General features: G+C 68.2%; 63 protein-coding genes, 2 tRNA genes and 1 pseudogene. 46 read left to right on the top strand and 20 right to left on the bottom strand.

Annotation, left to right across the window (positions count from 1 at the left end; translation table 11 throughout):
• Together CEK65_RS12555 and CEK65_RS12550 are read left to right on the top strand one after the other, a co-directional pair.
• Positions 1-275, top strand: a 275-nt coding sequence (locus CEK65_RS12555; protein ID WP_152181945.1) for an integrase core domain-containing protein, incomplete at its 5' end; no start/stop codon positions are given.
• A gap of 254 nt (positions 276-529) precedes the next feature.
• Complete coding sequence (locus CEK65_RS12550) at positions 530-2,203, top strand: type IV secretory system conjugative DNA transfer family protein (protein WP_026143628.1); 1,674 nt, start codon at positions 530-532, stop codon at positions 2,201-2,203.
• A 191-nt stretch (positions 2,204-2,394) separates the two neighbouring features.
• On the opposite strand, the gene CEK65_RS20995 is transcribed toward CEK65_RS12550, so the two are convergent.
• Complete coding sequence (locus CEK65_RS20995) at positions 2,395-2,532, bottom strand: hypothetical protein (protein ID WP_157835126.1); 138 nt, start codon at positions 2,530-2,532, stop codon at positions 2,395-2,397.
• A gap of 77 nt (positions 2,533-2,609) precedes the next feature.
• Here CEK65_RS20995 and CEK65_RS12545 point away from each other — a divergent pair, with 77 nt between their 5' ends.
• The 10 genes from CEK65_RS12545 to CEK65_RS12500 all read left to right on the top strand — a co-directional run bounded on the left by CEK65_RS12545 (position 2,610) and on the right by CEK65_RS12500 (position 13,562).
• Positions 2,610-3,032: a hypothetical protein gene (locus CEK65_RS12545; protein ID WP_017916128.1), complete on the top strand. Its 423-nt coding sequence runs from the start codon at positions 2,610-2,612 to the stop codon at positions 3,030-3,032.
• Between the two features lie 61 nt (positions 3,033-3,093).
• Positions 3,094-4,119, top strand: a complete 1,026-nt coding sequence (locus CEK65_RS12540; RefSeq protein WP_152181944.1) for a type IV secretion system protein — start codon at positions 3,094-3,096, stop codon at positions 4,117-4,119.
• On the top strand, positions 4,116-4,877 hold the full coding sequence (locus CEK65_RS12535) for a TrbG/VirB9 family P-type conjugative transfer protein (RefSeq protein WP_152181943.1): 762 nt from the start codon (positions 4,116-4,118) through the stop codon (positions 4,875-4,877). Before CEK65_RS12540 ends, CEK65_RS12535 begins: the two co-directional genes overlap by 4 nt.
• On the top strand, positions 4,874-6,052 hold the full coding sequence (locus CEK65_RS12530; RefSeq protein ID WP_017916125.1) for a TrbI/VirB10 family protein: 1,179 nt from the start codon (positions 4,874-4,876) through the stop codon (positions 6,050-6,052). The genes CEK65_RS12535 and CEK65_RS12530 overlap by 4 nt, the downstream gene beginning before the upstream one ends.
• Before the next feature lie 19 nt (positions 6,053-6,071).
• Complete coding sequence (gene virB11 / locus CEK65_RS12525) at positions 6,072-7,115, top strand: P-type DNA transfer ATPase VirB11 (RefSeq protein ID WP_152181942.1); 1,044 nt, start codon at positions 6,072-6,074, stop codon at positions 7,113-7,115.
• Positions 7,116-7,261: 146 nt separating this feature from the next.
• Complete coding sequence (locus CEK65_RS12520; RefSeq protein WP_193314146.1) at positions 7,262-8,134, top strand: lytic transglycosylase domain-containing protein; 873 nt, start codon at positions 7,262-7,264, stop codon at positions 8,132-8,134.
• Positions 8,135-8,203: 69 nt separating this feature from the next.
• Entirely contained in the window at positions 8,204-8,608 is a 405-nt protein-coding gene (locus CEK65_RS12515; RefSeq protein WP_193314780.1) for a TrbC/VirB2 family protein, read from the top strand.
• Positions 8,601-8,912, top strand: coding sequence for a VirB3 family type IV secretion system protein (locus tag CEK65_RS12510; RefSeq protein WP_081613540.1), 312 nt, complete (start codon positions 8,601-8,603; stop codon positions 8,910-8,912). The genes CEK65_RS12515 and CEK65_RS12510 overlap by 8 nt, the downstream gene beginning before the upstream one ends.
• A 169-nt stretch (positions 8,913-9,081) precedes the next feature.
• On the top strand, positions 9,082-11,553 hold the full coding sequence (locus tag CEK65_RS12505; RefSeq protein WP_152181941.1) for a VirB4 family type IV secretion/conjugal transfer ATPase: 2,472 nt from the start codon (positions 9,082-9,084) through the stop codon (positions 11,551-11,553).
• Between the two features lie 398 nt (positions 11,554-11,951).
• Entirely contained in the window at positions 11,952-13,562 is a 1,611-nt protein-coding gene (locus CEK65_RS12500; RefSeq protein ID WP_152181940.1) for an alpha-glucosidase, read from the top strand.
• A 993-nt stretch (positions 13,563-14,555) separates the two neighbouring features.
• Here CEK65_RS12500 and CEK65_RS12495 read toward each other — a convergent pair.
• Together CEK65_RS12495 and CEK65_RS12490 are read right to left on the bottom strand one after the other, a co-directional pair.
• Positions 14,556-17,318: a TonB-dependent receptor gene (locus CEK65_RS12495; protein WP_193314779.1), complete on the bottom strand. Its 2,763-nt coding sequence runs from the start codon at positions 17,316-17,318 to the stop codon at positions 14,556-14,558.
• Between the two features lie 492 nt (positions 17,319-17,810).
• Positions 17,811-19,904 (bottom strand): glycoside hydrolase family 97 protein, encoded by a 2,094-nt coding sequence (locus CEK65_RS12490; RefSeq protein ID WP_152181939.1) that lies wholly within the window; start codon positions 19,902-19,904, stop codon positions 17,811-17,813.
• A 241-nt stretch (positions 19,905-20,145) separates the two neighbouring features.
• On the opposite strand from CEK65_RS12490, the gene CEK65_RS12485 reads away from it, so the two are divergent.
• From CEK65_RS12485 to CEK65_RS12475, 3 genes are read left to right on the top strand one after another with little or no spacing between them, the layout of a single operon-like run.
• Positions 20,146-22,347, top strand: a complete 2,202-nt coding sequence (locus tag CEK65_RS12485; protein WP_193314778.1) for a Six-hairpin glycosidase-like protein — start codon at positions 20,146-20,148, stop codon at positions 22,345-22,347.
• A complete protein-coding gene (locus CEK65_RS12480; protein WP_152181938.1) occupies positions 22,344-23,828 on the top strand; it encodes an MFS transporter in 1,485 nt (494 codons plus the stop codon). Before CEK65_RS12485 ends, CEK65_RS12480 begins: the two co-directional genes overlap by 4 nt.
• An 8-nt stretch (positions 23,829-23,836) precedes the next feature.
• Entirely contained in the window at positions 23,837-25,510 is a 1,674-nt protein-coding gene (locus CEK65_RS12475; RefSeq protein ID WP_193314782.1) for an alpha-amylase family glycosyl hydrolase, read from the top strand.
• Positions 25,511-25,572: 62 nt separating this feature from the next.
• Here the strand turns inward: CEK65_RS12475 and CEK65_RS12470 are convergent, their stop codons facing one another.
• Complete coding sequence (locus tag CEK65_RS12470) at positions 25,573-26,646, bottom strand: LacI family DNA-binding transcriptional regulator (RefSeq protein WP_152181936.1); 1,074 nt, start codon at positions 26,644-26,646, stop codon at positions 25,573-25,575.
• A gap of 325 nt (positions 26,647-26,971) precedes the next feature.
• On the opposite strand from CEK65_RS12470, the gene thrS reads away from it, so the two are divergent.
• From thrS to CEK65_RS12360, 22 genes and pseudogenes are all read left to right on the top strand, one after another.
• A complete protein-coding gene (thrS, locus tag CEK65_RS12465; RefSeq protein ID WP_017911219.1) occupies positions 26,972-28,876 on the top strand; it encodes a threonine--tRNA ligase in 1,905 nt (634 codons plus the stop codon).
• 63 nt (positions 28,877-28,939) lie between these two features.
• Positions 28,940-29,464: a translation initiation factor IF-3 gene (gene infC, locus CEK65_RS12460; RefSeq protein ID WP_304951734.1), complete on the top strand. Its 525-nt coding sequence runs from the start codon at positions 28,940-28,942 to the stop codon at positions 29,462-29,464.
• A 390-nt stretch (positions 29,465-29,854) separates the two neighbouring features.
• Positions 29,855-30,052, top strand: a complete 198-nt coding sequence (gene rpmI / locus CEK65_RS12455) for a 50S ribosomal protein L35 (protein WP_010342861.1) — start codon at positions 29,855-29,857, stop codon at positions 30,050-30,052.
• A gap of 10 nt (positions 30,053-30,062) precedes the next feature.
• Positions 30,063-30,422 carry a 50S ribosomal protein L20 gene (gene rplT, locus CEK65_RS12450; RefSeq protein ID WP_010342859.1) on the top strand — a complete coding sequence of 120 codons (360 nt, stop codon included), beginning with the start codon at positions 30,063-30,065 and terminating at the stop codon, positions 30,420-30,422.
• Between the two features lie 204 nt (positions 30,423-30,626).
• The gene (gene pheS, locus CEK65_RS12445; RefSeq protein WP_010342858.1) at positions 30,627-31,622 is read left to right on the top strand and encodes a phenylalanine--tRNA ligase subunit alpha; all 996 of its coding nucleotides are present in this window, start codon (positions 30,627-30,629) and stop codon (positions 31,620-31,622) included.
• Between the two features lie 131 nt (positions 31,623-31,753).
• Positions 31,754-34,132, top strand: a complete 2,379-nt coding sequence (gene pheT / locus CEK65_RS12440) for a phenylalanine--tRNA ligase subunit beta (RefSeq protein ID WP_152181934.1) — start codon at positions 31,754-31,756, stop codon at positions 34,130-34,132.
• A 23-nt stretch (positions 34,133-34,155) separates the two neighbouring features.
• Positions 34,156-34,455: an integration host factor subunit alpha gene (locus CEK65_RS12435; RefSeq protein WP_003466661.1), complete on the top strand. Its 300-nt coding sequence runs from the start codon at positions 34,156-34,158 to the stop codon at positions 34,453-34,455.
• Positions 34,436-34,792 carry a MerR family transcriptional regulator gene (locus CEK65_RS12430; protein ID WP_009597860.1) on the top strand — a complete coding sequence of 119 codons (357 nt, stop codon included), beginning with the start codon at positions 34,436-34,438 and terminating at the stop codon, positions 34,790-34,792. The genes CEK65_RS12435 and CEK65_RS12430 overlap by 20 nt, the downstream gene beginning before the upstream one ends.
• A 103-nt stretch (positions 34,793-34,895) precedes the next feature.
• Positions 34,896-34,972 (top strand) — tRNA-Pro (locus tag CEK65_RS12425).
• Between the two features lie 570 nt (positions 34,973-35,542).
• Positions 35,543-36,235, top strand: coding sequence for a polysaccharide biosynthesis/export family protein (locus CEK65_RS12420; protein ID WP_152181933.1), 693 nt, complete (start codon positions 35,543-35,545; stop codon positions 36,233-36,235).
• A complete protein-coding gene (locus CEK65_RS12415) occupies positions 36,232-37,668 on the top strand; it encodes a GumC family protein (protein ID WP_152181932.1) in 1,437 nt (478 codons plus the stop codon). Before CEK65_RS12420 ends, CEK65_RS12415 begins: the two co-directional genes overlap by 4 nt.
• Positions 37,669-37,977: 309 nt before the next feature.
• Positions 37,978-39,438, top strand: a complete 1,461-nt coding sequence (locus CEK65_RS12410; RefSeq protein ID WP_017916111.1) for an undecaprenyl-phosphate glucose phosphotransferase — start codon at positions 37,978-37,980, stop codon at positions 39,436-39,438.
• 196 nt (positions 39,439-39,634) lie between these two features.
• Positions 39,635-40,810: pseudogene (locus CEK65_RS12405) on the top strand (polysaccharide biosynthesis protein GumE); the annotation flags it as partial.
• Between the two features lie 74 nt (positions 40,811-40,884).
• On the top strand, positions 40,885-41,982 hold the full coding sequence (locus CEK65_RS12400) for an acyltransferase family protein (RefSeq protein WP_152181930.1): 1,098 nt from the start codon (positions 40,885-40,887) through the stop codon (positions 41,980-41,982).
• 43 nt (positions 41,983-42,025) lie between these two features.
• Positions 42,026-43,159 (top strand): glycosyltransferase family 4 protein, encoded by a 1,134-nt coding sequence (locus CEK65_RS12395; protein ID WP_152181929.1) that lies wholly within the window; start codon positions 42,026-42,028, stop codon positions 43,157-43,159.
• Positions 43,156-44,205, top strand: coding sequence for a GDP-mannose--glycolipid 4-beta-D-mannosyltransferase (locus CEK65_RS12390; RefSeq protein ID WP_152181928.1), 1,050 nt, complete (start codon positions 43,156-43,158; stop codon positions 44,203-44,205). The genes CEK65_RS12395 and CEK65_RS12390 overlap by 4 nt, the downstream gene beginning before the upstream one ends.
• Positions 44,202-45,704, top strand: a complete 1,503-nt coding sequence (locus CEK65_RS12385; RefSeq protein WP_017910242.1) for a lipopolysaccharide biosynthesis protein — start codon at positions 44,202-44,204, stop codon at positions 45,702-45,704. The genes CEK65_RS12390 and CEK65_RS12385 overlap by 4 nt, the downstream gene beginning before the upstream one ends.
• A gap of 52 nt (positions 45,705-45,756) precedes the next feature.
• Positions 45,757-46,944: a glycosyltransferase gene (locus tag CEK65_RS12380; protein ID WP_152181927.1), complete on the top strand. Its 1,188-nt coding sequence runs from the start codon at positions 45,757-45,759 to the stop codon at positions 46,942-46,944.
• A 51-nt stretch (positions 46,945-46,995) separates the two neighbouring features.
• Complete coding sequence (locus CEK65_RS12375) at positions 46,996-47,787, top strand: polysaccharide pyruvyl transferase family protein (protein ID WP_017914098.1); 792 nt, start codon at positions 46,996-46,998, stop codon at positions 47,785-47,787.
• On the top strand, positions 47,774-48,565 hold the full coding sequence (locus CEK65_RS12370; protein ID WP_152181926.1) for a WecB/TagA/CpsF family glycosyltransferase: 792 nt from the start codon (positions 47,774-47,776) through the stop codon (positions 48,563-48,565). Before CEK65_RS12375 ends, CEK65_RS12370 begins: the two co-directional genes overlap by 14 nt.
• Positions 48,566-48,639: 74 nt before the next feature.
• Positions 48,640-49,110 carry a cupin domain-containing protein gene (locus CEK65_RS12365; protein WP_017916102.1) on the top strand — a complete coding sequence of 157 codons (471 nt, stop codon included), beginning with the start codon at positions 48,640-48,642 and terminating at the stop codon, positions 49,108-49,110.
• Between the two features lie 17 nt (positions 49,111-49,127).
• A complete protein-coding gene (locus tag CEK65_RS12360; RefSeq protein ID WP_226980566.1) occupies positions 49,128-50,177 on the top strand; it encodes a TraB/GumN family protein in 1,050 nt (349 codons plus the stop codon).
• A 395-nt stretch (positions 50,178-50,572) separates the two neighbouring features.
• Here CEK65_RS12360 and dxs read toward each other — a convergent pair whose 3' ends face one another.
• The 8 genes from dxs to CEK65_RS12320 all read right to left on the bottom strand — a co-directional run bounded on the left by dxs (position 50,573) and on the right by CEK65_RS12320 (position 61,707).
• Complete coding sequence (gene dxs / locus CEK65_RS12355; RefSeq protein ID WP_152181924.1) at positions 50,573-52,486, bottom strand: 1-deoxy-D-xylulose-5-phosphate synthase; 1,914 nt, start codon at positions 52,484-52,486, stop codon at positions 50,573-50,575.
• A 150-nt stretch (positions 52,487-52,636) separates the two neighbouring features.
• Positions 52,637-53,296, bottom strand: a complete 660-nt coding sequence (locus CEK65_RS12350; RefSeq protein WP_173003348.1) for an HNH endonuclease — start codon at positions 53,294-53,296, stop codon at positions 52,637-52,639.
• A gap of 112 nt (positions 53,297-53,408) precedes the next feature.
• The gene (locus tag CEK65_RS12345; protein ID WP_152181923.1) at positions 53,409-55,193 is read right to left on the bottom strand and encodes an acyl-CoA dehydrogenase C-terminal domain-containing protein; all 1,785 of its coding nucleotides are present in this window, start codon (positions 55,191-55,193) and stop codon (positions 53,409-53,411) included.
• A 103-nt stretch (positions 55,194-55,296) separates the two neighbouring features.
• Complete coding sequence (locus tag CEK65_RS12340) at positions 55,297-55,944, bottom strand: response regulator transcription factor (protein WP_193314777.1); 648 nt, start codon at positions 55,942-55,944, stop codon at positions 55,297-55,299.
• A gap of 88 nt (positions 55,945-56,032) precedes the next feature.
• Positions 56,033-56,752, bottom strand: a complete 720-nt coding sequence (locus tag CEK65_RS12335) for a sensor histidine kinase (protein WP_017915806.1) — start codon at positions 56,750-56,752, stop codon at positions 56,033-56,035.
• Entirely contained in the window at positions 56,749-59,985 is a 3,237-nt protein-coding gene (locus CEK65_RS12330; RefSeq protein WP_152181921.1) for a serine/threonine-protein kinase, read from the bottom strand. The genes CEK65_RS12335 and CEK65_RS12330 overlap by 4 nt, the downstream gene beginning before the upstream one ends.
• Complete coding sequence (locus tag CEK65_RS12325; protein ID WP_152181920.1) at positions 59,982-60,833, bottom strand: FHA domain-containing protein; 852 nt, start codon at positions 60,831-60,833, stop codon at positions 59,982-59,984. Before CEK65_RS12325 ends, CEK65_RS12330 begins: the two co-directional genes overlap by 4 nt.
• A 46-nt stretch (positions 60,834-60,879) precedes the next feature.
• Complete coding sequence (locus CEK65_RS12320; protein ID WP_226980565.1) at positions 60,880-61,707, bottom strand: DUF6689 family protein; 828 nt, start codon at positions 61,705-61,707, stop codon at positions 60,880-60,882.
• A gap of 243 nt (positions 61,708-61,950) precedes the next feature.
• Between CEK65_RS12320 and CEK65_RS12315 the strand changes: the two genes are divergently transcribed.
• Positions 61,951-63,354, top strand: a complete 1,404-nt coding sequence (locus CEK65_RS12315; RefSeq protein ID WP_152181918.1) for a S8 family serine peptidase — start codon at positions 61,951-61,953, stop codon at positions 63,352-63,354.
• 632 nt (positions 63,355-63,986) lie between these two features.
• The gene (locus CEK65_RS12310; protein ID WP_152181917.1) at positions 63,987-66,467 is read left to right on the top strand and encodes a S8 family serine peptidase; all 2,481 of its coding nucleotides are present in this window, start codon (positions 63,987-63,989) and stop codon (positions 66,465-66,467) included.
• Positions 66,468-66,769: 302 nt separating this feature from the next.
• Here CEK65_RS12310 and CEK65_RS12305 read toward each other — a convergent pair whose 3' ends face one another.
• The 5 genes from CEK65_RS12305 to CEK65_RS12285 all read right to left on the bottom strand — a co-directional run bounded on the left by CEK65_RS12305 (position 66,770) and on the right by CEK65_RS12285 (position 71,389).
• A complete protein-coding gene (locus CEK65_RS12305) occupies positions 66,770-67,768 on the bottom strand; it encodes an HlyD family secretion protein (RefSeq protein ID WP_043092294.1) in 999 nt (332 codons plus the stop codon).
• Between the two features lie 8 nt (positions 67,769-67,776).
• Positions 67,777-67,983, bottom strand: a complete 207-nt coding sequence (locus CEK65_RS12300; RefSeq protein ID WP_017909051.1) for a DUF1656 domain-containing protein — start codon at positions 67,981-67,983, stop codon at positions 67,777-67,779.
• Positions 67,967-70,138 (bottom strand): FUSC family protein, encoded by a 2,172-nt coding sequence (locus CEK65_RS12295; RefSeq protein ID WP_152181916.1) that lies wholly within the window; start codon positions 70,136-70,138, stop codon positions 67,967-67,969. Before CEK65_RS12295 ends, CEK65_RS12300 begins: the two co-directional genes overlap by 17 nt.
• Positions 70,135-70,632, bottom strand: a complete 498-nt coding sequence (locus CEK65_RS12290; RefSeq protein ID WP_017909053.1) for a MarR family transcriptional regulator — start codon at positions 70,630-70,632, stop codon at positions 70,135-70,137. The genes CEK65_RS12295 and CEK65_RS12290 overlap by 4 nt, the downstream gene beginning before the upstream one ends.
• Positions 70,633-70,912: 280 nt before the next feature.
• Positions 70,913-71,389 carry an LEA type 2 family protein gene (locus CEK65_RS12285; RefSeq protein WP_152181915.1) on the bottom strand — a complete coding sequence of 159 codons (477 nt, stop codon included), beginning with the start codon at positions 71,387-71,389 and terminating at the stop codon, positions 70,913-70,915.
• A 681-nt stretch (positions 71,390-72,070) separates the two neighbouring features.
• Here CEK65_RS12285 and CEK65_RS12280 point away from each other — a divergent pair.
• The 3 genes from CEK65_RS12280 (at position 72,071) to CEK65_RS12270 (ending at position 73,401) form a co-directional block, all read left to right on the top strand.
• Positions 72,071-72,146 (top strand) — tRNA-Phe (locus tag CEK65_RS12280).
• Between the two features lie 368 nt (positions 72,147-72,514).
• Entirely contained in the window at positions 72,515-72,760 is a 246-nt protein-coding gene (locus tag CEK65_RS12275; protein ID WP_152181914.1) for a hypothetical protein, read from the top strand.
• A gap of 95 nt (positions 72,761-72,855) precedes the next feature.
• On the top strand, positions 72,856-73,401 hold the full coding sequence (locus CEK65_RS12270) for a lipocalin family protein (protein ID WP_152181913.1): 546 nt from the start codon (positions 72,856-72,858) through the stop codon (positions 73,399-73,401).
• 266 nt (positions 73,402-73,667) lie between these two features.
• On the opposite strand, the gene CEK65_RS12265 is transcribed toward CEK65_RS12270, so the two are convergent.
• Genes CEK65_RS12265 through queG form a run of 3 tightly spaced genes read right to left on the bottom strand, consistent with a single transcriptional unit; the run spans position 73,668 to position 76,556 of the window.
• Positions 73,668-74,054 carry a hypothetical protein gene (locus CEK65_RS12265; RefSeq protein WP_152181912.1) on the bottom strand — a complete coding sequence of 129 codons (387 nt, stop codon included), beginning with the start codon at positions 74,052-74,054 and terminating at the stop codon, positions 73,668-73,670.
• 28 nt (positions 74,055-74,082) lie between these two features.
• A complete protein-coding gene (xseA, locus tag CEK65_RS12260) occupies positions 74,083-75,423 on the bottom strand; it encodes an exodeoxyribonuclease VII large subunit (protein WP_152181911.1) in 1,341 nt (446 codons plus the stop codon).
• 26 nt (positions 75,424-75,449) lie between these two features.
• Positions 75,450-76,556, bottom strand: a complete 1,107-nt coding sequence (gene queG / locus CEK65_RS12255; RefSeq protein WP_152181910.1) for a tRNA epoxyqueuosine(34) reductase QueG — start codon at positions 76,554-76,556, stop codon at positions 75,450-75,452.
• Positions 76,557-76,579: 23 nt separating this feature from the next.
• On the opposite strand from queG, the gene CEK65_RS12250 reads away from it, so the two are divergent.
• From CEK65_RS12250 to mutL, 4 genes are all read left to right on the top strand, one after another.
• The gene (locus CEK65_RS12250; RefSeq protein ID WP_152181909.1) at positions 76,580-78,067 is read left to right on the top strand and encodes an NAD(P)H-hydrate dehydratase; all 1,488 of its coding nucleotides are present in this window, start codon (positions 76,580-76,582) and stop codon (positions 78,065-78,067) included.
• Positions 78,064-78,546 carry a tRNA (adenosine(37)-N6)-threonylcarbamoyltransferase complex ATPase subunit type 1 TsaE gene (gene tsaE, locus CEK65_RS12245; protein WP_152181908.1) on the top strand — a complete coding sequence of 161 codons (483 nt, stop codon included), beginning with the start codon at positions 78,064-78,066 and terminating at the stop codon, positions 78,544-78,546. Before CEK65_RS12250 ends, tsaE begins: the two co-directional genes overlap by 4 nt.
• Before the next feature lie 80 nt (positions 78,547-78,626).
• Positions 78,627-80,207 carry an N-acetylmuramoyl-L-alanine amidase gene (locus CEK65_RS12240; protein WP_152181907.1) on the top strand — a complete coding sequence of 527 codons (1,581 nt, stop codon included), beginning with the start codon at positions 78,627-78,629 and terminating at the stop codon, positions 80,205-80,207.
• A gap of 134 nt (positions 80,208-80,341) precedes the next feature.
• Positions 80,342-81,425 (top strand): DNA mismatch repair endonuclease MutL (mutL, locus tag CEK65_RS12235; RefSeq protein WP_152181906.1); only part of this gene is annotated, 1,084 nt, incomplete at its 3' end.

Genomic DNA, 81,425 nt, shown 5'->3' with positions numbered 1-81,425 from the left:
CCCGCCGCTTTCGACGCCTTGTCCGACGGCTCGGCCTGCGCCATCTGCGAACCCGCCCCTACACGCCACGCACCAATGGCAAGGCCGAGCGGCTGGTGCAGACCAGCCTGCGAGAATGGGCTTATGCGCGCTCCTATATCGACTCCACGCAACGCGCCAACGCCTTCTCGGGCTGGCTGCATCATTACAACTGGCATCGACCACACGCCAGCCTCGGCTACAAACCTCCCATCTCCCGAATTCCACTGAACAACGTGGTGGGTTTACACAGCTAGCGCGCCTGCACGTCTGGGCGGGCGCAAACCCGCCGGTAGCGATCGCTCCGCAGGACATGCCGGAGTTCCGGGGCTTGCGCAGGCGCCATCTGGGGCCTGGCGCTTGTGATGGGCCGACCTCCCTGGCCAAGCGCCGTTTCCGGTCGATGCCGTGCTTGCAGGTCCTCCTGCCGCGCACACCACCGACGCAACTCCTCTCAAAGCGCGGAACTCGCTCTAGAATGTCGGCCAGGATGGATCAGGGAGGATAGGGCTTGTCGAATCGTAAACTCGTTGCGGCGGCGCTCGTCGTCGTGCTCACGGCCGTCTGCGGCTATTTCCTGTCCGGCTACCTGGTCCTGCTGCTGCTGAAGCTGGACACGCGGATGTTCGGGCTTGGCACCTACTACCAGTACGTTCACGCCATCGGCTTGCCGGAGGTGGCTCCGTACGTCGGCAAGATCAAATGGGCTGGCTACCTCGGCTTCGGCTTGCCCGGCCTGGTGGCCCTGCTGATCCTGGTGCTGATGTTCAGGCCGCCCAAGCGCAGCCTGCATGGCGACGCGCGCTTCGCCGGCGCGGCCGACCTGTCCAAGCATGGGCTGTTCAAGACCAGCGGCGACGGCATCGTGGTCGGCAAGTTCCGCGGCAAGCTGGTGCGCCTCAGCGGCCAGCAGTTCGTGATCCTGGCGGCCCCGACCCGGTCGGGCAAGGGCGTCGGCGTGGTCATTCCGAACCTGCTGGAGTACCAGGAATCGGTGGTCGTCCTGGACATCAAGCAGGAGAATTTCGATCTGACCAGCGGCTGGCGCGCCAGCCAGGGGCAGGAGGTGTTCCTGTTCAATCCGTTCGCCGAGGATCGTCGCACCCATCGCTGGAATCCGCTCAGCTATGTCTCCGACGATCCGGCGTTCCGCGTCTCGGACCTGATGAGCATCGCCGCCATGTTGTATCCGGATGGCTCCGACGACCAGAAGTTCTGGGTCAGCCAGGCGCGCAATGCGTTCATGGCGTTCTCGCTCTACCTGTTCGAGAACTGGGACGACGAACGCAACATCGGCTTCCCCGGCGGTCTCGGCACGCCGACGCTGGGCGCGATCTACCGCCTGTCGTCCGGCGACGGCACCGACCTGAAGAAGTACCTGAAGTCGCTGTCGGAGCGGCGCTTCCTCAGCGGCAACGCCAAGTCGGCGTTCTCCAACCTGCTGTCGCAGGCGGACGAGACCTTCGCCTCGATCATGGGCACGCTGAAGGAGCCGCTCAATGCCTGGATCAATCCGGTGCTGGATGCGGCCACCAGCGACAACGACTTCCTGCTGACCGACCTGCGCAAGAAGAAGATGACCATCTACATCGGCATCCAGCCCAACAAGCTGGCCGAGAGCCGCCTGATCATCAACCTGTTCTTCAGCCAGATCATCAACCTCAACACCAAGGAGCTGCCCAAGAGCAATCCGGCGCTGAAGTATCAGTGCCTGCTGCTGATGGACGAGTTCACCGCGATCGGCAAGGTCGACATCATCGCCTCGGCAGTGTCATATATGGCTGGCTACAATGTCCGCCTTCTGCCGATCATCCAGAGCATGGCGCAGCTCGATGCCACCTATGGCAAGGACATCTCGCGGACCATCATCACGAATCATGCACTGCAGATTCTCTACGCTCCGCGCGAGCAGCAGGATGCCAACGACTACTCCGAGATGCTCGGCTACACCACCTTCCGCAAGAAGAACGTCACCCGCGGCAAGGATGTGACCCGAAGCGTGTCGGAGGAGAAGCGGGCGCTGATGCTGCCGCAAGAGTTGAAGGCGATGGGCAACGATCAAGAGGTGTTCTTGTACGAGGGCATTCCGCATCCGGTGAAGTGCGACAAGATCAAGTACTACAAGGATCGCTACTTCACCGCGCGGCTGCGTCCCAAAGTCGATATTCCGACACTCTCGATATGAAAGTGTGACGAAAAACACCTATTTTTTGGGCGCATCTATCATTTGAACGTTTTTTTGCCAAATGCTTGACGTGAGCATGCCCCTGCGGCACATTCTCGCGAGTATGGCGGTGCGTTGGTAACAGAAACAGAAACAGGAACAGGGGCGTGGGCCGAACGGCGCACGTAAGGGGTGACATGGAAGGTTTGCTGTCAAATTCCGTTTTCTTCGGCGCTGATCGCGCGGCCTCGGATCCGTCCGGTTGTCTGCCGCAGATCCGTGCCCGCGCCGTTTCCGGCGCCTTCCTTGCCGCGACGCGCGTGTCGTGCCGTCGCGTCGAACTTCGCCATCCAGCAGTGGGCCGCCTGCGCGCCGCCCGCTCTCTATACGTTTCCGCAATTCAGAGGCTCGCGTGAAAAGAACGCATATGTTTCGGCTGATCGCTACGTTGAGTGCCGTCGCGCTGTTGAGCGCCTGTGCAACCAGGCCGGCACCCGACTTCCGCGGCAAGTGGAAGCCGGTCAACCGTTTCTCCGAGTCGACCATGGAGATCCCGCTGTACTCGTCGTACGTGTATCAGGCGATCCCGATGGACGGCACGCTCAAGACGATGCTCGAGCGCTGGGCCAAGGATTCGAACATGCAACTGTCCTACGGCATCCAGTCCGATTACACGCTGTATGCCCCGGTCGCCAAGATCAACACCACCAGCATCCAGCAGGCGGTCGCCGAGCTGAGCGTGGTCTATGCGCAGGAAGGGCTGAGCGTGACCGCGGCGGGCAATCGCATCCTGGTGCAGCCGTCGTCGTCGCTGAGCGGCGCGCCGGCAGCCAGCGGCAGCGCGAAGTGACGTCACCGTCGGCCTGCACGCTGCGCGCCGACAGCCACATTACGAAACCTGGTGAAGTCTGATGTTCGGTAAAAAGCCGGTCGAAAGCGAAAACGTCAACAAAGCGGTCGCGAAGGCGGTCAACTACGAAATCAGCATTGCTGATCTGGCTCGCCGCAGCGAGCGCCGTGCGTGGTGGGTCGCGTTCGGCGCGATCATCATGTGCCTGCTCCTCGGCGGCGGGTACTACTACATGCTGCCGTTGAAGGAGAAGGTGCCGTATCTGGTGATGGCCGATGCGTATACCGGCAATTCTACCGTGTCTGTGCTGCGCAACATTGGCGATGTGCAGAGCGTCACCACCAGCGAGGCGCTGGCCAGGAGCAATGTGGCACGCTTCATTACCGCGCGCGAGTCCTACGACTCGGAGATGATGGGGCTCAACGACTGGAATACGGTGTTCTCGATGGCGCCCCGCGATACCGCGGTGGGGGCTGAGTACTTCAATCTGCATGCGCCCAGCAATCAGTCCGCGCCTTACTACATCTACGGCAAGGTGCGCTCCATTCGGGTCAAGATTCTGAGCATTACGCTGCTCGGTGGCGGCGGCAAGCCATATACCGGCGCCAATGTGCGCTTCCAGCGCAGCATCTACGACAAGAAGACCGGCCAATCCACGTTTCTCGACAATAAATTCGCCATTCTTGGCTTCCGTTACAACAATAATCTGGCCATGGACGAGGATCTGCGAGTGCAGAATCCGCTGGGTTTCCAAGTGACCGACTACCGGGTCGACAACGATTACTCGGCCATGCCGGTTCCGCCGTCGCCCGCCGTGCAGACGCCTGCCACGGGCGCGGTCCAGCAGCCGGCGTCCGCTCAGATGGATGGAACGACGGGGCAAGTGCCGGGGCAGCAGATGCCGGGCCAGCAGATGCCGGGCCAGCCGGTGGCGCCGGGCGCTGGCGGCACGATGCCGGTTCCGCAGCAGGCGCCGATGGCCAACCCGGCCAGCGCGCCAGTCTATCCGGGAGCGCAGCCCGCTGCTGCGCCTCCCGCGCCCAACGTTGCACCTCAGCACAATGGTAATGGAGCGAACGTTCGATGAGTTTCCTGACGAAAACCGGTGCGGCGCATCTTGCGTTGCTGGCTCTGGGCCTGTTTGCGCCGATCGCGTCGGCCCAGGTGGTTCAGCAGTACGAGTACGAGCCTGACAAGATCTACCAGGTGCGTACCGGCCTGGGCATCACCACCCAGATCGAACTGAGCCCGAACGAGAAGATCCTCGATTACAGCACCGGTTTCACCAGTGGCTGGGAACTCAGCCGTCGCGAGAACGTCTTCTATCTGAAGCCGAAGAACGTCGACGTCGACACCAACATGATGATCCGCACCGCCACCCATTCCTACATTCTGGAACTGAAGGTGGTGGCCACGGACTGGCAGCGGCTGGAGCAGGCCAAGCAGGCCGGCGTGCAGTACAAAGTGACCTTCACCTATCCGAAGGACACCAGCTTTGCCGCCGCCAGCGACGAGGTGAAGGATGAGTCGCAACTCGACACGCGGCTGACTAAGGACCGCCATTACTACTTCGACTACGACTATTCCACGCGTTCCAAGCAAATGTGGATCGTGCCGAGCAGCGTCTACGACGATGGCAAGTTCACCTACATCAAAATGGATCTGACGCGTTTCCCGACGGGCAATTTCCCGGCCGTGTTCGGGCGCGAGAAGGAAAGCGATGAGGATTTCCTGGTCAACACCACAGTCGAGGGCAATACCCTGATTGTCCACGGGACCTATCCCTTCCTGGTCATCCGCCACGGCAAGAATGTTGTCGGCTTGCGTAGGAACAAGCAAAAGTGAACTCGAATCTACCCCCGTCTGATGAAAACTACGGCAACGACCACGGTCAGCCGCGCTCCCCGCATGCGGACGATGCGCCGCGCGAGAATCCCTATTTCGCTCGCCAGCAGCAGACTGCTGACCCGAATCTGGACGCCAACGAGCCGGTGCTCCGCTCCAGCGATCTGAAGAAGCTCAATCGCAAGGCGCTGGTGTTCCTGGGCGGCATCGCCGCGCTGTTGGTCCTGGCGATCTTCTGGCTGGTGAGTGGCAGCAGCGCGCCTGAGCCGGCACCGAAGCCGCGCCAGGAAGCGGTGGTGGCACCTGCGTTGCCGCAGACCGCGGCGCCGCTACCGGTGCAGCCGGCCGAGCCGGTGCAACTGGCCGAGCAACCGAGCCTTCCGCCGCTGCCGCCGATGCCCACTGAAAAAGACCCCATGGTGCAGTCCTCGTCTCGGCAGGACCGCGGGCCGTCACTCCTGGAGCGGCGCATGGCCGGCATGCAGCAGGAAGCAGGCATGGGCGGGCAGGGTATCGGCATGCCGCAGGGTCAGGAGCTGGGAGGCTTGCAGCAGCAGGACCAGGTGACGTCCGCAAAGCCGATCGCCAATCCGGACGGTTTGCTGGTGCGCGGCACCTATATCCGTTGTGTGCTGGAGACCCGGATCATCACAGATTTCCCGGGCTTCACCTCCTGCATCATCACCGAGCCGGTGTACTCCATCAATGGCAGGCGCCTGCTGCTGCCGAAGGGATCGAAGATCCTCGGTCAGTACGGCGCCGCAGAGCCGACCGGTCCGCGCATGCAGGTGGTCTGGGATCGCATCACCACGCCTACCGGCATCGACGTGACCCTGGTTGGTCCTGGCGTCGACAACCTCGGCAGTGCCGGTCATCCGGGCCAATACAATGCACATTGGGCGAGCCGCATCTCGTCCGCGCTGATGATCAGCTTGCTCAGCGATGCCTTCAAGTGGGCGGCGGCCGAGCATGGCCCGAAGACCACGACGACCGGCCTCAACTCCGGCGTGGTCACCGAGCAGCCGTTCGAGAGCAATACGGCGCAGTCCATCCAGCGTCTGGCCGACCAGGCACTGGATCGCCGGCGTCCGGCCACCGTGACCATCAACCAGGGCACCATCGTGAACGTCTACGTGGCCAAGGACGTCGACTTCACGGCCGTGTTGCCGCGTTGACCGAGATCGAGACAGCGACGTGACGTTCGACGACTCTCCGACCGCGCAGATCTCCACGGATTTCCTGGATTACCAGTACTCGGTGCTGGGCATCCTGGATTATCTGAACTCGCCGGACGTGACGGAAATCTGCATCAACCGTCCCGGCGAGTTGTACCTGGAGACGCTGCGCGGCTGGCAGCGGATGGATATCCCGTCGCTGACCTTCGACCGCGCGCGCCAGTTCTGCACGGCGGTGGTCAACGAGAGCAATACCGGCCAGCGCATCACCGATGCCGATCCGGTGGTATCGTTGACCTTTCCCACTGGACAGCGCGCGCAGTTCGTGATCCCGCCGGCCTGCGACGCCGGCAAGGTGTCGATCACCATCCGTCTGCCGTCCAAGCACACCAAGACCCTGCAGCAATACAAGGAAGACGGCTTCTTCCAGGAGATCCTGGAGGTGCAATCGGGGCTCAGCGAGCAGGATCGCGAGCTGCTCGAACTACGGCGGCAGCGCGATTACGCCGAATTCTTCAAGAAGGCGGTGCTGTTCAAGAAGAACGTCGTCGTCGCCGGCGCGACCGGCAGCGGCAAGACCACCTTCATGAAGTCGCTGGTCAATCACATCCCGCACGAAGAGCGGCTGGTGACCATCGAGGACGCGCGCGAGCTCTTCATCAGCCAGCCCAATTCCGTGCATTTGCTCTACTCGAAAGGTGGACAAAGCACGAGCAACGTCACCGCGAAGAGCTGCATGGAAGCATGCCTGCGCATGAAGCCCGACCGCATCATCCTGGCCGAGTTGCGCGGCGACGAGTCGTTCTACTTCATCCGCAACTGCGCCTCCGGTCACCCGGGTTCCATCACCAGCTGCCACGCTGGCAGCATCGGTCAGACCTGGGACCAGCTGGCGTTGATGGTCAAGGCCTCGGCTGAAGGGTCTGGACTGGAGTTCGCTGTCATCAAGCGGCTGCTGATGATGACCATCGACATCGTTGTCCATATCAAATCGCATGCGGGCCGGCGCTATATCACCGGTATCGATTTCGATCCGGAACGCATGCAGTCGGGCGGGGGGTGAATATGTTCATTAAGGTGATAAGGCGAAACAGCGCCGATTGACTTTGAATTTTTCTTCCAACACGATTCATTTGCGACATCTGCGGCGTTCTGGACGATTTGCCACGACGCCGATGCATAGGGAGTAACCACGGCATGTTGCCAGGCATGGAACTACTGAGCTGTCCCGAAATGGCGGTTCCGGCTGAAGTCATGCAGCACGTTGTGCGCGTGGAGTCGTCGCACAATCCGTTCGCGATCGGCGTGGTCGGCGGCCGCCTGGTGCGCCAGCCGCAGAACCTGTCCGAAGCCGTCGCCACCGCGCGGATGCTGGAAGAGAAGGGTTACAACTTCTCCCTGGGCCTGGGGCAGGTCAATCGCTACAACCTGATCAAGTACGGCCTGGATACCTACGAGAAGGCGTTCAAGACCTGTCCGAATCTGCAGGCCGCGTCGAAGATCCTGGCCGAGTGCTATAGCCGCTCCGGCGGCAACTGGGGCAAGTCGTTCAGTTGCTACTATTCCGGCAACTTCGAGACCGGGTACCGCCACGGTTACGTGCAGAAGGTCTACGCGTCGATCAATCAGAGCAGGGCGCTTGCCGCGTCCACCGCTGGTGCGATCCCGGTGATCCCGGCGGGAGGCGTGCGCCGCGTGGTCACAGACTCGGTGAAAGCCGCGGCGGTGCGCGAAGTGGATTCGATCGTGTCGAGGCGGATCGACGCGGCGGCCGGTCAGCTTGCCAGCGGTCTCGCCACGCAAGGTCAACCATCACTCCGTGCCCAAGCTGCCGTTGCGGCGCCAGCGCAGCCAACGGCAGGTGCTGTAGCGGCCGTGTCGGCACAGGCGGCTGCCGCAGATTCCGATCTTTATGTAATACGACCGACAGGCGCCGGCAAAGGAGTGGCGGTTCCTGCAGGTGGCGGAGCGCCCACAGTTCCGCACGTTGCCGCACACGCGCCTCAGGCAGTGGCGGGAACGGCCGTTCCTGGCACAAGTACGCCGCCGCCGACGTCTGGCGACGGGGCCTTCGTATTCTAGCCAGATGCAGTAGCACGGCCATGCAAATGGCTTTTGACCACCCCCTGTTTCCAAATCAAGGAGAAAACCATGATGTTCAAGAAAGCTAAAGTGAATTCGAACGCCAAGGTCATCGGTATGGCGGCGTTGAAGGCGGCGATGTTCACCGCAGCCGTGTTCGCCTCTGGCGTCGCGATGGCGGCGGGCTCCGGTGTCGACTATGCCGGCGCCGACCAGAAGGTCTGTGGCTTCCTCGGCAAGACCAACAACATTCTGAACATGGCTTCGATCGTGGTGGTGACGATCGCCGTCGTCTTTGCCGGTTACCAGATCGCCTTCGCGCACAAGCGGGTCTCCGAAGTGGCTCCGGTTCTGCTGGGTGGCGTGTTGATCGGTGCTGCCGGCCAGTTGGCCAAAATGCTCATCGGCGACACTGGCCAGACGGCCTGCTCCGCGGCCATCACGCTCGTTCAGCACGCCGTGCAGTATGCATAAGAACGTACTTTTCCGGGGCTGCACCCGGCCTGCGATGTTTTTCGGGGTGCCGTACATCCCGTTCTTCATCGGCGCGGGCGGCGGCTTCCTGATGGGTATCTATTTCAATATGTGGCTGCTGGCGCTCATTCCGGTCATCGTCTTCATCATGCAGCAGATGACCAAGCGGGACGAGATGATCTTCCGCATGCTCGGGTTGCGCTGGATGATGCGGATGCGCGTGCGCAACCTGCAGCGCTATTCCGGCATGTGGGTGTTCTCGCCGAATGAGTACAGGAAAGAGGTGCCGGGCGCCAAGCGCTAGCTTGGAACCGGGCGCCGGGTCTCGACCCCATGCACGACGCCTGTGTCGTGCATGGGGTTGTTCGGTTTTTCGTGTCGACTCGCCGGCAGTGCTGGTGTGAGCGGGGTCGGCGGTTCCCGGTGCATCTGCGCCGGGCCTTGGCAAGACGAAACGGATTCTGAGTTCTATTATGTTCATCCCGGATACTTCGATCAGCGAATTCATCTCCATCTCCACGCATGTGGCGCCGTCCGTTCTGAAGACGACGGGAGGAGATTTCATGCTGGTCTGGCACCTGGGCGGGCTTCCATTCGTGGGCCGCGAAGAGTGGGAGATCGAACACCGGCACAACACGTTCAACCGCATGCTGCAGACGCTGCGCGCTCCGGATTTCGCCAATGTGGCGTTCTGGGTGCACGATGTGCGCCGCCGCCGTCGCATCAAGAACGGCAGCAAGTTCAAGCAGGCGTTCAACCAGGCCTTGTCTGATCAGTACTACGGGACATTGTCCTCGCAGAAGATCATGCAGAACGAGCTGTACATGACCATGATGTATCGCCCGGTAGTGACCGGTAAGCGTCTCATGGATAAGTCGTCGAACATTTCCCAGTTGCAGTCAGAACAGGACCAGGCGATCGCCAAGGTCCTTGAACTTGCAGGCAACGTCGAAGCCGTGCTCAAGGATTACTCGCCCTACCGGCTGAGCATGTACGAAGCCAGCAATGGCGTGGTGTTCTCCGAGGCGCTGGAGTTCTTCGGCTATCTGATCAATCGCATCGACGAGCCGGTGCCGGTGCTGCAGGCGCCGGTGCCCGCCTACCTGCCGGTCAGCAAGCACATGTTCGCCAACAAGACCGGCGACTTCGTGATCAAGACCCCGGAGGGCGTCAATCATTTCGGTGCCATTCTGAACATCAAGGAATACACCGACGGCACCTATCCGGGCATCCTCAATGGCCTGAAGTATCTCGACTTCGAGTATGTGGTGACCCACTCCTTCAGCCCGATGGGCCGGCACGACGCGCTGAAGGTACTCGATCGCACCAAGGGCATGATGGTGTCCTCGGGCGACAAGGCGGTCAGCCAGATCCACGAACTCGACTTGGCGATGGATCAGCTGTCGTCGGGCAACTTCGTCCTGGGCGAGTACCACTTCACCATTGCGGTCTACGCCGATACGCAGGAGAAGCTCTCGCAGCAGGTGGCGACCACCCGCGCGGAACTGTCCAATGCCGGCTTTGTCTCGACCAAGGAGGATCTTGCGGTTGCGTCCTCTTTCTACGCCCAGTTGCCAGGGAACTGGCGCTACCGTACGCGTATCGCCAGTGTCAGCTCGCTGAACTTCCTCGGTCTGTCGCCGCTGCACAATTTCGCCCAGGGCAAGCGCGAGAACAATCCGTGGGGCGAGTGCGTCACCACCTTGCAGACCACCAACGGCCAACCGTACTACTTCAATTTCCACGCCACGCATCCTGCGGAGAACTCGCTCGGCGAGAAGGCGATCGCCAACACCATGGTGATCGGCAAGTCGGGTACCGGTAAGACCGCGTTGATCAACTTCCTGCTCAGCCAGGTGCAGAAGTTCGATCCGATCCCGACCATCTTCTTCTTCGACAAGGATCGCGGCGCCGAGATCTTCGTGCGCGCCTGCGGCGGCAATTACCTGGCGCTGGAGAACGGCAAGCCCACCGGCTTCAACCCGTTCCAGTGCGAGCGCACCGAGGCGAACGTGCAGTTCCTGGCCGACCTGATCAAGGTCCTCGCCGGCAAGATCGAGTACACCTCGCGCGAGGAGGAGGACATCTTCCGCGGCGTGGAGGGCATGCTCGACACGCCCATGCATCTGCGCAGCATGACCAACTTCCGCAAGAGCCTGCCCAACATGGGCGACGACGGCCTGTACGCGCGCATGCGCAAGTGGACGGCCGGCAACTCGCACGGCTGGGTGTTCGACAATCCGGTCGATACGATCGACCTGGAGAAGGCCAGCATCATCGGCTTCGACTACACCGACGTCATCGACAATCCGGAAGTGCGGGTTCCGGTCATCAACTATCTGCTGCATCGGCTGGAAGCCCTGATCGACGGCCGGCCGCTCATCTACGTGATGGACGAGTTCTGGAAGATCCTCGATGGCAAGGGCGGCCTGAAGGAATTCGCCAAGAACAAGCAGAAGACCATCCGTAAACAGAACGGCCTGGGTATCTTCGCCACCCAGAGCCCGGAGGATGCGCTTGCCAGCGACATTTCCGCGGCGCTGGTCGAACAGACCGCGACGATGATCCTGCTGCCCAATCCCAATGCCAGCAAGGAAGACTACATGGACGGCCTCAAGCTCACCGAGGCCGAGTACCAGGTCGTGGTCAGCCTGGACGAGCGCTCGCGCTGCTTCCTGGTCAAGCAGGGCCATGGATCGTCGGTGTGCCAGCTCAATCTGCGCGGCATGGACGATGCGCTGTCGGTCATCTCGGCGTCGACCGACAATATCGAAATCATGCACCAGGTGCTGGAGCGCAAGGCCAAGGAGCACGGCGTCGCGCCGGACGATCTGACGCCCGAGCAGTGGTTGAACGAGTTCTACGCACGTCGCAAGGGCTCCGGAAAATCGGGTCCGGCGAGGTCGGTGTCTTCGGATAATCGGGGGGCCGCGGCGGTCAGCTGACCGCTTTGCCCAAATCACGCATGACGGCTTTTCTACAAGAATCGAGGAGAGCAGGAAAAACCAGGACTACGATTCGCTCGGACAGTATCAACGAGTCTGTCCGCTCGCATTGAAGTCCGGTAGTTGGAAGGGAACAAAGCCGGCAAATATGTCGCCAACGGAACACTGAAAAAGACATGCAGGCTTAGGTCTGTCGATTGCCCTCGAAGAAGTTGGTCTGGCTAGGCGATCAGGCATGTCAAAACTATCTGGTCGCTATACCTGGTACTCGAAGCCTTACGGGTGAGACTCCTGAATACGTATGCAAGTACCGCTGAAATTCCTGCATCAACGCTACTCTAGCGCAGCGTTTCGCGTGCCCGTCGCACGCGCGATTTCTGCCCGAAGGGGGGCGTTGCATGTCTCAGGCTCCATGGTGGCGCGGTGCCGTCATCTATCAGATCTATCCGCGTAGTTTTCTCGACGCCAACGGCGACGGTATCGGCGATTTGCCGGGCATCGTGCGCCAGCTGGACTACATCGCGGCGTTGGGCGTGGATGCGATCTGGATCTCGCCGTTCTTCAAGTCGCCGATGGCCGATTTCGGCTACGACATCGCCGACTATCGTGAGGTCGATCCGCTGTTCGGTACCATGGCCGACTTCGATGCCCTGCTGGCCAAGGCGCATGCGCTGGGCCTGAAGGTGATGATCGACCAGGTGCTCAGTCACACCTCGGTGGAGCACGACTGGTTCAAGGAAAGCCGTCAGAGCCGCGACAATCCGAAGGCGGATTGGTACGTGTGGGCCGATGCGCGCGAAGACGGGGCGCCACCGAACAACTGGCTGTCGATCTTCGGTGGCGTGGCGTGGCAGTGGGAACCGCGCCGCGGGCAGTACTATCTGCACAATTTCCTGGCCTCGCAGCCGGATCTGAACTTCCACAATCCGCAGGTGCAGCAGGCGACGCTGGACAACGTGGAGTTCTGGCTGGCGCGCGGTGTCGACGGCTTCCGGCTGGACGCGATCAATTTCTGCTTCCACGATCCGCAACTGCGCGACAACCCGCCCAAACCGCCGGAAAAGCGCGTCGGTCGCGGCTTCAGCCCGGACAATCCTTACGCCTTCCAGTACCACTACTACAACAACACGCAGGCGGAGAACCTGCCGTTCCTGCAGAAGCTGCGCAGCCTGCTCGACCGCTATCCGGGGACGGTGAGCCTGGGCGAGATCTCGTCGGAGGATTCGCTGGCGACCACGGCCGAATACACCCGCGCCGGGCACCTGCACATGGGCTACAGCTTCGAACTGCTTACCGACGATTTCAGCGCGGCCTACATCCGCGAGACGGTCTCGCGTCTGGAAGCGGCGATGACCGAAGGCTGGCCGTGCTGGGCGATTTCCAATCATGACGTGCAACGCGCGGTGACGCGTTGGGGGCAGGGTGCCGAGACGCCGGCCTTCGCGCGGCTGCTGATCGCGATGCTGTGTTCGCTGCGCGGCTCGGTCTGCGTCTACCAGGGCGAAGAGCTCGGCCTGGGCGAGGCAGAGGTGCCGTTCGAGGCACTGCAGGATCCCTACGGCATTGCATTCTGGCCGAACTTCAAGGGCCGCGATGGGTGCCGGACGCCGCTGCCGTGGGATGCCAGCGAGCAAGCTGGGTTCAGCACGGGGACGCCTTGGCTGCCGATCGCGGCAGCGCATCGCGCGCAATCGGTGGCGGCGCAGGAGGCCGACCCGCAGTCGGTCCTGCATGCGATTCGCCAGTTCCTGGCCTGGCGCAAGCGCCATCCGGCCTTGCGTGAGGGCGACATCGTCTTCCACGAGACGGCCGAGCCCGTGCTGATGTTCCAGCGTCGCCACGCCGCGCAGCGCTTGCTGCTGGCGTTCAATCTGTCCGCCGAGGCCGCCGACGTGGCGCTGCCTGAGGGCAGCTGGCAGGCGCTGCAGGTGCCGGGCGTGGTCGCGGGTGCGGTCGAAGAGCGCTTGCGTTTGCCCGGCTATGCGATGGTGTGCCTGCAGGGCGCATGAGCGGGACCAAGTGATTCCTGCGACGGCAGCGTCGCATCCTGCTGTGTGGCTACGGCACTGCCGAGACGGTGTTTGTGAGAGACAGTCCGGCGTGCACTGCGTCGGATAGGCCGCATGCATACCACCGACGTGGGCGCTTGTTGGACGACAAGGATCGCTCTGGAAGTTCAGTGTCCGTAGTAAGCATGTTGCGCTGACCACGCCACGCCGTCTTCGCGGTTTGGCGTGCCCGGTAATCAGGGCACGCGTCGTCGCCGACAATCACGCCGTCCTGGAACCAAGGCCAGCTCGGAGACTTGCCTGGCTGGCCCACACAACAGACTGCTGCGTCGCTGTCGCTCTTGCTGCCGGCTAGGCGACGCGGCCACGAATCCGCCGTCATCGCTGCGCTGGTGTCCATCGCGGCAATGTCACCTTGTCTGCACGCCAGCCTTTGTGATCTGAAACCCCGCTCTTCCAGCGACGCCACTTGGTCTCGATCTCGCGGCCTCCTGGCTGAGACCCATCGTTGGCGATGGCGGTGCTGGCGTCGATCAGCTGCCGCAGTATCGATTTGGTGCGGATGCATCCTCCGTGGTGCGGTCAGGCCGGTCAGTTCGGAGTTCAGCGTTGAATGTCCGGGCATGGCGCTTTCTGGCACGCAGAGGGCTTGGGCCATGCACTCCTGAAGTGCAGATTTTTTTCAGCGACGCGGCCATTCGGCGCGCTCGCGGCTTTTTGTCGGGAACTTCGCGGACTCTGCGAGATCTCCATCAGTTCCCTCACGATCGCTTTCTGTAGATCTTCTCGCAGGCGAAGGGGCTGGTGTGCGCCCTCCAGGCCGCTCGTCTTGATCCCGATCGGCAAACCAGATCGCCACCGCTGCTCGATCCTGATCTCATCGTTTTCTCGTCGGCCACCGCGGCATTTGACGCAACCGTCCGCGGCAACCGCCCCAACGAAAACGCCCGCCGGGTGCGCCGGCGGGCGTCGTCTGCAGCCTCTACGCGGGACTCAGAACTTGTAGTTCACGCCCAGCATGTAGGTGCGTCCCCATTCGACGTACTCCAGCGGGCGATCCTTGGTGCCGGCGTAGGTGCGGTAGGGCGAGTTGGTCAGGTTGCTCGCCTGCAGCAGCAGGCTCAGCCCGGCCAGGGTGCTGCCGTCGGCGAAGGTGTAGCTGACCTGCGCGTCGGTGACGTTCTCGCCGACGACGTAGCGCAGCGTGCGGTTGCCGTTGAAGTTGCCGATCTCGCCGATGAAATCCGAGCGCCGCCGCTGGCTGACGCGGGCCTCGAAGCCGTTGCGCTCGTAGTAGGCGGTGAAGTTGTACACGCGCTTGGACAGGCCGGGCAGGTCGATCGGCGCCGAGCCCACGCTGGAGGCGCTTTCGGGATCGACGATCTTGATGTCGCTGTCGTTGAACGTGGCACTGGCCTGGATGCCGAAGCCGCGCAGGCTGTCGGTGAACATGTCCAACGGCAGCGAGGCGGTCAGCTCGAGCCCGCGCAGAGTGCCGCCCTTGCCGTTCTGCGGCGAGGAGAAGGTGCCGGTGGTCTGCACCGGCAGGGTCATGTTGGGTGGCCGCACGTAGCTGGCGAGCAGGGCGGAGAAGTCGTAATCGTCGCGCGACTGCGTGTAGATGTAGCTCTTCAGATCCTTGTAGAACACCGCGGCGGCCACGTAGGCCTTCTCGCCGAAATACTTCTCGTACGACAGGTCAAGCGCGTTGGCGCGCCACGGGTCGAGCAGGGGATTGCCGCCGCTGCCGCCGGGCTTGCCGGTGGAGGTGTCCACGCCGAAATCCAGGCCGGCGCGCATCTGGTCCACGCGCGGCCGCGCCACCTGCTTGGCCGCGGCGAAGCGCAGGGTCTGCTGGTGCGGGAACAGGAAGGCCAGGTTGAGGCTCGGCAGCCAGTCGTTGTAGGTCTTGCCGGCGTCGATCGGCAGCACGTTCTGGCCGGCCGGACGGGACTGGTCGAAGTAGCTGGACTGCGAGCTCTGGTCGGCGTGCTGCAATTGCACGCCGATGTTGCCGCGCACGCCGACCTCGCCGATGTCGGTGTTGATGTTGGCGCGGAGCCAGGCCGTGGTGATCTTCTCCTGCACCGTCCAGGATTTCGGAATCAGGTAGTCCAGATTGGTGACCGGGTTGAAGGTCATGTAGCGCGAGACCGCCGCCGGCACGTTCCAGGCCGGGATGGTGCCGATGCCGGCGAAGCCGAGGTTGACCGGGTCGTACTGCAGATCGCTGGCGATGCTGGTGTCGCCTTGCGCGCCGAGCAGGATGTTGCCTTCGGCCTGGGTCTTCTGCTTGCGGCGGTCGGCGTAGTTCACGCCCACGTCGATGTCCGAGAACCAGGTCAGCGCCTGCGGCGCCGGCAGCGTCGCCGCCAAGCGGCCACCCTTCAGCCGGTCCTCGACCTCCGGCACCTTGCCGTAGCCGGAGCCGTAGATGGTGTTGGTCAGGAACAGGTTGTTCGGGTTGGAATAGTCCCGACCGGGGGTGATCTGCGAGAAGCCGTTTGGATGGACGGCGATACCGATCGAATCGAACTGCGGTCGCGGGATCAGCTGCAGGTTGTTTTCGAGGTTCAGTTCGTCGCGGGTGGCCTTGGAGTAGTTCAGGTCGGCCATTAGCCGGACGCTCCCCAGGTTGAACTCGTTGTTCCAGCCGAACGCGTCGATTTTGTCCTTGCGCTTGTTGTACATGCCACGGACAAGCGGATAGGCGTTGTTGATGGTGCCGCCGGTGAAGGTGCCATCGGCGTTGCGGCTGACATTGGTGAACACCGGGAGGATAGATGCCGGGTTGTTCGGATCCTCGCCATTGCCGCTGAGACTCAGCTCGAACTGATTGGCGGTATCGATCTGTTCGGCTTCGGTATGGAACGCATCGAAGGTGCTGGTCCAGGTGTTGGATGGCCGGAATTGCACGGTCGCCATCACGCCATCGCGCTTGTTGTTGCCGGTACGGCGCAATGCCTTGATGCCGTCCGAGAAGAATGTGCCTTGCGGAACGCCGCGGCGCTCGCCCTTGTCGGTCTTCTCGGTCGTCCACGGCTCGTACAGGCCGACCTGATTTTCCTGGATGGGCATGTCGCTGTGGGCATAGCCGATCGAGAAGCCCAGGGTGTTGTCCAGGAACTGGTCGATGTAGCTGGCGCTGAAGCGGTTGCCGAAGGCGTCGACGTTGGCGGCCTTGCCGAGCGAGCTCTTCTGCAGGCGGCCGCTGACGGCGATCACCCGGTCCGGGAAGCTCAGCGGACGCACGGTCTGCATGTCGATGGTGCCGGACAGGCCCTGGCCGACCAGGCCGGCATCGGGCGTCTTGTACACGGTCACGCCGTTGACCAGTTCCGAAGGGTACTGATCGAACTCGACGCTCCGGTTGTCGCCGGTACTGACCACTTCGCGGCCGTTGAGCAGGGTGGTGGCGAAGTCGGGCGACAGGCCGCGCACGCTGATCACCTGGGCGCGGCCGGCGACGCGCTGCGCGGCCAGGCCGGGCAGGCGCCCGAGCGATTCGGCGATGCTCACGTCCGGCAGCTTGCCGATGTCCTCGGCCGAGATCGCTTCGACGATGGACGTCGAGTCCTGCTTGATCGCGATGGCGTTCTCGATGCCGCGGCGGATGCCGGTCACCTGGACCTTGTCCAGTTCGGTGACCGGATCCTTGGACGTGGTGGCGGTGGTATCGGACTGTGCAGCAGCCAGCATCGGCGTCATCGCGACGGCCAGCGCCAGCGTCAGCGCGTTGCGCTTGTGGTTCAACATTTTCCCCTCCCAGGCAATGTTGTCTTGCGAATGTCTGAACCGGCGAGGCGGCCGGATGTGCGTGTCGCGCAGCCGCAGGGCGGTGTCGCGATTGCGCTGTATGGTAGACACGCGGCTTCGTCGCGAACGCCCGCTGCATACGTATTCACTGGCCTGCATCGCATTGGAAGCGCTTTCAGGATCGCAATGTCGTGCGCGCGCCGCTACGCCGGTGCCGCGGCGAGCATGCGCGTGCTTCATGCAACTGACGTCGCCTGGCATGAACATTCGGGTGCTGCACTGAGAGTGATGCCAGGGAGTACGCCGGCATGCGGACGTCGGGCGAGCTCGCAGATGGCGCGACATGGTTTGGCGGAAGCGGCGCGCCGCGCGCCGCTGACCTGCCGCGCACGATGGCGCGGCGCCGCAGAGGCGAGCGCCGTGATCCGGCATGGCGAGTGCATGCCTCCGCCGCTGTGCTGCCGGCGGTGCCGCGTGCCGCATGGTGGTGCGTCAGCGCGATGCCGCCGTGCCAGCGGAGGCCGGCGCCGGGTCCAGCGGGACGAAACGGATCGCCTGCCCGCCGCCGGGCGCCAGCTTCACCTGCAACTGATCGCGGCTGGTGACCATGCGCTGCTCGCGCACGAAGTCGAACGGATTGTGCTGGTAATCGGCGGCGTCGCCGTCGCGGTAGATCTCGGCGCGATAGCGCACGCCGGGTTCGAGGAAGCCCAGCGCGATCGGTAGCACGCGGCCGTGCTCGTCGGTGATGCTGCCGAGGAACCAGTCGCGGCTGTGGCGGTCCTTGCGCACGATGGTCACGTAATCGCCGATCTCGCCGTCGAGCACGCGGCTGTCGTCCCAGTCCACCGCCACGTCCTCGATGAAGCGGAACGCGTCGCGGTGCTGCAGGTAGTGCTCGGGCAGGTCGGCCGCCATCTGGATCGGGCTGTACAGGGTCACGTACAGTGCGAGTTGCCGCGCCAGCGTACTCGGAATCGCGCGTCCGCCGCGGCCCTTCAGGCTGAGAATGCCGGGGGTGTAGTCCATCGGTCCGGCCAGCATCCGGGTGAACACCAGGTTCACTTCGTGCTCCGGCGGATTCGGCGGCTCGCCCCAGGCGTTGTACTCCATGCCGCGCGCGCCTTCGCGCGAGAGCCAGTTCGGGTAGGTGCGGCGCAGGCCGGTGTCCTTGATCGGTTCGTGGGCATTGACCGACAGGTGGCGCATGGCGGCTTCCTGCACCACCTTGAGATGGTGGCGGGCCATGAACTGGCCGTCGTGCCATTCGCGCAACAGCGGGCCGCCGGCGGGATTGCGCCGGTCCACCTGTCCGTCGTCGCAGACGTAGCCGGTCTTGAAGGTATCCACGCCCAAGCGCGCATACAGATCCAGCGCCGCATCGAGCTGATCTTCATAGTGCTCTACCGCACAGCCGGTCTCGTGGTGACCGATCAGGTGCACACCCTTCTTCGCCGCGTAGGCGCTCAGGGCTTCGATGTCGAAGTCCGCGGTGGCACGGGTGAAGTCGAAGTCGTCGCCGTGGCCGACCCAGTTGCCGTCCCAGCCGGGGTTCCAGCCTTCGACCAGCACGCCACGAAAGCCGTGCGCTGCGGCAAAGTCGATGTAGCGGCGGGTGTTGGCGGTGGTGGCGGCATGCCTGGGGCCGCGCGCCCAGGTTTCCTGATTCAGGTGCATCGACCACCACACGCCGATGTACTTGGCCGGGTGCACCCAGCTCACGTCGCCCAGCGCGTTGGGTTCGTTGAGGTTGAGGATCAGGTTGGAATCGACCAGGCCGCCGGCGGTGTCGCTGATCTGCAGCGTCCGCCACGGCGTGTCGAAGGGCAGGGACCGGCGCACCTTCCAGCCTTCCGCCGACGGCGACAGTTGCGCATGCAGGCGCTGGCCTTCGCCGCGGCGCAGCCACATCCCGGCGTAGTCGACCAGGGCCGCCTCGTGGATGGCCAGGTGCAGGCCGTCCTGGCTGCGCAGGGTGAACGGCGTGTGCGCCAGCGGCACCTCGCGCAGCGGCGTGCGTCGGTACAGGTATTCGTAGTGGATGGGCGCGCCGGCGGGAATCCACCAGGCGGTCGCATCGGGGACGATGTCGAACTCGGTGAGTTCCTCGTCGATGATCGCTTCCTGCAGTACGGCCTGTTGCGGAAAGCTGTAGCGGAAGCCAAGCCCGTCGTCGTAGACCCGGAACACCACCGCGAAGCGGCGCTGGCGGCCGCCACGCTCGCCCAGCTCCACGCGCAGTTCGTTGTAGTGGTTGCGCACGTAGCGGCGCTCGCCCCACGGCTGTTCCCAGGTCTCGTCGACGCTGCGGCTGTGCTGGTCCAGCACCGCCAGGTCGCGATCCAGCGCGCCGTCGCGCAACTGGAAGCCCAGGCGCGATTCGCCGATCACCGCCTCGCCCAGCCGCTGCACGCGATAGCTGGGGCGGCCGTCGTCCAACTGCAGAGAGACGCGCAGGATCTTGCCCGGCGAGTCCACGCTGGCCACCGTCTGCGGCGCGGCGTGCAGGCATGGCGCAACGCACCACAAAACGCTCGCCAGCAACGACGGCAGACGCAGGCGCGACAGGACGTCAAACAGCGGCATCTCCCCTCCCAGGGCGACCGTGGCAGCGCATCGACTATAGCGAGGCGGTTCCTGGCCGCCGGAGGCCCGTACGATGAATACGTATGCAACTGCACGCGTCGCAGTGCCGCCCGTCTACCATGTCCGCAGCGCCCCCGCGATGCGGAGGCGGCGACCGTAGCGCCGGCGTGCCGGCCTGCGCTTCCACCATGCAGGCAAAGAGGGAGGGAGGTCGATCGGTGCGAGCCGGTCTGCCGCTTCGATGCTGAAGATGATTTGCTTGGCCGCCACCTTGGGTGCTGCGGCGTCGGCGTCTGCTGCACAGGCGTCATTGCAGTGGCGTGGCCAGACCGCGCGGGCCGAGGCCACCGCCGACGGCGGTTTCGTGCTGCAGGCGGCCCAAGGCACACGCACGGTGCCGGCGCAGCCGTTGCGCAGCGAGACCGACAGTCCGTTGTTCGACGCGCTGTTCGCGCTGGCGCAACAGGAACTGCACGACGATCAGGTGCAGGCGATCCGCGACCCGGCGTTCGATCACGGCAAGCCGTTGCCGTGCGATTGCTACCAGACCGGCGAGCGCTGGCCCTACGTGTGGACCCGCGATGTCAGCTATGCCGCGGACCTGGCCCTGGCGCGGCTGGATCCGCAGCGCACGCGGCGCTCGTTGCGCTTCAAGCTGTCGCCGATGCGCGGCACCGACGCGCTGCCGGGGCTGTTCGTGGCGCAGGACACCGGCTCCGGCGGCAGCTGGCCGGTGAGCAGCGACCGGGTGGTGTGGTTCCTGGCTGCGCGCCACCTGCTGGACGATCCGGCCTTCGCCGCCGACACCCGCGCCGCACTCACTGCCACGCTGGCCCAGGATCGCGCGTTCGCGTTCGACCCGCGCATCGGCCTGTACCGCGGCGAGACCTCGTTCCTGGACTGGCGCGAGCAGACCTATCCGGCCTGGACCCGCGAGGATGTCGGCTTCATCGCCAGTTCCTTCGCGCTGTCGACCAACGTGCTGCATTACCAGGCGCTGCGCCTGGGCGAGCGCCTGGCCCGGGAGCAGGGCGACACGCAGGCGGCCGCGCGCTATGCCGACTGGGCCGACGCGCTGCGCCAGGCGATCGCGCAGCGTTTCTGGCGCGAGGACCGCGGCACCTACGTCGGCTACATCGGCACCGCCGAGCACCCGGTGCGCTACGAACGCTACGATCTGCTGGGCCTGTCGCTGGCGGTGCTGGCCGACGTGCTGCCGGCCGCGCGTGCGCGCCAGGCGCTGGCCCGCTATCCGGCGGTGGAGGCGGGCAGCCCGGTGGTGTGGCCGCAGCAGCACGACGTGCCGATCTACCACAACCGGGCGATCTGGCCGTTCGTCAGCGCCTACGCGCTGCGTGCGGCGCGGCACACCGACGACAGCGCGCGCATCGACCTGGAAGTGCGCTCTCTGCTGCGCGGCGCCGCGCTGGCCGGCTCGAACATGGAGAACTACGAGTTCCTGAGCCAGGCCGTGCATGTCGACGACGGTCCGCTCAGCGGCCCGGTGGTCAATTCGCCGCGGCAGCTGTGGTCGGTGGCCGGCTACCTGGCGATGGTGGTCGAGGGCGTGTTCGGCGTGGAGGACGATGGCCGGGTGCTGCCCAAGTTGCCGACCAGCCTGGTGCCCATGCTGTTCGGCGAGCGCCAGGAGATTGCGTTGCAGCTGAAGGACCGCCGGATCGTGCTGCGCCGGCCGATGCAACTGCAGGGCGACCTGCTGGTCGCCGGCAAGACCCACAGCCAGAACGGCGTCATCACCATCGACTTGGTGGCACGCCACAGCGGAAGTGCGCCCTTGCAGATGCTGACGGCAGAAGACGCCTTCGCACCGCTGGCGCCGCCGGCACCGCAGGTGCGACGCGAGACCGGGGGCTGGCGGGTGCAGGCGGCTGCGGACTCGGTGTTGTACGTCGATGGGCAGGCACGCGAGGGCAGCGCCGACGGCGCGCTGCTGCCGCTGGCCGAGCGCGTGCAATGCCTGAGTCTCACCCGGAAGGGTGCGCGTTGGGAGTCGTTGCACAGCCCCACTGTCTGCGTCGGCAACGTCGCCCGCGTGGAGGGCGCCGACGATTGGAGCTGGACCGCGCCGCACGATGGCGCCTATCGACTGAGCGTGCGCTACGTCAATGCGCATGGGCCGATCAACACAGGTGTCACCGCCGCGGTCAACAGCCTGCAGGTGCAATGCGGCGACGCGCCAGCGCAATCGCAACCGCTGGTGATGCCGCACAGCGTCGGCGAGCAGACCTCCACGGCGGCGCTGTTCGTGCTGCAGGCCGGGCAACCTTGCGTCGCGCGGCTACTGCCGGCGGCAAACATGAGCGCACTGCAGCACTTCGCGCGCTACACCGGTGGCCAGGGCGGCGCCGATGGCGTGGTCAATGCCGCCGATGTCGCCGCGCTGCTGATCGCGCCGGCCGGCCCGATCGAGGAGCGCCCATGAGCGCCGTGCCACGCGCCAAGCCGGCGCTGTCGTTCTGGCAGATCTGGAACATGTGCTTCGGCTTCCTCGGTATCCAGTTCGGCTTCGCGCTGCAGAACGCCAACGCCAGCCGCATCTTCCAGACCCTCGGCGCGGACATGGACCAGGTGCCGGGACTGTGGATCGCCGCGCCGCTGACCGGCCTGATCGTGCAGCCGATCGTCGGCTACCTGTCCGACCGTACCTGGAACCGCTTCGGCCGGCGTCGCCCGTACTTCATGGTCGGCGCGTTGTTCACCACGTTGGCCTTGCTGGTGATGCCGAACTCGCCGGCGCTGTGGGTGGCGGCCGGCACGTTGTGGGTGCTGGACGCCTCGATCAACATCTCGATGGAGCCGTTCCGCGCCTTCGTCGGCGACCAGTTGCCGACGCGCCAGCGCGCCACCGGCTATGCGATGCAGAGCTTCTTCATCGGCGTCGGCGCAGTGGTGGCGAGCATGCTGCCGTGGCTGCTGGCGCACTGGGGCGTCAGCAATACCGCCGCCCCCGGCGAGGTGCCGGCGACGGTGCGCTACGCGTTCTATGTCGGCGGCGCGGTGTTGTTCCTGTCCATCGGTTGGACCGTGCTGCGCACCCGCGAGTATCCGCCCGAAGACCTACACGGCAGCGACGTCGCCACCGCGGCCGCCGCGGCGGCGCAACCGCGCCGTGTCGATGGCGCCGCTGCGCTGTGGTGCGCGGTGGGCATTGCCGGCGCGGCGGCCATCGCCTGGTGCCGCGGCGACCGCATGCTGTACGTGCTGGCCGGCCTGTGCATCGCTTACGGCGTGCTGCAGGGCGTGGCGCCGCGCCTGCGTCGCGGACACATGCTGGCGGCGATCGTCTGCGATCTGCAGACCATGCCGCGGGCGATGCGGCGCCTGGCCGGGGTGCAGTTCTTCTCCTGGTTCGCGTTGTTCGCGATGTGGATCAACACCACCGCTGCGGTCACCCAGACCCACTACGGCACCCAGGACGTCACCTCGGCCGCCTACAACGAGGGCGCCAATTGGGTCGGCGTGCTGTTCGCCGCCTACAACGGCTTCGCCGCACTGGCCGCGATCGCCATTCCGCTGCTGGTGCGCGCCTGCGGGCTGCGCGTGAGTCATCTGCTGAATCTGTGCCTGGGCGCGGCCGGCCTGCTGTCGTTCCTGTGGATCCGCGATCCGCAGTGGCTGCTGCTGTCGATGGTCGGGGTGGGCTTCGCCTGGGCCTCGATCCTGTCGTTGCCCTACGCCTTGCTGTCGGACAGCGTGCCGGCGGCGAAGATGGGCGTGTACATGGGCATCTTCAATTTCTTCATCGTGATCCCGCAGTTGGTCGCGGTCAGCGTGCTGGGCTTCGTGCTCACGCACTGGCTCGGCGGCCGGCCGCTGTATGCGCTGGCGATCGGCGGCGGCAGCCTGCTGGTGGCGGCGCTGTGCGTGCTGTGGGTGCCGTCGGATTCGGGAGCAAGTGCATGATCAATCGGATGTCGCTGTTGGCGTTGGCCCTGCTGGGCGCCTGCGCTGGGTCGGCGCAGGCCCAGGCGCCGGCGCAGGAAGAGTTCTACGGCACGCTGGAGCCGTTCGCCAGCGAGGCGGTGTACTTCGTGGTCACCGATCGCTTCGTCAACGGCGATCCCGGCAACGATCATCGCGACCAGGGCGGCGCGCATCGCACCTTCGACATCCCGATCCCGGCGCCGCCGGGCGAGAGCGACAACATCGGCTACCTCGGCGGCGACTTCAAGGGCGTGGTCGACAACGCCGGCTACATCCGCGACCTGGGCTTCGGCGCGGTGTGGATCACCCCGATCGTCGACAACCCGGACGAGGCCTTCACCGGCGGCAAGCCGATCACCTGGGGCAGCTCGCTGAGCGACCGCGGCAAGACCGGCTACCACGGCTACTGGGGCGTGAACTTCTACAAGCTCGACGAACATCTGCCGAGCCCCGGTCTGGATTTCGCCGGCTTCACCCAGGCCATGCACGCGCAGCAGTTGAAGGTGGTGCTGGACATCGTCGGCAACCACGGCTCGCCGGCCTGGACCATGCCCAAGCGGCAGCCGATGTTCGGCCAGGTGTTCGACCGCGACGGCAAACTGATCGCCGACCACCAGAACCTGCCGCCGTCCAAGCTGGACCCGGCGCACAACCCGCTGCACGCGTTCTACAACACCGGCGGCAACCTGGCGCAGTTATCCGATTTCAACGAGCGCAACCCGGCGGTGATGGAGTATCTGGTCGGCGCCTATTCGCAGTGGTTGGGGCAGGGCGCCGATGCGTTCCGGATCGACACCATCGGCTGGATGCCGGACAGCTTCTGGCACGAGTTCGTGCGCCGCATCCGCGCGCAGCGCCCGGGCATGTTCATGTTCGGCGAGGACTTCGACTACAACGCGCACAAGATCGCCGGCCACACCTGGGCCAGCAACGCCGGCGTCAGCGTGCTGGATTTCCCGCTCAAGCAGGCACTGGCGGCGACCTTCGGCCACGCCCAGCGCGGTTACGAAACGCTGCAGCCGGCGCTGTACCTGGAACGCGGCCCGTACGCCAATCCGTACGAGCTGATGACCTTCTACGACAACCACGACATGGCGCGGCTGGACGCCAGCGACGCCGGCTTCATCGACGCGCACAACTGGCTGTTCACCGCGCGCGGCATCCCGGTGATCTACTACGGCTCGGAGACCGGCTTCATGCGCGGGCGCGCCGAGCATGCCGGCAACCGCAACTACTTCGGCCAGGAGCGGGTGAACGCGGCGCCGAGTAGTCCGATCTTCGAGCCGCTGCGACGCATCGCCACGCTGCGCCAGCGCAGCCCAGCGTTGCAGCGCGGCCTGCAGCTCAACCTGCAGTTGTCCGGCGACGAGGCAGTGTTCTATCGGGTGTTCCAGCATGCGGGTACAACCCAGACCGCGCTGGTGCTGCTGAACAAGAGCGACGCGCCGCGCACGCTGGAAGTGCGCCGCTATCTGCAGCCCGGCACCTGGCACGACGGCTTCGACGGCAGCGCCACCGAGGTGACCGATGCGCTGCGCGCCGAGGTGCCGGCACATGGCGTGCGCGTGTTCCTGTCCGATGCGCCGATCGTGCGCCCGGACCTGCGCGCGCGGCTGCGCTGGCTGATGGCGGCCAAGGACGGCGTCGCGCCGACGCCGTGAACGCGGCGCTGCCGGTCGGCGTCAGCGCGCCGGCCGTCGGCGCGTCGGTGCCCGAGCAGGGCTCAGTTGCGCAGCAGCGAGGAGCCGCGCAGCGCCAGCGTCACCGGCAGGGTGCGGCTGCTCACCGGCTGTCCGGCGATCTGCGCCAGCAGCGTGTCCACCAGCACCGCGCCGGCCAGCTTGGTGTCCTGCTGCACCGTCGATAGCGCCGGATCGACGCTGGCCGCCACCGGGATATCGTCGAAGCCGGCCAGGGCCACGTCCTCGGGCACGCGCAGGCCGTGCTCGCGCAAGGCCTTCAGTGCACCGATCGCGATCAGGTCGCTGGCGGCGAACAGCGCATCGAAGCGCTCGCCGCGGCCGAGCAGGGCCAGGGCGGCCTTGTAGCCGGATTGCTCGGTGGTGATCGCATCGACCTGCAGCGCCGGCGTGGCCTCGGCGCCGGCCGCGCGCAGTGCCTGCAGGTGGCCGCGGTAGCGTTCCAGGAATTCGGGGTAATGGTTGGAGGCGTCGCCGAGGAAGGCGATGCGGCGGCGGCCCTGCGCCAGCAGGTGCGCGGTGATGTCGTGGCCGCCCTGGAAGTTGTCGCTGCCGATCGAGACCCCAGGCTGCCCGGGCAGCACCGCGCCCCAGCGCACGAAATGCGTGCCCTGGTCGACCAGGTGCTGCAGCCGCTGCTGCGCCTGCAGGTAGTCGCCATAGCCGAGCAGGATCAGCCCGTCGGCCTTCTGGCTGTCGCCGTAGTCGGCGCGCCAGTTGTCCGACAACTGCTGGAACGACACCAGCAGGTCGTAGCCGTGGCGGGCGCAGGCGCGGGTGATCGACCCCAGCATCGAGTGGAAGAACGGGTTGATCAGCGAGTCGTCGGTGGTCGGGTCTTCGAAGAACAGCAACGCCAGGGTGCCGGCATTGCGCAGGCGCAGGCTGGAGGCGTGCTTGTCGACCTTGTAGTTCAGCTCGCGCGCGATCGCCAGGATCTTGCGTCGGGTCTGCTCGTTGACCGCGGGACTGCCGCGCAGCGCGCGCGAGACCGTGGGTTGCGACACGCCTGCCAGATAGGCGATGTCCAGCGATGTGGCCTTGCCTTTGATGACGGCGCGTCCGGGTGCGGGGAAAACGTCGGCGAAGCATGCCATGGCACCCGCTGTAGCTCTTGCTGCGGCGCAGCGAAGACCTCGGGCGCGCACCAGGAATGACCGTTTTGGTAAACGGCCGCAATTACCATTTTGGTAAAAGCTGGTTTACCATTCTTGCCTATCGACCTGATCCGGACATGGGTGGCCCGCGGCGACGCCGGCCGAGCGTGCGACATGAGCACTACCACCGCCCTCGCTTGAGTTCCCGCCCAAGGCTGTCCGAGCAGGCGCCCTTGTGGCGCCTTCTTTCTGTCCCGCGCCCAGGCTGGCCTGCCGCCGAGGTGGCGCGGACGTCATCCCCCAGTTTCCCTTTCCGCCGACTCCCATGATCACGATCACGCTCCCCGACGGCAGCCGCCGCGAATTCGAACACCCCGTCAGCCCCATGGACGTGGCCCAGTCCATCGGCCCCGGCCTGGCCAAGGCGACCATCGCCGGCCAGGTCGACGGCCGCCTGGTCGACGCCTGCGACCTCATCGACCACGACGCCAGCCTGCGCCTGATCACCGCCAAGGACGCCGAAGGCGTGGAGATCATCCGCCACTCCTGCGCGCACCTGGTCGGTCACGCGGTCAAGCAGCTGTATCCCGAGGTCAAGATGGTGATCGGCCCGGTCATCGCCGAAGGCTTCTACTACGACATCTACAGCGAGCGCCCGTTCACCCCCGAGGACATGGCGGCGATCGAGAAGCGCATGCAGGAGCTGATCGCGCAGGACTACGACGTGATCAAGAAGGTCACCCCGCGCGCCGAGGTCATCGAGCTGTTCAAGCAGCGCGGCGAGGACTACAAGCTGCGCCTGATCGAGGACATGCCCGACGACGTCACCGCGATGGGCCTGTACTACCACCAGGAATACGTGGACATGTGCCGCGGCCCGCACGTGCCGAACACGCGCTTCCTCAAGGCCTTCAAGCTGACCCGCATCTCCGGCGCCTACTGGCGCGGCGACGCCAAGAACGAGCAGCTGCAGCGCATCTACGGCACCGCCTGGGCCGACAAGAAGCAGCTCGAGGCCTACATCCTGCGCATGGAGGAGGCCGACAAGCGCGACCACCGCAAGATCGGCAAGCAGCAGGACCTGTTCCACCTGCAGGAAGAGGGCCCGGGCCTGGTGTTCTGGCACCCCAAGGGCTGGTCGATCTGGCAGGTGGTCGAGCAGTACATGCGCAAGGTCTACCGCGACAGCGGCTACGGCGAGGTGCGCTGCCCGCAGATCCTGGACGTGTCGCTGTGGCAGAAGTCCGGCCACTGGGACAACTACCAGGACAACATGTTCTTCACCGAATCGGAGAAGCGCACCTACGCGGTCAAGCCGATGAACTGCCCCGGCCACGTGCAGGTGTTCAACCAAGGCCTGCACAGCTACCGCGACCTGCCGATCCGCTACGGCGAGTTCGGCGCCTGCCACCGCAACGAGCCGTCCGGCGCGCTGCACGGCATCCTGCGCGTGCGCGGTTTCACCCAGGACGACGGCCACATCTTCTGCACCGAGCAGCAGATCGAGGCCGAAGTCACCGCCTTCCACCAGCAGGCGCTGAAGGTGTACGGCGACTTCGGTTTCGACGACATCCAGATCAAGATCGCCTTGCGCCCGGAAAAGCGCCTCGGCGACGACGCCACCTGGGACAAGGCCGAGGCCGCGCTGCGCGCCGCGCTCGGCGCCTGCGGGGTGGAGTGGCAGGAACTGCCGGGCGAGGGCGCCTTCTACGGCCCGAAGATCGAGTACCACCTCAAGGACGCGATCGGCCGCACCTGGCAGCTCGGCACCATGCAGGTGGATTTCATGATGCCCGGCCGCCTCGGCGCCGAGTACGTGGACGAGCACAGCCAGAAGAAGCATCCGGTCATGCTGCACCGGGCCATCGTCGGGTCGATGGAGCGGTTCATCGGCATCCTGATCGAGCACCACGCCGGCATGTTCCCGGCCTGGCTGGCGCCGGTGCAGGCCGTGGTCATGAACATCACGGACGCGCAGGCAGACTATGTAGACAACGTGCGGAAACTCCTTGCAAATCAAGGCTTCCGCATCGAGGCCGATTTGCGGAACGAAAAAATCGGTTATAAGATTCGCGAACACACGCTGCAGCGGGTGCCGTACCTGTTGGTCGCGGGCGACCGCGAGACGGAAAACGGCGCGATTGCGGTCCGTACGCGATCGGGGGAGGATCTGGGCACCATGTCGGTCGCCGCCTTCGCCGAACGGCTGCGCGCCGAGCAGTTGGCGTGACACCACCCTGGTGCGGACGGAGCCTCCGTCCGCGCCAGTCCGATTCCCCTGGGAGATTGCAACATCAGTACCCCTGACAACAAACAGAACCGCAAGAACCAAGAGATCCGCGTGCCGCGCGTGCGCGTGATCGGCGCGGACGGCGAGATGGTCGGCGTGTTGACCCGCGACCAAGCGCTGGCGCTGGCCGAAGAGGATGGACTCGATCTGGTCGAGATCCAGCCGCAGGCCGATCCGCCGGTCTGCAAGATCATGGACTTCGGCAAGTTCAAGTTCGAGCAGCAGAAAAAGGCCAACGAAGCCAAGAAGAAGACCAAGCAGGTCGAGATCAAGGAAATCAAGTTCCGTCCGGTCACCGACGAAGGCGATTACCAGATCAAGCTGCGCAACATGCGCCGTTTCATCGAGGAAGGCGACAAGGTCAAGGTCAACATCCGCTTCCGCGGTCGCGAGATGAGCCATCAGGAGCTCGGTCGCGAAATGGCCGCGCGGATCGAGGCCGATCTGGGCGAAGACATCGTCATCGAATCGCGTCCGCGCCTGGAAGGCCGGCAGATGGTGATGATGATCGCGCCGAAGAAGCGCTGATCCGCCGCCGCAGCACGGGATCGCGCCCCGCCAACAGCAGGCGCGCGGTTCTCGGGTCTCTGTGGCCAGCTTCTTCTTGACGTTCCGGGCGTAGCGCGGCTGCGCCGTTGCGGCGTGCTCGTGCGCCGCGCAGCCTGCGCGAATCCCGAATCCCGAATCCCGAATCCCGAATCCCGGCGCGCAAGCGCCCGTCGAACTGCATGATTTGCAAGGCATTCCAAGCCCTGGCATAATGCGCGGCCCAGTTCATCGGGTTTGCCGCTCCGGCGGCAATAGGACCCGCCCGGATCCTCAGTGGATCAAGGGCTTACAAGCAGGTAAGGGCACGGACGGAAAGTGTGGCGCAGCCACCGCCCTGACCAGTGACAAAACACCATCAAGGACATTGCAATGCCCAAGATCAAGACCAACCGGGCGGCGGCCAAGCGTTTCCGCAAGACCGCCTCCGGCAAGTACAAGGCCGGCCACGCCAACCGTAGCCACATCCTCACCAAGAAAGCGACCAAGCGGAAGCGCAACCTGCGGCAGACGAACCACGTCCGTGCCGAGGACGCAGGCCGTCTGGACCGTATGCTTCCCTACCTCTGAGGACTGAACCATGGCTCGAGTCAAGCGTGGCGTCCAGGCGCGCCGCCGTCACAAGAAAGTTCTGAACCTCGCCAAGGGCTACTACAACGCCCGTCGCAAGGTCTTCCGCGTCGCCAAGCAGGCGGTGATCAAGGCGCAGCAGTACGCCTACATCGGCCGCAAGCAGAAGAAGCGCAATTTCCGTTCGCTGTGGATCACCCGCATCAATGCGGCGGCCCGCATCAACGGCATGAGCTACAGCCGCTTCATGAACGGCCTGCTCAAGGCCGGCATCACCCTCGACCGCAAGGTGCTGGCGGACATCGCCGTGCACGACGCGCAGGGCTTTGCCGCCCTGGCGGAGAAGGCGAAGGGCGCGCTGGCGGCATAAGTTTGCGAGTCCCTGCAGAAACCCGTGCGTCCACGTGCGGGGTTTCGGCGGGAGCCATCGCAGGCATGCAGGGGAAGGGCGCAAGTCCTTCCCCTTTTGCGTTTTTGGGCACCCCGGCGACGGGGCGCCTGCCGGGTAGGGAGGTTCCGCATCGGCGGGACACGGTGGCCACGGGTTCGGCCGGAGCAGTGAGGCGCGAGTGCAATGAGTGAGATCGATTCCCTGAGCGGGCAGGCGCTGGCGGACATCGCCGCGGCGCAGAGTCCGGAGGCGCTGGAGCAACTGCGGGTCGCGCTGCTCGGCAAGAGCGGCAGCATCACCGCCCAGCTCAAGCAGCTCGGCGCGCTGGCGCCGGAGCAGCGCAAGCTGGCCGGCGAGGCGATCAACCGCGCACGCGACACGGTGTCCGCCGCGCTGGCCGAGCGCCGCACGCTGCTGGAAACCGCGGCGCTGGACGCGCGCCTGGCCGCCGAGCGCATCGACGTGACCCTGCCGGGGCGGCGCGGCGAACGCGGCGGGCTGCATCCGGTCACCCGTACCCTGGAGCGCATCACCGAGATCTTCGCGCGGCTGGGCTACGAGCTGTCCGACGGCCCCGAGATCGAGGACGACTGGCACAACTTCGAGGCGTTGAATTTCCCGCCGCACCACCCGGCGCGGGCGATGCACGACACCTTCTATTTCGGCGACGGCCGCCTGCTGCGCACCCACACCTCGGGCGTGCAGGTGCGCTACATGGGGGAGCATGCGCCGCCGCTGCGCATGATCGCCGCCGGCAAGGTCTACCGCAGCGACAGCGACCAGACCCATTCGCCGATGTTCCACCAGGTCGAAGGCCTGCTGGTCGACGAGCACGCGACCTTCGCCGATCTCAAGGGCACCCTGGCCGAGTTCGTGCGCGCGTTCTTCGAGCGCGATTTCCAGATGCGCTTCCGTCCCAGCTACTTCCCCTTCGTCGAGCCCGGCGCAGAGGTCGACATCGCCTGGCAGCAGCCCGACGGCAGCACCCGCTGGCTGGAAGTGCTCGGCTGCGGCATGGTCCACCCGAACGTGCTGCGCAACGTCGGCATCGACCCGGAGCGCTACACCGGCTTCGCCTTCGGCATGGGCGTGGAGCGCTTCGCGATGCTCCGCTACGGCGTCAACGACCTGCGCGCCTTCTTCGAGAACGACGTGCGGTTCCTGCGGCAGTTTGCTTGAGGCTGGGAGTCGGGAAACGGGAATCGGGAATGGGCAAAGCAACGCAAAGGCTCGTTTCCCCTCTCCGTTTCCGTTCCTAGTAGACCGCGTCTTCGATTCTCCATTCTCCATTCCCGATTCCCGGCCCTTCCATGAAATTCAGCGAAAACTGGCTGCGCAGCCACGTTCCGACCCAGGCTACGCGTGAGCAGCTCACCGCGACCCTGACCGCCATCGGCCTGGAGGTCGAGGAGGTCGTGCCGCTTGGCGACGGCCTGCAGCAGGTGGTGGTGGCGCGGATCGTCGAGGCCGCGCCGCATCCCGAGGCCGACCGGCTGCAGGTGTGCCGGGTCGATGCCGGGCAGGGCGAATTGCTGCAGATCGTTTGCGGCGCGCCCAATGCGCGCGCGGGTCTGGTCGCGCCGCTGGCGCTGGTCGGTGCGCAGGTCGGCGGCATCGCGATCAAGCCGGCCAAGCTGCGCGGGGTCGCGTCCAACGGCATGCTGTGCTCGGCCAAGGAGCTGGGCCTGGACAGCGACGCGTCCGGCCTGTTCGAACTGCCCGACGATGCGCCGATCGGCCAGGCGCTGATCGAGTATCTGGGCCTGCCCGACGCCAGCATCGAGATCAAGCTCACCCCCAACCGCGCCGACTGCTTCGGCGTGCGCGGCATCGCCTACGACGTGGCCGCGGCCTGCGGCAGCGACGTGCTGCCGCTGGCGGTGACGCCGGCGGCGGTGAGCAGCGAGCGCGCGCTGGCGGTGACGCTGGATGCGGGCGCCGATGCGCCGCGTTATTGCGGCCGCGTGGTCGAGGACCTGGATCCGGCGGCGAAGACGCCGCTGTGGATGGCCGAGCGCCTGCGCCGCAGCGGCGTGCGTCCGCTGTCGCTGCTGGTGGACATCACCCAGTACGTGATGCTGGAACTGGGCCAGCCGATGCATGCCTTCGACCTGGACACCTTGCAGGGCCCGATCGGCGTGCGCCACGCGCGCGGCGGCGAGACCCTGACCCTGCTCGATGGCCGCGAGGCCGTGCTGGATCCGGCGTTCCTGCTGATCACCGATGCCGATCGGCCGGTGGCGCTGGCCGGGCTGATGGGCGGCCACGCCACCCGGGTCACCGAGACCACCCGCCACGTGTTCCTGGAGGCCGCGCATTTCGCGCCGGCCGCGATCATGGGCCGCGGGCGCAAGCTCGGCCTGCACACCGATGCCGGTCACCGCTTCGAGCGCGGCGTGGATCCGGCGCTGCCGCGGCAGGCGCTGGAGCTAGCCACGCGGCTGGTGCTGGAGCTGGCCGGCGGGCGCGCCGGCCCGGTGGTCGAGGCCGCCTTGCCCGAATTCCTGCCGGCACCGGCACCGATCGCGCTTCGCCGCGCGCGCATCCTGCGCGTGCTCGGCATCGAGATCGCCGACGCCGACGTCGAGCGCATCCTGCGCGCGCTGGGCATGGAGGTGGTCGCCTCGGCCGACGGCTGGCAGGTCACCGCGCCGAGCCGCCGCTTCGACATCGCCATCGAAGAGGATCTGATCGAGGAGCTGGCGCGCATCCACGGCTACGACCGCCTGCCGACCACCTTGCCCGGCGGCGCCACGCGCATCGCCATGGACAGCGAGACCCAGCTGGACGAGCGCAGCGTGCGTCGCCAGTTGCTGGCGCGCGATCTGCTGGAAACCATCAACTACGCCTTCGTCGATGCTGCGCTGCTGGACCAGTGGGGCCTGCACGACGGGCGCGTGGCCCTGGCCAATCCGCTCAGCGCCGAACTGGCGGTGATGCGTCCGTCGCTGCTGCCGGGGCTGGTCGCCGCGCTGGGCCGCAACGCTGCGCGCCAGGCCGGGCGCGTGCGCCTGTTCGAGCTTGGCAAGGTGTTCGCCGCGGCGGCGGAAGCCGGCGCCGCGCCGACCGAAACCCAGCGGGCGGCGGCGGCGGTGTGCGGCGATGCCGACGCCCTGCAATGGGGCCTGCCGGCGCGCAAGGTCGATTTCCACGACCTCAAGGGCGACCTGGACGCCTTGGCCGCGGCCTCCGGCGCACGCCTGGACTACCGGCCGTCGACGCGTCCGTTCGCGCATCCGACCCGGTCGGCCGACGTCTATCGCGACGACGTGCGGATCGGCTGGATCGGCCAACTGCACCCGCGGCTGCTGCAGGCGATGCAGATCGACGTCGATGTGCTGGCGTTCGAGCTGGACCTGGCGCCGCTGGCCGCGCGTGCCCTGCCGCGCGCCGCCGAGCTGTCGCGGTTCCCGTCGGTGCGCCGCGACCTGGCCTTCGTGGTGCCGGACGCGGTGAGCTGGGCGGCGCTGGCGCGCAGCGTGCGCGCGGCGGTGGGGCCCTTGCTGCGCGAGGTCGTGCTGTTCGACCGCTACGTCGGCGCGGGGGTCGAGGCTGGTTGCAAGAGTCTCGCTATGGGCTTGATTTTGCAGGACAACACGCGCACTCTGACAGACCGCGACGTGGAGGCGGTGGTCGCCGATGCGGTGGCCGCGCTGGCGCGGGAACACGACGCGCGGATGCGTGGTTGAGAAGCACAGGGGATAGCAGGGCGATGGCGTTGACCAAAGCGGAAATGGCCGAGCGGTTGTTCGACGAAGTCGGGCTGAACAAGCGCGAGGCCAAGGAATTCGTCGATGCGTTCTTCGACGTGCTGCGCGATGCGCTCGAGCAGGGGCGGCAGGTGAAGCTGTCCGGTTTCGGCAACTTCGACCTGCGCCGCAAGAACCAACGGCCCGGCCGCAATCCCAAGACCGGCGAAGAGATCCCGATTTCGGCGCGGACGGTGGTGACCTTCCGCCCCGGACAGAAGCTCAAGGAGCGAGTGGAGGCTTATGCTGGACCCGGGCAGTAACCGCGAACTTCCGCCGATTCCGGCCAAGCGCTACTTCACCATCGGTGAGGTCAGCGAGCTGTGCGACGTCAAGCCGCATGTGCTGCGCTACTGGGAGACCGAATTCCCCAGCCTGGAACCGGTCAAGCGGCGCGGCAACCGGCGCTACTACCAGCGCCACGACGTGCTGATGGTGCGGCAGATCCGCAGCCTGCTGTACGAACAGGGCTACACCATCGGCGGTGCGCGCCTGCGCCTGGAAGGCGAGGGTGCCCGCCAGGAATCGGCGCTGAGCAACCAGATCATCAAGCAGGTGCGGCAGGAGCTGGAAGAAGTCCTGCAGTTGCTGCGGCGGTGAACCATGGCGGCGCTGCTGCCGCTAGGAATGGCCGCGGCAAACCCGCTATAATCGCCAGCTCGCAGCAAGGCGGGTCCGCCACGACGGCGGAGACGCAACACACCGGGGTATAGCGCAGCCTGGTAGCGCACTAGTCTGGGGGACTAGTGGTCGTCGGTTCGAATCCGGCTACCCCGACCATCTTTCGAAGGCCCATGTCTGCGACACGGGCCTTTTTGTTTGGGCGCGTCGGATCGGCGGCGCGCGTGCGGCCGGTGTCGGCAATGGGCTGCCCGCCGGGATGGCAATGCGTGTCGGTATCGCGACATAGGGCGATCTGTATCGGCGCAGGGAGGCTGGCGCGTCGCCGTAGACAAAATGCGCGGGATTGCGCTGTCCCGCGACGAGGTCGTCGCCCCACCAGAGCGGAAAGCCCCATGGGAACTGGGAGCTACGCAGCGTCAATGCATTGACATTGATCACGTTAACATCGCGTCGATGGAACGTTCATGGGTCCTTGCTACGCTGAATAGCCGGACATGTAGTTGAACCCTCGCGTTACTGCGTCAAAAAAATGTCGGGTAACGCCTTGGTGGCGGCAGATGCCTGTGCCATAGTGCGTTGCAACACGAAGCTTCGCTGTTGGCCAGGGCCGTTCGTCCCAGGCAGGAATTGACACCGCAATCATCCTCCGACCGGGAACGGAACCCTGGCCGGCTGGGGGAGTGCGGCGCTTCGAAAACCAATCGACAGAGGGCATCAGCATCGCGCATGGGTAAACTTTCCGTGACCTTCCAATGGGCGCTGGCCCTGTTCTGCCTGGGGCTGCTGTCTGCATGCAGCAGCGGGCCGGCGATGCGTACCGACCTGCCGGCGGGCGATCCGCTTGCCGCTTCAATGGGCAAGCCGGAATACCTGCTTGGCCCGGGCGACCTGCTGACGGTCAAGGTGTTCCAGGTCGACGATCTGGAACGGCAGGTGCGGGTCGACAACGAGGGCCGCATCTCGTTGCCGCTGATCGGCGACGTGAAGGCCGCCGGCTCCAGCGTCAATGCGCTGCAGAAGGAGATCGCCGACCGCTACCGCAACGGCTATCTGCAGAACCCGCAGGTGTCGGTGCTGGTCGACGAGTTCACCGGCAACCGGGTCACGGTCACCGGTGCGGTCAGCGAGCCGGGCATCTATCCCATCCAGGGCTCCGCGCTGACCCTGCAGCAGGCACTGTCGCTGGGCAAGGGCGTCAGCGACGTGGCCAGCCGCGGCAATGTGGTGGTGTTCCGCACCGTCGGTGGACAGAAGATGCTGGCGCGTTTCGATCTGCGCGAGATCCAGAAGGGCGCCGCGCCGGATCCGGCGATCTACGGCGGCGACATCGTGGTGGTGTACCGCTCCGATGCGCTGGTATTGCTGCGCACCGTGGTGCAGCTGACCCCGTTCGTGATGGTGTGGAGGGCCTACCGATGAGCGCCTCCACCTTGCCTCCCGTTTCCGCGCCGCGCCCGCGTCCTGTGGGTGCCCCGCTGAGCCCGGCCGACATCGGCCTGCTGGATTACTGGAATGCGCTGTACCGGCAGCGTTGGCTGATCATCGGCATCACCGGGGCAGTCGTCCTGCTGGCGTTGCTGGTGCTCTTGCTGATGACGCCGAAGTACCGCGCCACCAGCGTGCTGCAGATCGAGCGCGAATCGCTCAACGTCGCCAATGTCGCCAACCTGATGCCGGTGGAATCGCCGCAGGATCGCGACTTCTACCAGACGCAGTACGAACTGCTCGGCAGCCGGTCGCTGGCGCGGCAGGTGATCCGCGAGGCCAAGCTGACCGAGGCGCCGGCGTTCAAGCCGCTGGTCGACGAAGCCCTGGAGAAGCTGCAGGACAACGGCGACGGGCGTGCGCCGACGCCGCAGGCGCGTGCCGCCGCGGCGGAGAACGCGCTGGTCGGCCCGGTGCTGGATGCGTTGACCATCGAGCCGGTGCGCGACTCGCGGCTGGTGCGGATCAACTTCGATTCGCCCGACCGGGTGCTGGCCACGCGCGTGGCCAACACCTACGCCAAGATGTTCATCGCCTCGACCCAGGAACGCCGGCTGCAGGCGTCCTCGTTCGCGGCGCGCTACCTGTCCGAGCGCCTGGCGCAACTGCGCGACAAGGTCGAGGAGTCGGAGAAGAACGCGGTCGACTATTCCAGCCAGGAACAGATCGTGTCGATGGGCGAGGACAAGCCCTCGCTGCCCACGCAGAACATGAGCGAACTGAATGTACGCCTGGCCGCGGCGCAGGACGCGCGGATCAAGGCCGAGGCGGCTTGGCGCCAGGCCGGCATCGGCGACGGCATGGGCCTGCCGCAGGTGGTCAGCAACCCGTTGATCCAGAATCTGCGCGCCGAGCAGGCCAAGATGACCGCCGATTACCAGCAGAAGCTGGCGACGTTCCAGCCCGGCTACCCGGAGATGCAGCGCCTGCAGAACCAGATCGCCGAGACCAAGCGGCAGATCGCCGACGAGGTCGCCAACATCCGCAGCGCCCTGAAGAACGACTACGAGTCGGCGCGTCAGCAGGAAACCTTGCTGGCCGACCGCATCGCCGCGCTGAAGAACGACGAACTGGACCTGCAGAGCCGCAGCATCCGCTACACCATGCTGCGCCGCGAGGCCGACACCAACCGCCAGCTCTACGACGCGCTGCTGCAGCGCTACAAGGAGATCGGCGTGGTCGGCAACGTGGGCACCAACAACATTTCGATCGTCGACCGCGCCGATGTGCCGGGCAAGCCGAGTTCGCCGAAGAAGCTGCTCGGCCTGGCGCTGGCCTTCGTGTTCGGCCTGTTCCTGGCGGTGGCGGTGGCGCTGGTGCGCTACTTCATCCGCGAGGCCGAAGCCGCGGCGGCGGCATCGGCGTGATGTCGCGGTGTCATGGCGCGCCGCACCGCGCGAGGCGCGGGTGCGTGCCGCACCGCACACAACGGCATCGGTTCGACGCACAGTCTTCAGTGAGGTGATACGTGGTTCAGCTAGGCAATGAGGTGCTCCATTATTTTCCAGCGCGGTTGTACGAAGACGTTGTTCTGTTGAAGTAATCACGGGCTGCCGTGGACCTGGGGTCGGCGAGGGAGGCGCCGCAGCGGTCCACAGGCAGGCGAAATCGAGGCCCGGCGGCGTCGCATGTTCCCCCGCATGCCGATCGACCGGGTTTGGATAGGAATCCCGATCATGCTTTTGGCAGACCTGAGTAGCGCCACCTATACGACCTCCTCGCCGCGCATGTTGTCCAAGTACGCGGCCGCGGCAGACATCCTGTTGCGCGTGTCCGACCTGACCGTCATGGTCGGCGGCGCGTTGCTCACCCACCGGTTGCTGTTCGGCACCTGGATGCCGGAACCGGCCTACAGGGTGGCGATCGGCACCACCCTGCTGTACGCGGTGATCTGCTTCGCGCTGTTCCCGCTGTACCGCAGCTGGCGCGGGCGCGGCCTGCTGCGCGAGATGATGGTGTTGAGCCTGGCCTGTGGCGGCGTGTTCGCCCTGTTCGCCATGCATGCCTTCGTGGTGCAGTTCGGCCAGCAGGTCTCGCGGCTGTGGATCGGCACCTGGTTCGTCACCAGCCTGGGTACGTTGCTGCTCTCGCGCACGCTGGTGCGCGGCGTGCTCAACCGGCTGCGCTCGGAAGGCGTGGACGTGCAGCGCGTGGTCGTGGTCGGCCTGCGCCATCCGGTGGTGAAGATCCACAACTACCTGAGCCGCAATCCCTGGGTGGGCATGCAGGTGGTGGGCTACTTCAGCAGCGACTACGACCTGTCGGTGGCCGACCATCCGCAGAAGCTGCAGTGCCTGGGCGAGGGCACCGCCGACGCGCTGATCGACTACCTCGACGACCACCAGGTCGAGCAGGTGTGGATCTCGTTGCCGCTGGGCGAGCGCGACCACATCAAGCAGCTGCTGCAGCGCATGGACCGCTATCCGATCCAGGTCCGGCTGATTCCCGATCTGTTCGACTTCGGCATGCTCAACCAGTCCGGCGACCAGATCGGCAACGTACCGGTGATCAACCTGCGCCAGGGCGGCGTGGACCGCAACACTTACTTCGTGGTCGCCAAGGCGCTGCAGGACAAGCTGGTGGCCCTGGCCGCACTGGCCGTGCTGTGGCCGCTGATGCTGGCGATCGCGGTGGGCGTGAAGCTGAGCTCGCCGGGTCCGGTGTTCTTCCGCCAGCGCCGCCACGGCCTGGGCGGGCGCGAGTTCTACATGTACAAGTTCCGCTCCATGCGTGTGCAGCAGGAGCCCAGCGACGTGGTGGTGCAGGCCACGCGCGGCGACAGCCGGGTGACCCGCTTCGGCGCGTTCCTGCGTCGCACCAGCCTGGACGAGCTGCCGCAGCTGTTCAACGTGCTCGGTGGCAGCATGTCGGTGGTCGGCCCGCGTCCGCACGCGGCGCAGCACAACACCCACTACGAAAAGCTGATTCACCATTACATGCAGCGGCACTACGTCAAGCCGGGGATCACCGGCTGGGCGCAGGTCAACGGCTTCCGCGGCGAGACGCCGGAATTGCGCACGATGAAGAAGCGCATCCAGTACGACCTGGACTACATCCGCCGCTGGTCGTTGTGGCTGGACACGCGGATCATCGTGCTGACCGCGTTCAAGGTGCTTGGGCAGAAGACCGCCTACTGATGCGCCCGATGCGTCTTCTTCCCGCCGACCGTGAACAGCGCCGGCGTCGCTTCCGCGTCGCCGTCGTTCCCGTGCTGCGTGCGTCGAACGGCGTGGCGCGCGACACGTTTTTGCCGCGCGTGACGGCAGCCGATGGCCGCGTTGGCGTGCAACGCGCCGCCGCTGCAGCGAGGTGCGCATGCTGAGCGTGCCGGACATGCCGCTGCGCGAGCAGCGCCGCAACCTGCTGATCGAGCTGGTGCTGCTGTTCGCCGTCGGCTACAACTTCGTGCTGGCGGTGATCAACTCGAAGGTGTTCCGGGTCAGCCCGGCGATGACCTACGCGGTGGAGCTGGCGGTGTACGCCGCCTGCTTCCTGCTCGGCCTGCGCGCGCTGGACCGCAAGCGCATGGCGATGGTGTTCACCGGCATCGCGCTGCTGGCGCTGCTGATGCTGGTGCGCCTGTTCATGGCGTGGACGCTGGATCCGAAGTTCTTCCGCGATGCGCTGATCCCGTTCGCCTTCCTGATGCTCGGCGCGGCCTACACCGGCTCGCTGCCGCGCATGTTCGTGCGCATGGCGCTGCTGGTGTCGCTGGTGGCGGTGTTCGAGCTGGCCCTGCCCAAGGTCTACGGCGACGTGGTCAACCCCAAGAGCTATTTCGTCAACGCGCGCGGCGCCAGCGCGTCGAGCTTCTGGAACCAGGACAGTAACCTGTTCGTCAGTGCGACACGCCCGGGCGCGCGCAACTTCCTGCCGTCCTCGAACCTGCCGCGCGCCTCCTCGGTATTCATCGAGCCGGTGACGATGGGCAACTTCATCATCTTCTTCACCGCGATCCTGCTGACGTTCTGGCGCTGGATGCGGCCGTTGGCGATCGTCGCCTCGGTGGCGATGATCGGCTTCCTGATCGTGGCCTCGGACGGGCGCCTGGCCGCCGGTACCTGCGTGATGATGGCGCTGCTGAGTCCGCTGCTGCTGCGCATGGACCAGCGCCTGGGCTTCTTGATCTTCTTCGCGGTGATGGGTGGGGCGTGGCTGCTGGTGTGGGCCTCCGGCATCCAGAGCTATGAGGACACCACGCTGGGGCGGGTGTTCTTCACCGTCGATTCGATCCGCAGGATGAGCGCCGATGCGTGGATGGGGCTGGACGTGGACCAGCCGTACCGCTACTTCGACAGCGGCATCGCCTACTTCATCTCCTCGCAGTCGGTGCTGCTGGTGCTGGCGTTCCTGCTGGCGTACTCGTTTGCGATGCTGATGCGCACCATCGAAGGGCAGCTGTTCAAGAACCTGCTGATCTTTGCCTTCTCGCTGAGCCTGCTGGTCTCCAACGGCTACTTCTCGATCAAGACCGCGGCGCTGTGGTGGTTCGTCTGCGGGTGCCTGTGGCAGATGGCGCCCCGCCTGCGCGAGTCAGCTGCAGTGCCTGCGGCGCCGGCTCCCCGCATCCCGGCGGTGCCGGCATGAGCGCGCCCGCCACGGCTGTTTCCGCGTCCGTGCCGGCGCAGGGGCGCAGCGCACGGGCGAGCGCGCCGCGCGACATGCGCATCGATGCGGCCAAGGCGATCGCGATCCTGCTGGTGGTGTTCGGCCATGCCAAGGGCATTCCGCACGCGTATGTGATCCTGGCCTACAGCTTCCACGTGCCGATGTTCTTCCTGTTGTCGGGCTGGGTCGGCGAGGCCTTCGGCAACCGCCCGTTGACCCTGGCCACGGTCGGCAAGCTGGCGCGCAGCCTGCTGCTGCCGTACGTGGCGTTCTTCTTCGTCGCCTACGCGTACTGGATGCTGACCCGGCATATCGGCAGCAAGGCGCAACTGTGGGGCGACCGGCCCTGGTGGGAGCCGCTGCTGGGCCTGGTCAGCGGCATCGGGCCCAAGCTCTACGTGATGCCCGCGCTGTGGTTCCTGCCTGCGCTGTTCGTGACCACGCTGGCGTATCTGGCGCTGCGTCGTATGCTGTCGTTGCCGGTGCTGGTCGGGTTGTCGTTGCCGCTGGCCTGGGGCTGGGCGTGCTGGTTCCCGGGGCAGGACATGCGCCTGCCGTTCTCGCTGGACGTGCTGCCGGTGGCGTTGTGCTTCTTCGCGATCGGCGCGCTCGCCGCGACGCGGGCGCAGTGGTGGCCGGCACGGCCGGCCGGCAATGCGCTGGCGGCGCTGCTGCTGGGCGTGGCCTGGTTCGCGATCGCCTGGCACAACGGCCGCGTGGACGTGAACATGCTCAAGTTCGGCGATTCCCCGCTGGCGTTCCTCGCCGCCAGCCTGCTCGGCACCGCCATGGCGCTGTGCGTCGCCGGGCTGATGCAGCACTGGGCCTGGCTGCAGTGGATCGGACGCAACACCTTGCTGATCCTGTGCACGCATACCTTGTTGTTCTCGGTGATGGCCGGCGTCGCCGTCCGCACCGGTCTGGTCCGCGGCGATGCGTGGGGACCGGCCTGGGCGGTATCGGTCGGCGCGCTGGCGATGCTGGCCAGCGTGCCGATGCGCGCGGTGCTGGTGCGGATTGCGCCGTGGATGATCGGCGTGCGTCGCAGCGCAGTCGCGGGAGCGACGGCATGACGGCGGCGTTGCGGGCCGCGCACGGGCGCGACGGAGGCCGGGCATGAAGGTGGTTCACGTGGTGCGCCAGTTCCATCCGTCGGTCGGCGGCATGGAGGAGGTGGTGCTGAACATCGCGCGCCGCCATCTGCAGCAGGGCCGCGACCAGGTCGAAGTGGTGAGCCTGGAGCGGGTGTTCACCGATCCGCAGCAGCGCCTGGCGCCGCGCGACAACCATCAGGGCGTGCCGATCGTGCGCTTGCCGTACCGCGGTTCCTCGCGCTACCCGCTGGCGCCGTCGGTGCTGTCGGCAGTGCGCGGCGCCGATCTGCTGCACGTGCACGGCATCGATTTCTTCTACGACTTCCTGGCCCTGACCCGGCCGCTGCACCGTGTGCCGATGATTGTGTCCACCCATGGCGGTTTCTTCCATACCACCTATGCCTCGCGCCTGAAGATGCTCTGGTTCAAGACCCTCACCCGTGCATCCGCACTCGCCTACGCGCGGGTGGTGGCGACCAGCGAGAACGATGGCCGGCTGTTCTCGCAGGTGGTCGCGCCGCAGCGGCTGCGGGTGATCGAGAACGGGGTGGACGTGGACAAGTTCGCCGGGCAGGGCAGCGCCACGCCGGGGCGCACGCTGATCTACTTCGGGCGCTGGTCGGTCAACAAGGGCCTGCTGGAGACGTTGGACCTTTTGCGTGCGCTGGCCGCACAGGATCCGGCCTGGCAGTTGATCGTGGCCGGGCGCGAGTACGACTTCAGCATGGCCGACCTGCAGCAGGCGATCGCCGAGCGCGGCCTGCAGCAGCGGGTACGCCTGCAGGTGGCGCCGACCCAGGCGCAACTGGCGCAGTTGCTCGGCAGCGCGCAGTACTTCGTCTGCCTGTCGCGGCACGAGGGATTCGGCCTGGCCGCGGTGGAGGCGATGAGCGCGGGGCTGCTGCCGATCCTCAGCGACATCCCGCCGTTTGCGCGCCTGCACCGCGAGTCGGGGCAGGGCGTGCTGGTCGATCCGGCCGATGCGCAGACAGCCGCGGCCACCGTTCGTGCCTTCGCCGCCGGCACCGATGCGGACTTTGCCGCGCAGCGCGCAGCGGCAATGGCCTACGCGCATCGCTACGACTGGGACCGTGTGGTCGGCGCCTATCTGGACGAATATCGCCTGGCGCTGGGCGGCACGGAGGGCGGCCGATGAGCGGCGAGAGCCAGCGCCATGGCACGTCGCAGCAGGCCGCGCCGGCGGTCACCGTGCTGCTGTCCACCGAGCGCCCGACCGCGACCACCAATCCCTATCTGACCCAGCTCTACGCGGCGTTGCCGCCGCAGGTGCAGCTGCGCTTCTTCTCGATGCGCGCGGCGCTGCTGTCGCGCTACGACGTGCTGCACCTGCACTGGCCGGAGTACCTGCTGCGGCATCGCACGGCGCTCGGCACCCTCGCCAAGCAGCTCTGTGTCGCCGTGCTGCTGCTGCGCCTGCGCCTGGCCGGGGTGCCGCTGGTGCGCACCCTGCACAACGTGGCGCCGCACGAGGACAAGGGCTGGCGCGAACGCCTGTTGCTGCGCTGGATCGACCGCCAGACCGCGCGCTGGATCCGCATCAACGCGACCACGCCCGCACGCGCGCCGGCCACCGACACCATCCTGCACGGCCATTACCGCGACTGGTACGCGCCGCTGCCGCAACCGCCGCGTGTCCCCGGGCGCCTGCTGCATTTCGGGCTGCTGCGCCCGTACAAGGGCGTGGAGACGCTGATCGCGACGTTCGGCGCGCTGCCCGATCCGCAACTCAGCCTGCGCATCGCCGGCAACCCGATCGATGCGCAGATCCGCGGTGTGGTCGAGCGCGCCTGCGCCGAGGACCCGCGGATCAGTGCGCGCCTGCAGTACGTGGAGGACGCGGTGCTGGCGCAGGAGATCGGCGAGGCCGAACTGGTGGTGCTGCCGTACCGGCAGATGCACAACTCCGGCACCCTGCTGCTGGCGCTGTCGCTGGCGCGCCCGGTGCTGGTGCCGTGGAGCGAGGCCAATGCCGCCATCGCCGACGAGGTCGGCGCGCAGTGGGTGCAGCTGTACGAGGGCGAGCTGGATGCGGCGCAACTGGCGCAGGCATTGGTGCAGGCGCAGCAGCTGCCGGCCGACGCCGTGCCGGACCTGTCGCGGCGCGACTGGAACGGCATCGGTCTGCAGCATTACCGCAGCTATCTGCAGGCGCTGACCGTGCGCCGCGGGGAGGACGCATGAGCAGCGCCGAGACCCCGCGGCCGGCAGCGCCGCAACCCGGACTGGGCGCCCGCGCCGCCGGCGGCGCGGCGGTGACCATGGCCGGGCAGCTGGCCAAGATGGTGGTGCAGTTCGGCGGCATCATTCTGCTGGCGCGGCTGCTGACGCCCTACGACTACGGCCTGATGGCGATGGTGACGGCGATCGTCGGCATGGCCGAGATCCTGCGCGACTTCGGCCTGTCCTCGGCGGCGATCCAGGCCAAGCACGTCAGCCGCGAGCAGCGCGACAACCTGTTCTGGATCAACAGCGGCATCGGCCTGGCGTTGGCGATCGTGGTGTTCCTGTCCTCGTCGTGGATCGCGCACTTCTACCGCGAGCCGGCCTTGCTCGGCATCTCGCAGGCGCTGGCGGTGACCTTCCTGTTCAACGGCATGACCACGCAGTACCGCGCGCACCTGAGCCGCGCGCTGCGCTTCGGCCAGGTCTCGCTGAGCGACGTCGGCGCGCAGGTGCTGGGCCTGCTGGCCGGCGTCGGCGTGGCCCTGGCCGGCTACGGCTACTGGGCGCTGGTCTGGCAGCAGGTGGTGCAGGCCCTGGTCAATCTGCTGATCGCTGGCGCCTGCGCGCGCTGGCTGCCGCGCGGCTACCGGCGCGATGCGCCGATGCGCACCTTCCTCAGCTTCGGCTGGAACCTGATGGCGGCGCAGTTGCTCGGCTATGCCAGCCGCAATGTCGGCCAGGTGATCATCGGCCACCGCATCGGCGCCGAGGCGCTGGGCCTGTACAACCGCGCATTCCAGCTGCTGATGATGCCGCTGAACCAGATCAACGCGCCGGCCACCTCGGTGGCGCTGCCGGTGCTGTCGCAGCTGCAGGACGACCCGCCGCGCTTCGGCAACTTCCTGCTGCGGGGGCAGACGGTGATGGTGCACCTGATCGTCGCACTGTTCTCCTTCGCCTGTGCGCTGGCGATGCCGCTGATCGTGCTGGTGCTGGGCGAACAGTGGCGGCCGGCGGTGCCGCTGTTCCAGGTACTGACGCTCGGCGGCATCTTCCAGACCGCGTCCTACGCCACGTACTGGGTGTTCCTGGCGCTGGGCCTGATGCGCCAGCAGCTGGTGTATTCGGTGGTGGGGCGGGTGATGCTGATCGCCTGCATCTTCGCCGGCTCGCTGTGGGGCGTGATGGGCGTGACCGTGGGCTACACGCTGGGCTTGTTGGTGATGTGGCCGCTGTCGGTGATCTGGATCGCGCGCATCGCGCCGCAGATCCCGGCCTGGGAGTTGTTCAACAACGCCTTGCGCGCGGTGCTCGGCTACGGCGTCTGCGGCGTTGCCGCGTACTTTGCCGCACAGCAGTGGGGTGGCGCGTCGTTGTGGCTGCAACTGATCGTCGGCGCGGTGGCGATGGCGCTGGGCTGCCTGCTGGTGTTCGCGCTGTGGCCGGCGTTCCGCCGCGATGTGTTGGCGATCCTGCAGATGCGCACGCTGTTGCGTCAGGCGCGGGGGCCGCGATGAATACCGGACTGCCGCGTCTTTCTTTCCCTTCCATCCGCCTAGGAGCGAGCGCATGAGCGATTCTTCCGCAGCGGCGCTGCCCACGCCGGCGCCGAGCGCAGCGGCCACTGGCCGCGCGCCGTGCTACCTGGTGCTGTCGGCGCACGACTACCGCACGCCGCGGCGCGCCAACATCCACTTCATCGCCGACGAGCTGGCCAAGCGCGGCCCCACGCGCTTCTTCTCGCTGCGTTACAGCCTGCTGTCGCGGCTCAAGGGCGATCTGCGCCTGCCGCTGGACGCCACCGCCAACCAGGTGGTCCGCCACAACGGCGTGGACTGCTATCTGTGGCGCGCGCTGCTGCATCCGTTCAACACCCGGCGGCGCTGGCTGCGGCCGCTGGAAGACCTGATGTTCAAGGTCTACGCGGCGCGTGCGCCGGCCACGCTGATCCGCTGGATGCGCGAGGCCGACGTGATCGTGTTCGAAAGCGGCATCGCGGTGGCGTTCATCGCGCTGGCGGCGCGGATCAACCCGACCGCACGCAAGGTGTACCGCGCCTCCGACGGCTTGAGCACGATCAACGTCGCCGACTACATCGAGCGCGAATTCGACCGCGTGGCGCCGAGCCTGGACGTGATCGCGCTGGTGTCGCCGGCGATGGCCGAGGAGGTCGCCAGCCGCCACAACGTGTACCACGTCGGCCACGGCGTGGACCACGACCTGCACACGTTGGGCGACCCGTCGCCGTACGGCGAGGGCATCCATGCGGTGGCGGTGGGCTCGATGCTGTTCGATCCCGAGTTCTTCGTCGCCGCCAGCCGCGCCTTCCCGCAGGTCACCTTCCACGTGATCGGCTCGGGCATGGGGCGCGCGCCAGGCTATGGCGACAACGTGGTGGTGTACGGCGAGATGAAGCACGCCGAGACCATTCGCTACATCAAGCACGCCCGCTTCGGCATCGCCCCGTACGCGTCCGAGCAGGTGCCGGCGTATCTGGCCGACAGTTCGATGAAGCTGCTGCAGTACGACTTCTTCGGCCTGCCGGCCGTCTGCCCCAATGCCGTGGTCGGCCGCTATCCGTCGCGCTTCGGCTACACCCCGGGCGACGAGGCATCGATCGTCGCCGCGATCGGGCAGGCGCTGCAGGCGCCGCACGTGCGCCATCGGCAGTGCCTGAGCTGGTCCGACACCACTGACCGGGTGCTGGACCCGGCCGCCTACCCGGAGACCCGTCTGTTTGCCGACGGCGTGGCCTGAGTCCACGCCCCGGCTTGTCCGCCGTACCCCCCGCGCAACCAAGGAGGACCGATGTCCGCATTGCAAAAATGGATCGATTACGAAGAGCGCCGGGCGCTGTTCTGGTGGAAGCCGAAGAACGGCGAGATCAACGTCGGCGATCATCTTTCCAAGATCATCGTCTCCAACGTGCTTGGCCAGCGCGACCGCACCTTGCTGGACAAGCGCGACAAGCGCACGCGGCTGATCGCGATCGGCTCGGTGCTGCATTTCGCCCGCGACGGCGACACCGTGTGGGGCAGCGGGGTCAACGGCAAGATTCCCGCCGACCGCCATACCTTCCGCCAGCTCGACGTGCGTGCGGTGCGCGGCCCCAAGACCCGCGCGTTCCTGCGCGAGCGCGGCCTGCAGGTGCCGGAGGTTTACGGCGATCCGGGTCTGCTGATGCCGTTGTTCTTCCCGCGCGAGGCGCTGTTGGCGCCATCGGCACGGCAGCCGTTCCTGGTGGTGCCGCACTTCAACGAACCGTTGGACAAGTATGCGCAGTACAAGGACCACCTGGTGCTGCCGAACCGCCAGCCGGCCGCCTTCGTGCGGCAATTGCTCGGCGCCGACCTGGTCGTGTCCAGCTCCTTGCACGGGCTGATCCTGGCCGAAGCCTACGGCGTGCCGTCGGTGTACCTGGACTGGGGCAACGGCGAGGACCGCTTCAAGTACGACGACTACTACGCCGGCACCGGCCGCAGCCGCTGGCATGCCGGGCACACGGTGGAGGAATGCGTGGCGCTGGGCGGCAATACCGTGTTCGACCTGGCCGCGGTGCAACGCGGCCTGCTGGAGAGCTTTCCGCATGACCTCTGGTGAGCGCGCGACCGGCGAGGTGCTGGCGCTGGGCGGTTATCCGATCCTGCGCAGCACCGAGACCGAGTTCGTTGCCGCGTTGCTGCAGGCGCTGGCGCGCGGCGAGCGCCGCCAGGTGTTCTTCGCCAACACCAACTTCGTGGTGCAGTGCCAGGCCCTGCGTGCGCAACTGGCTGCGCCGGACGTGTGCATCGTCAACGACGGCATCGGCATGGACCTGGGCGCGCTGCTGGTGCACGGCCGCCGCTTCGCCGGCAACCTCAACGGCACCGATCTGATTCCGGCGCTGTGCCGGCAGAGCCCGCGGCCGCTGCGCTTCTTCCTGCTCGGCGGCCGGCCCGGCGTGGCCGACACCGCGGCGCAGACCTTGCGGCAGACGCTGGGGCAGAAGGTGGTCGGCACCTGCGACGGCTATGCCGAGTTCGCCGCGGCCGGCGACGGGCTGGCCGCGCGCATCAACGCCAGTGGCGCCGACGTGCTGCTGGTGGCGTTCGGCAATCCGCTGCAGGAGCGCTGGCTGCTGCAGCAGGCGGGGCAACTGCAGGTGCCGCTGGCGTTCGGCGTGGGCGCGCTGCTGGACTTCCTGTCCGGCACCGCGCGGCGCGCGCCGGCCTGGGTGCGCCGGCTGCGCCTGGAATGGATCTACCGCTTGCTGCGCGAGCCGCGGCGCCTGCTCAAGCGCTACAGCTGGGATCTGCTGGTGTTCTTCGCGCTGTGCCTGCGGCATGGCAGGCGGCTGGGCGCCACGCCGCCTGCACGGGACTCGCTGCGCCCCTCGTGACGTCGACCGGCCGCCGCCGCGGAAATGGCGCGGCCTGACATCCGCACGGCCGTGCGCCGGATTAGACTGGGCGCATGTCCAGCGCCGCCGCCTTCCGAATCGCCGCCTTGGTGCGCGACCTGTCGCTGCTGCCGCACCCGGAAGGCGGGCGCTACGCGCGCGTGCATACCTCGGCCCTGATGGTGCAGCACGAGCAGACGTTGCGCCCGGCCTGCACCGCGATCCGCTTCCTGCTGGCGCAGGGCGAAGTCAGCAATTGGCACCGCATCGATGCCGACGAGACCTGGCAATGGGAAGAGGGCGGTGCTCTGGAACTGCTGGGCTTCGATCCGCAGCATGGCCTGCAGCGCTACCGCCTGGATGCCAGCGAGCGTGGCGGCATGCCGTCGGTGGTGATCGCGGCCGGCACCTGGCAGGCCGCGCGTCCGCTGGCCGATTACTGCCTGGTGCGCTGCGTGGTGGCGCCGGGGTTCCTGTGGGAGCGCTTCGAACTGCTGGCGGACACCGACCCGCTGGCCACGCACCTGCCGAAGCTGGCGGACTGATGCCGGGGCGGCGCGGGGTGCGCGCAGCGACCGCGCCGGGGACCGTCGCGCGCCGGCTCGGCCGGGCGTTGTGCCTGGCGGCGGCGTTGCTGGCGGCGGGCATTCCCGCCGTGCAGGCGCAGACCGCGACGCCGGCCGCACCGGCCCATCCGCCGGTGGTCGACCTGGAGGCGGTGCTGGTGAGCGGGCGCCAGCCCGGCCCGGGGCTGTGGCAGGTGCGCCGCGGCGACCACGTGCTGTGGATCCTCGGTACGGTGTCGCCGCTGCCCAAGCGCATGCAGTGGGAATCGGGCGAAGTGGAGCGGGTGATCGCCCAATCGCAACAGGTGATCGCGGCGCCGACCCTCACCCTGGACTCGGGCCTGGGCATGTTCCGCAGCCTGATGCTGCTGCCGTCCTTGCTCAAGGCGCGGCGCAATCCCGACGACCGCACCCTGCAGCAGGTGCTGCCGCCGGAGCTACATGCGCGTTGGCTGCCGCTGAAGGCGCGCTACCTGGGCCGCGACGGCAGCGTGGAACGCTGGCGGCCGGTGTTCGCGGCGCAGGAGCTGTACGAAGCGGCGATGCGCACTTCCGGCCTGAGCCTGGGCAGCGTGGTGCAGCCGGTGATCGCGCGTGCGGCCAAGCGCGCCAGGGTGCCGATCGTGCCGGTGGTGGTGGAGGTCAAGGTGCCCGACGCCAAGCGCGCGCTGCAGGAGTTCCGGGCGACCTCGCTCAACGACAGCGCCTGTTTCGCGCGCACCTTGCAGGTCATCGATCGCGACCTGGAGACGATGCGCCAGCGCGCCAATGCGTGGTCCGAAGGCGATCTGGACACGCTGGCCAGGCTGCCCGCCAACGATCAGTACCGGGTGTGCCTGGACGCGGTCGGCGAAGCGGCGATCGCGCGCAAGCTGGGCCTGGGCGATGTGCGCCAGCGTGCGCAGGCGGCCTGGTTGCAGGTGGCCGAGCGGGCGCTGGCGCAGAACCGCTCCAGTTTCGCGGCGTTGCCGATGCAGACCCTGCAGGAGCCGGGCGGGCCGCTGGATCGGCTACGCGCCAGCGGCGCCGAGGTGATCGCGCCCTAGGGCGTGTCATCAATTCCCGAGTATGCCGCGTTGGGTCTGGCAGGCGCGCGGCCGGCGTTGCGTGGCGCAGCGCCTGACTGGCCGTCAGGTCAAGCCGCGCGGCGCCGGCCGCGCGCCTGCCAGGCCCAACCCGAAGGGCCGTGATTGCGCGCGCCCATGGCCGCGTCATCGCTCGGGCGTGGACGGACGTCCACTTCCTCGCTCTTCCTTGCCACAGGCGCGCGCAATCGCGGCGCGGCATGCTCGGGGATTGATGACATGCCCTAGGTCACGCGCTGGAGACGCCGGGGCAATCGAAAGCGGCATGAGGCACATCGAGAACCGTGCGCAATGCCCCAAGCAGGCACGGCATGCGCCAACCGCCGTGCCGTTGCTCTGCTCGCAATCGCGACGGGTCAGCCCGCCGCAGTGCGCGGTGCGCTGGCGTTGGTGCCCAGCTGCGGCCAGCGCTTCAACACCGCGGCACGGATGCCGGCGGCGTCGATGCCGGCTTCGGCCAGCAATTGCTCGCGGCTGGCGTGGTGCTGGAACGCGTCGGGCAGGCCCAGGTGCAGCACCGGGCGCAGCACGCCTTCGGCGTTGAGCAGCTCGGCCACGCCGGAACCGGCACCGCCGGCCACCACGTTGTCCTCGATGGTCACGAAGCCTTCGTGGCTCTGCGACAGCTCCAGCAGCAGGGCGCGGTCCAGCGGCTTGACGAAGCGCATGTTGACCACGCTCAGACCGAGCTCGCGGCCGACCTGTTCGGCCGCCGCCAGGGTCGCACCGAACGCCAGCAGCGCCACCGTGTGGCCCTGCGCGCGCACTTGCGCCTTGCCGATCGGCAGGGGTTCCAGCGTGGTCCCGGGGGCGACCCCGGGGCCGGTGCCGCGCGGGTAGCGCACGGCGGCCGGGCCGGCATGGCGCAGGCCGGTACTGAGCAGTTGCCGGCACTCGGCTTCGTCGGCCGGCGCCATCACCACCAGGTGCGGCACGCAGCGCAGGAAACTCAGGTCCAGGTTGCCGGCGTGGGTGGCGCCATCCGGGCCGACCACGCCGCCGCGGTCGATCGCGAACAGCACGTCGAGCTGCTGCACCGCCACGTCGTGCACCAACTGGTCGTAGCCGCGCTGCAGGAAGGTGGAATAGATCGCCACCACGGGTTTAGCGCCGTGCACGGCCATGCCCGCGGCCAGGGTCACCGCGTGCTGCTCGGCGATGGCCACGTCGAAATAGCGCTGCGGGTATTCCTTGCTGAAGCGCACCAGGCCCGAGCCCTCGCGCATCGCCGGGGTGATCGCCAGCAGTGCCGGCTCGGCCGCGGCCATGTCGCAGATCCAGTCGCCGAACACGTCGGTGTAGGTCGGCGCCTTGGCGCCCGGCTTGGCCACCAGGCCCTTGCTCGGATCGAACGGGCCCACGGCGTGGTAGCCGATCTGGTCGCCCTCGGCCAGTTCGTAGCCCTTGCCCTTGGTGGTGATGACGTGCAGCAGCTGCGGACCCTTGAGGGTCTTGAGCGTCTTCAGCGCGCCGAGCAGCGCCGGCAGGTCGTGGCCGTCGATCGGGCCGGTGTAGTGGAAGCCCATTTCCTCGAACAGCGTGGACGGCACGAACATGCCCTTCCAGTGTTCTTCCCAGCGTCGCACGAAGCGCGCGGTGGGGTTGCTCTTCTTGTCGCCGAGGATCTTCTTGCCGCCCTCGCGGATGGCGTTGAGGGTCTTGCTGCCGCTCATCCGCCCCAGCATCTTGGTGACCCCGCCGACCGCCTCGGAGATCGACATGCGGTTGTCGTTGAGGATCACCAGCAGGTTCGGTTCCGGGTCCATGCCGCCGGCGTGGTTCAGCGCCTCGTAGGCCATGCCCGCGGTCATCGCGCCGTCGCCGATCACCGCCACCACCTTGCGCTCGTCGCCCATGCGCTGCAGCGCCACCGCCATGCCCAGCGCGGCCGAGATCGAGGTGGAGGAATGGCCGACGCCGAAGGTGTCGTACTCGCTTTCCTCGCGCTTGGGGAACGGCGCCACGCCATCGGCCTGCTTGACCGTGTGGATGCGGTCGCGTCGCCCGGTGAGGATCTTGTGCGGATAGGTCTGGTGGCCGACGTCCCACACCAGTTGGTCGACCGGCGTGTCGTAGAGGTAGTGCAGGGCGACGGTGAGTTCGATCACGCCCAGGCCGGCGCCGAAATGGCCGCCGCTCTTGCCGACGCACTCGATCAGAAAGGCGCGCAGTTCCTCGGCGATGGCCGGCAGCTCCGATTCATCGAAGCGACGCAGTTCGGCGGGGACCTGGATGCGCGAGAGGCGCGGATAGCGGGTGGGGTCGATCATCGGAATGGAGGTTCAGCGGACCTGTCATTTTCCTCTCCATTCCGGGCACGCGCAATCAACCCGTTCATCCGCGGGCGCGTGGATGGCCGGTTTTGGCCGGGGTGCGGCAATCCGTCGCAGCGGGCGTGAGGGCGGCGTGAGGCCGCGCGGCTACAACGAGAGCTTCGAGCGCTTCGGCAACTGCGCCTTCAGGAACGACATCTGGTCGGCCAGGATGTTGCGGTTGGACAGGATCAGATGCTCGATCCAGCTCGGCCGGTACGGCACGGCCAGCAGCGGCATTGACGCCTGCTGCGGGGTGCGGTTGCCCTTGCGCGAATTGCAGTGGAAGCAGGCGGTGACCACGTTCTCCCAGATGTCGCGGCCGCCCTTGGACACCGGCAGCACGTGGTCGCGGGTCAGTTGCGGGCGGCTGAACTGCTGGCCGCAGTACAGGCACAGCTGCGCGTCGCGGGCGAACAGCGCGGTATTGGTCAGGGTCGGGGTGGGGTCGAGCGCACGCGCATGCGCGTGGCCGCGCGCGGCGATGATCGGATGCAGCTCCAGCACGCTGCGCTCGCCGCTGGCGCGGCTGATGCCGCCGTGGATGTGCAGGCACGGCTCGCCGAGCGTCCAGGCCACCGCGCCGCGTGCGTACAGGCAGGCGGCATCCTGCCAGTTGATCCAGTCCAGCACGCGGCCATGCGCGTCCAGCGACAGCAGCCGGACCGAAGGCAGGTGGGAAGGGGACGCCGCAGGCGACGGGACCGCGGCCGAGGCGCCGCAGGCCCCGGTATCGATCAGACCAAGCGTTGTTGTGTCTGTCTCCATCGGGAAGACAGCTTATACCCGATTGGTGACGGTTTGTGTATCGGTCGCGGCAGGCCGTGCAACCCCGGCACGGCGTGCATGCCGGGGTTGCGTTCGGGCCTGGATGCGCGACTCAGAACTGCGCGTCGGCCAGTGTCATCAGCGGCGCGGCGCCGCTGTCGATGGCCGCGGCGTGGGTCAGTGTGCGCGGCAGCAGGCGGGCGTAGTAGAAGCGCGCGGTCTCGCGCTTGGACTGCTTGAACGCCTCGCTGTGCGCCGAGGCCTCGGCCGCGGCGACGCTGCGCGCCCACCAGTAGGCCAGCACCACGTAGCCGGAATAGAACACGTAGTCGTAGCTGGCCGCGCCCAGTTCCTCGGGATTGCCGGCGGCGCGCTGCAGGATACGCTTGGTCAGCGCCGCCCACTCGGCGGCCTTCTCGCGCAGCGGGGCGATGAATTCGGCTACCGCCGGGTTGTCGGCGTGCTCGGTCAGGAAGGCCTCGATCTGCGCCAGGAACAGCCTCAGCCCGGCGCCCTGGCTGGACGCGGTCTTGCGCCCGATCAGGTCCAGCGCCTGGATGCCGGTGGTGCCTTCGTACAGGGTGGTGATGCGCGCGTCGCGCGCCAATTGCTCCATGCCGTGTTCGTGGATGTAGCCGTGGCCGCCGAAGCACTGCAGGGCGTGATAGGTGTTCTCCACCGCCCACTCGGTCTGGCAGGCCTTGGAGATCGGGGTGAGGAAGCTGACCAGCACGTCGGCCTGCTCGCGTTCGGCCGGGTCCTGGGCGCTGTGCGCGATGTCAATCAGGGTGGCGGCATGCAGCGCCAGCAGGCGGCTGCCTTCGGTCAGCGCCTTCACCGTCAGCAGCATGCGGCGCACGTCTGGGTGCACCAGGATCGGGTCGGCCGGCTTCTCCGGCAGCTTGGCGCCGCTCAGCGAACGCGACTGCAGGCGCTCGCGGGCGTAATGCAGCGCGTTCTGGTAGGCGCGTTCGGACAGGCCGATGCCCTGCAGGCCGACGCCGAGGCGCGCGGTGTTCATCATGGTGAACATGGCCTGCAGGCCCTTGTGCGGCTGCCCGACCAGGTAGCCCTCGGCGCCGTCGAAGTTCATCACGCAGGTGGCCGAGCCGTGGATGCCCATCTTGTGCTCCAGCGAGCCGCAGCGCAGCGCGTTGCGCTCGCCGACGCTGCCGTCGCGGGCGACCTTGAACTTCGGCACCACCAGCAGGGAGATGCCCTTGGCGCCGGCCGGCGCGTCCGGCAGCCGCGCCAGCACCAGGTGCACGATGTTGTCGGTGAAATCGTGCTCGCCGGCGGTGATGAAGATCTTGGTGCCGCTGACCGACCAGCTGCCGTCGGCGTTGGGTTCGGCACGGGTCTTGAGCAGCCCCAGGTCGGTGCCGCAGTGCGGTTCGGTCAGGCACATGGTGCCGGTCCAGCGGCCATCCACCAGCGGTTTCAGGAACACCTCCTGCTGCCAGGCCTCGCCGTGCTGCTTGAGCGCCTCGACCGCGCCGTGCGACAGCAGCGGGAAATTGCCCCAGGCCAGGTTGGCGGCGTTGACCATTTCGTTGAGCGGCACGCCGAGGGTGTGCGGCAGGCCCTGGCCGCCGAACTCGGCGGCGGCGGTCAGCCCGGTCCAGCCGCCCTCGGCGAACTGCCGGTAGGCCTCGCGGAAGCCGGGCGCGGTGGTCACCGCACCGGTGGCCTTGTCGAGGGTGCAGCCGTGCTCGTCGCCGACCCGGTTCAGCGGCGCCAGCACGGTGCCGGTGAAGCGCGCCGCTTCTTCCAGCACCGCGTCGATCAGTTCGGCATTGGCGTCGGCATGGCCGAGGCGGGCGAACAAGGCCTCCACCTGCAGCACGTCGTGCAGCGCGAAGCGGAGATCGGTCAACGGGGCTTGATAGGTGCTCATGCGATCGCTCGTGACGAGGGCCGCGGTGCGGCCGAGGCGCCCAGGATACTATGGCGTATGGAGTATGCGCAGCCGCGCCGAACCGGCCGGTGCGCGGTGCCGTTCAGTCGAGCAGGCCGTGGCGGACCGCGTAGCGCACCAGTTCGGCGGTATTGCGCATGCCCAGCTTGTTGAGCACGCGGAAGCGGTGGTTCTCGGCGGTCTTGACGCTGATCTGCAGCACCCGCGCGATCTCCTTGGTGGTGCGGCCCTCCACGATCAGGTGGAACACCTCGCGTTCGCGCGCGGTCAGGCTGCGGTAGGGATCGGGCGGCAGCGCCTGCGGCTGCTGCATCTGCGCCACCAGTGCCTGCGCGGCCTGCGGCGAGAAGTGGCCGCGGCCGGCGTGCAGGTTGCGCACCGCGGCGATCAGGTCGGCGCTGGCGCTGTCCTTGAGCAGATAGCCGGAGGCGCCGGCGCGCACCGCGTGCAGCACGTATTCGTGTTCCTCGTGCATGGTCAGCACCAGGATCCGCGCCAGCGGCACGGTCTCGCACAGCCGCCGGACCACGTCGATGCCGTTGAGCCGCGGCATCGAGATGTCCACGATCGCCACATCCGGGCTGGTCGCCTCGGCCTTGGCCAGCGCCTCGATGCCGTCGGCGGCCTGCGCCACCACCTGGATGCCTTCGATCGCGTCGAGCACGGCGACCAGGCTTTCGCGCACCAGGGTGTGGTCGTCGGCGATGAGGACCCGGATCGGCGCGCTCATGCCGGTGCGCTCCAAGCGCGCCGACAGGGGCGATGTCGCGGCGTGTGCAGCGCCGCGCGGGTGTCGGGGCGGGGCAGGGCGATCACGTTCAATCGGCCTCCAGCGGGACCCGGATCTGCACGCAGCAGCCCTCGCCCGGGGACGATTGCAGGCGCAGGCTGCCGCCGCTCAGGCGCAGGCGTTCGCGCAGGCCGCTCAGGCCGCTGCCGCCGGCCACCAGCGCCTGCTGCGGGTCGCAGCCGCGGCCGTCGTCGAGCACCTGCAGATGCGCCCAGCCGTCGCGGGCCACCAGCCGCAACAGCACCGACTGCGCAGCCGAGTGCTTCAGCGCATTGGTCAGCGCTTCCTGCGCGCTGCGGAACAGCAGGGTCTGCAGCGCTTCGTCCAGCGTCGGCAGCGGGCCGATCTCGACGCTGACCGGGGTGGCGCCGGCGGCGGACTGGCTGCGGCCGAGCCAGCCCAGCGCGGCTTCCAGTCCCAGGTCGTCGAGGATCGGCGGGCGCAGCAAGCGCGACATCTGCCGGGTGTCTTCCAGTGCCTGCGTACACAGCTGGATGGCGTCCTCGAGCGGCGCGCGCAACGCGGCGTCGGCCGCGCCGAGCGCCGCGCCCAGTTGCGCCAACCGGTGCTTGAGCACGGTGAGGTTCTGGCCGACGCCGTCGTGCAGCTCGCGCGCCAGGCGCCGGCGTTCGTCCTCCTGCACCTTGACCACGGCGCGGCCGAGGCGGCGGAACTCGCGTTCGTTCGCTTCCAGCCGCTGCAGCAGCAGGCGGTAGCGTTCGGCGGCGGTCGTGGCAGCGTCGTTCATGGCGAGGTCTGTGCGCGCGCGACAGCGGAACCGTCGGTGGCCTGTGCCGCGGCGCGGCGGGCACGCTGCGCGGCGGCGTGGTCGCCGAGCGCGTCCAGGCGCTGCGCGGCCTGCGTGTGCAGGGCGGCGGCGAACAGCGGGCTGCCGCGCAGCAGCAGGGCCTGCGCCTGCGCATAGCGCGCCGCGACCTGGTCGGCCGCGCCGTAGCGCAGCGCCTGCTGCAGATAGCGCAGGCGCAGCCCGGCGTTGCCCAGGCGGGCGACGTCGCCCTCCAGCGCGGCGAGCGCGGATTCGTCGTGCGCCGCGTGTACCTGGACCTGCAGTTGCAGCAGGCGGGTGCCGCTGGCGCGTGCCAGCGCCTCGGCCTGGCGCAGCGCGGCGGCGGCCGCGGCGTCATCGCCGTCGCGTTCGGCCAGTTGCGCCTGCAGCAGCGCCGCACTCGCGCGCTGTTCGCTGGACACCGAGGCGGGCGCTTGCCGCTGCACCTGCTGCAGCGCCAGCCGCGCCTGCGCCGGGTCGTCCAGCGCCAGCCACACCTGCGCGCGCAGCAAGGCGATGTCGGTCTGCCCGCGCTGGTCGCGGCTCTGCTGGAACAGCCGCTGCGCCTGGTCCAGTTCGGTCAGCGCCACCGCGCGCTGGCCTTGCCAGAACGCCAGTTCGGCCAGGTTGCGCCGGCTCACCGCCACTTCCTCGAGCATCTGGTGGCGCTCGGCCTCGCGCAACGCTTGGCTCAGCAAGGTCTGCGCCTGGGTCCAGTGGCCGCGTGCGGTGGCCAGCAGGCCGAGATTCTGCGCGGTGCGCACGCGGCCGGTGGCGTCGTTGAGGTCGGCATAGGCGCGCGCGGCCTGTTCCCAGAATGCCTGCGCGCTGTCCAGGTCGCCCAACTGGAAGTGCGCGAAGCCGATGTTGTTGAGCGTCTCGGCGACGCCGTGCGCATCGCCGATCGCGCGCCAGGCGGTCAGCGCGCCGCGGAACGCCTGCAGCGCCTGCGGATAGTCGCCGCGCTCCTCGGCCAGCAGGCCGAGTTCGTTGGCGGCGGCGGCCTGACCGTCGCGGTCGCCGAGTTCGACGTACAGCGCCTGCGCCTGCTGCAGTTTCTGTTCGGCCTCGGCGAAGGCACCGCCGATGCTCAGCGTGCCCGCCAGGTTGCGCAGGCTGGTGGCGACGCCACGGCGATTGCCGACCTGCCGGCGCAGCTCCACCGCGCGCAGGTACTGCGCCTGCGCCTGCTGCGCCAGGCCGAGCCGGCCGTAGCCCACGCCCAACGCGTTCACCGTCTCCGCTTCGCCATAGAGGTCGCGGCCGCGGCGGAACAGCAGTTGCGCGCGCAGCAGGTCGTCATCCACCGCGGTGGCGGCGTTGCCGCTGAGGATCGCCAGCTTGCCCAGCGCCAACCACAGCCGCGGGTCGTCGGGATCGCGCTGCGCCAGCGTACGCAGGCGATCGCGTGCCGCGTCCAGGTGGCCGGCCTGCGCCTGGATGCGCGCGACCTGCAACTGCACCTCGCTGTCGTCGGGCCGGGCCGTGGCCAACGCCTGCCAGGCGCTGTCGGCAGCGGCGAGATCGTCTTCGGCTTCCAGGCGCAGCGCCGCCAGCAGCGCCAGGGTGCGCGGCCGCGCCTGCGTCGCGGGCGCGCGCGCATCCAGCGCCTCGCGCGCCTTCTGTTCTTCGCCGATGGCTTGCGCCGCGACCACCTCGGCCAGGCGCAACGGCGCGGACTGCGGCGCCTGCGCGCTGGCCTCGGCGAACTGCTGCAGTGCCTGCGCGCTGTCGTCGTGCTGCTGCGCTGCCAGGCCGCGCGCATACGCCTGCAGCGCGGCAGGCGCGGGCAGGTCGTCGGGCAGGGTGGCGCCTTCGCCGAGCAGCGCCCTGGACGCGATCGGCAACCAGGCGGCGTAGGCCGCGGCCGGATCGGCGGCGGTCGGTCCGTCGATGCGTTGCGGCACGCCGCTGGCCGGGTGCAGCAGCGCCTGCAGGCGCCAGCCGGCGCCTTGGTGTTGCAGGCTCGGCTGCAGCACGCGCTGCGCCGAAGCGAGCCGGCGCAGCGCCGCCACGTCCAGCGGCGCCTGGCCGGTGGGGTCGTACTGGCGCAACGCCTGCCGGGTGCGCGCGTCATCGACCACGGTCAGCGTTTCGCCGAGGCTGCCGCGCAGCCAGCTGCCGAGCGCCAGGCGTTGCTCGGCGCTGCCCTGGTCGCCGGCCAGCGGCAGGACCAGCAGGCGCGGCAGCGGTTGCGCGGCGACCACCGGCGGCGGGGCGCTGGCGCGTTGCGCCTGCCACCGCCAGGCACCGACGCCAAGCATGGCAGCACCGGCGAGCGTCGCGGCCAGGCCCAGGCCGATCCGGCGCCAGCGCCGACGATCGCGCGGCAGTTGCCGGCGCTCGATCGCCACGATGACCTCGCCGGCGTGCTGCAAGCGGTCGCGCGGCTGCGGGCGCAGCAGCCGCTGCAGCAACCGCACCAGCCAGCCCGGCACGTCCGCGCGCAGCCGGTCCACCGGCGGCGGCTCGCGCAGCATGCGCTGGGCCAGGGTCTCGGACAGGGTGCCGCCGGCGAACGGCACCTGCCCGGCGAGCATTTCGTAAAGGATCAGGCCCAGCGCGTAGAGGTCGCTGCGCGGGTCGAGCGCGTCGCCGCGCGCCTGTTCCGGCGACAGGTAGGCGGGCGTGCCGATGACGTTGCCCAGGGTCGCGCCGAGACCGCTGCTGGCCATCGAGCAGGCCACGCCGAAGTCGCTGATCAGCGCATCGCCGCCACGCTGCAGCAGGATGTTGGCCGGCTTGAGGTCGCGGTGCACGACGCCGCGCGCATGCGCCGCCTGCAGGCCGCGGGCGATGTCGCCGGCGATGCGCAGGGCGGTGTCGACGTCCAGACGTTCCTCGCGCTGCAGCCGCGCCTCCAGCGACTCGCCGTCCACGTAGTCCATGCTGATCAGCCAGCGTCCGGCGTGTTCGGCCAGGTCGTGGATGCGCACCACGTGCGGGCTGGACACCTGCCGCGCCAGCAGCAGTTCCTGGCGGAAGCGGGCGAAGGCCTGCGGCCGTTGCGCCAGTTCCGGGCGCAGCAGTTTGACCGCGACGTCGATGCCCAGCGCCTGGTCGTGGGCCAGGTACACCAGGCCCATGCCGCCGATGCCGAGCAAACGCTCGATGCGGAAGCGGCCGGCCAGCACGTCGCCCGGGGTCAGGCTCTCCTGCGCGTAAAGGCCGGTGGCGGTGGCCGCATCGCTCATGCCGGCCCAGGCCCCTGTTCCGCGCCGGTGTCGCGCAGCGCCTGGCGGGCGGCGATCCACAGCGCGGCGCGCTCGCAGAAGGCTTCGAGCAATTGCATGTCCAGCGCACCGATGGCGCTGCCGGCGCGGCGGCTGTCGGCGTAGATCGCGCCGAGCACGCGGGTGCCGTCGCGCAGCGGCAGGCACAGCAGGGTGCGCAGGCCGGCGGCGCAGACCGAGGCTCGCTCGGCCAGCCACGGCACGCCACCGACGTCGTGGGCCACGGTGGCCCGGCCGTCGCGCAGGGCGCGGTGCAGGGCGCCCTCGCTGCCGGGGAGGCTGTGCTGCAGCGGCAGCGGCCCGATCCCGTGGCTGGCCGCGACGCGCTGGCCGTGCGAATCGGTCAGAACCAGCAGGCCGCGTTCGGCCTGGGCCAGTTCGACCACCGCGTCCAGGCTGGCGCCGAGCAGATCGTCGAGTCCGCCGATCTGGGCAAGCCCTTGGGTGAGGGCGGTGGCGCGATCGCAGCGGGCGCGCTGGCGGCGTTCGGCCAGTTCCGCATCGGCCGGGCTGAGCGGGGCGAACTCGGCGTAGATGTCGCCAAAGCGCAGCCAGGTCGCGGTCTCCAGCGCGATCGGCGCGGCCACCCGCACGCCATCGCGGAAGCTGCCGTTCTTGCTGCCCAGGTCGTGCAACTGCCAGTGGCCGTCGGCCTGCGGCTGCAGTTGCGCGTGCCAGCGCGACACCGAGGGGTGTTCCAGCGCCAGCGCGTTGTCGGCCGCGCGGCCGATCGCCAGGGTCTGCCCGGCGGCGAGCAGCAGCGTCGGTGCCGGCGCGTCGGGCAGGTAGGCAGTCAGGCGCGCGGGCATCGCGGCGTGTCCTCCGTCGCGGTGGGTGCGACCGGTCCCGCAGCGCTCAAGGCGCGTAGAGACGTTGGTAGTCGATGGAGAAGCGCAGCGTCGCGGCGCCGGCCAGCAGTTCGCCGGCGGGGTTGCCTGCGCTCATGCCGGCGTTCCAGGTTTGCGCGATGCCGTGGCCGGCGCGCGACGACACCTGCTCGCGGAACCCGTCCAGCGCGACCGTGGCAGCGGTGTAGTCGGCATTGGCCAGGGCGCTCTGTACGCTGTTCAGTATCGAGGCCAGCGGCGCCGCCTCACTGGCGGGCAGCTGCGCCACCAGCGCCTGCAGCCGGTTCAGCTTGGCGGCCACCACGTTGGCGGTCGGACGCAGGTCGTGGAGCACGATGAACTGCGAGAAGCCGCCGGTGGTGCCGCGGGCGCGGACGCTGCCCGGAGCGATCTCATCGGTGATGTCGCGGAAATCGCCGCCTTCCGGGGCCTTGAACAGGCGCAGGGTGCTGTCGGCGGTATAGGCCAGCGCATGCGTGTGCAGCTCCACATGCACGACGCGCCGGAACGTCAGGCCGCCGCTCGGTGGCGGTGTCACCGTGATCAGCAGCGGCAACTGCGACGGCACCTGGCCGGTTTGCGTGCTGGGCAGCCGCGGCAGCAAGGCCGTGACCTGGGCCGGGGTCAGCAGTTCTGCGCTCAGGCCGAGGTTGGCCGGGCTGAGGCCGCTGGCGTTGTCGAACTCCAGCGTCAGTTCCGCGAGCGGGTGCGGGCCGGCGCCGATGGCCGCCGTCGCCACATTGCCGCTCACGTCCACCTGCACCGGCAGCGGTTGCGCGGCGAGCCCGCCGCACGCTGCGACGGCGCAGAACAGCAGGCAAACCCTTGCGAACATCGTGTGCATCTGAAACCCCCTGTTGCATGTGCCGGCACAGTGCACCGCGCCTGCGTTCCGCCCGGCACCGCGGCGCGCGGCAGCGGCCTTCGTCCCGATCATACCGATCCGTACGGGCGATGCACGCGGCCCTGGGTGTTTCCACCCACGCGCAGTAGGGGCGATCCCGGATAGGCGCCACCGCGCGGCCGCGTCAGGCTGCAGTCACCCGCCCGTCCCGGGCCCACCAACCGGAGATTCCAGATGCCCATCCGTCGTCCCGCACTCGCCATCGGCATTTGCGCCGTGCTCGCCAGCGGCGTCTTCGCTGGCGGCAAGGCCGAAGCTGCCGCGCATCTGGACAGCCTGCTGGAGTCCAAGCTGGCCAGCACGCCGCTGACCGACGAGTTGCAGATCGTCATCACCTACAAGCAGTCCAAGCCGGTCTCGGCGGCGCAGCTGACCGTGTTGCACGACCTGGGCATCACCCGCGGCGTCAGCATGCAGACCCTGCCGATCGCCGGTGCGCTGGCCACGCCGGAGGAGATCCTGGCGCTGGCCGAGCGCGACGACGTCGCTTCGATCTACTACAACGCCCCGCTGCGCTACTTCAACCAGGACGCGCGCCAGGCCACCGGGGTCGACCGCGCGCAGAGCAATCCGGGCGACTTCGGCCGCACCGTGCCGTACACCGGCCGCGGCGTCGGCGTGCTGATCAACGACTCGGGCATCGACGCCACCCACCGCGACCTGGCCTATGGCGACCGCGTGGTGCAGAACGTGCTGGCCAACACCAACCTGCACAATCTGAACTCGATGCTGCCGGTCACCTACCTGGAGGGCGTGCCGAACACCGACGCCGGTTCCGGCCATGGCACCCACTGCGCCGGCACGGTCGGTGGCAGCGGCGCGCAGTCCGGCGGCAAGTACCGTGGCGTGGCGACCGGCGCCAGCCTGGTCGGCTATGGTTCCAGCGGTGTGCTGCTGGTGCTGGATGCGGTGGGCGGCCTGGACTACGCGGCCTCGCACCAGAACAGCTTCAAGGATCCGATCCGCGTCGTCAGCAACTCCTGGGGCACCTCCGGCAAGTTCGATCCGGCCGATCCGGTCAACGTCGCCACCTACGAGCTGTACAAGCGCGGCATCGTCAGCGTGTTCGCCGCCGGCAACGACGGTCCCAAGGAGGACACCCACAACCCGTATGCGCAGGCGCCGTGGGTGATCTCGGTCGCCGCCGGCAACGTCGACGGCACGCTGGCCGACTTCTCCTCGCGCGGCAAGGCCGGCGAGCGCGATACCTTCACCACCGCCGACGGCAAGAGCTGGACCCACATCAACCAGCCCAGCATCACCGCGCCGGGCGTGGACATCATCTCCACCCGCGCCTCCACCGGCCTGTTGCCGCCGCTGGCCGCGCAGAAGGACCAAAAGCTGATCGCGCCGGCGCAGCTGCCGTTCTACACCACCATGAGCGGCACCTCGATGGCCACGCCGCATGTGGCGGGTGTGGTGGCGCTGGTGCTGGAGGCCAATCCGAACCTGACCCCGGACCAGGTCAAGGACCTGCTCGAGCGCACCGCCACACCGATGGCGGGACGTGCCTCCTGGGAAGTCGGCGCCGGTTATCTCAACGCTTACTCGGCGTTGCGCGAAGCCAGCAAGAAGTGACCGGATCGGGCGGACGCCAGCGTCCGCCCGATCCGCTGCAAGCGCAGTCGACCGCCGTGTCGGTGCTTGCGATGCAGTCCGGAGGCCGCCGTTCTTCGACCAAATGAAGCGCCGTCCGATCGACTGCTGTCGTTGACGTTTTCGCGGTTGTCTTCGATCACGCTGTCGCCGTTCGGCGGCGTGGTCGGCAGCCACCGCGATCCCCCGTGCTGGACGTGCGGGGTTCCACCGCTCCCCGGAATGGCGTCCGGGAATCGGAATGGGCCCCGCACGTCCCGCATTCCTTTCGGCCGCACCGCGCGCCGATGCGCCGGATCGGGCACGCCGCTCCCCGCACCCTGTTTTTGCCGCATGTCGGCGCCCTCTGCCTGCCATGCACTCTGTTGCCGTTCCAGCCGCGGTGTTCGCTGGATCGGGTGGCATGCCCCGGCGTGTGGCTCGCCGTGCAGTGCCGACTGTCGCGAGCGGCGACAGGGGAGCGCACCCTCCAATCCCGTGGTAGTTGCATGCGCCGCGGCTGGGTGTTTCCACCCGGCCGGCCTGGGTGCGATACCGGATTGGCCGCGCATCGGCGCGCCCGGCACGCTGCGCTGACCGCCCGCTACGGGCTTCGACGATCCGGAGATTCCGCAATGTCCATTCGCCGTCCCGTTCTTGCCGTCGGTATCTGCGCCGTCCTCGCCGGCGGTGTGTTCGCCGGCGGCGACGCCCTGGCCGCCGCGCATCTCGACCAGGTACTGGAAGCCAAGCTCGCCGCTGCGCCGGCCGGCGACGCACTGCAGATCGTGATCACCTACGATCAGTCCGGGCCGGTCTCGGCCTCGCAACTCACCGCGCTGCATGCGCTGGGCATCACCCGCGGGATCACCATGCGCACGCTGCCGATCGCCGGCGCGCTGGCCACGCCGGCCGAGATCCGCGCGCTGGCGCAGCGCGACGACGTCGCCTCGATCTACTACAACGCACCGCTGCGCTATTTCAACAAGGAAGCGCGCGAGCTGACCGGCGTGGACCGCGCGCAGGGCAATCCGGGCGATTTCGGCCGCGCGCTGCCCTACAGTGGCCGCGGCGTCGGGGTGATGATCAACGACTCCGGCATCGATGCCACCCATCGCGATCTCGCCTACGGCACCCGCGTCGTGCAGAACGTGCTGGGCACCACCAACCTGGCCAACGTCGATGCGATGCTGCCGATCACCTATGCGGAGGGCGTGCCCAATACCGACCTCGGCTCCGGCCATGGCACGCACTGCGCCGGCACGGTCGGCGGCACCGGCGCGCAGTCCAATGGCGCCTATCGCGGCGTGGCGACCGGCGCCAGTCTGGTCGGCTACGGATCCGGTGCGGTGCTGCTGATCCTGGACGCGGTCGGCGGTCTGGATTATGCGGCCACGCATCAGTTCAGCTTCAAGGATCCGATCCGCGTCACCAGCAATTCCTGGGGCTCCTCCGGCAAGTTCGATCCGCAGAATCCGGTCAACGTCGCCACCTACGAGCTGTATAAGCGCGGCATCGTCAGCGTGTTCGCCGCCGGCAACGACGGCCCCAACGAGGACACCCACAATCCGTACGCGCAGGCGCCGTGGGTGATCTCGGTGGCCGCTGGCGAGAAGGACGGCACGCTGGCCGACTTCTCCTCGCGCGGCAAGCGCGGCGAGAGCGGCAGCTTCACCATGGCCGACGGCAAGACCTGGACCTATCTCAACGAGCCGACGATCACCGCGCCCGGCGTGGACATCGTCTCCACCCGCGATTCCACCGGCGCGCTGCCGCCGTTGGCCGCGGACAAGGACAGCAAGCTGATCGCGCCGGCGCAACTGCCGTTCTACACCACCATGAGCGGTACCTCGATGGCCACCCCGCACGTGGCCGGCATCGTCGCGCTGCTGCTGGAGGCCAACCCGGACCTGACTCCGGACCAGGTCAAGGACCTGCTCGAACGCACCGCCACCAACATCCCCGGGCGCACGTACTGGGAGGCTGGCGCGGGCTACGTGAATGCCTATGCCGCGCTGTTGGAAGCGAGCAAGCAGCGCAGCGGCTTCGGCAAGACGGTCAATTCCCTGCATCCGTTCTACAGCAATGCGCTGGTGCTGCCCGGCGGCAGCCAGCCGTTCGAGGTGGCGTTCTCGCCGGTGGGCACGCCGCAGACCCAGTCGTTCACCGTCGGCAAGGACGTCGCCTGGGTCAGCGCCAAGGCCACCATCGACGCCAACACCCAGGCATTGGTGCTGACCGATCCGGACGGCGTCAGCCATGGCTCGCCGGTGGCGTTGCCGTTGCTGGGCAGCACGGTCAGTGTCGGTGCGCCGGGCAAGCCGGGCACCTGGACCATCAGTGTGCGCGGCATCGGTTCGATCAGCGGCGTGCCGGTGGCGCCCAAGGGCAGCAACGGCATCGCGGCCCCGGGCACGGTGCGCGGCACCCTGGATTTCCTGCGCAGCGGCGGCTACACCGGCCTCAACGACGTCGCCAGCGGCGATCGCGATCGCGGCGCGGTGGAATACGCGGTCGCCAACCGCCTGATCGACGGTTACGCCGACGGCCTGTTCCGTCCGCAGAATCCGCTCAAGCGCGCGGAGTTGGCGCGCTATCTGGTGATGGGCGCCGGCGTGCGCCAGGCGCTGCCGGCCGCGCCCAGCTTCAGCGGGCTCGGCCGCAACGACCCGGCCTATCCGTTCGCCGAGGCGGCGGTGGGCAAGGGCGGGGTGCTGCGCGACCTGCAGCAGAACCAGGCCGCGGTGCTGGGGCTGGTCGCCGGCGATTTCCGTCCCAACGACGCCGTCAGCAAACTGCAGTTGGCGTATTCGCTGGTGCAGGCGCTGGGCCTGCAGACGCAGGCGCTGGCCTTCGACGGCACGCTGTCGGTGAGCTACAACAACCAGCGGCTGCCGATCGAGGACGTGGCGGCGATCCCGAGCAACCTGCGCGGCTACGTGCAACTGGCGCTGGATGCCGGCATCCTCAACGCGCGCTTCACGGTGACCCAGGGGCCGCAGGACCTGCAGCCGACCCTGCATGCCTACTTCGATCCGGGCAGCACGGTGTCGCGCAGCGGCTATGCGGTGATCGCCGGGCGCTTCCTCGGCGTCAATCGGCAGGCCAAGGACTGAGGACTGCGGTGACCGCGGCGACAGCATGTGCGCAGGCGCAAGGCCTGCGCCGTGCTGGTTTGCTGCGGTAGGCGTCTGCTGCCGCTACGAGCGCGCCACTGGCAACCCGTTGTTGCCGCGGCTCGGCGGGATCTGTCCTTGCAACGTGTGGGCGCGGCTTCAGCCGCGACGCGGTGTAGCGGGAATGCGCGTCGCGGCTGAAGCCGCTCCTGCAAATGACGTTTCGTCGTTGTTGGAGCTGCCCCGAAAACCGCTCCTACACCTGAGCCTCCCTGATCGCTGGAGGCCCCATAGGCGCGGCATCAGTTTTCCCGCGGATGCACGCTGACCGTGGCGGTCATGCCCGCAGCGAGCAGGGTGCCCTGCGGCACGCTGGCCGGATCGATGCGGATGCGCACCGGCACGCGCTGCGCCAGGCGGATCCAGTTGAAGGTGGGGCTGACGTTGGCCAGCAGCGAGGTGCCGGTCGGATTGTCGCTGTCGGAAATACCGCGGGCGATGCCCTCGACCTGGCCGTGCAGCATCAGGCCGCCGCTCATCAGGCGGATGTCGGCGCGGTCGCCGACGTGGACCCGCGGCAGCTTGGTTTCCTCGAAATAGCCGTAGACCCACATCGCATCGTCGCGCACCAGCGCCAGGCGCGCACTGCCGGCCTGGGCGTAGTCGCCGACGCGCACTTCCAGATTGGTGATGTAGCCGTCGGCGGTGGCGCGGACCTGGGTGCGCTGCAGATCCAGCTCGGCCAGGTCGAGCGCGGCCTGCGCCTGTTCCACCGATGCCACCGCCTGCGCCTGTGCCGCGGTGGCCTGGCCGCGCAGCGCCGCGCTGCGGTGCACGTCGGCCTGCGCCGAACGCGCGGTGGCTTCGGCGTCCGAGCGCGCTTCGGCGGAGATCACAGCGGCGGCACGCGCGCGCCGTTCGGCCTGGGCGCGGCGCATCTGGAATTCCGCTTCGCTGGCTGCCTGGGTGGCGGCCGCCGCGGACAGGCTGGCGCCGGCCGCACGCGCCTGCGCCTGCGCGACCGCAAGGTTGGCGCGGGCCTTTTCCAGGGCCAGCTCGTAGCGCTTGCGGTCCACGCTGAACAGCAGGTCGCCGCGCTTGACGTGCTGGTTGTCGCGCACGGCGACCGCATCGACCAGGCCGGACACGTCCGGCGCGATCCGCACCACTTCCGCGCGCACGCGGCCGTCGCGGGTCCAGGGCGAGAGCATGTAATGGCGCCACAGCGCATGCGCCAGCAGGGCGGCGACCAGCACCACGATGGCGGTCAGGGCGAAACGGATCAGGGCAGGGGTCTTCATGGCGGGACTCACGGAAGAAGGAGCAGGCCGAGCGCGGCGAAGGCACCGACGTAGACGGCCAGACGGAACAGGGAGGGATGCCAGGCGTAGCGGTACAGGCCGGCGCGGCCGGCGACCGCGTCCAGCGCCCAGGCCACCAGCAGCAGGGCCAGGCCCAACACCAGCAGGCCGGGCACGTACACCCCGGCGATCGAGAGTTCAGCGGGCAGCAGCATCGTCGGCTCCTGGGGTGGCGGTGGTCGGCGCAGGCGTATCGGCCAGCGCGGCGAGAACGGAATCGGCGTCGAGCAGCGCGCCGCGCAGCAACAACAAGTGCTCGCGGGTGGGTTTCCAGCGCAGCGGTACCGCGCCTTCCACCTGGCTGGCGGCCAGCGCTGCCTCCACCCGCTGCAAGGCGTGTCGGTGCCGTTGCGGGCTGGGGTCGAGATACAGGTCGGCCAGCGCCTGCACGGCGGCCTCCACCGCGGTGGCCAGGGCCGGCGGCAGCGTGCCTTCGGCCGCATCGCGGCGCAGTTCGACCAGGGTGCGCCCGGTTTCGTGCACCGACAGCGCCCAGCCGAGCAGGTCGCGCAGTTCGTCGCTGCCCGGCGGGGTGTGCGCGACGATCTGCTGGAACAGGTCGCGGTTGACGCTCTCCAGTTGCAGCGCCAGCCCCGGCAGCGGCGCACGCGCGGCCAGCGTGGTCTGCCGCCGCAGCCGCTCCAGCAGGCGCCGGCGCTGCCAGCGGGTGCCGATCACCGGCGGCACGAATACGAACGTCGCGCTCACCGCCAGCGTCCCCAGCAGCAGCGGCACCACGCTGTTGAAGGTGGCCGCGGCGTTGAAGCTCGGCGTCGGCTGGACCGCCAGGATCGAAACGAAGGCCAGGTTGGCGCCGGTGGCGAAGCCGTACAGCGCCGGTTTCGAGGCCAGGTACAGGGTCACCAGCAGGAACGGCAGGGTGCCGGCGACGAACAGCACATAGCCGTCCATCTGCGGCAGCACCAGCAACTGGCAGATCACGCCCAGCACGATGCCGAACACGAACCCCTTGAACAGCGAGCGCGCGGCAGCGGGCGCGTTGGCGCTGGACGACAGGATCGCGCTCAGCGCCACTGCCTGGAACACCGCGGTGGCGCCGCTGATCCAGCCGGCCTGGATCCACAGCCAGCACATCGTCGCCACCAGCAACGCGCTGCGCAGCGCGGTCAGTGCGGCCGCGGCGTAGTCGTTGCCGCGCACGAACACCGCGGTGTCGCCGCGGTCCTGCGGCGTGCGCCACTGCTGCGGCGCGACCAGGGTCGCCTCGGTGGCCACGTAGTCGTGCAGGTCGGCGAAGAACCGCCGCAGCAGCGACACGCCGGTGTCGAATCCCTCGTGCCGTGCCGCCGGCAGGGCCGCACGCGCTTCGGCCGCACGCGTCGCCAGCGCATCGCGGCACGCCGCCAGCTTGCGCGCGGTCGCGGCTGCGCCCTCGCGTCCGCCGCGGTCGCTGAGCGCGGCCTTCAGCGGCCGATACAGGCCGATCAGCGCCTCGGCCACCTCCGCATCGCCGCTGCGCAGCAGCCGGTTGATGTAGTGGTGCAGCGCCTGGAAGCTGGTCGACACCGCCATGAAGCGCTGGTTGAGCAGGCGCAGGCGGCCGCTGCGCACCCGTGCCTCCGGATCCTCGAACACCACCGAACTGCGCAGGTCCTCGATGGTCACCGCGTCGCGCACGAAGCGCAGGTGCGCCTGCTCCATCGCCTCGCGCGGCAACTGGCCGCCGGTGGCGTCGCGGACGAAGTCCAGAAATCCGTCGGACGCACGGCGCACGGTATCACGCAGGGTCTGGCGCAGCCGGCTGGGAAACACCACGTCGCTGACGATGCCGGTCACCAGCAGGCCCAGCACCACCTCGGTCACCCGCGCCACCACCAGGTTGAACACGTTCTGCGGCTGGTTCACCGCCGGCAGCGCGATCAGCGCCACCGTGTAGCCGGACAGCACGAAAGCATAGGCCTTGAAGTTGCGGTAGAGCAGCGCGCCGCCGGTGCAGGCGCCGATCCACAGCGACAGCGCCAGCACGAACAGCACCGGCTCCTGCGGGAACAGCGCCACCATCGTCAGCGCCGCGACGCTGCCGATCAGCGTGCCCAGCACCCGGTAGAAGCCCTTGGCGAAGACCATGCCGGTCTGCCGGTGCATCACCACCACCACGGTGATCATCGCGGTCATCGGCGAGGCCAGGTCCAGACGCAGGGCGATCCAGCCGGCCAGATAGATCGACAGCAGCGTGCGCAGCACGAACAGCCAGGCCTCGCCTTCGCCGCGCAGGGCGTCGGCCAGCAGGGTGCGCAGGCCTGGCGCTGCCTCGGCAGCGGCGGCGGCGTTGGGGTGTTGTGCGCTCATGCGGCGTCCTCGACCCCGCGCAGCAGGGTCTTCAGCAGCGCCTGCAACTGCGCCAGCGCCGCCGGATCCAGATGCTGCACATACGTGTCGAGCTGGGCGGAGAGGTCGGGGATCAGCGCCTCGATCAGGCGCTCGCCGGCCTCGGTCAGCCGCAGCAGCAGCATGCGCCGGTCCTCGGCACTGGGCATACGCTGGATCAGGCCCTTGTCGACCAACTGACTGGTCAGACGGGTGATGTTGGCCGACTTCTCGCCCGCCGCGTCGCTCAGCTGGGACGGGTTCAAGGTTCCGTCGGGGCTGGCGTCGATCATCATCAGCACGTTGTATTCGGCGTAGCTCAGGCCATAGGGCCGCAACACCTCGTTGCTCTGGTCGAGGCTGAGCTTGTGCAGGAGCTTGATCAACCGCAGGACCAGCGCGGCTTGCCGCGGGAAGTGCGGATGCTTGCGGGCGGTCACGTCCAGGCGCTGCTCGGTGGCGGCGAAGCGGCTCATGCGCGGTTCGATGATTTGTACATGTATAAATAATACATTTATGTATTAATTTTGCGGTAACGCCGGCTGAACGCGGCCCGCTGGAGGAGGTGTGTCTCAGGAAAAACGCGCGGACAGGCCTGCGCCGAGGCGCAGTGCGTTAGCGTGCCGCGCGGCAGGTCGAGGCAGCGCCTGTGTCCGGTGAAGCGCAGGTCGACGCGCAGGCGCGTTCCGCGCCCCGGAAGCCGGGACGTCGCGTTAGAGCCAGGGGGACAGGTGGCGCCTCAGCGCCACCGCCGGGTCAACGCAGCACGCCGTCCAGGCCGGGCGCGGGCGAGAGCATGTTGCGGGTGTCGATCTCGAAGCTGCGCGGCTTCTTGTCTTCCGGCGTCGCGGCGATGCTGCCCTTCAGGGTGTACTCCAGGCTGCGGCGGCCGGCCAGGGCATCGGCGACGGCCATGCGCGCGCTCGAGCTGGGCTTCAGCGCGACGCTCACCACGTCCGCCGTCTCCGGGCCGATCGAAATGCCGGGTGCGGCCTGCAGGCTGCCGGCCGCTTCGCCGCCCACGCCCAGATCCAGGCGCAGGTTGTCGTAGCGCATCGGAATGCTGCTGTAGTTCTGCAGGCGCAGGTCCACCTTCCAGCTGCCGTCCATGTTGACCGTCAGTTGCTGCACGCTGGCGGCCGGGTCCGACACGCGCCGCACGATGCCGTCGCTGCAGGCGCCGAGCAACGCGGTGCACAACACGAGCAAGCCGAGGCGGAGCGGGTGACGCATGGGCGGAATCCACGGAAAGGAAGACCGGCGAAGACTACACCACACCCCTGTCTGCCGTGGTGGCGCAGCGATGGCGAGCATCCCCCGGACTGCGCGGGCTGCGGAAAGCTGGCGGCATGCCGGCGGTCGCGCGCGACGTGGCGTGACGCAAGGCGGACAGCGGACACGCTCTACTGGCGCCTTCGCTTGGTGTCGAGCGCTTCCGCCACTGGAATGGCAGGCCCGCCCAACGTAGATGCGCGATGGCGTCGTCCGCGTCGTGCCATCTGCCGGCAGCCCTCATCCGGCATGCGGCCGGCCTGTGGGCCGGCCATTACCCCGTTCGGTTATGCCGTCCACCTCCGTTGCTGCTCCTCCGATCGCCCTTGGCGCAGCAACCCACCAGATCCTCCAGGCTGACCCGCACGTGCCTGCGGACGTTCAGGTACGGCGGAATGACCGCGGCTGGCCGGGCGTCCGGTCGGTGTCCTCGGCGATCCGGCCGGCGGCCATCACCAAGGCGTCCCTGCCGTGCGCCGGCCGGATGCCGAGGACGTGTCCAGCATCGCGCCCCCTCGGATCGGACGCAGTCGGCGCAGGCCGCGGCGGTCGGTAGGAAAATTCTGCAACATTGCGCTTGCCCAATCCCGATCACCTCGCTATGATGCGCGTCCTCGCACCGGTCCTGCCGCGTTGCGCAGTGGCCGAGTAGCTCAGTTGGTAGAGCAGGGGATTGAAAATCCCCGTGTCGGCGGTTCGATTCCGTCCTCGGCCACCATTCTTTCAGGGCTTGCAGCAATGCAAGCCCTTTTCTTTTGCCGCGAGGGTTTGCGGCATCTGCATGCCTTGGCGGTGTGTTGTGCTGCCTTGCTCGCCGTCGTCGAAGGTGGCGTACCGCGTCGTCATTCGGCGTCCGGGCCGATCTCCCGCGCTGTGCAGATTTCCGCATGCGCGAGGCCTGTTGCGACTGTCCTCTGCCCTGATCGGGTGTGAAGAAGGCGTGTCAACGTTCGTAGACAACTGCACCCAGTTCACGGTTTTTCGGGATCTTCCGCTCAATCAACGGCGCTGACTGTCGTAATCATAGGCACGGGCAATCGGGGGAACCTGCCAATGACCAGCGGATTCGGACGGAGATGTGGCAGCGTGGCCCTGCTGTTGGCCATGGCCGGCAACGCCGTGGCAGCCCCTTCCGACCGGACCGAGCATGCGGGCGAGCAGGGCGGTCCCGGTGCCGATGCGCCCTACATCGAGCAGGTCGGTTCCGAGTGCGTGATGGTCAATACCTACCTGCAGCGGCGCGACGGGGTGGTCGAGCGCGTGGTGCTGCGCGAGCCGGTGCAGTGCGCCAGCCATCCGGACCAGCACTCCATGGCCGATCTGAGCAACTGACCGCCGCGCCATGACGGCCGGCGCCTTGCGCCGCGCTTTACATCGCTGCGCCGCTCCTGCATAAGCTGCTGCTTCCCGTCCATCGGAACCTGCGCATGCGCCTTTCGCCGATCGCGCTGCTGTTGCTGGCGTGCCTGTTGTGCCTCGCACTGCCGCTGCGCGCCGCGCAGCCGGTGAGCTCGGTCGCCGCGTTCGATCTCGGCCGTTATGCCGGGCAGTGGCACGAGATCGCGCATCTGCCGGTCTCCTTCCAGAAGAAATGCGTCGGCGACGTCACCGCGGCCTATGTGCTGCGCGACGACGGTCAGGTCGGCGTGCGCAACGCCTGCCGCACCGCCAGCGGCGACATGCTGGCGGCCGACGGCGTGGCCCGGCGGGTCGAGGGCCATCCCGGGCGGCTGCAGGTGCGCTTCGCGCCGGATTGGCTGGCCTGGCTGCCGATGGTGTGGGCCGACTACTGGGTGATCGCGCTCGACCCGGATTATCAATGGGCGCTGATCGGCGAACCTGGGCGCAAGTACCTGTGGGTGCTGTCGCGCTCGCCGCGCATGCAGCGCAGCGTGTTCGAGGGCATCAAGGCCGAGGCGGTGGCGATGGGGTACGACCTCGACCCGCTGCTGGTAGTCGCGCCGCTGGACTGAGTGGGCGCTGCCGGCGCGTCGTTGCGGGCGGATCGGTGCCACATGGGCGACAGGCGCTGAAGACCGGGCCATCGCTTGGACTTTGCCGCGCGCTGTACGACGCTTTGGGCAGCGACTTGCAGTTCGCTGTGGCCGGCTGCTTCCGCCGGCGGTGGCCGTTGCCCTGGAAGATGCGCATTGGCGCCGGCTGTCTGGCAGCGCATCGTGCATGTCGGGGTGGCGCGTCGCGGGCCACCCTGTGGGACGGACGCTGCAATCGCTTGGCGTCAGCCGGGAAATGCCGTCAGCGCCGCGGTCAGCAGGTCTGCGCTGTCGCCGTCGCGCAGCGCCTGCAGGGCGTTGCGGCCATCGGCCAGGCGCACCTCCCGCAGCCATTGCGACAGCGTCGCCAGATCGCTGCCGCAGCCGTTCCAGGCCACGCAGATGGTGTCGCCGACATTGTGCAGGTCGGCGTGGTTCAGATGCTCCAGGGTGCCGTCATGCGCCAGCCAGGCGAGTGCGCGTTGCGCATCCTCCGGTGCGCCATAGGCGGCGCCGTCGATCAGCGACAGCAGGTCGCTGCTGTCGGCGCGCCGCTCGGCCCGGCGCCGTTCGGCGCGACGCATGCCCTGCAGGATCGCCTTGATCCTTCCTTCGTGAATGCTGTCGGTCATGGGCGGCGAGGCGATGCGGGTGGACGGGTCACTCTGCGCGCTCGGCACGCAGTTGCAGTTCACCGTCGGCCAGGCGTGCGCGCAGCCGATCGCCGGGGGCGACCTGAGCGGCTGAGCGCACCACGCTGCCGTCGTCGACGCGGGTCAGGATGCTGTAGCCGCGCGCCACGGTCGCCAGCGGGCTGACCGTCTCCAGTGCACGCGCCAGTGCGCGCAGGCGCTGCGCATCGGTCTGCAGTTGCCGCGCCATCGCCGCCTGCGGACGTCGGCCCAGCGCCAGCAGGCGCACCCGCAGCATCGCCAGCCGCCGTTGCGGTTGCGCGGCGCGCAGCACCGCGGCGGCATGGCGCAACTGGGCATGCCGGCGTTCCTGCTGTTGCCGCCACACCGCCGCCAGCCGCCGTCCGATCTCGTGCTGGCGGCGCTGCAGCAACTGCAGGCGCACCTGCGGGCTCTGCGCCTGCAGGCGCAGCAGGGCGCGGTCGGCGCGTTGCTGCGCTTGCCGCAGCCGGTGCTGCTGCCAGCGCAGCAACGCGGCATGCTGGGAGCGCAGGCGCGCGCTGAGATCGCGCTGGTCGGGCACCAGCAATTCGGCGGCGACCGACGGGGTGGGCGCGCGCAGGTCGGCGGCGAAATCGGCCAGGGTCACGTCGGTCTCGTGGCCGACGGCCGACACCACCGGGGTGACTGCCGCGGCGATGGTGCGTGCCAGGTGTTCGTCGTTGAACGCCCACAGGTCCTCCAGCGAGCCGCCGCCGCGGGTCAGCAGGATCGCGTCGTAGCGGCCGCTGGCGTCGGCCTGGCGCAGCAAGGCGGCAATCTGCGCCGCGGCGCTGTCGCCCTGGACCAGGCTCGGCAGGATGTCCACCTGCAGCAGCGGCATGCGCCGGCCGAGCACGCTCAGCACATCGCGCACGGCGGCGCCGCTGGGCGAGGTGATGACCGCCAGGCGCCGCACGAAGCCGGGCAGGGCGCGCTTGCGCTCGCTGGCGAACAGGCCTTCGGCGGCGAGCCGGGCCTTGAGCTCCTCGAACGCCCGGCGCAACGCGCCTTCGCCGGCTTCCTCCAGATGGTCCAGCACCAACTGGTAATCGCCGCGCGCTTCGTACAGGGTCAGGCGCCCGCGCGCCAGCACCCGCAGGCCTTCGCGCGGCACGAATCGCAGCCATTGGCTCTTGGGCTTGAACATCGCGCAGCGCACCTGCGCGCGCGCATCCTTCAGGGTGAAGTAGAGGTGGCCGGACGAGGGGCGGGTGACGTTGCCCAGTTCGCCTTCCACCCAGGCCAGCGGGAAGGCGCTCTCCAGCAGGTCGCGGGCCAGCGTGTTGAGCTGGCTGGGGCTGAGGATCTGGTCGGCGCGATCGGACATGCGGGCAGTGCAGGGCGTACGGGCGCCTATCCTCGCACGTCGGCAGCTGCGTCCGGCTGCGTCGACGTGGCTGCATGCCGGGCCAGCGCCCATTGCACGTGCTCGCGCACCAGCGGCGAGGGATGCTGCGAGCGCGCGCCTAGCGCGGCCAGTACCTGTGGCGTGGTCGGCGCGTTGCCCAGCGCCACTGCCAGATTGCGCAGCCAGCGCTCGTGACCGCTGCGGCGGATCGCGCTGCCTTCGGTGCGGCGCAGGAACTCGTCTTCCTCCCAGGCGAACAACTGCGCCAGCGTGGCCTTGTCCAGATCGTTGCGCGCGCGGAAGTCCGGCTCGTCGCTGCGCTTGGCGAACTTGTTCCAGGGGCAGATCAGCTGGCAGTCGTCGCAGCCGAAGATGCGGTTGCCGATCGCCGCGCGCAGTTCCTCGGGAATCGCGCCGTCGTGTTCGATGGTGAGGTAGGCGATGCAGCGGCGCGCATCGAGTCGGTACGGCGCGACGATCGCCTTGGTCGGGCAGACGTCGATGCAGCGCGTGCAGGTGCCGCAGTGGGCGCTGGCCGGCGGGTCGATCGGCAGCGGCAGATCGACGTAGATCTCGCCGAGGAAGAACCAGGAGCCGCCGTTGCGGTCGATCAGGCAGGTGTGCTTGCCGATCCAGCCCAGGCCGGCGTCGCGCGCCAGGGCGCGTTCGAGCACCGGCGCCGAATCGACGAACACGCGGTGGCCGAAAGGGCCGATCTCGTCCTGGATGCGTTCGGCCAGCTTCTGCAGGCGGTTGCGCATCAGCTTGTGGTAATCGCGGCCCAGCGCGTAGCGCGCGACGTAGGCGCGCTCGCCGTCGCGCAGCGTGTCCCAGGCCGAGTCGTCGTCGTTGCGGCCATAGTCCAGGCCCACCGAGATCACCCGCAATGTGCCGGGAATGAGTTCGGCCGGGCGGGAACGCTTGTCGCCATGCTGGGCCATCCAGTGCATCGTCCCGTACAGGCCCTGTTCCAGCCAGTCGCGCAGATGCGCCTCGTCCTGCTGCAGTTCGATGCCGGCGATACCGCAGCGCTGGAAGCCGAACGTCCGTGCCAGCGCGCGGATGCGCGCGGCGGCGGCGTGGGGATCGGCGATGTCGAGACGGGCGGACATCGCGCAAGTATAGAATCCCGTGCATGTACGACTGCTTCGATCTCCATGCCACCGCGGACGCGCGCCGCATCGATGCGCAGGCCACCGCGCTGCTGGGCGGCGACGGCTACACGCTGATGCAGCGCGCCGGCCAGGCCGCGTGGCAGGCGCTGCTGCAGCGCTGGCCGCAGGCGCAGCGCATCCTGGTGGCCTGTGGCAGCGGCAACAACGGTGGCGATGGCTACGTGCTGGCGCGGCTGGCGCATCGCGCCGGACGCCAGGTGCGCGTGCTGCAGTTGCCCGGGCGCGGTCCGCAATCGCCGCTGGCGCAGCGCGCCTGCACCGACTACATCGGCGTCGGCGGTCGCATCGAGGAGTTCGACGCGGCACTGGCGCCGGCCGACGTAGTTGTGGATGCGCTGCTGGGCATCGGCCTCAATCGCGCGCCGGATGCCGAACTGGCGGCACTGCTCGGCGCACTGGGCGGGCTTGGCGCGCCGGTACTGGCGCTGGACGTGCCCAGTGGCGTGGACGCCGAGTCCGGCAGCGTGCCCGGCGCGGTGCTGCCGGCGACGCTGACCTTGCAGTTCATCGTGGCCCACGCTGGCTTGCATACCGGTGCGGCCTTGAACCATGTCGGCGAGCGCGCGCTGGCGACGCTGGAGGTGCCGCTCGCCGCGTTTGCCGATTGTGCGCCTCGCGCGCAGGCCTGGACCGTCGGCGCCTTGCGCCGCCATCTGGCGCCGCGCCGGCAGGACAGCCACAAGGGCGATTCCGGGCATGTGCTGTGCGTCGGCGGCAACCTCGGCAGCGGCGGAGCGGTGATGCTCAGTGCCGAATCGGCCCTGCGCAGCGGGGCCGGCCTGGTCAGCGTGGCGACCCGCAGCGCGCACGTGGCGCCGCTGCTGGCGCGCTGCCCGGAAGCGATGGCGCATGCGGTCGACGAGGCGTCGGCACTGGCGCCGTTGCTGCGCAAGGCCAGTGTGGTCGCGCTCGGGCCCGGGCTTGGCCAGGACGATTGGGCGCAGGCGCTGTGGCAGACGGTCCTGGCCGATTCGGACCGCGCGCTGATCCTGGACGCCGATGCATTGAACCTGCTTGCGCAGGCGCCGCGGCCCGTCCCGCAGGCGGTACTGACGCCGCATCCGGGCGAGGCCGGGCGCCTGCTCGGCATTTCAACGGCCGAGGTGCAGCGCGATCGCTTCGCCGCCGCTGCGGCCTTGGCCGAACGCTATCAGGCGACGATTGTGCTGAAGGGGGCCGGCAGCCTGGTCGACGCGCCCGGGCAGACGCCGCGGGTGATCGCCGCCGGCAATCCGGGCATGGCGGTCGGCGGCATGGGCGATCTGTTGACCGGGGTGATCGCGGCGCTGCGCGCGCAAGGGTTGCCGGCGTTCGAGGCGGCCAGCGTCGGCGCGCTGCTGCATGCCGGCGCCGGCGATCGCGCGGCCGCCGACGGCCAGCGCGGCCTGCTGCCCACCGATCTGTTGCCGGCGCTGCGGCGCCTGTCCAATCCGGAATCCGAACCATGAGCCTCAGCTTGTTCCTGCCCGACAGCGAGGCCACCGAGCGCCTCGGCCGCGCGCTGGCCGCGACCCGCCCGGCGCAGGCCGCGGTGCATCTGCACGGGGATCTGGGCGCCGGTAAATCGACTCTGGCGCGGGCGCTGCTGCGCGCGCTCGGGGTGCAGGGCGCGATCCGCAGCCCCACCTACACCCTGGTGGAGCGCTACCTGCTGGCCGATGGCGAGGCCTGGCACCTGGATCTGTACCGCATCGGCGCGGCGGGCGAGCTGGATTTCCTCGGGCTGGACGAGGGCGGGGCCACGCTGTGGCTGGTGGAATGGCCCGAGCGCGGCGGCGACGTGCTGGCGCCCGCCGATCTGGACGTGCGCCTGGCCGTGCACGGCGACGGGCGTCGTGTCGCCCTGCAGGCGCGTACCGAGGTGGGGGCCGCCTGGCTGGCGCAGCTGGCCCAGCAGGCCGACTTGCAGGGACTTTTTGCCGGCTGACGCTAGAAAGTGAAGGCAGGTTATGGATTATTAAGGGAAAACCGCTTGCCTTTGACTCCCGGCGATGTTTGAATCGCGTTATGCGCCCGGGGACCCGTTTTTTCGCCAGTTTCGCCGCTGCCGCAGGCTGGTGCCTGGCGGCGCAGACGGCGTTTGCCGGACAGGTGCAGTCGGTCTCGCTCGACAACGGCGCCACCGGCACCCGCGCCGAGATCCGTCTGCAGGGCAGTGGCGGCTTCAGCACGCTGTCGCTGGCCAATCCGAATCGCCTGGTCGTCGATCTTCCCGATTCCTCCGCCGCCAAGGGCCTGAAGTTGCCGGCCGGCGGCGGCGTGGTCAGCGCAGTGCGCACCGGCCATCCGGTGCCGGGCACCTTGCGCATCGTGTTCGACCTGAGCAGTTCGGTGGTGGCGTTCAAGCCGCAGATGCAGACCATCGGCGGCAGTTCGGTGCTGGTGATCGAGTGGCCGGGCGAGGCCCCGGCGGGCAAGGTGGTCGCCGCCGACGCGCCGGCAGCCGTGGCCCCGATGCCGCAGGCCACGCCTGTTGCAGCGCCCAAGCCGGTAGTGGATGCGCGCGCCGAAGCCGCACGCGCGACCGCGGCGCTGACCTCGTCGGTGGTGCAGCGTGCCAGCCAGCCAACGCCGACCCCGGTGCCGCCGCCCGCCGCGCCCACGCCAGCCCCGACCGTCGTTGCCTCTGCGCCGAGCGTTGCTGCCGCGGTGGCCGGCCGTCCTGTGCCCGGCGTTGTGCCGACGCCGGCGCCTGCGACAGTCGCGCCGCCGGCGAACGCGCCGTCCGAGCGTGACGACGCGGACGACGATGCGGCGGTGGCTGCTGCCGCCGAAGCACGGCCGGTGATGCCCAGCGCGGCCTCGCGGGTGAAGATGGCGCCCGGCATGCGTCCGCTGATCGTGGCCATCGATCCCGGCCATGGCGGCCAGGATCCCGGCGCCAGCGGTCCGACCGGCAAGCATGAGAAGGACGTGACCCTGGCGATCGGCCGCGAACTGGCGCGCCAGATCAACGCCACGCCGGGCATGAAGGCCTACATGACCCGCACTACCGACGTGTTCATTCCCTTGCCGATGCGCGCGCAGAAGGCGCGCGCGGCCAAGGCCGACATCTTCATCTCGATCCACGCCGACGCGGCCGAGAACCGCAGCGCGACCGGTTCCTCGGTGTACGTGCTGTCGACCAAGGGCGCGTCCTCGCAGCGCGCGCGCTGGCTGGCCGACAAGGAAAACGCCGCCGACCTGATCGGTGGCGTGCGCCTGCAGAAGACCGACAGCACCCTGGCCAACGTCTTGCTGGACCTGGCCCAGAGCGGCCACATGAAGTCCTCCGAAGATGCGGCCGAGCAAGTGCTGGGCGGACTCAAGCGGATCGGCAACAACCACAAGCCCGAGATCGAGCGCGCGAACTTCGCGGTGCTGCGCACCTCGGACATGCCGGCGATGCTGGTCGAGACCGCCTTCATCTCCAATCCGGACGAAGAACGCCGGCTGACCGATCCGGCCTACCAGCGCCGCATCGCCGGTGCCGTGCTCGATGGCGTCAGCACCTTCTTCACCCGGCAGCCGCCGCCGGGCACGCTGTTCGCCGCGCGCGCGCAGGCCGAGGCGGAAGCGGCCAGCACGGTGGCCGGCGGCAGCCGCTGAGGCGCTATCATTAACGGCTGATCCTCGATGACGGCGTCCGCGCCGCGAGCCGTGCCGATGTCCTTTGCCTGCTGTGGTTTTCGTCCTGTCGCCACGACCGGCGCGCGTCTGTGCGCGCATGGAGCGAGGACGGCATGAGCATCCGTCAGCTGCCCGAGATCCTGATCAACCAGATCGCTGCCGGCGAAGTGGTCGAGCGTCCGGCCTCTGTCGTCAAGGAACTGGTGGAGAACGCGCTGGACGCCGGTGCGCACCGCGTCGACATCGATCTGGAAGAAGGCGGCGTGCGCCTGATCCGCATCCGCGACGACGGTGGCGGCATCGCGCCCGAGGAACTGCCGCTGGCCATCTCGCGGCACGCGACCAGCAAGATCGCCTCGCTGGACGACCTGGAATCGGTGGGCACGCTCGGATTCCGTGGCGAAGCGTTGCCGTCGATCGCCTCGGTCAGCCGCTTCACCCTGGCTTCGCGCCGTGCCGGCGACGAACACGGTGCGGCCCTGCAGGTCGAAGGTGGCAAGGTCGGCGAGGTGCAGCCGCGCGCATTGCCGCCGGGCACCCTGGTCGAGGTCCGCGAGCTGTTCTACAACGTGCCGGCGCGGCGCAAATTCCTGCGTGCCGAGCGCACCGAACTGGGCCACATCGAGGAGTGGCTGCGTTCGCTGGCGCTGGCGCGCCCCGACGTGGAGCTGCGCGTCTCGCACAACGGCAAGCCGTCGCGGCGCTACAAGCCGGGCGATCTGTACTCGGACGCGCGCCTGGGCGAGACCCTCGGCGAAGACTTCGCAAGGCAGGCGCTGCGCGTGGACCACAGCGGTGCCGGCCTGCGCCTGCATGGCTGGATCGCGCAGCCGCATTACTCGCGCGCCAGCGCCGACCAGCAATACCTCTACGTCAATGGCCGCTCGGTGCGCGATCGCAGCGTCGCCCACGCGGTGAAGATGGCCTACGGCGACGTGCTGTTCCATGGGCGGCAGCCGGCCTATGTGCTGTTCCTGGAACTGGAACCGGCGCGGGTGGACGTCAACGTGCATCCGGCCAAGCACGAGGTGCGTTTCCGCGATGCGCGGCTGATCCATGATTTCGTCTACCGCACGCTGCAGGATGCGCTGGCGCAGACCCGTGCCGGCAGCCTGCCGGGCACGCTCGGTGCCGAAGCGACGGCCGCGGTGCCTGCCGCGGGCGCTGCGGCCTGGGCGCCCGCGGGCCTGCCGAGCG

It is taken from the genome of Xanthomonas sp. LMG 12459 (assembly GCF_009192905.1).
GTDB lineage: Bacteria > Pseudomonadota > Gammaproteobacteria > Xanthomonadales > Xanthomonadaceae > Xanthomonas_A > Xanthomonas_A sontii.
The sequence above is the reverse complement of the archived record's forward strand: the minus strand, read 5'-3'. Positions and strand labels throughout refer to the sequence as shown.

Excerpts from the sequence above, each read along its gene's own strand:
- CEK65_RS12480 (WP_152181938.1), top strand. The coding sequence starts at position 22,344 with ATGAGCGCCGTGCCACGCGCCAAGCCGGCGCTGTCGTTCTGGCAGATC.
- CEK65_RS12505 (WP_152181941.1), top strand. The coding sequence starts at position 9,082 with ATGTTCATCCCGGATACTTCGATCAGCGAATTCATCTCCATCTCCACG.
- CEK65_RS12485 (WP_193314778.1), top strand. The coding sequence starts at position 20,146 with ATGCTGAAGATGATTTGCTTGGCCGCCACCTTGGGTGCTGCGGCGTCG.
- CEK65_RS12325 (WP_152181920.1), bottom strand. The coding sequence starts at position 60,833 with ATGCCCGCGCGCCTGACTGCCTACCTGCCCGACGCGCCGGCACCGACG.
- CEK65_RS12395 (WP_152181929.1), top strand. The coding sequence starts at position 42,026 with ATGAAGGTGGTTCACGTGGTGCGCCAGTTCCATCCGTCGGTCGGCGGC.
- CEK65_RS20995 (WP_157835126.1), bottom strand. The coding sequence starts at position 2,532 with ATGGCGAAGTTCGACGCGACGGCACGACACGCGCGTCGCGGCAAGGAA.
- rplT (WP_010342859.1), top strand. The coding sequence starts at position 30,063 with ATGGCTCGAGTCAAGCGTGGCGTCCAGGCGCGCCGCCGTCACAAGAAA.
- CEK65_RS12410 (WP_017916111.1), top strand. The coding sequence starts at position 37,978 with ATGCTTTTGGCAGACCTGAGTAGCGCCACCTATACGACCTCCTCGCCG.
- CEK65_RS12310 (WP_152181917.1), top strand. The coding sequence starts at position 63,987 with ATGTCCATTCGCCGTCCCGTTCTTGCCGTCGGTATCTGCGCCGTCCTC.
- CEK65_RS12330 (WP_152181921.1), bottom strand. The coding sequence starts at position 59,985 with ATGAGCGATGCGGCCACCGCCACCGGCCTTTACGCGCAGGAGAGCCTG.
- CEK65_RS12490 (WP_152181939.1), bottom strand. The coding sequence starts at position 19,904 with ATGCCGCTGTTTGACGTCCTGTCGCGCCTGCGTCTGCCGTCGTTGCTG.
- CEK65_RS12415 (WP_152181932.1), top strand. The coding sequence starts at position 36,232 with ATGAGCGCCTCCACCTTGCCTCCCGTTTCCGCGCCGCGCCCGCGTCCT.
- xseA (WP_152181911.1), bottom strand. The coding sequence starts at position 75,423 with ATGTCCGATCGCGCCGACCAGATCCTCAGCCCCAGCCAGCTCAACACG.
- CEK65_RS12430 (WP_009597860.1), top strand. The coding sequence starts at position 34,436 with ATGCTGGACCCGGGCAGTAACCGCGAACTTCCGCCGATTCCGGCCAAG.
- CEK65_RS12520 (WP_193314146.1), top strand. The coding sequence starts at position 7,262 with ATGGAACTACTGAGCTGTCCCGAAATGGCGGTTCCGGCTGAAGTCATG.
- CEK65_RS12300 (WP_017909051.1), bottom strand. The coding sequence starts at position 67,983 with ATGCTGCTGCCCGCTGAACTCTCGATCGCCGGGGTGTACGTGCCCGGC.
- CEK65_RS12510 (WP_081613540.1), top strand. The coding sequence starts at position 8,601 with ATGCATAAGAACGTACTTTTCCGGGGCTGCACCCGGCCTGCGATGTTT.
- pheT (WP_152181934.1), top strand. The coding sequence starts at position 31,754 with ATGAAATTCAGCGAAAACTGGCTGCGCAGCCACGTTCCGACCCAGGCT.
- CEK65_RS12390 (WP_152181928.1), top strand. The coding sequence starts at position 43,156 with ATGAGCGGCGAGAGCCAGCGCCATGGCACGTCGCAGCAGGCCGCGCCG.
- CEK65_RS12380 (WP_152181927.1), top strand. The coding sequence starts at position 45,757 with ATGAGCGATTCTTCCGCAGCGGCGCTGCCCACGCCGGCGCCGAGCGCA.
- CEK65_RS12285 (WP_152181915.1), bottom strand. The coding sequence starts at position 71,389 with ATGCGTCACCCGCTCCGCCTCGGCTTGCTCGTGTTGTGCACCGCGTTG.
- thrS (WP_017911219.1), top strand. The coding sequence starts at position 26,972 with ATGATCACGATCACGCTCCCCGACGGCAGCCGCCGCGAATTCGAACAC.
- CEK65_RS12540 (WP_152181944.1), top strand. The coding sequence starts at position 3,094 with ATGTTCGGTAAAAAGCCGGTCGAAAGCGAAAACGTCAACAAAGCGGTC.
- pheS (WP_010342858.1), top strand. The coding sequence starts at position 30,627 with ATGAGTGAGATCGATTCCCTGAGCGGGCAGGCGCTGGCGGACATCGCC.
- CEK65_RS12495 (WP_193314779.1), bottom strand. The coding sequence starts at position 17,318 with ATGTTGAACCACAAGCGCAACGCGCTGACGCTGGCGCTGGCCGTCGCG.
- CEK65_RS12340 (WP_193314777.1), bottom strand. The coding sequence starts at position 55,944 with ATGAGCGCGCCGATCCGGGTCCTCATCGCCGACGACCACACCCTGGTG.
- CEK65_RS12335 (WP_017915806.1), bottom strand. The coding sequence starts at position 56,752 with ATGAACGACGCTGCCACGACCGCCGCCGAACGCTACCGCCTGCTGCTG.
- CEK65_RS12470 (WP_152181936.1), bottom strand. The coding sequence starts at position 26,646 with ATGGCATGCTTCGCCGACGTTTTCCCCGCACCCGGACGCGCCGTCATC.
- CEK65_RS12270 (WP_152181913.1), top strand. The coding sequence starts at position 72,856 with ATGCGCCTTTCGCCGATCGCGCTGCTGTTGCTGGCGTGCCTGTTGTGC.
- CEK65_RS12265 (WP_152181912.1), bottom strand. The coding sequence starts at position 74,054 with ATGACCGACAGCATTCACGAAGGAAGGATCAAGGCGATCCTGCAGGGC.
- CEK65_RS12240 (WP_152181907.1), top strand. The coding sequence starts at position 78,627 with ATGCGCCCGGGGACCCGTTTTTTCGCCAGTTTCGCCGCTGCCGCAGGC.
- CEK65_RS12295 (WP_152181916.1), bottom strand. The coding sequence starts at position 70,138 with ATGAGCGCACAACACCCCAACGCCGCCGCCGCTGCCGAGGCAGCGCCA.
- CEK65_RS12365 (WP_017916102.1), top strand. The coding sequence starts at position 48,640 with ATGTCCAGCGCCGCCGCCTTCCGAATCGCCGCCTTGGTGCGCGACCTG.
- queG (WP_152181910.1), bottom strand. The coding sequence starts at position 76,556 with ATGTCCGCCCGTCTCGACATCGCCGATCCCCACGCCGCCGCCGCGCGC.
- CEK65_RS12315 (WP_152181918.1), top strand. The coding sequence starts at position 61,951 with ATGCCCATCCGTCGTCCCGCACTCGCCATCGGCATTTGCGCCGTGCTC.
- CEK65_RS12535 (WP_152181943.1), top strand. The coding sequence starts at position 4,116 with ATGAGTTTCCTGACGAAAACCGGTGCGGCGCATCTTGCGTTGCTGGCT.
- CEK65_RS12250 (WP_152181909.1), top strand. The coding sequence starts at position 76,580 with ATGTACGACTGCTTCGATCTCCATGCCACCGCGGACGCGCGCCGCATC.
- CEK65_RS12345 (WP_152181923.1), bottom strand. The coding sequence starts at position 55,193 with ATGAGCACCTATCAAGCCCCGTTGACCGATCTCCGCTTCGCGCTGCAC.
- CEK65_RS12305 (WP_043092294.1), bottom strand. The coding sequence starts at position 67,768 with ATGAAGACCCCTGCCCTGATCCGTTTCGCCCTGACCGCCATCGTGGTG.
- CEK65_RS12385 (WP_017910242.1), top strand. The coding sequence starts at position 44,202 with ATGAGCAGCGCCGAGACCCCGCGGCCGGCAGCGCCGCAACCCGGACTG.
- CEK65_RS12420 (WP_152181933.1), top strand. The coding sequence starts at position 35,543 with ATGGGTAAACTTTCCGTGACCTTCCAATGGGCGCTGGCCCTGTTCTGC.
- CEK65_RS12370 (WP_152181926.1), top strand. The coding sequence starts at position 47,774 with ATGACCTCTGGTGAGCGCGCGACCGGCGAGGTGCTGGCGCTGGGCGGT.
- CEK65_RS12375 (WP_017914098.1), top strand. The coding sequence starts at position 46,996 with ATGTCCGCATTGCAAAAATGGATCGATTACGAAGAGCGCCGGGCGCTG.
- CEK65_RS12400 (WP_152181930.1), top strand. The coding sequence starts at position 40,885 with ATGAGCGCGCCCGCCACGGCTGTTTCCGCGTCCGTGCCGGCGCAGGGG.
- CEK65_RS12515 (WP_193314780.1), top strand. The coding sequence starts at position 8,204 with ATGATGTTCAAGAAAGCTAAAGTGAATTCGAACGCCAAGGTCATCGGT.
- CEK65_RS12435 (WP_003466661.1), top strand. The coding sequence starts at position 34,156 with ATGGCGTTGACCAAAGCGGAAATGGCCGAGCGGTTGTTCGACGAAGTC.
- CEK65_RS12350 (WP_173003348.1), bottom strand. The coding sequence starts at position 53,296 with ATGGAGACAGACACAACAACGCTTGGTCTGATCGATACCGGGGCCTGC.
- dxs (WP_152181924.1), bottom strand. The coding sequence starts at position 52,486 with ATGATCGACCCCACCCGCTATCCGCGCCTCTCGCGCATCCAGGTCCCC.
- CEK65_RS12320 (WP_226980565.1), bottom strand. The coding sequence starts at position 61,707 with ATGTTCGCAAGGGTTTGCCTGCTGTTCTGCGCCGTCGCAGCGTGCGGC.
- CEK65_RS12290 (WP_017909053.1), bottom strand. The coding sequence starts at position 70,632 with ATGAGCCGCTTCGCCGCCACCGAGCAGCGCCTGGACGTGACCGCCCGC.
- rpmI (WP_010342861.1), top strand. The coding sequence starts at position 29,855 with ATGCCCAAGATCAAGACCAACCGGGCGGCGGCCAAGCGTTTCCGCAAG.
- tsaE (WP_152181908.1), top strand. The coding sequence starts at position 78,064 with ATGAGCCTCAGCTTGTTCCTGCCCGACAGCGAGGCCACCGAGCGCCTC.
- CEK65_RS12500 (WP_152181940.1), top strand. The coding sequence starts at position 11,952 with ATGTCTCAGGCTCCATGGTGGCGCGGTGCCGTCATCTATCAGATCTAT.
- CEK65_RS12475 (WP_193314782.1), top strand. The coding sequence starts at position 23,837 with ATGTCGCTGTTGGCGTTGGCCCTGCTGGGCGCCTGCGCTGGGTCGGCG.
- CEK65_RS12545 (WP_017916128.1), top strand. The coding sequence starts at position 2,610 with ATGTTTCGGCTGATCGCTACGTTGAGTGCCGTCGCGCTGTTGAGCGCC.